The following is an 81,267-nucleotide window of genomic DNA, read 5'->3' as shown; positions in this document are numbered from 1 at the left end:
GGCCCCCACGGCCGGGGCCCACGCGTTCCCCTTTTCCCCTCACCGGTCGCCGGGGCCGCTGCGGGCGCCCGGCGACGTTCCTGCGAAACCTGCGAAACCGCTCCGGTCGTGCCGTTCCCAGACCAGGAAACACCCGTTCGGGTCAACCCTCCACCGGAGCCCGGCGCCCCAAGGATTTCCGGGCGGGCCGGGGCCGTCGTAGCGCCGTTCGGCTTGACCTGCGCTCCGAGATGCCCCCGAATGCAGTCACACCGCTCGCCTGACCGGCCCTCAGGGGCTTGCCTGGAAGCGTGCCCCCCGTGCCCCTCCGGCCCGCGCCGCCCTCACACCTTCGGGGCGCCCTGTCGGCCCTGCTGATCGCGCTGGCCTGCCTGCTGCTGCCGTTCGGCGCGCTCGCGGCCTGGGCGGCGTACGGGCTGGCGGACACCGGACAGTACGTCAGCACGATGGCACCGCTGGCCGACGACCCGGACGTCCGGGACGCGGTGGCGGACACCGTCGGCGACGGCATCATGCGCGAGGTGGACGTCGGCCTGCCGATGCGGGGCACGGTGGCGCCGTTCGTGCGCGAGGCGGTCCGCTCCTTCACCCAGACCCGGGCGTTCCGGCTGGCCTGGGACGCCGGCAACCGGGCCACCCACGACGCCGTGCTGCGCGCGCTCCAGGACGAGCGCGAGGAGCCCGTGACCGTCGACCTCGCCCCGGTCACCGCCCAGGTCAAGGACCAGCTCACCCAGGACCATGTGCCGCTCGCGGCCCGTATCCCGGTCCAGCACACGGCGGTCGCCGTTCTTCCGGCCGCCGAACTGGACCGGCTCCGGAAGGGGTTCCACGTGCTCGAAGTCGCCGGCTTCTGGCTTCCCGTCGCGGCCGTCGTCTTCGCGGCCGGCGGCATCGCCCTCGCCGTCCGCCGGCGCCGCGCCGTCACGGCGACCGCGCTGGGCACGGCCCTCGGCGGCGCCCTGCTCGGCCTCGCCCTCTCGGTCGGCCGCCGGCTCACCCTGGCCGACCTGCCGCCGGACGTCTCGCACCCGGCCGCGGCCGCCGTCTACGACGCCCTGACGTCCACCCTCCGCACGGTCTCCTGGCTGCTCGTGGCCCTCGGCCTGACGGTGGCCGCGGCGACCTGGGCCGGCGGACGCCTGCGCCGGTCCAAGCCGCAGGAGACACCGGACAAGGCACGGCAACCGGCCGCCGGCACAGCCGATTCCACGTCCCTCAGGGCCGATTCACAGTCTTCTGACCAGAACATGCCAGTCACGTAACCGGCTGCTCCTCCAGGGGACACCCGGCGGGCGCCCCGGCCGACCACCGTGGCGGAACGACGGCCACCGGTACGGAACACCGGCGGCCGACGTGAGCTGAGGAGCCCCCACCCGATGAACCGTCCCACCGCGCGCCGAGCCGCTGTCGTCCTCACGGCCGGCCTCGCCCTGTCGTTCGCCGCCACCCTGCCCGCGCAGGCCGCCGACGCGACCGTCACCGAGGCCCAGTGGCTGTCCGACGTAGCCGCCGTCACCGGCCCCGCGCAGACCTACATCGACAACCGCGCGACCGCCAACACCTCCGGCGCCAAGCAGGCGATCGTCCTCGACATCGACAACACCTCGCTGGAGACCTACTTCGAGGGCGGCATCACCATCCCCGCCACCCCGCCGGTGCTCGCCCTCGCCCAGGACGCGCACGCCAAGGGGATCAGCGTGTTCTTCGTCAGCGCCCGCAGCGACCTGTACAACGTGGTGACCAGGGCGAACCTGAAGTCGGTCGGCTACACCGTCGACGGCCTCTACGCGCGAACCGTCGCCCAGCTGCTCACCGAGTCCGTCGCGGACTTCAAGACCTCGCAGCGCAAGGCGATCGAGGCGAACGGCTACGACATCATCGCCAACATCGGCAACAACACGACGGACCTGACCGGCGGTTACGCCGACACCACCTACAAGCTGCCGGACTACGACGGCCTGCTGGACTGACCCTCCGTGAGGGGCTGCCGCGGACCGCGCGCCGCAAGGTCGGCCAGCGTCCGCAGCGCCCCCACCAGCTCCGGCTCCGCCGCCGACGCGAGCCCGAGCCGTACCGCGTCCGGCGTCCGCTTCGGGTCGACGCGGAAGGCGGTACCGGGCGTGACCGCGATCCCGCGGGCGGCCGCGGCCGCCGTGAAACCGTCCGCCCGCCACGGCTCGGGCAGCTCCCACCAGGCGAAATAACCTGACGGATCGCCCCGTACGGCGAACCCGTCGAGCACCTCACGCACGAGCCCCTGCCGCCGCACGGCCTGCTCCCGCTTGGCCGCCACCAACCGCGCCACGGTCCCGTCCCCGATCCACCGCACGGCCGCCTCCAGCGCGAACGCCCCCGCACTCCACCCCCCGGACCGCACGGCGGCCGCCACCGCCGCCACCCGGTCCTCCGGTACGACGGCGAACCCGGCGGTGAGACCGGGCGCGACCCGCTTGGAGAGCCCGTCCACGAGATGCACGAGCCGGGGCGCGAGGGCGGCGAGCGGCGGTTCGGGGCCGCGGTGCAGAAACGACCAGATCCGGTCCTCCACGACGGGCAGCCCCAAGTCGCTCACCGCGCGCGCCAGTTGGAGCCGACGCTCGGTCGTGACGGTCACCGACGTCGGGTTGTGCAGGGTCGGCTGGAGGTAGAGCGCGGAGAGCGGCGCGGCCCGGTGCACGGCGAGAACGGATGCGACGACCGGCCCCTCCGCATCCGTCCGCACCGGCACGAGCATGCCGCCGAGCCGCCCGGCGATCTCCTTGACCAGCGGATACGTCAACGGCTCGACCCCGATCCGGCCGCCCGGCCGTACCAGGGACCCCAGGGTGGCGGCGATGGCCTGCCGGGCGTTGCCGGTGAAGAGGATGCGGCCGGGGTCGGGCCGCCAGTCGCCGGTGGCGAGCAGGTCGGCGGCGGCCTCCCTGGCGTGCGGGGTGCCGTCGGCGGCGGCCGGCCGCAGGGCGTCGGTGAGTGCGTCGGGCCGCAGCAGGGGAGCGAGGGCCGGGGCCAGCAGCTCCGACTGCCCTGGCACGGACGGGTAGTTGAGCTCCAGATTGACCCGGGCGGCACCGTCCTCGACCAGCGCCCGCCCCTCCGGCGCCGCCTGCGCGGCCCGCACGAACGTACCCCGCCCGACCTCGCCCACCACCAGTCCCCGCCGCACGAGTTCGGCGTACACCCGCCCCGCGGTCGAGGCGGCGATCCCGTGCCGCCGCGCGAACGCCCGCTGCGGCGGCAGCCGCTGCCCGGCCCGCAGCCGCCCCCGCGCGATGTCCAACGCGATCCGGTCGGCGATCCCCCGGAAGTCGTCCATTGTTCCCCCCATGCCGTATTGCACCGAGAGCAAAGATTTTATTGCACCGAGAAACGGGAGATCCCTAGGCTCGACAACATGCCCCCCTTCCTCACATACGACGAAAATCACCCACGCACCACACGAACCCCTCTCCTCCTCATCCACGGCCACCCCTTCGACCGCACGATGTGGCACCCCCAGCGCACGGCCTTCGCCCCCACCCGCCGGGTCGTCGCCCCCGACCTGCGCGGCTACGGCGCCTCCCCGGTCACCCCCGGCATCACCCCGCTCTCCCGGTTCGCGGCGGACATCGAGGAACTCCTCGACGTGCTGGGCGTGGCGACCTGCGTCCTCGCCAGCCTCTCCATGGGCGGCCAGATCGCGATGGAGTGCTACGACCGCCTCGGCCCCGAACGCGTCCGGGGCCTGGTCCTGGCGGACACCTTCCCCGACCCGGAGACCCCGGAGGGCAGACGGACCCGGAACGCCATGGCCGACCGACTGCTCCGCGAGGGCATGCGCGGCTACGCCGACGAGGTCCTGGAGAAGATGGTCGCCCCGCACACCCACCCCGACGTGAAAGCCCACGTCCACCGCATGATGACGGCCACGAACCCCGAGGGCGCGGCAGCAGCGCTGCGCGGCCGCGCCGAACGCCCCGACTACCGCCCGCTGCTGACGAAGGTCACGGTCCCGACCCTGGTCGTGGTGGGCGCGGACGACGAATACACCCCGGTCTCCGACGCCCAGTCCATGCACGCCCTGCTCCCCGACGCCACCCTCCGCATCATCGACCGGACATCCCACATGCCGAACCTGGAACGACCGGATGAGTTCAACCGGGCGTTGGAGGAGTTCCTGACACGGGTGGACGAAGAATCCTAATCTCGGAGTCTCGGAGTCTCGGAGTCTCGGAGTCTCGGAGTCTCGGACAAGTAACACACCAGCCCACCCGGCACCCGAACCCGAAAGCCGGTCCGCACCCCCACTCTCCAGCCCGTCCGGCGTTTGAGGACGAGGCCGTTCAGGCCGAAGCGGGGGTCCGGGGGCGGCAGCCCCCGATGCGGTGCGCCCGGCAGCGGCGGACGTGTCTCCCGGGGCTTCCCGGAGAGCGGCGCCCGTTTCCGCCACCTGCCCCACACCGACCACCGCGCCCTCGTCGTGGACATCACCCTCCACCGGCACAGCCCCTGATAATGGGCGCATGTCCCGCGAGTTCCCCATCGGCCTCACCCCTCCCGACTGGCTGGTAAGGAACCTCCGGCCGCAGCAGGCAGCCCCCCTCAACTGGGCCGCCCTCGCCCGCGCCGCGCTCGGCATGGCCCTCCCGCTCGCCGTCGGGCTGGCGGTGGGACAGCCCGCCTACGGGGCGCTCGCCTCGATGGGCGCCCTGTCCGGGGTCATCGGCGACACCGCCGACGCCTACCGGATGCGGATCCTCAACATCGCGGTCCCACAGCTCTTCGGCGCCGTCGGCGTCACCGTCGGCTCCCTGGTCTACGGGCAGGGCTGGCTGACGGTCGCCGTCATCACCGGCATCGCCCTGCTCTCCGGAATGATCTCGACGATCGGCGCGGTGTCCTCCGTATCCGGCCTGCTCCTCCTGCTCAACTCCGTGATCGGCGCGGGCCTCCCGCTGCCCGGCGCCTGGTGGCTCACCCCGGTGCTGATGACCGGCGGCGGCCTGCTGGTCCTCCTCCTCGCCCTGCTGGCCTGGCCGCTGCGCTCGGGCGTACCGGAACGCTCCGCGGTCGCCGCCGCCTACCGCACGGTCGCCGACCTGCTGTCCGTCAGCGACTCCGACGACAGCGAGGCGTACGACCGCGCCCGGCACACCGTCACCCAGTCGCTGAACCAGTCGTACGACCTGATCCTGGCCCGGCGCGCCCGGTACCGCGGTCGCAGCAGCGAACTCACCCGCATGCTCGCCCAGTTGAACGCGATCACCCCGGTGGTGGAGGCCGCCCCCGCCGTCCGGCTGGCCCGGCTCGCCGGAAAGCCGCTGCCGCCCGAGGTCCCGGCGGCAGTCCTGCACATCGCCGACGCCATCGAGACCGGCTACACCGGCCCGATAGGGCTTGACCTGCCCACGCCGGTCAACGAGACCGGCCGCGCCGTCGACCACGCCCTGCGGCACGTGGCCGAGGTCGCCACCACCCCCGACGTGGACCCGCGCGGCATCGACGACCGCCTGGGCCGCCCCGCCGCCCTCGGCATCCGCACCGCCCGCGCCGCCCGCAACGTGGTCCTCTCCGCCAACTCCTGGCGCTACGGCATCCGGCTCGCCCTGTGCATCGGTATCGCGCAGGCCCTGGTCTCCCTCGTCCCGGTCCCGCGCTCCTACTGGGTCGCCCTCACCATCACCTTCGTCCTCAAGCCCGACTTCGGCTCGGTGTTCTCCCGGGCGCTGCTGCGCGCGGTCGGCACGGTGGCGGGCCTGGTGGTGGCGGCGACGGTCCTCACCGTGGTGCCGCGCGGCTGGTGGGACGTGCCGGTGATGATGATCCTGGCCCCGCTGGTCCCGGCCCTGACCCCCCGGGGCTACGGCTTCCAGACCGCCGCCGTCACCCCGGTGATCCTGCTCCTCTCCGACGTGCTGAACCACCAGGGCACGGCCCTGCTCCTGCCCCGCCTCCTCGACTCCCTGATGGGCTGCGCGATCGCGCTGATCGCCGGCTACCTGCTCTGGCCGGAGAGCTGGCGCACCCGGGTCGGCGACCGCCTGGCCGACGCGGTGGCGGACACGGCGGCCTATGTCGAGCTGGCCTTCGATCCGGGCGCGAACCCCGCCGCCCGCGCCCGGATGCGCCGCCGCCTCTACCGCGACCTGTCCGTCATCCGCACCGAGTTCCAGCGCGCCCTGACCGAGCCGCCGCCCACCGGCCGCCGGGCGGCCGCCTGGTGGCCCCTGGTCGTCGCCGTGGAACGCATCGTCGACGCGACGACGGCGGCCCGGGTCCGGGTACGCCACGGAGCGCCGCCCCCGGCCCGGGCCGAGGTCGCGCAGGTGGCCCTGCAACTGCGCGAGCTGGCGGAGGGCGTCCGCCGCTCGGAGACCCTCGTCGCGGTCCGCACGGACCTCACGGGCCCCCCGGACAGCGTCCTGGAGCCACTGCGCCAGGAGGTGGCGGCGGCGAGGGCGATCGCCTCCCCGCACTGACGCTCCCGGCCGGCCACACCCCGATGGCGCACCCGCGCGCACATCACTATCCCATTACGAACCCTTGGCGTGGGCTCGACGACGGGGGCGCGGTCGCGCGCCCGAACGGCCGCCGAACGAACGGCAACCGAACTGAACGCAGCCGAGGGGAACTTGAGGACAGGCTGGGACTCGACCGCGGTACGCCCGACAGGAGTCATCGACCCTCCCCAAGATCGCAACCTGGGGCCGCTAACCTTACGTGTCCGTCCTGGCCAGCGATTGACGGGTATCAACTCACGCGAAGGGTTGCGCACATGGGCATTCTCACTCTCCTGCGGAACGCATTCGGCAGGTCGCGAAAGTCGCGCCCTGCCGAGGCAGAGGGTGCAGACCAGCTCCCCTCGCAGTCCACGCCGACCCCGGCGCCTCCGCAGAAAGCCACGGAACCGGAAACCCCGGCCGCGGTCCCGGAGCCCCGCCCGGCAACGACCGACGAACACGAACTGGTCTCAGCGGCTTTCGACCAGGTAACGGTCCCGAAGCAGGCGACCCGCCTGATCGAGCCGGAGGTGGAGGTCGACACGACGGGGGCTGCGCCTGAGACAGAGCCGACGGCTGAGACTGAGGCCGACGTGGTGGCTGAGGCCGAGCCGACGGCCGAGGTCGAGGTCGAGGTGACGCCCGAGACGGAGCCGGTCGCGAAGTCGGACGCCGACGAAGCCGAGCCGGAGCCGGTCGCCGAGGTGACGCCCGAGACCGAGGCTGAAGCTGAGGTCGAGGCGAAGGTGACGGCCGAGCCGGTGGCGGAAGCCGAGCCGGAGCCGGCAGCAGAGGTGACCGAGGAGGCGGCCCCGGAGCCGGAGGCCGAGGTCGAGCCGGTGGCTGAAGTGACCGCGGAGCCGGTCGCCGAGCCGGTCGCCGATGTCGCGGCCGAGCCCGCGCCCGAACCGGTAGCTGAGGCTGAGCCTACGGCCGAGGCTGAGGTGACGCCCGAGCCGGAGCCGGTCGCCAAGCTGGACGCCGAAGCCGAGCCGGAGCCGGTCGCCGAGGTGACGCCCGAGACCGAGGCCGAGCCGACGGTGGAGCCGGTGGCCGATGTCGAGGCGGAGGTGACGGCCGAGCCGGTGGCGGAAGCCGAAGCCGAAGCGGCAGCAGAGGTGACCGAGGAGGCGCCCTCGGAGCCGGAGGCCGAAGTGGCCGAACCGGCCGCAGCGGCCGCCGAGCCCCAGTCCGCCCCCGAGCCGGTAGCAGAAACCGTCGCGGAACCCACCCCGGACATCACCCCCGACACCACCGCGGACATCACCCCCGACACCGCTCCCGCGACCGCTCCCGAACCGGTCGCGGCGGCAGCCGAGACCGCCGCGCCGGAACCCGCCGCGGCCGCCGACGGCGGATCCGCCCCGCAGGGGCCACCCGCGCCCGACGACGAACCCGTCACGCGTGGTGCGGGTGGGAACACCCCGGCCCCGGCCCCGGCCCCGGTCGAAGGCGACGGCGAAGCCGAGGCCGCGCTCGCCAAGGCCGGCCTCACCGGCACCCACGCCGCCACCTACCTCGTCCTCGACCGCTCCGCGAGCATGCGCCCGTACTACAAGGACGGCTCCGCCGCGGCCCTCGCCGACCAGACCCTCGCCCTCGCCACCCGCCTCACTCCGGACGGCGAGACCCCCTCCGTCCACGTCGTCTTCTTCTCCACCGAGGTCGACGGCACCACCGACCTCACCCCCGCCTCCCCCGAGAACGCGATCGACGAGGCGCACGCCGGCCTCGGCCGCATGGGCCGTACCAGCTACCACGCCGCCGTCGAAGCCGTACTCGCGCACTACGACAAGCACCACGACAAGGACGCCACCCCGGCCGCCCCCGCCCTCGTCGTCTTCCAGACCGACGGCGCCCCGGACGCGAAGACCCCCGCCACCCAGTCCCTCACGGACGCCGCGAGGTCCCACCCCACCGTCTTCTTCTCCTTCGTCGCGTTCGGCGAGCACGAGAACAAGGCCTTCGACTACCTCCGCAAGCTGAAGACCGACAACGCGGCCTTCTTCCACGCGGGCCCCTCCCCCCTGGAGCTCACGGACGCCGAGCTCTACGACGGCCTCCTGATCGACTGGCGCCCGTAGAACTCCCCCGTATGCCGCCCGCTTCTCACCCCGTAAAACGGGAAGCGGGCGGCATACACATGTCGGCTACGATTTCAAGGTTCGCAATAGCAGCAACAGACCGACCTGGGAGCAGCCCCCGATGGCTCGACACCTCATCACCAGCGCCCTTCCGTACATCAACGGGATCAAGCACCTGGGCAACATGGTGGGGTCCATGCTCCCGGCGGACGTGTACTCCCGCTACCTCCGCCAGCGCGGCCACGACGTCCTCTACATCTGCGCGACGGACGAGCACGGCACCCCCGCCGAGCTCGCGGCGAAGGAGCAGGGCCTCCCGGTCGACGTGTTCTGCGCCCAGGCGCACGACGCCCAGAAAGCGGTCTACGACGGCTTCGCGCTCGCGTTCGACTACTTCGGCCGCAGCTCCAGCACCGAGAACCGCGAGATCACCCAGCACTTCGCCCGCCGGCTGAACGAGAACGGCTTCATCGAGGAGCGGGCGATCCGCCAGGTGTACTCCCCGGTCGACGGCCGTTTCCTCCCGGACCGCTATGTCGAGGGCACCTGCCCGCACTGCGGCTACGACAAGGCCCGCGGCGACCAGTGCGAGAACTGCACCCGCGTCCTGGACCCGACCGACCTGATCAACCCGCGGTCGGCGATCTCCGGCTCCACGGACCTGGAGATCCGCGAGACCAAGCACCTCTTCCTCCTCCAGTCCAAGCTCCAGCACGAGGTCGAGGAGTGGGTCTCCCGCCACGAGGACGACTGGCCGCAGCTGGCCTCCTCGATCGCCCGCAAGTGGCTGACCGAGGGCCTGCACGACCGTGCGATCACCCGTGACCTGGACTGGGGCGTGCCCGTCCCGGCCGACACCTGGCCGGAGCTGGCCGCCGAGGGCAAGGTCTTCTACGTCTGGTTCGACGCCCCGATCGAGTACATCGGCGCGACGAAGGAGTGGTCGGACCAGGACCCGGAGAACCGGGACTGGAAGTCCTGGTGGTACGACGTGGACACCACCGTCCGCTACACGGAGTTCATGGCGAAGGACAACGTCCCCTTCCACACGGTGATGTTCCCCGCCACCGAGCTCGGTGTCCGCGAACCGTGGAAGAAGGTCGACTACGTCAAGGCCTTCAACTGGCTGACGTACTACGGCGGCAAGTTCTCCACCTCGCAGAAGCGCGGCGTCTTCACCGACCAGGCCCTCGACATCCTGCCCGCCGACTACTGGCGCTACTTCCTCATCGCCAACGCCCCCGAGTCGGACGACTCGTCCTTCACCTGGGAGCACTTCACGGCGACGGTGAACAAGGACCTGGCCGACACCCTCGGCAACTTCGTCAACCGCGTCCTGTCCTTCTCGAAGAAGCGCTTCGGCGAGGAGGTCCCGGCCGGCGGCGAGCCCGGCGAGGCGGAGGCGAGGCTCGGCGAGGAGATCGCCGCGCTCCTCGCCGAGTACGAGTCCCACATGGAGTCCCTCCAGTTCCGCAAGGCCGCCGCGGCCCTGCGCGCCCTGTGGTCGGCCGGCAACTCCTACCTGGAGGAGAAGGCCCCCTGGCTGGAGATCAAGACGGACAAGGACGGCGCCGCTCTCACCCTGCGCACGGCGATGAACCTGATCCACCTCTACGCGGTGGTCTCGGAGCCCTTCATCCCGGCGACGGCGAAGACGATGCGCGAGGCGTTCGCCCTCACCGGCGACACCGCGGCCTGGGTCGCCGCCGAAGAGGCGAAGGCGCTGGCCTCCGTCCCGGCCGGCACCCCCTTCACCGTGCCCCCGGTCCTGTTCGCGAAGCTCACGGACGAGGACCTGGAGACGTACAAGGAGCGCTTCGGCGGCACGGACGCCTGACGCCCGACGTCGTACGCCCGCACACACCACCGGAGGCCCGGTGGGAGGTCTCCCTCCCACCGGGCCTCCGGCGTGCGTGGGTGGGTGGGTGGGATAAATCTCAGGTAAGAGACCGATTAGTCTCTTACTTCTTCTTCACCTCGCATTTACCTGCGGGATAGTGTGCCGTTCGTGAAACGCATCCTGATCCGCTCCGGAAAGAGCCCCTTCCGTGTCGCCACTCCGGCGGAGTTCATCCACCAGGATCTGATCGGGACCAACACCGGGAACCTTCTCTTCAGCGACTCGGCGCACAAGATGCTGACCACCCCGGACACCGAGGTGACGTCCAACGGCATCCGCACCGACCCCTCGGCCGGCCGTGCCGCGGAGATCAACGAGCAGTACGACGTCTTCGTCGTCCCGCTCGCCAACGCCTTCCGCCCGGCCTTCCAGGCCTCCCTGGACCGGCTCTCGACGCTCATCGAGCAGCTCACCATCCCGGTCGTGGTGTTCGGCGTCGGCGCCCAGGCCCCCGCGGACTACGACACCGCGTGGCTGGACCCCATGGCGGACTCGGTCGGCCGCTTCGCCCGCGCGGTCCTGGACCGCTCCGCCTCCATCGGCGTACGCGGCGAGCTGACCTCGAACTACCTCAAGAGCCTCGGCTTCCACGACGTCGACATCATCGGCTGCCCGTCGATGTTCCTCTACGGCGACACCTTCCCGGAGATCCGGGCCACGGAGCTGAGCGCCGACTCGCGCATCGCCCTCAACCTGTCCCCGGACGCGATACCCGTCGGCGACATAGCGGGCATCGCCCGGCACGCCTGGGAGCGCTATGCCCACCTCACCTACTACGCGCAGAACACCGCCGACGCGGAACTGCTGATGTGGGGCGACACCTCGCCGGAGTCCGGGCACACGGACCCCTTCCCGCTCCAGCTGAGCCACGCCCTGCTCCAGGAGAACAAGGTCCGCATGCCGCTGGACCCGGCCACCTGGATCGACGAGCTGCGCGGCTTCGACTTCGCCTACGGCACCCGTATCCACGGCAATGTCGCCGCCCTGCTGGCCGGCACCCCGAGCGTCGTCCTCACCCACGACTCGCGCACCCTCGAACTCTGCCGCTACTTCGACATCCCGCACCGCTCGCTCACCGAGCTGGACGCCGCCACCGATCCGCGTGACCTCTACCAGGACGCCGACTTCTCCGCCATGGTCAAGGGACACGGCGAGCGCTTCGAGCGCATGATCGCCTTCCTCGACCGCAACGACCTCCCGAACACCTACACCCACGGCGACGGCGGTGCCGCCTTCGACGCCCGGCTGGCCGCCCTCGACCTGCCCGCGTCGATGCCGGTCTGGGACGGCGGCGACGACGGCCAGCTGCGGTACCGGATCAGCCGGCTCCGCGAGCGGATCACCGCGGCCGACGCCAGGACGGCCCGGCACGCCAGGGAGAACAGGGAGCTGCGCGACCGGCTGACCACCGCCGAGAAGCGCGCGACCGAGACGGACCGCCGGCTCGACGCCCTCCGCAAGGAACTGACCGCCGCCACCAAGCGGCTGTCCGCGGTGGAACGCCAGGTCACCGGCATCGACAAGCGCCTCATGGTCCGCCTGGGCCCGGCCCTGCGCCGCCGCGTCCGCCGCACGAAGCCCAGCACCCCCCAGAGCTGAGCCCCTCAGAGCTGAGCCCCTCAGAGCTGAGCTCCCCCGGCCGTCAGCTCACCAGGCCCAGCACCAGCGCCCCGGCCACCGGCGCGGCGTAGACCAGCGGGAACGGAATGTGCGAGTACCACTTCGCCCGGGCCACCGTGATCGCGGCCCCGGTGAAGTAGAGCAGCAGGCCCACCGCCGCCAGCACCCCGACCACCGGCACGAACAGCCCGGCCACCAGGCCGACCGCACCGGCGGCCTTGGCCAGCCCGAGCGGGGTCCACCAGGCCGGCGGCACCCGGTAGTCGGTCAGCGCCTTGACGATCCAGTCGGCCCGCATCAGCAGCACGGTTGCGGAGAACCCGGCCAGCAGGGCCGCGAGCACGGTGACGACGTCGTGGGCGATACGCATGAGAGGCTCCGATCAGGACCGTTCGAGTGCCGGACACCTCTCTGACGCGTGCGCCCCCGACTGTGTGACAGCCGACGCGGAAAACCCCTCAGCTCGCGGTCAGCACACCCGCCCCCGCCGTCTTCGCCAGCTCCGCCGGCAGGTTCTTCGCGCTGCTCTCCAGGCCCGCCGTCAGGGTCGGCGTCCAGTTGACCGTCGTCTTGATCTTCTTGGAGTTCGCGCTGTTGTAGGCGGCGACGAGGTCGGTCGTCGTGCCGTTGACGAGGTTGCCGCTGCCCGCGATCGAGCCGGTGCCGTCGCCGCTGAGGAGCTTGGAGACCTTGAGGGAGCTCGGCACGGTCCAGTAGTTGTTCTGGGCCACGACCTGGGCCTTGGCGCGGGAGTTGATGCTGTACTGCAGCGCGTAGCCGTTGAGGGGCGTGACGTCGTAGACGTTGTTGTAGAGGTGCACCTGTCCGACGCGGGTGAGCGGGGCGCGCTGGACGATGCCCTTCCAGATGTTGTGGTGGAGGGTGACGCGCAGCTTGCCGCCCGGCTCGCTGTCGCTGCTGCCGATCAGCATCGTCTTGTCGTGGCTGGTGAACTGGTTGTGCTCGACGGTCACCAGGTCCGAGCTCTTGGTGATGTCGAGTTCGCCGTCGTGGACCTGGTGCTCACGGCCGTAGTACTTCGGGTTGGTGCTGTCGAAGTGCCCGGCGTCGGTGAACGTGTTGTGGTCGGCCCAGACGTGCGTGGCGCCGCGCAGCGTCACCGCGTCGTACTCGGAGTTCCAGTTGCCGTCGTCGCCGTCGGTCGGGTCCCACTGCGGGAAGCAGTCCTCGGTGTCGGAGAACGTCAGGTTGCGGACGACGACGTTGTCGACCTTCTGGATCTGGAGCATCCCGCCGGTGATGCCGGCCTTGGTGCCGGGGACGCCGACGATCGTGGTGTTGGCCGGCACCTTGAAGACGATGTTCGCGGCCTGCTTCTTCTGCGCGGCGGCCCGCGCGGTCTCCTGGGTGCCGGAGGGCAGCTTGGAGCGGCCGTACGTCGACGGGTCGAACGCCTTCAGGTAGGCGCTCAGCGAGTACCCCGTGCCGGCCGCGTAGTCCGCGCAGGTCAGCTTCTTGCCACTGCCGTCGGTGTTGGCGTCGATGGTGCCCTTGACCTTGATGATGCGTGGGGTGGTGTCGCTCGCCGAGCCCAGCGCCTTCACCAGCTGGGCGCGGGTGGCGACGGTGAAGGTGTGCGCGGCGTCGGCCTTCGCACCACCGGTGGTACCGGAACCGGACGACGCCCAGCCGTCCTTGGCGGCGAGCGTCTGGTGGTACAGGTCGACGGCCGACGTGGCGTTCGCGCTCAGCACGAGCGCACCGGCACCGACCCCGGCGGCCACGACGGCGGCGGAGACGACGAGGGCACGGCGCTTACGGAGAGACCGACGGTGAGAGGAGGAGGCCACGGAGGAGTCCTTAGGTATTTCCGAAGTACGGGAAACCGCCCGCTGGAGCGGGCTTCACCTCTCTGTGGTTGTGGAGATCGAAAAGGTTGCCGTAAATGTTTCTGCGGGATGGTGCCCATCCCGGGGGCGGGCGGCGAAAGTTGACCCAGGCAGCCGTTCCCCGGCCGGACAGCCCGGTGGGGGGTGTACCGGCCCGCCCCCGAATACCTCATGTCCACAACACATCCGTATGGTTTCGCCATGGCACCTGAGCTCATCCCGATCGCCTACGAGCCCCACGGCCGTACCGAGGCCATCGGTCACTACACCGGCGGACAGTTCCTGGCGTCGGTCACCTACGCGTTCCCCGAGGGGTTCCGGCTCGACGAGGGCTGGGAGGAGCAGAAGCGGCTCTACTCGGTGCTGCATCTCTTCGACGCCGAGGGGCACTACCGCGACTCGCAGATCTGGTGCGCGGGCAGCTGGGCCGAGCAGCAGCTCGATCCGGACGGCGCCGGGTCGGTGCTGGCGCGGGCCCGCGCGCACCTGGCGGGCATGCTGCGCAGCCTGCCCCGGCGGACGTACACGGACATCGCGATACGCCCGTTCCAGCTCACCGTCGACGGCGTGTTCTTCGGGCTGGTGGCGAAGGAGGACGACGACGGGGGATGGGCCGAGCTCTACCCGGACCACCTGGGCTTCAGCGAGCCCTGGGACGGCCGGTACGACACCTGACAGTTGAAGAATCCAGGGGGGTAACTCATGCACAGATGGGGTGCGGCCGCGTTCGTGGCCGCGTCTCTGGTCGGCGGCGTCCTGCTGCCGGCCGTCCCGGCCACCGCCGTACACGGCGCCGTGCCCGGCGACTTCAACGGCGACGGCTACCGTGACGCGGTCCTGCCCGCGCCGGGCGCGAACGTGTCCGGCAAGGAGGGCGCGGGCGCGGTCGTCGTGCTGTACGGCTCCGCCTCGGGGCTGTCGACCAGCCGCCGTAAGACCATCACCCAGAACACCGCCGGTGTGCCGGGCGTCAGCGAGGCCGGTGACGCCTTCGGCGCCGCGACCGCCACGGCCGACCTGAACCGGGACGGCTACGCCGACCTGGTGGTCGGATCACCGTACGAGGACACCTCGAAGGGCACCGAATCCGGTGCGGTGACGGTGCTCTGGGGCAGCAGGAGCGGGCTGACGAGCGCAACGGATCTGCCGTCGCCGTCGTCCTCCCCGTGGCACTACGGCAGGGACATCGCCGCGCTCGGCCTCGGAGCCGGGGCGAAGACGCGGGTCGCGGTCGCCGGGTCGGACGCATCCGTGTACTTCAGCGGGCCGTTCACCCGGAGCGGCGCCTTCGGGTCCGTCGTGTACAACGCCGACACGGCGTCCCCCATGTCCGTCGCGCTCGGCGATTTCGACGGCGACGGCGTGCCCGACCCGGCCTCGGCCACGGACCGGCTGAGCGACCTGAGCGGCGGCGAGGTCTACACGAACCCCGCCTACGGCGATGCGCTCAAGGGCAACGGCCTGATCGTGGCCTCCGGCGACGTCAACGGCGACGGATACGCCGACCTCGTGGCCGGTGATCCGGACGAGCCGGAGAAGGCGGGCGTGGACGGCGCGACGGGCGGCCGCGTCCTCGTCTGGTACGGCTCCGCCACGGGCATCACGACGGCCACGACGCCCGTGCAGATCACGCAGAACACCGCCGGTGTTCCCGGCGCGAGCGAGAAGGGCGACAACTTCGGCGGGTCCCTGGCGGTGGCCGACCTCAACCGGGACGGCCTCGCGGACATCGTGATCGGATCACCGTTCGAGAACCTGGCCAAGAGCGGGGCGGGTCAGGTGACCGTGGTCCCCGGCCGCCGCAGCGGCGCCCTCGGCACCGGCTCGTACTCCTTCTCCCAGGACACGGCGGGCGTCCCCGGTGCCTCCGAGACCGACGACTTCTTCGGTACGACGGTCTCGGTCGGGGACGTCGACAACGACGGCAGGCCGGAGCTGTTCGTCAGTGCGGCCTACGAGAACGCCGCCACCGGCGCCGTCTGGGTCTTCCCCGGCGGCTCCGCACGGCCGACGGCCTCCGGCAGCCGCGTCATCACCGCGCACGGGGTCGGCCTCACACAGCCGGCCGACACCCTGCTGGGCGGCAACGGACTGCTCTCGGTGATCTGAGCACTCCGAACACGCCGAAGGCGCCCGGGGCCCTTCTCCCTGGATCCCGGGCGCCGGCCTCACGGCTGTCGGCGTCAGCCGTTGCTCGTCTCGTCCGGTTCGACGCCCAGGGTCAGATGGGCGCGGACGCCGCGGGCGATGTGGTGGCGGTCGTACTTCAGGTAGAGCAGGCCGCCCTCGTGCCCGTTGTCCGGGTAGATGCTGTCACCGTCGAGGGTGGTGCGGGTGGTGGTGTTGCTCGCGTACGGCTCCACCTCGGCCGACAGCAGGACCGACTTCTCGTCGAAGAACAGCTGGCCCGTGTGGCAGGTGTGGCCGCCCTCGTACCCGGCGTCCGTCCACTCGCCGTCCACGTGCACCTTGACGTGGATGTGGACGCACCGGCCCTGGTACCAGCCGGGGAAGACGGTCTTGAAGGTGACGTGGCCGTGCCGGTCCGTGTGCCAGGTGCCGCGCAGGTAGCGGGTGTCGTCGGTCGGCTCCTGGTGGCCGCCGCCACCGCCGGGCGGGGGTCCGCTGGGGGTGCCGGTCGGCGCGTCGGTGGGCGTGCCGGTCGGCGGGGTGCCGCCGCCACCGCCGCCGCTGCCCGACTCCTCGTATCCCGAGTAGACGCCCGACGCGTTGCAGTGCCAGATGTCCACGGCCGCGTTCCGGAGCGGCTTGCAGGTCTCCGCGTCGATCACCTTGAGGGTGAGGTGCAGGGGGATGCCCGCCTGGTCCTCGGTGACGTCCTGGCGGAGCTTGTCGGCGTCGATGTAGTAGGGGCCCTCGACCAGTTCGGAGGTGAGCGTGTAGCAGGCGCCCTCCGAGGCCGAGGGCGAGGCCTCGGTTCTGGCGCCGGTCGCCGTGGCGTTGGTGCCGTCGGTCGCCGCGAAGGCGCTGCCGACGCCTACCGCGGTCACGGCCACGCTGCCCGCCGCCAGGACCGTACGACGGGCCAACTTCCTTCTCTCTTCAGGGGATTGAGCATCTGTGGGGGTGTGGGTGTCTGTCATGGTCAGGGACCGTAGACAAGGCGGAGCCTGTGGGAACATCGGAGCGAGCTGTGAATGCGCGGTGCGCAAGCGAAAGGCTCGAAACCGACGCCGGTTTCGAGCCTTTCCTTCAGCTGTGCTGTTTCTGCGTGCCTGTGTGCCTTACTTCGGCTGCGGCTTCCGGATGGAGATGTTCAGCTCGCGCAGGCGGGTCTCCTCCAGCTCGGTCGGTGCGCCCATCATCAGGTCCTGGGCGTTGCCGTTGAGCGGGAAGGCGATGGTCTCGCGGATGTTCGGCTCGTCGGCGAGGAGCATCACGATGCGGTCGACGCCGGGGGCGATGCCGCCGTGCGGCGGGGCGCCGAAGCGGAACGCGCGGAGCATGCCGGCGAACTCGCGCTCGACGGTCTCCTCGTCGTAGCCCGCGATGCCGAAGGCCTTGAGCATGATGTCGGGCTCGTGGTTCCGGATGGCACCGGAGGACAGCTCGGTGCCGTTGCAGACGATGTCGTACTGCCAGGCGAGGATGTCCAGCGGGTCCTGGGTCTCCAGGGCCTCCATGCCGCCCTGGGGCATCGAGAACGGGTTGTGCGAGAAGTCGATCTTCCCGGTGTCCTCGTCCTTCTCGAACATCGGGAAGTCGACGATCCAGCAGAACCGGAAGACGTCCTCCTCGAAGTGCCCGGCACGCTTGGCGGCCTCGACCCGCACCGCGCCCATGATCTTGGAGACCTCGTCGAACTCACCCGCGCCGAAGAACACGGCGTGCCCGGCGGCCAGCTGGAGCCGCTTGGTGAGCTCGGCGACGTTCTCCTCGGTGAGGAACTTGGCGATCGGGCCGGACAGCGAGCCGTCCTCGGCTACGCGGACCCAGGCCAGGCCCTTGGCGCCCTGCGAGACCGCGTAGTCGCCGAGCTGGTCGAAGAACTTGCGGGGCTGCGCGGAAACGTCCGGCACCGGCAGGGCGCGCACGTGCTTGCCGGCGAAGGCCTTGAACTCCGAGCCCTCGAAGATGTCGGTGATGTCGACGAGCTCCAGCTGGGCCCGGAGGTCCGGCTTGTCGGAGCCGTACTTCAGCATCGCCTCGCGGAACGGGATCCGCGGGAAGGGGGACGTCACGTGACGGCCGTTGCCGAACTCCTCGAAGAGCTCGGTCATCAGCTGCTCGATGGGGCGGAAGACGTCCTCCTGCTCCACGAAGCTCATCTCGACGTCGAGCTGGTAGAACTCGCCGGGCGAGCGGTCGGCGCGGGCGTCCTCGTCGCGGAAGCAGGGCGCGATCTGGAAGTAGCGGTCGAAGCCGGAGATCATCAGCAGCTGCTTGAACTGCTGCGGGGCCTGCGGCAGGGCGTAGAACTTGCCCGGGTTCAGGCGGGAGGGGACGACGAAGTCACGCGCGCCCTCGGGGGAGGTGGCGGTGAGGATCGGCGTCGCCATCTCGTTGAAGCCGAGCGCGACCATCTTGTGACGGATGGCCGAGATGACCGCCGTACGCAGCATGATGTTGCGGTGCATGCGCTCGCGGCGCAGGTCCAGGAAGCGGTACTCCAGGCGCCGCTCCTCGTTGACCCCGTCCTCGGTGTTGATCGTGAACGGCAGCGGGGCGGCCGCGCCGAGCAGCTCGACCTCGACGACCTCGACCTCGACCTCGCCGGTGGGCAGGTCGGAGTTGATGTTCTCGGTTCCACGTGAAACAACGCGGCCGTCGACGCGGACCGTGGACTCCTTGGAGAGCTTGTCCAGGGCCTCGTACGCCGGGGTGCCGGGGCGGGCGACGAGCTGCGTGATGCCGTAGTGGTCGCGCAGATCGATGAAGAGGATGCCGCCCAGGTCGCGCCGATTGTGCAGCCAGCCGCTCAGCCGGACGTCGGTGCCGACGTCAGAGGCGCGGAGCTGGCCGCAGGTGTGGGACCTGTACCGATGCATCGTCGGGTGTTCCTCTTCTTCGGGTTCTGCCGAGGTGCTCTCCTCGACCGGGACGGGCCACGGGGCCCGGACCCATCAAGGGTACCGGGCACCCAAAGATCGGCTCCCCACCATTAATGCGGCCCTGAAACAGTGGCACTCTGCGATCTCATCTTCCTAAAGTAGGGCAATGCGAACTGGCGAGCCCCTGCCCGCCGTGGAGGACGTCCTCGCCGCCCTCGCGACCGGGCTGTGGCACTGGGACACCGCCACCGGGCTGGTCACCGCGGACGCGGAGGCGGCCCGGCTGATCGGGCTGCCTGCCGAACCGTCCATCCTCTCGGAGGCCCTGGTCCGGTCCCGTTTCCATCCCGTGGACTGGAACGAGAACACCAGCATCACCCGGCTGGCCGCGGTCGAGGGCACCCTCGCGGAGGTACGGCTGCGGGTCATGGACGAGCGCGGCCTGCTGATCCGTACCGTGCGCAGCCGTTTCCGGCCGGTGTACGACTCCGCGGAGCGCGTGTACCGGGTGACCGGCACCCTCCAGGAGGTCACGGAGCCGACCCCCGGCAGCGCGGTCCAGCATCCGGTCACCGGTGACTGGCGGCGCTCCCGGGAGGCGTTCCTGCTGGACGCGGGCCGGGCGCTGGCCGAGGCGCGGTCCACGGAGGAGGTGCTGCGGGTCGCCGCGGGCCTGTCGATGCCGGGGTTCTCCCCGGACGGGCTGGTCGTCTTCGGGGTCAAGGGCGACCGGCTGATGATGATCGGCCACCACGGCCAGCAGATCGACGAGGACAGCCCCTTCAGCAGCATGCCGCTGGATACCGACTACCCGGCGGCCGAGGTGGCGCGGACCGGCCGGGCCGTCTACCTCTCCTCCGCCGACCAGTACAAGTCCCGCTACCCGGTGACCTGGCCGCTGGCCGAGCGCTTCGGCCGGCAGTCCTGGGCCTTCCTGCCGCTGACGGTGGCCGGCCGGACCATGGGCGCCTGGATGGCGGGCTTCACCTACCCGGTGTCGTTCACCCCGGACGAGCGGTCCGTGCTCACCACGGTGGCCCGGATGCTGGCGCAGGCCCTGTCCCGGGCCGGGATCGCCGACTCGGAGCGGGAGCTGACGGACGGCCTCCAGCGCTCCATGCTGCCGACGCTGGGCCCCGAGATACCCGGCATGGACACGGCCGCCCGCTACATACCGACCGGCGGCGGGCTCCAGGTGGGCGGCGACTGGTACGACATGATCCCGCTGCCGTCCGGCCGGCACGCCCTGGTCATCGGCGACGTCCAGGGCCATGACGTACGGGCCGCGGGCCTGATGGGCCAGCTGCGGATCGCGCTGCGCGCCTACGCCTCCGAGGGCCACCGTCCCGACGCGGTGCTCTCCCGGGCCTCCCGTTTCCTGCACGGGATCACCTACGACGAGGACGACGCCGACCTGCGCTTCGCGACCTGCCTGTACGTCGAGGCGGATCCGGCGACCGGGGTGCTGGAGATCGCCCGGGCGGGACATCTGGACCCGACGATCCGCATGGCCGACGGCACGGTGCTGCGGCGGCCGACGGCGGGCGGGCTGCCGCTCGGCATCGACCCGGACGCCGACTATCCGACGACGCGGTTCGCCCTCGAACCCGGCGAGACCATGATGATCTGCACCGACGGTCTGATCGAGACCGGCGGCCACGACATCGAGAGCGGCTGGCAGCGGATCCGGGCGATCATGGAGGAGCACGGCGACGGCGACCTGGAGAAACTGGCCGACGGCCTCGTCCAGGCCGTACACGGCCCCTCCTCCCACCACACCACCGGGCCGCTGGCCGACCGCCGCGAGGACGACATAGCGGTGCTGCTGCTGTCCCGGCCGGCCGGCGGCCGCAGCGACGAGCCGCCGGCCGTACGGCCACGGATCCGCCGCACCCTGATGTCGGTGGCCCAGGACGAACCCGAGCGGATCTCCGAGGCCCGCCAGCACCTGCGCGAGCTGCTGCACGACTGGGGGCCGCCCGACCAGGTCGACTCGGCGGTCCTGCTGGTCTCCGAGATGCTCACGAACGTCCTCGTCCACACCGACGCGGACGCGCTGCTGGTCGCCGAGGTCTCCGGCCAGGTCCCCGAACGCCGCCTGCGGGTGGAGGTCACGGACGCCGGCGACGACCTCCCGCACAAGCGCCGCCCCGGCGAACTGGCGTCCTCCGGCCGCGGCCTGGTCCTGATCGAGGTCCTGGCGGACGCCTGGGGCGTCGATCCGCGCGGGCAGGGCAAGAGCATCTGGTTCGAGCTGTACGAGGCCGACAAGTCCTAGCCGGTGGCGTCGGCCGGTGGCGCCTCGCCGGTGTCGTAGCGGGCGCGCAGCTCGTGTACGACCCCGAAGGCGGCCGCGGTGAGCGGTACGGCCAGCAGCATGCCCAGGATCCCGGCGACGGAGGCGCCGCCCGTGATGGCCAGCATCACCACGGCCGGGTGCATCTGCATGGTGCGGCTCTGGATCATGGGCTGGAGTACGTGCCCCTCCAGCACCTGCACGGCGAGCACGACGCCCAGCGCCCACAGCGCGATGACGAAGCCGCGGTCGGCGAGTGCGACCAGGACGGCGACGGCACCGGAGATGAAGGCGCCGAGGTAGGGGATGTAGGCGCCGACCAGGACGAGCGCGCCGAGTCCGACGGCCCCCGGTACGCGGAGGACCAGCAGGCCTACGGTGATGCAGACGGCGTCGATGAACGCGATGACGGTGGTGCCGCGCATGAACCCCTCGATGCCCTCGAAGGCACGGCGGGCCATGGCCTCGACCATGTCGGCGCTGGAGCCGGGCGCGACGGCCCGGATGGTGCCGACGACCCGGTCCGAGTCGCGCAGGAAGAAGAAGACGAGCAGCAGCGCGAGGACGGCCATGGCGAGGCCCTCTCCCACCACGCTCACCCCGCTGATGACGTTGGAGGCGGCGGTCCCGCCGAACTTGGCGAGCAGTTCCTTCGCGTTGCCTGCCAGGTCGCCGAGGGAGGCCCCGGCGGCCCCGAAGTGCCGGGCCAGCGACTTCGCCGCGTCCTTGAGCGAGGAGATGATCTCGTCGCCGGTGTCGACGAGCGCGGCGACGACGATGTAGACGGCACCGCCGACGACGGCGGCGACGGCGACGCAGGTGAGTCCGGCGGCGAGGGAGCGGTGCACGCCGACCTGGACGAGCCGCCGGTACAGCGGGCCGAGCAGCGCGGTACCGAGCAGGGCGAGGAGGACCGGGGTCACCGCGGTGCGGAACTCCGAGCAGAGCCGGACACCGACGTACCCCACCCCGGCGGCCAGCAGCAGCACCGCACACCACGCGGCGAAACGGCGCACGGGCTCGGGCAACAGCTGCACGGGTCCAGCGGACCATGCGAGGCCGACAGATGCCCCGCCGTACACCCCCCACCGAGTGAACGCCCCCCACCGGCCGTACCAGGGGGCTCCGCCCCCTGGACCCCCAAATCCCATGCCCACCCACCACCCGACTCGGCCAACGAAGAAGCGAGGCCGAAGAGAGGAAGGCGACTCTTGCGACGAAGAAACGAGGTCGCAGGCCGGGAGGCCACTCGGGCGACGAAGAAACGAGGTCGCAGGCCGGGAGGCCACTCGGGCGGTGGAGAAACGAGGTCGCAGGGCGGAAGGCGACTCGGGTGGGGAGGCGGATTGGTGGGGGGTAGGGGTGGGGCGAAGGCCGGGAGGCCTGGCGCTTGGTTGCGTCAGGCCTCCCGGGTGGGTCCGTTGCTTATGCCTGCGGGCCGGTTTCCGTCATGCCGTGTACTGCCGGGATCGTGCCCAGGCGGCCCTTCTGGAAGTCCTCGAAGGCCTGCATGAGCTCGTCCTTGGTGTTCATGACGAACGGGCCGTAGTGGGCCATCGGCTCACGGATCGGCTCTCCGCCGAGCAGCACGACCTCGAGGTCCGGCGTGTGCGAGTCCTGCTTCTCGTCCGCGCGGACGGTGAGGGACGAACCCGCGCCGAAGACAGCGGTCTGGCCCATGTGGATCGGGCGGCGTTCGGCGCCCACCGAGCCCTTGCCGGCCAGCACGTAGGCGAGGCCGTTGAAGTCCTCGCGCCAGGGCAGCGTGACCTCGGCGCCCGGGGCGACCGTCGCGTGGATCATGGTGATCGGGGTGTGCGTGATGCCGGGGCCGGCTTGGCCGTCCAGCTCGCCCGCGATGACGCGCAGCAGCGCACCACCGTCGGGGGTCGTCAGCAGCTGCACCTGGCCGCCACGGATGTCCTGATACCTCGGCGCCATCATCTTGTCCTTGGCCGGGAGGTTCACCCACAGCTGGAGGCCGTGGAAGAGACCGCCGGACACGACGAGGGACTCCGGCGGGGCCTCGATGTGGAGGAGACCGGAGCCGGCCGTCATCCACTGGGTGTCGCCGTTGGTGATGGTGCCGCCGCCGCCCTGGCTGTCCTGGTGGTCGAAGATGCCGTCGATGATGTAGGTGACGGTCTCGAAGCCACGGTGCGGGTGCCAGGGGGTGCCCTTGGGCTCGCCCGGCGCGTACTCCACCTCACCCATCTGGTCCATCATGATGAACGGGTCGAGGTGGCGGTAGTTGATCCCCGCGAACGCCCGGCGCACCGGGAAACCCTCGCCCTCGAAACCGCTCGGCGCGGTCGTGACGGCGAGCACGGGACGGGCCACGGCGTCGGCCGGTGCGGCCACCCGGGGCAGGGTCAACGGATTCTCGACGGTCACTGCAGGCATGTTGGCTCCTCCTTGTGCGCCCACTTTAGTTGAGCGTTGAACTTTCTGCCACCCCTAACGGCGAAGGCCCGGAGGACATTCCCTCCGGGCCCGGCCATCCCCCGATCGGTGGATCAGTTGTGGATCAGTTGCTGAAGTAGAGGTACTTCCACCCGCCGTACGTCGTGGAGTTCACGCTGTCGCCGGACGAGCCGTTGACGTACACGGACCGCACCCGCGCCCGGATCCCGGACTCGCCCGGCGCTCCGAGGCGCACGCCCGACTTGCCGTTCGAGGCGACCGGGAAGTACTCGGAGTCCGTCGCGTACCAGGTCCCCTGGTAGTAGACCTGCACGTCCAGGCGCTGCTCACGGCCCGGGTAGTAGGTCATGGTGGTGGTCAGAACCGGGTCGGTGTTCTTGTGGAACCAGTAGTACGACGTCGAACCGATCTTCGCCGTCTTGTAGTGCTTGGAGACGGCCATGGAGATCTTGACCCGCGCGTACGCCGTGACCTTGACGGTCTTCGGCGCGTAGCGGGCGTCGCCGTCGAAGACCGCGGAGACGGCCGTGTCGCGGGTCATGTCGACCCAGGCGGCGATGTTCCCGTGGGAGTCCACCTTGCCGGTCTTGATCAGCTTCTTCGGCTTGTCGCCGCCGAAGGGGTCGGCGTAGATCTTGACCGAGCGGTTCTTGTACGTCGTGCCCAGGTGCGCGGTGAACTTGACGTCGGCGCTGTAGTTGTACAGCTTGCCGTTGTTGTTCAGGCTCAGGCTCGTGGCCGCACGGGAGACCGTGACCTTGTCGGAGGCGGTGGCCGCGGCGTGGTCGGCGTCGCCCGCGTAGGTCACCTTGTACGTGACCGTGCCGCCGGCCGGCGGGGTGTCGGTGAAGGAGTACGTGCCGTCCGCCGCGACGGTGACGGCGGCGAGCGTCTTGCCGTTGGGGCTCTCGACGTCGGTGCGGGTCACGGAGAGCTTGGCACCGGCGGGCAGCGGGACCGTCGCCGAGAGCTTGCCGGTGACGGTGAGCTTCTTGGCGCGGGGCGCCGAGCTCGGGGCGTTGACCGTGAGCGTCGGCACGTTGAGCGTCGGCTGGCCCAGGACCGTGAGCGTGTAGGAGCCGCCGTTCGGCGCCAGCGCGAAGATCCGCGAGGAGTCCGGCGCCCAACGCAGGTTGCCGGTGGCGTAGTCGGTCGAGGTGCCGAGGCTGTAGGTGCGCAGCGGCGTGATGGTGTTGGGCTTGTAGACCGCGACCTTGCCGGCGTTGAACTGGGCGACCAGCCCGTTCGGCGCGACGTCGGCACCCCACGCGCCGGGGTAGGAGCCGGCCCTGCTGAACTTGCCGTCCGCCCACGCGTCCCGGTCGGTGCCGTTGACCAGCACCTGGTCGGCGCCGGGCACCAGGTCGATGTCCGAGATGCCGTCGTTCAGGGTGTAGTCGCCCTGGTACCAGGCGGTGACCTCAGCGGTCCCGTCCGAGACGTCGAGGACGGCCATGGAGTCGGTGGAGATGCCGGTCTCCCCGACGGCCAGCAGGCCCGGCCGGGTCGGGTCGGTGTCCAGCAGCCCCTGGCCCCAGATGCCGATCGAGGTGCCCTCGGTGGGGAACTGCGTCATCGCGACCGGGTCGGTCCCGCCCGCCGGATCCACCGTCGGGTCGATGGAGCCGATGTCGCCGTCCCACTGGTCGCCGTACGAGAACCACGCCTTGCCGCCGGCGAAGGCCAGGTGGCGGGGGCCGGTGCCGGTCGGGATGTCGTACGAGGCCTTGACGTCCAGGGTGGCCGCGTCGAGGGCGAGGATCTGGTGGGTGTTGGGCAGGGCCGCGTACAGGGTGCTGCCGTCGTCCGACAGGGCCAGGTCGCTGACGCTGCCGAGACCGGAGTCGGAGTCGACGAGGGTGCCGCTGTAGTCGGAGGCGACGATCCGGCCGTTCGCCGCGTCGCCGACGAACACCCGCTGGATGGCGCCGTCCACGACGAAACCGCCGATGTCGGTGACGGTGGTGGCGGCCGCCGAGGCGGTCCCCGCCGCCACGACGCTCAGCGCCGCCGAGCTGAAGACGACCGCGAGCGCCGTCGCGACCGAAGTGCTGCGCATGCGCACAGTGATGAAACCCCCAGTGAGAACCCGGATGCGCCGGGTTGACGAGAGCGCCGCGCGGCACCCGGACACGACCGCGGAAGAGCGGTTGCGCGCGGGGCGCGGCTGCCTGAAGCAGCCTATGGCATGGCTGTGACAAAGAGGGGGTGAGTTTTCGGAGGGAGATGCCCGGAGGGCCGAGTCCCGGGGGTGGTGCCTAGCCGTACATCCGGCGCATCGCGAATTCCACCATCTGCTCGACCGCCTTGGCGTCGAACACCATGCGGTGCTCGCCCTCCATGTCCAGGACGAAGCCGTAGCCGGTCGGGAGGAGGTCGATGACCTCCGCGCCGGTGATCACGAAGTACTTGGACTCCTTGCCCGCGTACCGGCGCAACTCCTTCAGCGAGGTGAACATGGGGATCACCGGCTGCTGGGTGTTGTGCAGGGCCAGGAACCCGGGATTGTCGCCGCGCGGGCAGTACACCTTGGACGTGGCGAAGACCTGCTGGAAGTCCTCGGCGGTCACCTGGCCCGTGGTGAAGGCGCGTACCGCGTCCGCGAGCGAGGGCGGGGACGGCTCGGGGTAGAGCGGCGACTGCTGGCCGTACCCGCCGAGCCCGCCGGCCATCTGCTGCTGCGACGAGGCGTACTGCTGCTGAGCGGCCCCACCGTCCATGGGCTGGCCGTATCCATACATGCGCGCAAGCCTACCGAGACACGCGGTGTCTGCGGGAAGGTAGACCCTTCTCACACTTCACCCGGTGGGGGTTGCGTCTTATTACCGACGGGTAGCATCATCGTGTCTACTCGTTGGTATGTGAAAGCTTGCGCGAGGATCCAGTGCCTCGCCGATCCGGATACGGAGCCGTCACCATGGGGCACTACAAGTCCAACCTCCGCGACATCGAATTCAACCTGTTCGAAGTGCTCGGGCGCGACAAGCTGTACGGCACCGGCCCGTTCGCCGAGATGGACACCGACACCGCGAAGACCGTCCTGGAGGAGCTGACCCGGCTCGCCGAGAACGAGCTGGCGGAGTCCTTCGCCGACGCCGACCGCAACCCCCCGGTCTTCGACCCGGAGACCAACACCGCCCCGGTCCCGGCGTCCTTCAAGAAGAGCTACAAGGCCTTCATGGACTCCGAGTACTGGCGCCTGGGCCTGCCCGAGGAGATCGGCGGCACCACCGCCCCGCCGTCGCTGATCTGGTCGTACGCGGAGCTGGTCCTCGGCGCCAACCCGGCTGTGTGGATGTACTCCTCCGGCCCGGCGTTCGCCCGCATCCTCTTCGACGAGGGCACCGAGGAGCAGAAGAAGTGGGCGCAGCTCGCCGTGGACCGGACCTGGGGTTCGACCATGGTGCTCACCGAGCCCGACGCGGGTTCGGACGTCGGCGCCGGCCGTACCAAGGCGGTCCAGCAGGAGGACGGCTCCTGGCACATCGAGGGCGTGAAGCGCTTCATCACCTCCGGTGAGCACGACATGGAGGAGAACATCCTCCACTACGTGCTGGCCCGCCCCGAGGGTGCAGGACCGGGTACGAAGGGGCTCTCCCTCTTCCTCGTCCCGAAGTACCTGTTCGACTTCGAGACCGGCGAGCTGGGCGAGCGCAACGGCGTCTACGCGACGAACGTCGAGCACAAGATGGGCCTGAAGGCCTCCAACACCTGCGAGATGACCTTCGGCGACCGCCACCCGGCCAAGGGCTGGCTGATCGGTGACAAGCACGAGGGCATCCGCCAGATGTTCCGGATCATCGAGTTCGCCCGGATGATGGTCGGCACGAAGGCCATCTCGACGCTGTCCACGGGTTACCTGAACGCCCTGGAGTACGCCAAGGAGCGCGTCCAGGGTCCGGACCTCGCGAACTTCCTGGACAAGTCCGCGCCCAAGGTCACCATCACCCACCACCCCGACGTCCGCCGCTCGCTGATCACGCAGAAGGCGTACGCCGAGGGCATGCGCGCCCTCGTCCTCTACACCGCCTCGGTCCAGGACGCCATCGCCGTCAAGGAGGCGAACGGCGAGGACCCGAAGGCCGAGCACGCGCTGAACGACCTGCTCCTGCCGATCGTCAAGGGCTACGGCTCCGAGAAGGGCTACGAGCAGCTCGCCCAGTCGCTGCAGACCTTCGGCGGCTCCGGCTTCCTGCAGGAGTACCCGATCGAGCAGTACATCCGCGACGCCAAGATCGACACCCTCTACGAGGGCACCACCGCCATCCAGGGCCAGGACTTCTTCTTCCGGAAGATCGTCCGCAACCAGGGCGCGGCGCTGAACTCCCTCGCCGAGGACATCAAGAAGTTCCTGGCGCTCGGCACCGGCGGCGAGGAGCTGGCGGGCGCCCGCGAGCACCTCGCGAAGGCGGCCGTCGAGCTGGAGGCGATCGTCGGCCTGATGCTGACCGACCTCGCGGCCACCGAGCAGGACGTCAAGAACATCTACAAGGTGGGCCTGAACACCAGCCGCCTGCTGCTCGCCTCCGGTGACGTGATCGTCGGCTACCTGCTGCTCAAGGGCGCCGCGATCGCCGCCGAGAAGCTGGAGACGGCCTCTTCGAAGGACAAGCCGTTCTACACCGGCAAGATCGCGGCTGCGAAGTTCTTCGCGGCCAACGTGCTGCCGGGCGTCACCCTGGCCCGCAAGATCGCGGCCGACGTCGACCTCGACCTGATGGAGCTGGACGAGGCGGCTTTCTGACCGACCCGAGTTCCGCCACGGTGGCCCGCTCCCTCTCCGGGGAGCGGGCCACCGTACGTCGTTAAGGTGAAGTACATGAGCGAACCCTCCCGCTTCGATCGCGGCCACACCGACGACCTGATGTCCTTCCTCGCGGCCGGCCCGACGCCGTACCACGCCGTGGCGAACGCCGGCGAACGGCTGGAGAAGGCCGGTTTCCGGCAGGTCAACGAGACGGACGCCTGGGACACGGAGACATCAGCGGCTTCCGCCGCGGGGTCCGGCGGCAGGTACGTGCTGCGCGGCGGCGCGATCATCGCCTGGTACGTCCCGGAGGGCGCCGCGCCCCACACGCCGTTCCGGATCGTCGGCGCCCACACCGACTCCCCGAACCTGCGGGTGAAGCCCCGCCCGGACAGCGGGGCGCACGGCTTCCGCCAGGTCGCCGTGGAGATCTACGGCGGACCGCTCATGAACTCCTGGCTCGACCGGGACCTGGGCCTGGCCGGCCGGCTCAGCCTGCGCGACGGCTCCACCCGCCTCGTCGACGTGAACCGCCCGCTGCTTCGGGTGCCCCAGCTCGCCATCCACCTGGACCGTTCGGTCAGCAGCGAGGGCCTCAAGCTCGACAAGCAGCGCCACCTCCAGCCGATCTGGGGCCTCGGCGACGACGTCCGCGACGGCGACCTGATCGCCTTCCTGGAGCAGGAGTCGGGCCTGCCGGCCGGCTCGGTGACCGGCTGGGACCTGATGACCTACGCCGTCGAACCGCCCGCCTACCTGGGCCGCGACCAGGAGCTGATGGCCGGCCCCCGGATGGACAACCTGCTGTCCGTGCACGCCGGTACGGCGGCCCTGGCGGCCCTGGCGACGGGCGGCGCGGAGCTGCCGTACATCCCCGTCCTCGCCGCCTTCGACCACGAGGAGACCGGCTCCCAGTCGGACACCGGCGCGGACGGGCCGCTGCTCGGCAGTGTGCTGGAGCGCTCGGTGCTGGCGCGCGGCGGGTCGTACGAGGACCGGGCGAGAGCCTTCGCGGGGACCGTCTGTCTCTCCTCCGACACCGGTCACGCCGTCCACCCCAACTACGCGGAGCGGCACGACCCGACGCACCACCCCCGCCTCAACGGCGGCCCGATCCTCAAGGTCAACGTCAACAACCGCTACGCGACCGACGGTTCGGGCCGTGCGGTGTTCGCCGCCGCCTGCGAGAAGGCCGGGGTGCCCTTCCAGAACTTCGTCTCCAACAACTCCATGCCCTGCGGCACCACGATCGGCCCGATCACCGCGGCCCGCCACGGCATCCGGACGGTCGACATCGGCGTGGCCATCCTCTCCATGCACAGCGCCCGCGAACTGTGCGGCGCCGACGACCCGTTCCTGCTGGCGAACGCACTGGTGGCGTTCCTGGAAGGGTAGTTGCACATGGCGGTGGGTACGGCGCGTAACGGACACAGCGGCACTCACAGGGCCATCACAGGCAACCGTGAGCAATCCGTTACAGCATTCAACTACCGGAGTTGTACGGATTTCGTGAAGACTGTGGATCACTGACGGGTCCGGAATAACGAATTCCGGATCCACCACGGCCTTCACGACAGGGGGTACCGAGCCGTGCGCCGTCACGCCACGCGCCGTGCCCACGCCGCCCCCGAGGGACCCGGCGACAGACCCAGACTCGCCGTGCTGATCCCGGCCCACAACGAGCAGGAACGTATCTCCGACGCGATCGACGGACTCTGGGAACAGACCCGGCGTCCCGACCTGATCGTCGTCGTCGCCGACAACTGCACCGACGACACGGCGGGCGTCGCCGCCGCCCACGGCGCCCAGGTCTTCCCCACCCAGGGCAACACCCACAAGAAGGCCGGTGCCCTCAACCAGGCCATCGCCTGGGTGCTGCCGCACCTGGACGACCGCGACCTGCTCCTCGTTCAGGACGCCGACACCGTCCTCAACCCCTGGTTCGTCGAGACCGCGCTCGCCACCTTCAACCGCAAGGTCGGCGCGGTCGGCGGGGTCTTCTACGGCGAGGACGGCGGCGGCCTCCTCGGCCTGCTGCAGCGCATGGAGTTCCACCGCTACGCCTGGGAACTGGAACGCACCGGCGGCCGGGCCCAGGTTCTCACCGGCACCGGCACGATGTTCCGCGCCCGCGTGCTGCGCGAGGTCCGCGCCGCCCGCCGCGCCGGCGAACTCGGCGGCGGCACCGGCTACTACAGCCTCGCCTCGCTCACCGAGGACGACGAGATGACCAAGGCGGTCAAGACCCTCGGCTACCGGGCCATGTCCCCGGCGGGCTGCGCGGTCACCACCGAGGTCATGCCCACCCTGCCCAAGCTGTGGCACCAGCGGCTGCGGTGGCAGCGCGGCGCGCTGGAGAACCTCCGCGACTACGGCTGGACCCGGGTCACCGCCCGCTACTTCATGCAGCAGTTCCTGATGGGCTTCGGCGCGCTCTCCTTCCTGATCTACCTGACCTTCATGACCACGTACACCTCGCTGTACGGCTGGCCGGGCCTGTCGCCGTTCTGGACGGCGATCGGCCTCATCTTCATCGTCGAGAAGACCGTCTCCGTACGGCGCGCGGGACCGAAGGCCGTCCTGGTCGCCGCGGTGATGATCCCGGAGATGCTCTACGACCTCTTCCAGCACGCCGTCTACTTCACCTCGCTGTGGGGGCTGGTGCGCCGCAGCGAGGAGAAGTGGGTGGCGACGTGAGATTCCCTCAACCCTCCTAGGAGAAATGCGATGTACGGCAGAGTGATCGGCGCGGGCACGGCGGGCGCGGGTGGTGCGACCCTGGCCGCCACCGGGCTGTGGATCAACAGCATGGCGATGGTGGTGGCGGCCACGACGCTGGTGGCGGCCGGGGTTGCGGTGTTCAAGTTGGTTCCGCGGAGGCGGTAGCCGGTCGTCATTCGTCCGCGGGTGCGTGGGGGCTGGTCGCGCCCACGCGGCGGCAGCCGCAAATCGACACAGCCCCGCGCCCCTTATGGGGCGCTGTTCCTAGGCGTCTTGATCCATCCCGGCCAGGACCAGAGGAAGCCGGTTCGCCCCACCCTCCGTGATCCGCACCGGAACTCCCCAGTCCTGCTGGTGCACATGGCAGGCCGGGTACTCGTTCGCAGGGTCGTCGTCGCAGCTCGCTGCCATCGCCGAGACGTGCAGGACGCCCTCCTGGATCGCCGGGTTCAGTTCCAGCTCTCTCGACAGGTCGGTGTCGGCGCCCTCGCCCTTGAGCAGCAGCTCCGGCGGGGTCGACGACACCAGCAGGCGGGTGGACGGGCCGTAGCGGGTGTCCAGCTTCTGGCCCTGCGGGGCCTGGAAGATCACGTCCAGCCGGAGCCCGCCCGGAGCCACCTCGGTCGCCGCGCGCCGGGTGCGGTGGGCGACCGACTCCACCCGGACCGCCTCCTCGGGGAGCCGCAGCCGGGTCAGGCGGTGCCGGGCCGACTCGACCACCACGATGTCGTCGCCGGCCAGCACCGCGTCGCTCGGCTCTCTCAGGTCCGTCGCCAGCGTGGTGACCTCGCCGGTCGCCGGGTCGTAGCGGCGCAGCGCGTGGTTGTAGGTGTCGGACACCGCGACCGAGCCGTCGGGCAGGGCCGTCACGCCCAGCGGGTGCTGGAACAGGGCCTGGCCGGCCGCGCCGTCCCGGTGGCCGAAGTCGAAGAGGCCGGTGCCGACGGCCGTGTGGACGTCTCCGTCCAGGTCGACCCAGCGCAGGGCGCTCGTCTCGGAGTCGGCGAGCCAGAGGCGCTCCGCGGTGGCCGCGAGGCCGGACGGCTGCGCGAACCAGGCCTCGGCCGCCGGCCCGTCGACCAGTCCCTCGTTGGTGGTGCCGGCGGCTACCGCGACCGTCCCGGTCTCCGGGTCGTACGCCCACAGCTGGTGCACGCCGGCCATGGCGATCCACACCCTGCCGCCGAAGACCGCCACGTCCCAGGGGGAGGAGAGATCGATCTCGCGGGCGGGACCGGAGGTCGGGGATCCCTGCCACCACTGGCGGCCCGTGCCGGCGAGGGTGGTGACCTCGCCGGTGGCCGGATCCAGGCGGCGCAGGGCGTGGTTGACGGTGTCGGCGACGACCACCGAGCCGTCGCCGAGGAGCGCGAGGCCCTGCGGTTCGTTGAAGGACGCGGTGCCCGCCGTACCGTCGGTGAAACCGCGGGTGCCGGAGCCGAGCCGCCGCACGACCGTCTCCGCGTCCTCGGCCAGCTCCACCAGCTGGTGCCGGGTGGTGTCGCTGACCAGGAAGTTCCCCGAGGGCAGCAGCAGGGCCTTGCCGGGGAAGCGCAGCGCGGTCGGCTCGGGCTCCGGCGGCACGTACGGACCGTCGCCGCGCCGCAGGGTGCCCTTCGCCTCGTGCTCCGCCTCCAGTTCCTCGACCAGCCGCGCGATCGCGTGCGCGTGCCCCTCGCCGGCGTGCTGGGCGACGACGTACCCCTCGGGGTCGACGACGACCAGCGTCGGCCAGGCCCGCACCGCGTACTGCTTCCAGGTGGCGAGCTCCGGGTCGTCCAGCACCGGGTGCTCCACGCCGTACCGCTCCACGGCGTCGACGACCGCCTGGTGCTCCGCCTCGTGCACGAACTTCGGCGAGTGCACCCCGATGATCACCACCGTGTTCCGGTGCTGCTCCTCCAGCTCGCGCAGCTCGTCCAGGACGTGCAGGCAGTTGATGCAGCAGAACGTCCAGAAGTCCAGGATGACGATGCGCCCGCGCAGGTCCGCGAGGGTGTACTGCTTGTCGCCTGTGTTCAGCCAGCCGCCCTCGCCGATCAGCTCGGGGGCGCGGACACGGGCACGGCGCGGGGTGGGCGCCGGGGATGCGTCGTTCATGAATCAAGAGTGCCATCCCCGACCGACAGTCCCCGCGGCGCTCCCGCGCTCGTCGACCGTGGGCGGCCGACCGCCCGTGCCCGGCGGTTCCGGTGCGCGGGCGCCGGGCCGTCAGTCCTGGTGGGTCACATCGGTCCCGGGGCCGCCGGAGAGCGTGTCCCGGCCGGGACCGCCGTACAGCCTGTCGTTGCCGCTGTTGCCGTACAGCTTGTCGTTCCCGCTGTTGCCGTACAGGACGTCGTTGCCCTTCCCGCCGTACAGGGTGTCGGCGCCGGTTCCGCCGGAGATGGTGTCCTTGCCGTCGTCGCCGGACAGGTACTGGGCTCCGGCTCCGCCGCGCAGCACGTCGTCGCCCTTGCCGCCCTGCACGATGTTGTCGCCGCCGCTCGCGTTGATCGTGTCGTTGCCCTCGCCGCCCCAGGCGAGACCCTCCTTGCCCACGGTGATGGTGTCGTTGCCCGTGCCGCCGGAGACGTAGGCGCCGTCGAGGCGGCCGTAGTCGGCCGCCCGGTCGTTGCCGGTGCCCAGGGAGATCTCGGCGTAGTAGTAGATCTGATCGGTGGAGTTCTCGTACATGATCGCGTCGTTGCCGTCGCCGAGGTTCACGGCGAGGGCGGCGTACGGGTCCTGGCTGTCGACGTTGGTGACCGTGCAGGAGACCGTCGTGTGGTCCGAGCTGTCGGGGTAGACGCAGTCATGGCCCGCGGTGATGGGCACGGCGTCTTCGATCACATAGGTGATGCCCGTGCGGTCCGCGGTGAGCGACGCGGCGATGGTGGCCTTGTTGGTCTGCCCGGCGGCTGCCTGGTAGGTGAGCTGCCAGTCGTACCGGTTGACCGAGGCGGTGGCCGGCGCCGTGGCGGCACCGGCGGTACCGGCCAGGGTGAGCGGCAGTGCCAGGGCCGTGCCGAGGGCCAGCGTCGCCGCCGAGGCGGCGCGGATCACCCGGCGGCGGGTGGGGCGAGAGAGCATGGGCGAAACCTCCGAAAGGGACGTTCAGAGCTGTGTGCCTTGCCCAACGTCCGACTCGTGACCCACCCGAAGGGTTGGGCAACTTGTCCGCAGACGAGTGGAGTTCATCTGCAGGACGCCCTTCGGCCCGCCGAATTCCAGTGCCCGGCCAGCTGGGGATGCGGCTCGTGCACGGGGCTGTCTGCGCGGGGCCCTCGCCGTGCCGGTCACCCACCGGACCGGCTCGGCGGCAGCGGTGGCCCTCTTTCGCCGCGGTCCGGTGATGATCCCGCCGCACCGGGGAACGGTAACCGCATGAGATTCCTGGTACGCGACCGGCTCCTCGGCTTCGGCGAGGACTACTGGATCGAGGACGAGCACGGCGACAAGGTGTTCCTCGTCGACGGCAAGGCCATGCGGGTGCGGGACACGTTCGAGCTGAAGGACCGGCACGGGCGCGTGCTCGTCGACATCCACCAGAAGATGTTCGCCCTGCGCGACACCATGGTGATCGAACGCGAGGGCGAGCCCCTGGCGACCATCAGACGCAAGCGGCTCTCGCTCCTGCGCAACCACTACCGGGTCCACCTGGTCGACGGCACCGAACTCGACGTCAGCGGCAAGATCCTCGACCGGGAGTTCGCCGTCGAGTACGACGGTGAGCTGCTGGCCGTGGTCTCCCGGCGCTGGCTGCACGTACGGGAGACCTACGGCGTCGACGTCGTACGCGACGACGCGGACCCGGCGCTGCTGATCGCCGTGGCTGTGTGCGTGATCCACCTCGCCGGCAAGGAGCGGGAGAAGGACGAGGAGTAGGACGAGGAGTAGGGGACGACCAGCGGACTCAGCGGTGGCGCGGGGGGGCCAGGCCCAGGAGGCGGTCCTTGAGGGCCGGGAACTGTTCACGGGTCGCGGCGACCTTGGCCGGGTCGAGGTCGACGGTGAGGATCTCCTCGCCGGCGCCCGCCTCGGCCAGCACCTCGCCCCACGGATCGACCACGATCGAGTGACCCGCCTGGGGAACCCCGGCGTGCGTCCCGGCCGTTCCACACGCGAGCACGAACGCCTGGTTCTCGACCGCCCGCGCCTGGGCCAGCAGCGTCCAGTGCGCGCGTCGCCGCTCGGGCCAGCCCGCCGAGAGCACCAGCGTCTCGGCGCCGGCGTCGACGAGTCCGCGGAAGAGCTCGGGGAAACGGAGGTCGTAGCAGGTGGCCACGCCCAGCGTGGTCTCGGGCAGCCGGACCGTCACCAGCTCCCGTCCCGCGCTCATCAGCACCGCCTCGCCCTTGTCGAAGCCGAAGCGGTGGATCTTGCGGTAGGCCGCGGCCAGCTCACCGGAGGGGGAGAAGACGAGAGCCGTGTTGTAGAGGGGGCCCTCTGGGTCACGCTCGGGGATCGAGCCGGCGTGCAGCCACACGCCCGCGTCGCTCGCCGCCTTCGCCATCGCCTCGTACGTCGGCCCTTCGAGCGGCTCGGCCTCCGTCGCGAACTCCTCGTAGGCGAACGCGCCGGTCGTCCACAGCTCGGGCAGTACGAGGAGATCGGCATCCGCCTGCTCGCGCACCAGCTCGGTCACACGCCGCCGACGAGATTCGACCGATTCGCCCTCGTTTACGTCGATCTGGATGAGCGAGGCGCGCACACTACCACCGTCCTGGCATTCGAGTCGTCCACACGGGCCTACGATCGTCACACGAAAGCACTGCCGGGGTGCCTCACAGCAGCGTAACTTAGCGTCTCAAGACACCCGCCGACAGCAGCCACCTCCCACTGGCAGCGCCGCCACCACCTGCCCGAGTACCGACCGCCGAGGGGTCCCGTTCCGTGAGTCTGCATCCCACCCTCCAGCCCTACGCCGACGCTTGGACCCACTCCATCGAAGCGATATCCGAGCTGGTGACGCCGCTTGTCGAGGGCGAGTGGAACCGGCGGACACCGTGCCCGGGCTGGTCGGTGCGGGACGTGGTCTCCCATGTCATCGGCCTGGACTGCGAGATGCTCGGCGACCCGCGCCCCATCCACACCCTGCCGCGCGACCTTTACCACGTCACCAACGAGGCCCAGCGCTACATGGAGATGCAGGTCGACGTACGACGCCACCACACGGCGCCGGAGATGACCTCGGAGCTGGAGTACACGGTCATCCGCCGCAACCGCCAGCTGCGCAACGAGTCGCGGGAGCCGGGGCGCCTCGTGCGCGGGCCGATGAGCAAGGAGATCACCCTCGAAGAGGCCATGCGCAACCACGCCTTCAACGTGTGGGTGCACGAGCAGGACCTGCGGGCGGCGCTGGGCCGGCCGGGCAACCTCGACTCGCCCGGCGCGCAGATCGCCCGGGACGTACTGCTCGGTGAGCTGCCCCGGGTGGTCGCCAACGACGCCGACGCGCCGCGCAGCTCGGCCGTCATCTTCGACGTGCACGGGCCGATCGAGTTCCTGCGCACCATCCGCATCGACATCCAGGGCCGCGGCACCCTGGAGACCACTCCCGCCCTCGGCCCCGCCGCCATCTTCAACCTCGACTGGGAGACCTACGTCCGCCTGGCCTGCGGCCGCACCACCCCGGACGCGGTCGCGGACCGGGTGAAGGCGGAGGGCGACCAGGAACTGACGGCGGCGATCCTGCGCAACTTCGCGGTCACGCAGTAGGCGGCGGCAGCGGCTTGGGCACCGCTAATTCGGTGTCCTGCGCAGGCCGTCGAAGCCTACGGTGCCCGGCATGACGACCGACACCGCAGCCCATGACAGCCTCCCGCCCCGCCTCACCCGGCTCACCTTCCACGGTCCCCTCTCCGAGGCGCGCGCGGCCGGGATGGTAAGCCGCCTCGCCGCCACGAACCCCGGGAGCGTGTTCGACATCGGCTGCGGCTGGGGTGAGCTGATGCTCCGGCTGCTGGATGCGGTACCGCAGGCGCGTGGGGTCGGAGTGGACCTGAACGCGGAGGATCTGGAGCGGGGGCGGCGCGGTGCCGAGGCGCGGGGGCTGGCCGGCCGGGTGGAGTTCGTCGAGGATTCCGCGGCCGGGACCGGGTACGGCCCGGCCGACGTGGTGCTGTGCCTCGGCGCCAGTCACGCGCTGAGCGACGACTTCGTGACGGCCCTGCGGGAGCTGCGGCGGCTGGTGGCCGACGGCGGACGGGTCCTGCTGGGCGAGGGCTACTGGCAGCGCACCCCGACGGACGCCGAACTCGCCCGGATGTGGCCGGGCGCGGCGGCCGCCGACCACCACGACCTGGCGGGCCTGGTCGACCTCGCGGTGGAGGCGGGCTTCCGCCCCGAGTGGACCGAGACGACGAGCCTTGAAGAGTGGGAGGAGTTCGAGTCGGGCTACCAGGCGGACAAGGAGGTGTGGCTGGCCGCCAACCCGGAACACCCCCTGGCCGCGGAAACCCGCGAGAGCCTGGACACCCACAGAACAGCATGGCTCACGTACCGAGGCATCCTCGGCTACACCTACCTCACCCTCGTACCAACGACACACTGACCGCCCGACTCACACCGCCGGCAGACCGACCGACTCGCCCAGGCGGCCAGCCGACTGCTGACCGACTCACACAGGCCACGGGCTCACCGACCGACTCACACAGGCGGGCGCCCGACTGACCGACTCGCACAGGCCACGGGCTCACCGACCGACTCACACAGGCGGCCAGCCGGCTGACGACTCGCACGGCGGGCTGACCGACCGACTCGCGCCGCTGACTGGTCGACCGACTCGCACCGCCAGCTGATTCGCTCGCTTGCGCGGGCGGGCGGGCGAGTGGGCGGGCGGGTGGGCGGCTGATCTCGTCGTACGCGCGGAAAGCCGCCGACGGTGATCGCCCCCGCAGGTCGCCCGGCCTCTCTGCCGACGGTGAACGGGTGGTGCGCGGGTGGGAGAACAAACCGCTCACGCAGGCACGTGCACCGTCTCCACCCGGCTCGCCACCAACCGTTCCCGCTCCCGCCGAACCGCCCGCCCCCGCAACCGCAGAATCTGGCTCACCCCCAGCGCCTGCAGCACGAACACGCACGAGAAGGCCACCGTGTAGTTGTCGCCGGTGGCATCCAGCAGCACACCCACCACGAACAACGTCGTCATCGAGGCCGTGAAACCACCCATGTTGGTGATCCCGGACGCGGTCCCCTGCCGCTCCGGCGGATTGGCGGGACGCGCGAAGTCGAAGCCGATCATCGACGCCGGCCCACACGCCCCCAGCACCGCACACAGCACCACCAGCAGCCACATCGGCGCATGGTCGGCCGGATACACCAGCGTCGCCGCCCACACCACGGCCGTCGCCCCGACCGTGCCCAGCGCCAGCGGCAGCCGCGCCATGTGGTGCCGGGCGACGATCTGGCCGTAGACGAGGCCGACCACCATGTTGCAGAGGACGACCAGGGTCAGCAGCTCACCGGCCGTGGCACGGGACAGCCCCTGCGCCTGGACCAGGAACGGCAGCCCCCACAGCAACAGGAACACCATCGCCGGGAACTGGGTGGTGAAGTGCACCCACAGGCCCAGCCGGGTCCCCGGCTCCCGCCAGGACGCGGCGATCTGCTTCCGTACGTACGCCGCCCCCTGGTGCGGGAAGGGCTCCGGCTCGTACCCCTCGGGGTGGTCCTTCAGGAACAGGAACACGAGGACCAGGACGACCGCCCCGGCCAACGCGCTGCCCGCGAACGCCGGGGTCCAGCCGATGCCGTGCAGCAGCCGGGCCAGGACCAGCGTGGAGACCAGGTTGCCCGCCATGCCGGCCAGACCGGCGAGCTGGGCGACGAGCGGGCCGCGCCGGGCCGGGAACCAGCGGGTGCCGAGCCGCAGCACGCTGATGAACGTCATCGCGTCACCGCAGCCGAGCAACGCACGCGAGGCGAGCGCGGTGCCGTACGACGGGGAGAAGGCGAAGCCCACCTGTCCGACGGTGAACAGCACCGCGCCGATGGTCAGCATCTTCTTCGTGCCGAGGCGGTCGACCAGCAGGCCGACAGGTATCTGCATGCCGGCGTAGACCAGCAGCTGGAGGATCGAGAACGTGGACAGGGCCGAGGCGCCCACGTGGAAGCGGTCGGCCGCGTCGAGACCGGCGACCCCGAGGGACGTACGGAAGATGACGGCGACGAAGTAGACCGAGACGCCTATGCACCAGACGGCGACGGCCCGGCGACCGCCCGGCGGATCACCGGGCAGCAACGCGTTGCCGCGGCTCATCGGACCTCACCCCGCGCCAGGTGCGCGAACCAGTCGACGTGCCGGTGCACAAGGCCGACCGCGCGATCAGCATCCCCCGCGCGCAGCGCGTCCAGGATCTCCTCGTGCTCGGTCAGCGACTTGGCGATGCGGTCGGGGTGCGCGTGCATGATCGCAACGCCCATCCGCAGCTGGCGGTCGCGCAACTGGTCGTAGAGGCGGGAGAGGATCTCGTTGCCGCCGTCGCGGACGATCGCGGCGTGGAAGCAGCGGTCCGTGACGGCCGCGGCGGCCAGGTCACCGGCGGCGGCCTCGGCCTTCTGCCGGTCGAGCAGTTCCTGCAGCCGGGCCACCAGCCCCGCCGACGCCGGTACGGCCTTGCGCACCGCGTGTTCCTCCACCAGCATCCGGGTCTCGACCACGTCCGCGATCTCCTGCGCGGAGACGGGCAGCACCATGGCGCCCTTCTTCGGGTAGAGCTTGATCAGGCCCTCGGCCTCCAGGCGCAGCAGCGCCTCGCGGACGGGGGTGCGGGAGACCCCGACGGCCTCGGCCAGCTCGCCCTCGGTGAGGAGCGTGCCGCCTTCGTAGTGGCGGTCCAGGACGCCTTGCTTGACATGGGAGTAGACGCGGTCGGCGGCGGGGGGCTGCTTGACGGCCAGGCTCATGCCTACAGCTTAGATACAACACGTACGCAAGTAGCCCCTTCGTCCACCATCCGGACGTGATGTAAATCGCCCTCAGCAACCGCACAACCATCTGTGCTACTTACGTGTCACACACGTGCGGCCCCACCCGCTTTGGCACCCCCAACTCGGCCGCATGCCAGGGGCATTACGACTCGACTCGACTCGGGGTATTTCAGTTGATTACCGGTATTAAGGGCACCAGCTTCCGCAGGGCCGTCGCCGTCGCCGTCACGTCCGGCGCGATGCTCGCGACCGGCGCCCTCACCGCGGCTCCCGCGCAGGCCGTCACCAAGCCCTCGATCGTGGCCAAGGGCGGCTACGTGATGAACAACGCGAACGCGAAGACGCTGTACACGAAGGCGGCGGACACCCAGTTGTCCACCGGCTCCACCACGAAGATCATGACCGCCAAGGTCGTGCTCGCGCAGTCGAACCTGAACCTCGACAAGAAGGTGACGATCCAGAAGGCGTACAGCGACTACGTCGTCGCCAACAACGCCTCCCAGGCGCACCTGATCGTCGGCGACAAGGTCACCGTCCGCCAGCTGCTGTACGGGCTGATGCTGCCCTCCGGCTGCGACGCCGCCTACGCGCTCGCGGACACGTACGGCTCGGGCACCACCCGCGCCAAGCGCGTCGCCAACTTCATCTCCAAGATGAACACCGCCGCGAAGAACCTGGGCCTGACCCACACCCACTTCGACTCCTTCGACGGCATCGGCAACGGCAACAACTACTCGACGCCGCGCGACCTGACGAAGATCGCCAGCAGCGCGATGAAGAGCTCCACGTTCCGCACGGTCGTCAAGACGAAGAGCTACACGGCGAAGACGATCACCAAGACCGGTTCCACCCGCACCATGGGTGCCTGGACCAACACCAACACGCTGCTCAGCAGCTACAGCGGCGCCATCGGCATCAAGACCGGCTCCGGCCCCGAGGCCAAGTACTGCCTGGTCTTCGCCGCGACCCGCAACGGCAAGACGGTCATCGGTACCGTCCTCGCCTCCTCCTCCATCACCCAGCGCGCGACGGACGCCACGAAGCTCCTGAACTACGGCTTCGCAACGATCTGACACACCTCGCACTGAGCCGACAAAGGCCCGCCGCACCCCATGCGGCGGGCCTTCGCCGTGTTCTTCCCGGGGTCTCATCCCCAGGTGATCAACCGCTTCGGCTGTTCCAGAACCGCCGCGATGTCCGCCAGGACCTTGGAGCCCAGCTCGCCGTCCACCAACCGGTGGTCGAAGCTCAGCGCCAGCGTGGTGACCTGGCGGGGCTTCACCTTGCCCTTGTGGACCCACGGCTGGAGCTTGATCGCGCCGACCGCGAGGATCGCGGCCTCGCCGGGGTTGAGGATCGGCGTGCCCGTGTCGATGCCGAAGACGCCGACGTTGGTGATGGTCACCGTGCCGCCCTGCATCGCGGCGGGTGACGTCTTGCCGTCCCTGGCCGTGCCGACCAGCTCACCGAGCGCCTCCGCCAGCTGCGGGAGCGTCTTCGCGTGGGCGTCCTTGATGTTCGGCACGATCAGGCCGCGCGGGGTGGCCGCGGCGATGCCCAGGTTGACGTAGTGCTTGAGCACGATCTCCTGGTTCGCCTCGTCCCAGGACGCGTTGATGTCCGGGTTGCGTCTGATGGCGACCAGCAGAGCCTTGGCGATGAGGAGGAGCGGGTTCACCCGGAGGCCTTGCAGGTCCTTGTCCTGCTTCAGCTCCTCCACCAGCTTCATCGTGCGCGTCACGTCCACCGTCACGAACTCCGTGACATGCGGCGCCGTGAACGCCGAACCCACCATCGCCGCCGCCGTCGCCTTGCGGACGCCCTTGATGGGGACGCGCGTCTCGCGGGCGGTGTCGTGCGAGACGACGGCGGGGGTCACGGCGGTCTCGGGGACCGCCGGCTGCGGCGCCGTCGTCGGTACGGCGGTCGCCGCCGTGACCGCCGCGTGTACGTCCTCGCGCGTGATGACGCCGTCCGGGCCGGACGGGGTCACCGTGGCCAGGTCGACGCCCAGGTCCTTCGCCAGCTTGCGCACCGGCGGCTTCGCCAGCGGGCGGGGGCGGTCCTCCGCGGCCGGGGCCGGGGCGGGAACCGGGGTGGGGGTGGGAACCGGAGCTGGGCCGTGGCCGTTCAGCTCCTGCTGGACCGCGGACCGCACCGCCACCTCGGCGACCGTGGCCTCCGGGCCCTTGCGCGGGCGGCGCTTGGTGGAGGAGGCGGCCACGCCGTAGCCGACGAGAACCGGCTGGCGGCCCTCCGGCTTCTTCTCGGGTTCCGGAGCCGGTGCCGCCGCCGCGGGCTCTTCGGCCGCCGCCCCGCCCGCCACGTCCACCGCGATGATCGCCGTGCCCACATCCACCGTGGTGCCCTCGGCGAAGCGCAGCTCGCGGACCACGCCGTCGTAGGGGATGGGGAGTTCGACGGCCGCCTTCGCCGTCTCGACCTCGCACACCACCTGGCCGTCGGTGACCGTGTCGCCGGGCTGGACGTACCACTTGAGGATCTCGGCCTCGGTGAGCCCCTCGCCCACGTCCGGCATCTTGAACTCGCGTACGGACGCTTCCGTCATCGTCGTCACGACCCTCTCCTCAGTACGCCAGGGCACGGTCGACGGCGTCGAGCACGCGGTCAAGGCCCGGAAGGTACTCCTCCTCCAGGCGGGCCGGCGGGTAGGGGGCGTGGTAGCCGCCGACCCTGAGGACCGGGGCCTCCAGGTGGTAGAAGCAGCGCTCGGTGATGCGGGCGGCGATCTCCGCGCCCGAACCGAAGAACACCGGCGCCTCATGGACCACGACCAGCCGGCGGGTCTTCTCGACCGAGGCCTGGATCGAGTCGAAGTCCATCGGGGAGACGGACCGCAGGTCCAGGACCTCCAGCGACTTGCCCTCCTCGGCGGCCGCGTCGGCGGCCTCCTGGCAGAGCTTCACCATCGGACCGTAGGCGACGAGGGTCAGGTCGGTGCCCTCGCGGACCACACGGGCCTTGTGGAGCGGGCCGGGGATGGCCTCGGTGTTGACCTCGCCCTTGTCCCAGTAGCGGCGCTTGGGCTCGAAGAAGATCACCGGGTCGTCGCTCTGGATGGCCTGCTGCATCATCCAGTACGCGTCGGAGGAGTTGGAGGGGGAGACGATCTTCAGGCCCGCCACGTGCGCGAACAGCGCCTCCGGGGACTCGGAGTGGTGCTCGACCGCGCCGATGCCGCCGCCGTAGGGGATGCGGACGACGACCGGCATCTTGACCTTGCCCAGCGAGCGGGCGTGCATCTTCGCGAGCTGGGTGACGATCTGGTCGTACGCCGGGAAGACGAAGCCGTCGAACTGGATCTCCACCACCGGGCGGTAGCCGCGCAGCGCGAGGCCGATCGCGGTGCCGACGATGCCGGACTCGGCGAGGGGGGTGTCGATGACGCGGCTCTCACCGAAGTCCTTCTGCAGGCCGTCGGTGACCCGGAAGACGCCGCCGAGCTTGCCGACGTCCTCGCCCATGATGAGGACCTTGGGGTCCGACTCCAACGCGCGGCGCAGCGACTCGTTGATCGCCTTGGCCAGAGCCATCTTTTCCGCTGCCATGGTCAGACCCCCTCTACGTCTGCGAACGACGCCTGGTAGGCGGCGAACTGGGCTCGCTCCTCGTCGACGAGCGCATGCCCGTCCGCGTACACGTTCTCGAAGACGGCGAATTTGTCCGGGTCCGGCATGGCCCGTACCGCTTCGCGCACTCGCCTGCCCAACGCCTCGGACTCGGTTTCGAGTTCCGCGAAAAATCCCTCGTCCGCGTGGTTTGCGGCCTCCAGGTACCGGCGAAGGCGCAGGATCGGGTCCTTGGCCTCCCAGGCCTCGCGCTCCTCGTCGGCCCGGTACTTGGTCGGGTCGTCGGAGGTGGTGTGGGCGCCCATCCGGTAGGTGTACGCCTCGACCAGCGTCGGGCCCTCGCCGCTGCGGGCACGCTCCAGCGCCCACTTGGTGACCGCGAGGCAGGCGAGCACGTCGTTGCCGTCGACCCGGACGCCGGGGAAGCCGAAGCCCTGGGCGCGCTGGTAGAGCGGGACGCGGGTCTGCTTCTCGGTGGGCTCGGAGATCGCCCACTGGTTGTTCTGGCAGAAGAAGACGACCGGGGCGTTGTAGACCGCGGAGAAGGTGAACGATTCGGCGACGTCGCCCTGGCTGGAGGCACCGTCGCCGAAGTAGGCGATCACCGCCGAGTCCGCGCCGTCCTTGGCGATGCCCATCGCGTAGCCGGTGGCGTGCAGCGTCTGGGAGCCGATGACGATCGTGTAGAGGTGGAAGTTGTTGGTGTTGGGGTCCCAGCCGCCGTGGTTGACGCCGCGGAACATACCCAGCAGGTTGGTCGGGTCGACCCCGCGGCACCAGGCGACGCCGTGCTCGCGGTAGGTCGGGAAGACGTAGTCGTCCTCGCGGGTGGCGCGCCCGGAGCCGATCTGGGCGGCCTCCTGGCCGAGCAGGGACGCCCACAGGCCCAGTTCGCCCTGGCGCTGCAGGGCGGTGGCCTCGGCGTCGAAGCGGCGGGTGAGCACCATGTCGCGGTACAGGCCGCGCAGCTCCTCGGGGGTGATCCCGGCGACGTACGCGTCGTACTCGGCGTTCTTGACCCGCTTGCCCTCGGGGGTCAGCAGCTGGACGAGTTCGGGATCGGTGCTCTTCTTCGTGGTGCTGCGCGTGGTGGTGCGAGAGGCGGTGCTGGTGGTGGTGCGACTGGTGGTGCGAGTGGTGCGCTTGGTGCCGGTCTTGCTGCCGGTGGTACCGGCTTTGCCTGCGGCGCTGCGTCGCGGTTCGCTCGCGGCACTGCTGTCCACGGTCACGTGTGCTCCTCCGTCGGTCCGGCCCCCGGGGTTGCCGGGTGAACCAGTGCGGCTCACCTGCTTCCGACACCCGTGGCACGGGGTGTGTGCCACTCGGCCGGGAACAGGCGTGACAGGTGCCCCGGCGAGCGCCCTGCAACAAGCACGTTACCCAGTGCCCCACATTTCTGTGAAACCCCTTCTGACCTGCGTTTTTGCTTGGAAATCCAAGTACTTTTTGCTTGGGTTTCCTAGTAAATCGACGCGGGCCGGAAGGTCGCTGGTCAGAGCCTTGCAGGAGGCCGGAGCAACGGCACGTTATCCCGCCGCCCAGGGCCACGGGAAGACATCGAGGTGTCCGATCCGCTCGCCGGGCACCGAGCGCGGCGCCGTGACCCTACGCCCCGCGGCACGCCCCCGGGGCACATCTTTCGCACTTGTATTCGCCACGGTTCACCGTGTGACCGAAAGCGACCATCAGCGACTGCCTGTGATAACGCCCAGCTCACGGGGCTGGCGCTTGCCCTAGCATCTGGCGCGTGCCGCGCTCATGTGTACCACCCCTCGTGCCCCACGCGCCCCCGTTGGACCCCCTGCTCCGGCTGTACGCCGCCGGTTCCGCGCTCGCCTGCGAGCCGGTCGAACAGGGCCTGCTGAACCGCGGCTACCGCCTCTGCACCACCCGCGGCCGCTACTTCCTGAAGCACCACTTCGACCCCGACACCGCCGACCCGGCCGCCATCGAGCGACGTCATCTGGCCACCCTGCGGCTGGCCGCCCTCGGCGTCCCGGTCGCGCCGCCGCTGGCCCACCGCGACGGCCGTACGGTCGCCGTCGTGGGCGGCCACGCCTACGCGTTGCACCCGTGGATCGACGGCCGGCACCGGCACGGCGGTCAGCTCACGCGCGGGGAGTGCGCGCGGCTCGGCGCGCTCCTCGGCGCCGTGCACGCCTGCCTGGAGCGCGTGATGCCACCCAAGGGGCGCACCCGCCCGGCCACCAGCCCCCATCCCGTCGAGAGCGCCGACCCCGCCGACACCTTCGCGCTCATCGACGACCTGCTCGCCCACGTCAGCCGGCACCGCCCCGCCGACGCCTTCGACGAACTCGCCCGCCACCGGCTGCTCGAACGCCGTGCGCTCCTGGAGCAGCACGCCGGCCGGCGCCCCCCGCGCGGCGCCTCGGTGGGCTGGGTGCACGGCGACTTCCACCCGTTCAACCTGCTCTACAAGGACGACGCACCCGCGGCGATCGTCGACTGGGACCGGCTCGGCGTGCAGCCCCGCGCGGAGGAGGCCGTACGCGCCGCAGTGATCTTCTTCGTCCGCCCGGAGGGAGCGCTCGACCTGCGGAAGGTGCGGGCGTACGCGCGCGCGTACCGGCGCGCGGCCGGGGCCACGCCCTCGGAGCTGGCGGCGGCCGTGCACCGCGTGTGGTGGGAGCGGCTCAACGACTTCTGGATGCTGCGCTGGCACTACGAGCGCGGCGACACCCGCGCGGACCCCCAGTTCCCGGCCGCCTCGGCACTCGCCGTGTGGTGGACCAGGGAGTACGACGCGGTGTGCGACGCCTTCGTCCAGTAGCCGGCGGCCGGTGACGGCCGCCGGTCAGCCGAAGGCCGCCGGTCAGCCGAAGGGCGTCGCTGTCCTTCAACCGCCGCCCAGGCCGGTGCCCTCGATGGTGTTGCCGCCGTCGCCGCTGCCGCCGTCCGTGCCGGTCGTGTCCGAGGGATCCGTCTCCGGAGAGCTCGCGGTGTCGGTCGGCTGCGAGGCGCTCGCCGTGTCGCTCGGCTCGTCGCTCGGCTCGCTGCTCTGCGTCTCGGACTGGGTGTACGACGGGGTCGAAGACGGCGTGTAGTCGGAGTTGTCGTCGCTGCCCGTGCCGCTGGTGTCGGTCGCCGTGTCCGTGGCGGTGTCGCTGGCCTCGTCGGACGGGCTCGCGCTGGCGGTCGCGTCCTTGGTGGTCTGCGAGGTGGTCGGCGACTGTGTCGTACCGGTGCCGCCGTCGCCGCCGCCACCGCCCTTGTTCAGCGCCAGGGCGACACCCGCCGCGATGGCGATCACCGCGAGGACGGCCAGGATCCACAGCTTGCCGCGGCCGCTGCCCCGGTTGCCGTGCCCCTCGAAACCGCCGTCGTCGCCGCCTCCGTAGCCGCCCGGCAGGATCGGCTGCGGGATCTGGGTGGTCCCGGCGGCGGCCGCCGGGTGCGGCATCACGGTCGTACCGGCGAAACCGGCCGCCGGGGTGTGCCGGCCGTCGTGCACGGTGACCGGGCCGGTGTTCCAGGTACCGGTGTGGCTGCCCTGGTCGTACAGCATCTGCAGGCCGTACTGGACCAGGCCGCGCATCTCCTCGGCGGTCTGGAAGCGGTCGTCGGGCTCCTTGGCGAGCGAGCGCATGACCAGGCCGTCCAGCTCCGGCGGGGCCGCGCCCTCGGAGGTCTGGGACGGCGGCATCGGGATGTCCTGGACGTGCTGGTAGACCACCGCCAGCGGCGTCTCGCCGATGAACGGGGGCCGCAGGGCGAGGAGTTCGTAGAGCAGGCAGCCGGTGGCGTACAGGTCGGAGCGGTGGTCGACGGCCTTGCCGAGCGCCTGCTCCGGGGAGAGGTACTGGGGCGTGCCCATGACCATGCCGGTCTGCGTCATCGTCGTGGACGCGCCGTGCAGGGCGCGGGCGATGCCGAAGTCCATCACCTTGACGGCGCCGTTGTGGGTGATGATCACGTTGGCCGGCTTGATGTCACGGTGCACGATGCCGTGCTGGTGCGAGTAGGCAAGCGCCTCGAGGACACCGGAGACGATGATCAGAGCCTGCTCGGGGCCCGGCGCCTGGGCGTCGATCAGCAGTTCACGGATGGTGCGGCCCTCGACCAGCTCCATCACGATGTACGGCACGGACTGGCCGTTGACGACGTCCTCGCCGGAGTCGTACACCGCCACGATCGCGTGGTGGTTGAGCCCCGCGACCGACTGTGCCTCGCGGGTGAAGCGGGCCTTGGAGACCGGGTCCTCGGCGAGGTCTGCGCGGAGCAGCTTCACGGCCACCGTGCGGCCGAGCCGTACGTCCTCGGCGGCGAACACCTCGGCCATGCCGCCCCGGCCGAGGCGGTGGGTGAGCCGGTAGCGGCCGTCGCCGACCAGACCTCCGTTGCCCCACAGCTCAGGCGCGTCCGACATACCGCCGCCAGTCGCCTCGGGGTCGGACGGGCCCTGGGCGCTGTGCGTCTGTGCCATCGGTCCTCGCCGTCGTTTCTGCCCGCGGTGCGCGCGGTGTTGTCACGGTCTCCGTCGGCCACGCTACAGCCTCCGCGCAACCCGTCGGTCCGGGATCCGTCCCGTGGACGGACCGGCCATCAAACCCGTACCACGCACTCTCGTGCAAATTCTGTGTACCGGACGTACGGCCGCTGTAACGCTTCCGCGGCTCTTCCTTCGCGTACGGTCACGGAACGGGCACCGCGCTTGACGTGTCAGTGCCCTCCGGCAGACTTGGCCGGGAATGGGACATTCGATCAACAAGGGTGCCCGAGTGCCGGGCGGGGGACGGGGAAAATGAGCCAGGACGGCGCACGCGGCCGTTATACGGGGTGGGCTCTGGCCGCCGGCCGCTACCAGCTGCGCGACCTGCTCGGCGAGGGCGGCATGGCCTCCGTGCACCTGGCGTACGACGCGGTCCTGGACCGCCAGGTCGCGATCAAGACGCTGCACACCGAACTCGGCCGGGAACAGGCCTTCCGCGAGCGCTTCCGCCGCGAGGCCCAGGCAGTGGCCAAGCTCACGCACACCAACATCGTCTCCGTCTTCGACACGGGTGAGGACGAGCTGGACGGTTCGACGATGCCGTACATCGTCATGGAGTACGTCGAAGGCCGCCCGCTCGGCTCGGTGCTGGAGGAGGACGTACGGCAGTACGGCGCGATGCCCGCCGACAAGGCGCTGAAGATCACCGCCGACGTGCTGGCCGCGCTGGAGATCAGCCACGAGATGGGGCTGGTCCACCGCGACATCAAGCCCGGCAACGTGATGACGACCAAGCGCGGGGTCGTCAAGGTGATGGACTTCGGCATCGCCCGCGCCATGCAGTCCGGGGTCACCTCGATGACCCAGACCGGCATGGTCGTCGGTACCCCGCAGTATCTCTCCCCGGAGCAGGCCCTCGGCCGGGGCGTGGACGCCCGATCCGACCTCTACTCGGTCGGCATCATGCTGTTCCAGCTGGTCACCGGGCGGCTGCCGTTCGACGCGGACTCACCGCTGGCCATCGCCTACGCGCACGTCCAGGAGGAGCCGGTCGCTCCCTCCTCCTTCAACCGTGCGCTTCCCCCGGCCGTGGACGCGCTGGTCGCCCGCGCACTGAAGAAGAACCCGAACGAGCGCTTCCCGACCGCCGAGTCCATGCGTGACGAGTGCCTGCGGGTCGCCGCCTCGCTCCAGCCGGCCGCGCCGAGCATCGTCCCGGGCATCCCGCCGACGCAGAGCGGCGCCGGGGTCGGCTCCGCCGTGTTCCCGCCGGTCGGCCAGGCGACGCCGGCGCCTCCCGGGCCGGTACAGGCGCCGTACCGGCCGACGCCGGTCCCGGCCCCGCATCCGTACGGCACTCCGGCTCCGGCCCCTGGCCCTGCCGCCGCTCCGGCGTACGGCTATCCGCAGCAGGCGGGGTACCAGACGCCGGCCGGGTACGGCCAGCCGGCACCGTCGACGCCGCCCCCGTACAACATCACGCCCCAGGGGCCTTCCGGCGGTGGCGGCAGCGGTGCAGGTGGCGGCGGGAAGAGCAACCGGCCGGTGGTCATCGGGTCGATCGCGGTGTCGCTGATCGCGGTGATCGGCCTGATCGCCGCACTGGCGATGAACACCGGCGACGACAACACCGGCTCCAGCGGCGGCAGCGGCGGCAGCACCGCGAGCGCCTCGGCATCGCACGCGTCTGGCTACCGCGGGCCCGACACCTCGAAGACCGTCGAGAAGACCGAGTGCACCGAACCGCAGGAGTCCTACGACGACCCGGACAAGATCCAGGTCCCGGACTTCAAGTTCAAGTACGTCAAGTCGGTCAAGGAGTGCTTCCAGGCCGCCGGATGGCAGATGAAGATCGTCTCCGTGGACGAGAACACGTACGGCGACGGCGCGATCATGGAGCAGTTCCCGACCTCCGGCACCGACGTCGACCCGCAGGACATGCCGACCATCGAGCTCAAGGTGTCGACGGGCAACCCTGCGACCGGCTGACGCGAGGCCCAGCAGAACGCGAGGCGCAGTAGAAAGGGCCCGGCGCGTACGCCGGGCCCTTCGCCGTCTCGGAAGACTCGGGGGTGTCTGTCGGGGGTGTCTAGAGGTACGGCCCACCGGAGCGGCCGGCCGGGCCGTGCTCCTCACCCTCGTGGCCGACGCCCGGTGGCAGCGCGCGCCGCATCTGCTCCAGCTGGGCGCGGGCGGCCATCTGCTGGGCGAACAGGGTGGTCTGGATCCCGTGGAACAGCCCCTCCAGCCAGCCCACCAACTGGGCCTGTGCGATGCGCAGTTCCGCGTCAGAGGGGGTCGTGTTCTCGGTGAACGGCAGCGAGAGCCGCTCCAGCTCCTCCACCAGCTCCGGCGCCAGACCGTCCTCCAGCTCCTTCACGGAACTGGCGTGGATCTCCTTGAGCCGGACCCGGCTGGCCTCGTCGAGGGGAGCCGCGCGCACCTCCTCCAGGAGCTGCTTGATCATGCTGCCGATCCGCATGACCTTGGCGGGCTGCTCCACCATCTCCGTCACCGGGATCTCGCGGGAGTCCTCGTCCCCGTTGCCGCCGCCGAGTGCCATCCCGTCCTGGCCCACGACCAGGATCTGGGGGTTCTCGGGCGACCGTTCGTTCCTCGGCATCTCCATGCCGCCATTCTCTCGCACCCGTACACCTCACCACCGTGGTGCCCCCCATGGGGGCTGATCCACCTTTCGGAACCACCCAGGACCGGTCGTAGACCCATCGGCCGAATCAGAAATGCCGTGTTTATAGGTGAATGTGATGGTGGTATTCGTCGGCCTGACGACGACTGTGCTCCAGGAGGTCACCGACGTGACTCCAAGGCTGCGACTCCCCCGCGCCGGTACCCGGCCGCCCGCGGCACGCGAACGCCCCCTGGGCGGTGAACGGCTCCGGGCAGCATGCGAACCGTCGCCTGGCCGGGTAAGGCCCGTGCCGGTCCGTCTGCTGCTCGCACGTCTGCTGCTCGTCCTCGCGGCGGTCCTGCTGCCGTGCGGCACCGCTGTCGCGTACGACCCCGAGCCGCTGCCCTCGGACTCCGCCAGCGCCTCGGCCACCCCCGAGCCGTCACTGGCCGGCACGCTGGCCGGTGAGGGCCGGATGCGACCGGGGCGGCCCCAGGGACCTGCGACGAAGGTCGAGAGCCAGGACGCCGACGACCCCGACGATCCCGACGACGAGGGAACGGCGACGGAGCCTGCGTCGAGCGGAGCCGAAAGCCCGGCGGGCACCTCCGCGCAGCCGCCCCGGGAGGCCGTCCTGGCCCCCACCGCGCCCCAGCCCCAACCCGCCGGCCAGGCCATCGGCACCGGTCAGGACGACGGCACCGAGCCCACGCTGCAGATCCTTCCGCTCGGCAGCGGCCTGGTCCTGATCGGCCTCGGGCTCGGCCTCGCCTTTCTCGGCCTGCGGGTACGGCGGGGGTAGCGCGGGGACGGGGCGCTATCCGGTGACCAGCAGAACCTTGCCGATGTGCTCGCTGGCCTCGACCACCCGCTGGGCCTGTGCCGCGTCCGCCATCGGCAGTTCCCGGTCGACGACCGGGCGGACATGGCGCTGGGCGATCAACGGCCACACATGCTCCCGCACCGCCGCGACGATGGTCGTCTTCTCTGCGAGCGGCCGGGCGCGCAGCGACGCCGCGGTGATCGCGGCCCGCTTGTTGAGCAGCGCACCGATGTTCAGCTCGCCCTTGACGCCGCCCTGCATACCGATGATCGCGAGCCGCCCGTTGACCGCGAGCGCCCGCACGTTCCGGTCCAGGTACTTGGCGCCCATGTTGTCGAGGATGACATCTGCCCCCGCGCCGTCGGTGGCCTGCTTCACCTCGGCGACGAAGTCCTGCTCGCGGTAGTTGACGAGGATGTCCGCGCCCAGCTCGGCGCAGAAGTCCAGCTTCTCCTTCGTGCCCGCGGTGACCGCGACCTTGGCGCCGATCGCCTTGCCCAGCTGGATCGCCATGGTGCCGATGCCGCTGGCGCCGCCGTGTACGAGCAGGTTCTCGCCGGGGCGCAGGTGGGCGATCATGAACACGTTCGACCAGACCGTGCAGGCCACCTCGGGCAGCGCGGCGGCCTGCTTCAGGTCCACGCCCTCGGGCACCGGCAGCAGCTGCCCGGCCGGCACTGCGACCTTCTCGGCGTAGCCACCGCCCGCGAGCAGTGCGCACACCTCGTCGCCGACCGACCAGCCGGAGACGCCGGGGCCGAGCGCGGCGATCCGCCCGGAGCACTCCAGACCGGGGTACGGGGACGCGCCCGGCGGCGGGCTGTAGTTGCCCTGCCGCTGCAGGATGTCGGCACGGTTGACGGCGCTGGCCACCACCTCGACCAGTACTTCGCCCTCACCGGGCACCGGATCGGGAACCTCGTCCCACACCAGCGCCTCGGGCCCACCGGGTTCGGGAATCGTGATCGCATACATGCGGCCGACGCTACTCCCCGCACGTCCTGGCCCCGCCGGTGACGCCACCGGCTGCTCGCCCGGTCAGGCGCGGGGCAGCGGTCGTACGTCCGGCGCGACCCGGGTGCCCGGCGAGGCCCGCACGATCGTGATCAGCCGGTCCGTCGGCTCGATGGTGCCGACGGCCGGATCGTCGTATCCGAGCACCCGGTGTCCGCGTACGACGCTCACCACCAGGTCGGCCGTCTCGCGGGGGGTCTTGCCGACCTCGGCCCTGACCGCCGGACGTTCCACGAGGTCCAGGCCGCTGCCCTGCTGGATGAGGTCCTCCATGACCATGCCGGCGGCCGGGCTGAGCACGGACAGCCCGAGCAGCCGCCCGGCGGCGCTGGCGCTGGTGATGACGGCGTCGGCGCCGGACTGCTTGAGCAGCGGCGCGTTCTCCTCCTCGCGGACCGCGGCCACGATCTTCGCGGCCTTGTTGAGCTGCCGGGCGGTCAGGGTCACCAGCACAGCCGTGTCATCACGCTGGGTCGCGATGATGATCTGCCGGGCCCGCTGCACCTCGGCCCGCTTCAGCACATCGCTGCGGGTCGCGTCGCCCATGACCCCCGCGTATCCGTCGGCGGTGGCCGCCTCGATCACCTTGGAGCTCGGGTCGACCACGACCACCTGCTCCGCCTTCAGCCCGGTCGCACAGACGGTCTGGATCGCCGACCGCCCCTTCGTCCCGAACCCGACGACGACGGTGTGATCCCGCAAGGTGGACCTCCAGCGGTTCAGGCGCCATTCCTCCCGGGTGCGTTCGGTGAGGACTTCGAGCGTGGTGCCGACCAGGATGATCAGGAACAGCACGCGCAGGGGCGTGATGACGAAGATGTTGGTGAGCCGCGCACCGTCGCTGACGGGGGTGATGTCTCCGTAGCCGGTGGTGGAGAGGGTGACGGTCGCGTAGTAGAAGGCGTCGAGGAGGTCGACGGAGCCGTCGGAGTTGTCGGTGTAGCCGTCGCGGTCGGCGTAGACGATCAAGGCCGTGGCGACCAGCACCAGCAGGGCCATGGACAGCCGTTTGGCGACCTGGCGGGTCGGGCGCTCCACCACTTTCGTCGGGAGTTTCACCCGATGGGTCACGAGGTGTTCGTCCGCCTGGCGGGCGATGGCGTCATGGCCCGGAAGTTTCACGTGAAACACACTCCGATGCCCGCGGCCGCCCACGGCAGGTCAAGGAGTTCCGTCTCCTCACCCTGCTGTGCTCCGCCCGGCGGCACGACCGCGAGCGCATCGGCGGCGGCGATGCCACGGAGCATGGCCGGGCCGTTGTAGTGCAGCGGGATCGCGGTGTCGCCCCGCAGGACGACCGGGACGAGCCGGGTGTCGTACGGGTGTCCGTGCGTCGCTTCTGCCAGCGGAACCACATACGGCTCGGGGGCCGGGTGGGCGGCGAGGGTGCGCAGGAGGGGTTCGGCGAGGGTGAGCAGGCCGGAGACGGCGGCAAGGGGGTTGCCGGGGAGGCCGACGAGGTGCTGGTTCTCCTTGGTGCGGGCCAGCAGCATGGGGTGGCCGGGGCGCACCTTCACGCCGTCGACGAGGAGTTCGGCGCCGATGCGCTCCAGGGTGGGGTGGATGTGGTCGACCGGACCGGAGGCGGTGCCGCCCGTGGTGATGACGAGATCGGCTGCCGAGGAGGTGATCGCCTTGTACAGGGCCTTGGCGTCGTCACCGAGCCGGCGTACGGCGGTGACCTCGGCGCCGAGCGCGCGCAACCAGGGCGGCAGCATCGGGCCGAGCGCGTCCCGGATGAACCCGTCGTGCGGGAGCCCCTCGGTCAGCAACTCGTCGCCCAGGATCAGGACTTCGGCGCGGGGGCGGGGGACCGCGGTGAGGGTGTCATATCCGGCGGCCGCGGCGAGGCCGAGGACGGCCGGGGTGGCCAGGGTGCCGACGGGCAGCAACTGGTCACCGCTACGGCACTCCTGACCGCGCGGGCGGATGTCCTGGCCGTGGACCGTCTCACGGGTGGGATGCAGTCGGCCCTGGGCGTCGAGACGGCCGTGCTCGCTGCGCAGCACCGCGGTGGTGTCCGCCGGGATCCGGGCGCCGGTGGCGATACGGACCGCCTCGCCGTCGGTGAGCGGCTCGGGCTGCGCGTGCCCGGCCAGCACGCCCCCCTCGCGTACGTCCCAGGGGCCGGGGCCGGCGACCGCCCAGCCGTCCATCGCGGAGGTGTCGAAGGAGGGCAGGTCGGTGAGCGCGTCCAGCGGGGCGGCGAGGGCCAGTCCGAGGGCGTCGGCGAGCGGTACGGAGACGGGGGCGCGGCGGGCACCGGACCGGGCGGCGCGGGCGGCGGTCTCGCGAGCCTGGGGCCAGGGGGTGGCACGGTGGCGGTGCGCCGACGACCCGCCGTGGGCGTGCTCGCCCTTGGCGTGTGCGCCGCGGTGGGTGGGCGCGGCGGTGGCGTCCTGCCGGGGCTCCCTGGGCTCTCTCACGAGGGCGAGCGCCTCCTCGACGTCGAGATCGTCGTCGGTGTCCGCGGCGGCGGATGTGCCGGCCCGGGTGCCGCGGGCGGTCACCGGCCGGGCCCGGGGGCGGGGTTGTCGGGACCCGGCCTGTCGGAGCCCGGCCCGTCGTCGGTGGCGGGCTTCTCAGCGGTGGGCTTCTCGGCGGTGGGCTTCTCGGCGTTGGTCGCCTCTTCCGCCCAGCGCAGGGCGAGCGCGACGGCCTTGCGGGCCGCCTCGGCGACCGCCTCGGGGCCGCCCTTGCCCTGTGCGGCCGCGTAGCCGACGAGGAAGGTGGTCAGCGGGGCGGCGGGACGGGCCACACCGTGCGCGGCGTCCCGGGCCAGGTCGAGCAGGACGTGCGTGTCGACGTCCAGGTCGATGCCCAGCTCGTCCTTGACTGCGGAGATCCATTCATCCAACACGTGCCCATGCTCCCTGATGCGTGCCCTGGCGTCGGCGATGTCGTCCCAGGTGTCGCAGTCGAAGGACGCGAGGTGGTCCGGGACGCGGGTGAGGTTCAGTGCGGCGGTCAGGCGCCGCAGGGGGAGGCCGGTGAGGCCGTTGTCGCCGCCGCTGCCGTTGCCTTCGGCGAGGGCCGCGAGGGCGTGGCGGAGTGCGGTGGTGCGGTAGGCCGCGACGAGGGGCTGGTCCCGGCCGTCGGCGTCGGTGAGCAGTGCGGCATCCGCACCGGAGACGCGGAGGGCCGACAACAGGCGCTCCACGGTCGCCGCTTCGAGGAACGGGAGGTCTGCGGAGAGGACGACCGCGCAGTCGGCGGTGGTGTGTCGCAGGCCGGCGTCGAGGGCGGCGACCGGGCCGCCGCCCGGTGGGTTCTCGCGGGTCCAGTGGACCGGGCGGAAGGTGGGGCGGGGGGCCGCCACGACGACGGTGCGCCGTGCGCCGACGCAGGCCGCGAGGACGCGGTCGAGGAGGGGGCGGCCGCCTACCCGGACGGACGGCTTGTCGGTCCCGCCGAGGCGCCTTGCGGCGCCGCCGGCCAGCACGATCGCGTCGTAGGGCGGGGGGTCGGTGGCGGTCACCTTTCGAGTATGGGGGGCGTTCTGATCACGGGGAACCGATGGGGGCGTGGGATCCGCAGGGTGTGGTTGCGGATGTGCGCCCAAGGGGCGGGGGTGTGGCGGCCGTGCGCGAGTGCAGCTGGTTCGTGGTTGATCGCGCAGTTCCCCGCGCCCCTTCAGGTAGGGGTGCTCAGAGCGTCCTGAGAAGTACCGCCGGTTGCTCCACACAGTCGGCCACGTACCTCAGGAAGCCTCCCGCCGTGCCGCCGTCACAGACCCGGTGGTCGAAGGTCAGGGACAGTTGGACGACCTGGCGGACCGCCAGTTCGCCCTCGTGGACCCAGGGCTTCGGGGTGATGCGGCCCACTCCGAGCATCGCCGCCTCGGGGTGGTTGATGATCGGGGTGGAGCCGTCGACGCCGAAGACGCCGTAGTTGTTCAGGGTGAAGGTGCCGCCGGTGAGGTCGGTGGGGGTGAGCATGCCGGCGTGGGCCGACTCGGTCAGGCGGGCGAACTCCGCCGTCAGGGACTCGGCGTCGCGGGCCTGGGCGTCGCGGACGACGGGGACGACCAGGCCGCGGTCGGTCTGGGCGGCGAAGCCCAGGTGGACGTGGTCGAGCTGGACGATCTCGCGGGCCTCGACGTCGACGTAGGAGTTCAGCTCGGGGTGGCGGGCCAGGGCGGCCGTGCAGATCCGGGCGAGGAGTGCGAGGAGGGAGATCTTCGGGCCCGCCGCCGCGTTCATCGCGGTACGCGCACGCATCAGCTCGGTCGCGTCGGCGTCCACCCAGCAGGTCGCGTCGGGGATCTCCCGGCGGCTGCGGGAGAGCTTGTCGGCGACCGCGCCCCGGATGCCCTTGAGGGGGATGCGGGTGCCGGAGGGGGCGTTCAGAGGGGTGGGCAGGGTCTTGGGGGCGGCGGCGCGGGCCGCGCTGACCCGCAGGGCGTCCTCGACGTCGGCGCGCAGGATCAGGCCGTCGGGGCCCGAGCCGGACAGCCGGCGCAGGTCCAGGTCGTTGTCCCGGGCGAGGCGGCGGACCAGCGGGGAGATCACCGGGACGGGGCCCTCGGTGAGCAGAGAGGGCAGTGCGGGCACCTGCGCGTGGGGCGCCGTCGCCATGACGGCGGTGTGCGGCGCCGGCTCCGGGGCGGTGTCCCGGTCCGCTGTACCGTCGGCCCGCTCCGGGGCGGTGTTGCGGACCCGTCGGCGGCGCGCCGGGGCCGTCCCCGTGCCGTATCCCACCAGGACGTTTCCGGAGCCCTCCGCCTCGGGGACCGTGGTGGCCTCGCCGACGGCGACCGTCAGGAGCGGGGCGCCGACGGGCAGTTCGGTGCCCTCCTCGCCGAAGCGGGCGGTGACCACACCGCCGTAGGGGCAGGGAACCTCGACCATCGCCTTGGCGGTCTCGACCTCGACGACCGGCTGGTCGATCGCGACCACCTCGCCGACCTGGACCAGCCAGGTGACGATCACCGCCTCGGTGAGCCCCTCCCCGAGGTCGGGCAGTTTGAACTCCAGCACCTGTGCCATCAGCCCTCGGCCTCCCACTGCAGACGCGCCACCGCGTCCAGGATGCGGTCGACGCCGGGCAGGTGGTGGCGCTCCAGCATCGGCGGCGGGTAGGGAATGTCGAACCCGGCCACGCGCAGCACCGGCGCCTCCAGGTGGTGGAAGCAGCGCTCGGTCACGCGTGCCGCGATCTCCCCTCCCGGTCCGCCGAACCCGCCCGACTCGTGTACGACGACCGCGCGCCCGGTGCGCCGAACCGAGGCGCAGACCGTCTCGTCGTCGAACGGCACCAGGGAGCGCAGGTCGACGACTTCGAGGTCCCAGCCCTCCGCCTGGGCGGCCTCGGCGGCTTCGAGGCAGACCGGTACGGACGGGCCGTAGGTGATGAGCGAGGCGCTGCGTCCTGTGCGACGCACCACCGCGCGGCCGATGGGTTCAACGTCCGTCGGGTGCTCGGGGTTCCAGGTGTCCTTGGACCAGTACAGGCGCTTGGGTTCGAGGAAGACGACCGGGTCGTCGGAGGCGATGGCCCGGCGCAGGAGGCCGTAGGCGTCGGCGACGGTGGCGGGGGTGACGACGTGCAGGCCGGGGGTGGCCATGTAGTAGGCCTCGGAGGAGTCGCTGTGGTGCTCGACGCCGCCGATGCCGCCGCCGTAGGGAACGCGGACGGTGATCGGAAGGGGCATCCGGCCGCGGGTGCGGTTGCGCATCCGCGAGACATGGCTGATGAGTTGTTCGAAGGCGGGGTAGGCGAAGGCGTCGAACTGCATCTCCACGACCGGGCGCAGTCCGTACATGGCCATGCCGACGGCGGTGCCGAGGATGCCGGCCTCGGCGAGGGGGGTGTCGGTGCAGCGGGCCTCCCCGAACTCCTTGGCGAGGCCGTCGGTGACCCGGAAGACCCCGCCGAGGGTGCCGACGTCCTCGCCCATGACGTGCACGGCGGGGTCTGCGGCCATGGCGTCCCGCAGCCCACGCGTGAGCGCCTGCGCCATGGTGGCGGGTTTGACGGCGACGGTCGTCATCGGTGGCCGCCTTCCTGGTCCTGCTGCTCGGCCTCCAGCTCGGCGCGGAGCAGGGCGCGCTGTTCGCGCAGTTGCGTGGTGGTCTCGGCGTACACCTGGTCGAAGAGGTGCATGGGGTCGAGTTCGGGCTCGCGGTTCATGCGTTCGCGCAGATCGGCGGCCATGGTCTCGGCGTCCTCGCGGGCCCGCCCGACGAAGTCCTCGTCGAGGAGTCCGCGGTCGGTCAACTCGCGCTCGAGGAGCAGGATCGGGTCGTGGTCGCGCCAGGCGTCGACCTCGGTGTCGCCGCGGTAGCGGGTGGCGTCGTCGGCGTTGGTGTGGGCGTCGATCCGGTAGGTGACCGCCTCGACCAGGGTCGGGCCGCCGCCTTCGCGCGCGTGCCGTACGGCGGCGGCGAGGACCTCGTGCACGGCGGCCGCGTCGTTGCCGTCGACCAGGCGGCCCGGCATGCCGTATCCGACGGCCTTGTGGGCCAGGGAGGGCGCGGCGGTCTGCTTGGCGAGCGGGACGGAGATGGCGAAGCCGTTGTTCTGGACCAGGAAGACGACCGGGGCCTGCCAGACGGCGGCGAAGTTCAGGGCCTCGTGGAAGTCGCCCTCGCTGGTGCCGCCGTCGCCGACCATGGCGAGCGCGACCACGTCGTCGCCCTTGAGGCGGGCCGCGTGGGCGAGGCCGACGGCGTGCGGGAGCTGGGTGGCGAGGGGGGTGGAGAGGGGGGCCACGCGGTGGGCGCAGGGGTCGTAGCCGGTGTGCCAGTCGCCGCGCAGCAGGGTGAGCGCCTCGACGGGGTCCACGCCCCGGGCGATCACCGCGAGGGTGTCCCGGTAGCTGGGGAAGAGCCAGTCGCGCTCTTCGAGGGCGAGCGCGGCGGCGACCTCGCAGGCCTCCTGGCCGGTACTGGAGGGGTAGACGGCGAGACGGCCCTGTTTGGTGAGGGCGGTCGCCTGGGTGTTGTACCTGCGGCCGCGCACGAGCTGGGTGTACAGCCGGCGCAGCAGCTCGGGGTCGGCCTTGGCGGCCGACTCCGTCCCGAGGACTCGGTACGGGCGCTCGTCGGGCAGCAGCGGCGCGGGGTCCGTCCGGGGCTGCCAGGCGGGCGGCGGCGACGGGCGGTATGCGCCGCGCTGCTCCATGACCGTCATGACGGCACCTCCTCATGGGGGTGGCTACGGGAGACGGATCGCCTGTGACCCGTCCCACCTACCGATTGTTCGGTCGTCGGCACATTTTGGCTACAGGCGGCTCCAGGCTGTGGACAAACGGTTCTCCACAGCCTGGAATGAACGCAGTACGTCCATGGTAGGGAGGCGGGGGGACATGGCACCTGAACAAATGGCCGAGGGGCCGCAGGACCGCGCCGCGCTGCCGCCCGCGCGCCCGCTGGACGCCATCGATCAGGACATCCTGCAGATCCTCCAGGCGGACGGCCGGGCGTCGATACGGTCGGTCGCCGAACGCGTCCATGTCTCGCGCGCCAACGCCTACGCGCGTATCAACCGGCTCATCGAGGACGGGGTGATCCGCGGTTTCGGCGCCCGCGTGGACCATGAACGGGCCGGCCAGGGCACCTCTGCCTACATCACGCTGAAGATCGTCCAGAACAGCTGGCGCACGGTCCGCGAGCAGCTCAGGCAGCTGCCCGGCGCCTCCCACATCGCCCTGGTGGGCGGGGACTTCGACGTGCTGCTCCTGGTGCACACGCCCGACAACCGGGCGCTGCGCGAGCTGGTGCTGACGCGGCTCCAGGCCATCCCCGAGGTGCTCAGCAGCCGCACGCTGCTGGTGTTCGAGGAGGAGGACCTGGAGCCGCAGGGCTGAGGCCGGTGCGCGCGGGCCGGAGGCGGCCGCCGAGGTCAGTGGGCGCGCAGGCCGGAGAAGGCCAGCCGGACGACCGCGTCGGAGACCTCGCGCTCGCTCATGCCGTGCCCGTTCGGGCGGTACCACTCCACGATCGAGTTGACCATGCCGAAGACCAGCCGGGTGGCGAGGCGCACCTCGACGTCACCACGTATGTCCCCCTCGGCGGCAGCCGCCTTGAGCAGGTCGGCCACCCGGTGGTCGAAGTCCCGGCGCCGCTCCAGCGCCCAGCGCTCGGTGTCGGTGTTGCCGCGCACCCGCAGCAGCAGCGTCACGTACGGCAGTTCGGTGATCAGCACCTCGACCATGCGCCGTACGACGTGCTCCAGGCGGTCGGCGGCGGGCCCCACGCGCGCGTGCTCCTCGTCGAGGATCCCGAACAGGCCGTCCAGGGCCCGGCTGACCGCGCGGCGCAGCAGCTCCTCCTTGCCGGACACGTGGTGGTAGATCGACGACTTGGAGATGCCTGCCGCCTTGGAGAGGTGCTCCATGGAGGTGCCGTCGTAGCCGCGCTCGTTGAAGACCTGGACGGCCACCGAGAGCAGGGTCTCGGGGGTGTATGTGTCGCGTTTGGCGGTGGTCATGAGGCGCCCTCCCGCTTCTCGGTGGCATAGGCGTGGCGGTAGAGCGCGAGGGAGGGCGCGTAACGGCCGCTCGGATCGCGCAGGTGCAGGTCGTCGAGGAGGTCGTAGGCGAAGTCGCGGCCGAGGCGGCGGCTCCACTCGAAGGGGCCGAGCGGGTAGTTGACGCCCAGGCGCATCGCGGTGTCGATGTCCTCCTCGGTGGCGACGCCCTTGGCGACGGCGTCGTGCGCGAGGTCGATGACCCGGGCGACCGTGCGGGCGACGATCATGCCGGGGACGTCGCCGATGACGCTGACCTCCTTGCCGAGCGCCTGGAAGAGGCCGATGGCCTCGCTGAGGGTCTGGGGCAGGGTTTCGTGGCCCGAGGAGAGGGCGATCCGGGTGGCGCGGCGGTAGTCGAGGGCGAGGTCGAAGTAGACGACGTCCCGGAACTCCACCGAGGTCTGGCCGTCGGCGAGGACCAGCTGGCCGCCGCTGGGCAGGACCAGGCGGGTGCCGTGGTCCTCGTCCTCCTCGCGGACCTGGATGCCCGCCTCGCGGATCATCGCGAGCACTTCGGCCGCGGGTCCCAGGCCGCCCTCGGCGACGACGTAGGCGGGCCGGTCGGCAGGCTCGGCGGTGTCCGGCTCGACGGGCTCGGCGTCGTCCGCGTAGTCGTACCAGCCGTGCCCGGTCTTGCGGCCCAGCCGGCCGGACTCGACCAGCCGGCGCTGGGCCAGGGAGGGCGTGAAGCGGACGTCCTGGAAGAAGGCCTGCCACACGGAGTGCGTGACGGACTCGTTGACGTCCTGGCCGATCAGGTCGGTCAGCTCGAAGGCGCCCATCCGGAAGCCGCCGCACTCGCGCAGCACCGCGTCGATGGTGGCCGGGTCGGCGGCCTGTGCCTCGTGGACCGCGAAGGCCTCGGCGTAGAAGGGCCGCGCGATGCGGTTGACGATGAAGCCGGGGGTGTCCGCGCAGGCGACCGGCGTCTTGCCCCAGGAGCGTGCGGTCTCGTACGCGCGCGTGGCCGAGGTGACGTCGGTGGCGAACCCGGAGACGACCTCCACCAGCGGCAGCAGCGGGGCCGGGTTGAAGAAGTGCAGGCCGACCAGGCGGGAGGCGCTGCGCAGGGCTCCGCCGATGGCCGTCACCGACAGGGACGAGGTGTTGGTGGCGAGCAGACAGTCCTCGCCGACGATGTCCTCCAGGGCCCGGAAGATCTCCTGCTTGGCCTCCAGCCGCTCCAGGACAGCCTCCAGGACCAGCGTGCAGTCGGCGAACTCGGTGAGCTCGCCGGCGGGCAGCAGCCGGGCGCGGGCGGCGTCCCGGGCGGCGGCCGTCATCCGGTCCTTCTCGACGAGCCGGTCGAGGCGGGCGCCGATCGCCGCGGCCGCCTCCCCGGCCCGCCCGGGGACGGTGTCGTACAGCCGGACGGGATGGCCCGCGACGAGTGCGACCTGGGCGATGCCCTGGCCCATGGTGCCGGTGCCGACGACTCCCACGGTGCTGCTGAGGTCGAGTGCTGTCATGTGCGCGATCCTCCCGCACGGGGTTTTCCACAGATGCGGCAGGCCCCCTTGTCCCGACCGATCGTTCGGTTACTCTAACTCTGTCCGGCCGTTTCCGCCCAGGTCATGAGCTTCGAGGGGAGCTCATCAGACGAGGAGTTGGTCCCGCATGACCGCCGAACTCACCGCGCACGAGCTGATCGCCAAGCACCGGCCCACGCTTGACCAGGCGCTGGAGGCGATCCGCACACGCGCGTACTGGTCCCCCCATCCCGAGCACCCCAAGGCCTACGGCGAGCACGGCAGCCTGGACGCGGCCGCGGGCAAGGCCGCCTTCGACGCCCTCCTCGGCAACCGCATCGACCTCGGCCAGCCCGGCACCGACGACTGGACCGGCGGCGAGGTCTCCCCGTACGGCATCGAGCTGGGCGTGACCTACCCGCATGCCGACGTCGACACACTGCTGCCGGCGATGCAGTCCGGGCAGCGCGCGTGGCGCGACGCCGGCGCGGAGGCGCGTGCGGTGGTGTGTCTGGAGATCCTCAAGCGGATCAGCGACCGGACGCACGAGTTCGCGCACGCGGTCATGCACACCAGCGGCCAGGCCTTCATGATGGCGTTCCAGGCGGGCGGCCCGCACGCCCAGGACCGCGGCCTGGAGGCGGTGGCCTACGCCTACGCGGAGCAGGTCCGCACCCCGGACACGGCCGAGTGGAGCAAGCCGCAGGGCAAGCGCGACCCGCTCGCGCTGACGAAGACGTTCAAGCCGGTCCCGCGCGGCATCGCGCTGGTCATCGGCTGCAACACGTTCCCGACGTGGAACGGCTACCCGGGCCTGTTCGCCTCCCTCGCCACCGGCAACGCGGTCCTCGTGAAGCCGCACCCCCGCGCGGTGCTGCCGCTGGCCCTCACCGTGCAGGTCGCGCGCCAGGTGCTCGCCGAGGCCGGCTTCGATCCGAACCTGGTGGCGCTGACGACGGAACACCCCGGCGAGGGCATCGCCAAGACGCTCGCGACCCGCCCCGAGATCAGGATCATCGACTACACCGGCTCGACCGCCTTCGGCGACTGGCTGGAGTCCAACGCCCGGCAGGCGCAGGTGTACACGGAGAAGGCCGGCGTCAACACGGTGCTGGTGGAGTCGACCGACAACTACAAGGGGATGCTCTCCAACCTGGCCTTCTCGCTCTCCCTGTACAGCGGCCAGATGTGCACGACCCCGCAGAACCTGCTGATCCCCCGCGACGGCATCCGCACCGACGAGGGCCCGAAGACGTACGACGAGGTGGCCGCCGACATCGCCCGCGCGGTCGACGGCCTGCTCGGCGACGACGCCCGGGCGAACGCGCTGCTCGGCGCCATCGTCAACCCCGACGTCAAGGCCCGCCTGGAGGCCGCCGCCGGGCTCGGCGAGGTCGCCCTCGCCTCCCGTGAGATCGCCAACCCGGAGTTCCCGGACGCGGTCGTCCGGACGCCGGTGATCGTGAAGCTGGACGGGGCCAAGCCGGACGACGAGGCCGCCTACATGAGCGAGTGCTTCGGCCCGGTGTCCTTCGCCGTCGCCGTCGACTCGGCCACCGACGCGGTCGAGCTGCTGCGGCGGACGGTCCGGGACAAGGGCGCGATGACGGTCGGGGCGTACACGGTCGACGCCGACGTGGAGCGCGCGGTGGAGGAGGTCTGCCTGGAGGAGGCGGCCCAGCTGTCGCTGAACCTGGTGGGCGGGGTGTACGTGAACCAGACGGCCGCCTTCTCCGACTTCCACGGCTCGGGGGGCAACCCGGCGGCGAACGCGGCGCTGTGCGACGGGGCCTTCGTGGCGAACCGGTTCCGGGTGATCGAGGTACGCAGGGAGGCGTAGGCGCGCGGGGCGCGCGACCGGCCGACGTTTCCGACAGGCGCGGCGCGCGACCCGCCGACGTCAGCGGCAGGCGCGACGCATGGGGCGCGCGACCGGCCGACGCCAGCGGCAAGCGCGACGCATGGGGCGCGCGACCGGCCAACGCTTCCGGCAGGCGCGGGGCGCGGGGCACGACCCGCCGACGCCAGCAGCAAGCGTGACGCATGGGATGCGCGACCGGCCGACGCTCCGGCAGGCATCGGGTCCTGTCCCGGCCGTCACCGATTCGTCGGTCACCGCCACTCTTTGGCCGCCGCAACGGCGCTCGGCCACGACGGTGGTGATCGGCGGTGCCCAGCCGGGCGATGCCGCCGTTGTGGCTGACGGTTGTGTGGCCGGTGCAGCGCCGTTGGGGCTGGTCGCGCCCACGCGGCGGCAGCCGCATGTCCAGAACAGCCCCGCGCCTCTATCGGGGCGCTCAAGTCGCCGCCTCTTACAGGGCGCTCCAGTGGTACAAGGTCATCGCCACGCTCGTCGCCAAGTTGTAGCTGCTCACCTGAGGGCGCATCGGCAGGCGCAGCAAGTTGTCGGCTCGCGTGCGTAGGTCGGCCGAGAGTCCCGTACGTTCCGAGCCGAAGGCGAGGATCGCGTCGTCGGGGAGCTTTACCGCCCTGATGTCCTCGCCCTCCGGGTCGAGCGCGTACAGCGGGCCCTCCGGCAGCTCGGCCACCGTCAGCCGCTCCACCGCCGTGGCGAAGTGGAGGCCCGCGCCGCCGCGGACGACCGTCGGATGCCAGGGGTCGAGGGTTCCGGTCGTGATGACTCCGGTCGTTCCGAAGCCCGCGGCCAGGCGGATCACCGCGCCCGCGTTGCCCAGGTTGCGCGGCTCGTCGAGGACCACGATCGGGGCGGTGCGCGGGACGCGGGCCAGCTCACGCAGGTTGGCCTCGCGGGACGGCCGTACGGCCAGGGCGGCCACCGCCGTGGGGTGCGGGCGCGGGACCAGAGACGCGTACGTCTGCGACGCCACCTCCGTCAGCAGCGCGGCCAGCGCCTCCCGTACGTCCGGCGCCAGCTCGTCCGCCAGGGCCAGCGCCGCCGCCCGGTCCGTCGTGACCGCCACCGGCACCTCCGCGCCGAAGCGCAGCGCGTGCTTGAGGGCGTGGAAGCCGTCGAGGAGAACGGCGGAGCCGGCCAGCCGCGCCCAGTGGTCGAGGGGGTCGGTCATGCCCCGAAGCCTACGCGGGGCTGTTCGTCGGCCTCCGGGAAGCGCTGCACGGGCAGCTCGGGGTCGGTCCGGCGGAAAACACGGTCACGCGCGCGTGCCGCCCAGCCGCCGAGCCTGTGCAGGAAGGACGCCGGCAGGAAGACGGAGTCCGCCGCGATCATGGCCAGCGAGAAGAAGGGCAGGCCGAGAACGATGGCGATCACCGCGTGCTCGGTCATCATCGCGGCCAGCAGCACGTTCTTGACCCGCCGGTTGAACAGCGTGAACGGGAAGGCGACCTGCACGATGACCGTCCCGTAGGTCACCAGCATCACCAGCGTGCCGTTGGCGGACAGCAGGTCCGCGAGGGCCGGCCAGGGCGAGAAGTAGTCCAGGTGGAGCGGGTAGTAGACGGCGGTGCCGTCCTGCCAGCGGGAGCCCTGGATCTTGTACCAGCCGGCGGTGGCGTAGATCAGGCAGGCCTCGGCCATGATCACGAACAGGGCGCCGTTGTGCAGGATGTTGGCGATGACGTCGAGCAGTATCCGGGGCTCGGGCGTGCGCGCCCAGCGGCCGGCCGCCCACCACAGGGCGGCGCCCGCCCAGGTCGCCCACATCACGGCCGGGACCAGCCAGCCGCCGCCGGTGCGGCCGGTGAGGGCCGCCACCAGCAGCACGAGACCCGACACCGCCCACAGGGCGGGGCCCGCCCGGTCGGGGGCCACCCGCTCGCCACGCGCGCGTGCGGCGCTCGCGCGGGCCGCCCTGCGCGCGTCCAGCGACCACACCTGGCCGCAGCGCGTGAACACCAGGTAGAAGGACATCAGGTGGAGCACGTTGTCGCCGCCGTCGCCCACGAAGACGCTGCGGTTCTGCAGGGACAGCACGCCGATCATGAACAGCAGGGACGTGGCGCGGGTGCGCCAGCCCACCAGCAGCAGGGCGCTGGACACCACGGCGAGGAAGTAGAAGACCTCGAAGAAGGCCCGGCCGTCGGAGGCCAGCAGCGCCGTGAAGGCGTGGTTGTCGGCGGTCAGCTGCTGGGCGAGGTCGAAGCTCCAGGGGCCGTCGGGGCCGTACAGCTCCTGGCGGTGCGGGTACTCGCGCAGCAGGAACAGCAGCCAGGTGGCGGCGAAGCCGATGCGGACGACGGCCGTCTGGTACGGGCCGAGCGCCGCCTCGGTGACCCGGGCGATGGCACGGGAGAGGCACAGGACGAGACGGTTCACCGCACACCGCCGTTCGCTTCGTCCGCCGTGACCGTCCACCACGGGAGCACCCGGTAGACGGGTGTGTCGGAGACCTTCTCGCCGCTCCAGTCCGGCGGCGGCACGTTGGTGGTGCTGGAGCGCACCTGGACGCGCTCGATGGTGCCCTTCTGACTCGTGGCGTCCCCCGCGTACATGCGCATCACGACGATCCGGCGCAGGTACTGCTCGGACAGGGAGCCGCGCAGGCCGACCGGGCGGTTGTCGGTGCCGTGCGTGGTCGTGAAGAAGTCCCAGGCCCGGCGCAGCTCGTTCTGCACGGTGTGGCTGGGCAGCAGGCTGCCGTCGATGGCCCTGCCGTCCTGTGCGGACAGGTCGTTCCAGCCGGTGGTGGTCGTGGTGCCGTCCGGCATCAGGACGTCGGCACGCACCTGTACGGCGATGTTCTGCTGCAGCGGGTTCGGCGCGAAGAGCTTCCAGTTCTGTTCGAACTCCGGGTAGACCCACTCCTCGATCGCTTTGCCGTGCTGCTTGGTCACCGTGTTGGCCGGCGCCACGCTCAGGAACACCATCCCGAGGTGCACGCAGGCGGCGACCGCGACCAGGGCGAGGGCGAAGGCCGCGCCGACCTGGTAGCGGGGCGAGAGGGCGGCGACGCCGGTGCGGGGGAGGGCGAGGGATTCCGCGGGCGGGGCCGGCGGGCCGGGGGACTCCGCCGCCGCGGCCGGGGGGTCGAGGGGCGGCCGGCCCGGTGGGCCCGGTGGGGCGGACTCCGGCTCCGGACGCCTCCCGCTCGGGCCGTCCGGCCCGTGCGGGGCGTCCGCGCCCTCGTCGTACGCGTCGTCCATGCCGCCCCGTTCCCCGATCCCGCCACGTCGTCCGGACGGCCGATCCGGGACCGCCGGGTGTGCCGCTGCCCGGCACTCGCACGGAACGGTACTCAGCACCTGCCGCCGGGCGCAGCCCCGAAGACGAGGCCGCCGGCGTGGCCATCGCCACTCCGGGCGGTGCCGCCGGCTCTCCCGGCGCGGGGCACCGGGGCCCCGCACCGGAGGTCACCGCAGGTCATACGGCGTCCGAGCGCGCCGACCGGCCACGCTCCCGCGAGTTTTCCACAGACCGGGGCCGACGTTTTCCACAGGGGTTGATCGCTCGCACGGGCCCGGCGACCATGGGAATGGCCGAAACCGAACGATCGGACGGGACGGCTTCCACGACGGAATCCGAAGGGGGTGGGACATCGGTCGGGCTTGTCCGCCCGCGGGTCAGGCGTTCGCGGCCCGGGCGTGGAGCATGCGGCGGACGGCGTCCGAGCGCTCCAGGAGGGTGTTGCGGACCACGGGGGCCGCTTCCCGGGCCGCCTGCCGGGCCTTCTCGATGTACGCGGGATCGACGGCGTACGGCGGGAAGAGGTGAGCGGTGTAGGTCATCGCCGGGATCATGCCGCCCTGGTGCAGCTCGGGGATCGCGGCCAGGTAGTACTCGGCGTAGGGGGCGAGCTGGGCGTCCTGGCCGGGGCGCCAGAAGGCGGCCGCCACCGGGGAGACCGCCTGGACGGGCACCTCGCGGTCCACGGCCAGCCGCTGCCAGACCTCGGCCTTCGCGGCCGGGTCGGGGAGGGCGGCCCGGACGGTGAGGGCGCGGACCCAGGCGTCGGGGTCGGGGTCGCGTTCCAGCAGGGCGGCGGACTCGGCGGTGACGTCGCCGCCGAGTTCGGCCTCGCGGACGAGGGCGCGCCAGCGCAGGTCGACGTCGGCGCCGGCCTGCTCCCGGAGCCAGGCCAGATCCTCGGCGCCGGTCGCGGTGCGGGCGAGGCCGCGCAGGGCGACCTGGCGGCGGCCCGGGTCGGCGGCGAGCCGGCGGCAGACCGCGGCGACGGCCTCCGTGAGCGCGGGGCGTTCGGCGGGCGGGGCCCAGAGTTCGGCGATGTTGGTGACGAGCGTGAGGTAGGGCTCGATCACGGCGTCGGACGTCTCGGCCGCGAGCAGCGCGGTGAGGCAGCGTCCGGCCTCGGCCGCCGTGGCCTCCCCGGCCGTGAGCATGTCCCAGACGGTGGCGGCGGCCGCGCCCCGGGAGATGGCCGTGGGCAGCTGGGCCGCGGCGCCGAAGAGGGCGTCCCGGGTGGTGGGGTCCGGGCGGGTGGTGGCGAAGGTGAGGTCGTCGTCGTTGATCAGGAGGAGGTCGGACGTGGCGGGAAGGCCGGTGACGGGGGTACGGACCTCGGTCACCTCGACGCGGACCAGTGCGGTGCGTTCCAGGGCGTCGCCGGCGCGGTCGTACGCGCCGACCGCCAGGACCTGGGGGCGCGGGTTCCCGTCGGCGACCAGGGTGACGGTGCCGCCGTCGTGCTCCAGGGTGAAGCGGTCGGTGCCGGCGGTCTCCAGCCAGGCCTTGCGCCAGGCGGTCAGGTCGCGGCCACTGGCCTCGGCGAGGGCGTCGATCAGGTCCTGGAGGGTGGTGGTGCCCCAGGCGTGACGGGCGAAGTAGGCGGCCATGCCGGTGCGGAAGCGGTCCTCGCCGACGTAGGTCATCAGCTGGTGGAGGACGGAGGCGCCCTTGGGGTAGGTGATGTTGTCGAAGATCGACGCGGCCTGGGCGACGTCCTGGATGGGCTGGTGGATCGGGTGCGAGACCGGGCCCTGGTCGGAGAGGTACGCCTTGAGCTTGTCGCCGACGAGGTGGCCCGCCCAGGCGTCGGTGTAGCGGGTGGCGCCCTCGGCGGCCCAGTGGCAGGCGAACTCGGCGAAGGCCTCGTTCAGCCAGAGGTCGTCCCACCAGCGCATGGTGACGATGTTGCCGAACCACATGTGCGCCATCTCGTGCAGCAGCACCACCGCGAGCAGCTCGCTCTCGGCGGGCGTCGGCGTGGCCCGCCGCAGAAAGGCGTCCGACCAGGTCACACAGCCGTAGTTCTCCATCGCGCCGCCGAACTCGGGCATGAAGACCTGGTCGTACTTGCGCTGCGGGAACGGCATCGCGAAGGCCTCGGCGAAGAAGGCGAGGCCCTGGGCGGTGAGGGTGAAGACGTCGTCGGCGTCGCGTTCCAGGACCTCGGCGAGCGAGCGGCGCGCGTAGATGCCGAGGTCGTGGCCGTCGGCCTCGCGGCGGATCTCGTGGAAGGGGCCGGCGTTGACGACGGTGTTGTACACGGACAGCGGCGGGGTGTCCGGGAAGCTCCAGCGGCGGGCCGCGCCCTGCTCCTCGATCCGCGGGTCACCGGAGTTGCTGAGGACGGTCCAGGCGGCCGGGGCCGTAACGGTGAAGGCGTGCGGGGCCTTGAGGTCGGGCTGGTCGAAGCAGGCCCAGACGAAGCGGGCCTCGTCGGGTTCGAAGCTCGTCCAGACGTACACCTCGCCGTCGGCGGGGTCGACGGCCTTGTGCACGCCCTCGCCTGCGGTGGTGTCGGCCTGGACGCTCTCGACGCGCAGCACGTTGTGCGCGGCCAGGGCGGGCAGCGGGATCCGGCCGTCGTCGGAGGGGGTGAGGGGGGTGCCGTTCAGGGTGGCGGCGCGGACCTCGGCCGCGCAGTCGACGAAGGTCTCCGCGCCCGGCTGGGAACAGGTGAAGGTCACCGTGGAGACGCAGCGGATCTCAGGTCCGTCGGGCAGGGCGGTGAGGTCGATGTCGACGTCGTACCGCTCGACCGCGATCAGCTCGGCCCGGCGTTCGGCCTCGGTACGCGTCAGGCTCCGGATCCCCATGTGTCCTCCCTCGTGTGCCCGTCCCCCATCGGCGGGCAGCGGCCGTCAGCCTACGACGGGAAGAGCCGGTGATCGCAGCTGTTTTAGGTTCCCTTCTTCTAGAACCTGTTCTATCTTGACGGACCGTCAGATCAGCAGAGACCCGCCGGGAGGACAGGACCGTGGACTTCACCTTCACCGAGGAGCAGTTGGCGGCGGCCGAGGCGGCGCGCGGGGTGTTCGCCGGGGTGGCGCCGGACGCGGTGCCGAGCCCGGCAATGACCACCGGTGCCGTGGCCGAGAGCTTCGACCGGGAACTGTGGGACAGGCTGGCGGGCGCGGATCTGCTGAGTCTGCTGCTGGGCGAGGAGTACGGCGGGGCGGGTCTGGACGCCATCGCGCTCTGCCTGGTGCTGCGGGAGTCGGCGAAGGTGCTGGCCAGGGTGCCGTTGCTGGAGCACAGCGCGGCTCTGGCAGCCGTACAGACGTATGGGGCGGCGGAGTTGAGGGATCGGCTGGCGGCGCGGGCGGGGCGGGGCGAGCTGGTGCTGACCGTCGCCGCGAGCGGGCGCACCGGGCACGACCCGGCGGAGCTGGCGGTGACCGCGCGACGGGACGACGACGGATGGGTGCTGGACGGAGTACAGACGGCGGTGCCGTGGGTGTACGACGCCGGTCTCGTCGTCGTACCGGCGCGGACGGAGACGGACCGGAGCGTGCTGGCGCTGGTGGCACCGGGAGGCGAGGGGGTCGAGGCCGGGGTCGCGGTCGCCGGGCAGGTGTCGACCAGCGGGGAACGGCTCGGGGAGCTGCGGCTGGAGTCGGCGCGGGTCGCGGGGCGGGATGTGGTGGCGGCGGAGGGGGCCTGGGAGTGGCTGCGGGAGCTGCTCGCGACCGGGACGTGTGCACTGGCGCTCGGGGTGGGTGAGCGGGTGCTGCGGATGACCGCGGAGTACACCGGGAAGCGGGAGCAGTTCGGGTATCCGATCGCCACGTTCCAGGCGGTGGCCGTGCAGGCCGCCGACCGGTACATCGATCTGCGGGCCATGGAGGCGACCCTGTGGCAGGCGGCGTGGCGGATCGCGTCGGGGGCGGCCGGGGCGCTGCCGGCGGCCGGGGATGTGGCGGTGGCGAAGATCTGGGCGGCGGAGGGTGTGCGGCGGGTGGTGCAGACCGCACAGCATCTGCACGGGGGGTTCGGGGCCGACACCGAGTATGCGCTGCACCGGTATCACGCGTGGGCGAAGCAGATCGAGCTGGCGCTCGGGGGGGCCGGGGTTTATGAGGAGGCGTTGGGGGATCTGCTGGCTGCGCATCCATTGGGGTAGGAGATGAGGAGTGGGGGGCGCTCGGTCGTGTGTGATCTGCGGGGCGGTGGGGGCCGGTCGCGCCCACGCGGCGGTAGCCGCAAATCAAATACAGCCCCGCGTCCCTCTCGGGGCGCTGCGGTGCCCGGCGCCGATATGTCCCCTCAGATGACGAAGCCCGGTTCTCCCCCGTCCGTGACGACCTCGCGGCCCGCTGCCTGCCATACCTGCATGCCGCCGTCCACGTTCACCGCGTCGATGCCCTGCTGGACCAGGTACATCGTGACCTGGGCCGAGCGGCCGCCGGAGCGGCAGATGACGTGGACGCGGCCGTCCTGGGGGGCCGCCTCGGTGAGCTCGCCGTAGCGGGCCACGAACTCGCTGATCGGGATGTGCAGGGCGCCGGTGGCGTGGCCCGCCTGCCACTCGTCGTCCTCGCGGACGTCCAGCAGGAAGTCGCCGTCCTTGAGGTCCCCGACCTCGACCGTGGGCACACGCGCTGCGAAGTTCATGTCCCCGACGCTACCCGACCGGAGCGGGGCGCTACTCCTGGGTCAGCAGGGCCGCCAGTTCCGCCTCGCGTTCGGCCACGTCCTTCTGGAGTCGGTCGGCGATCTCGTCGAGGAGGGCGTCGGGGTCGTCCGGGGCCAGCCGGAGCAGGCCGGCGATGGGGCCGTTCTCCAGCTCCTTGGCGACCAGGGCAAGCAGTTCCTTGCGCTCGGAGAGCCACTCCAGGCGGGCGTACAGCTCCTCGGCCCGGCTCGGCTTGCGCTCCGGCGGGACCGGGCCGGCCGCCCACTCCTCGACCAGCTCCCGCAGCAGGGCCTCGTCGCCGCGGGCATAGGCCGCGTTGACCCGACTGAGGAACTCCTCGCGCCGCTGCTGCTCGGCCTCGTCCTGCACCAGGTCGGGGTGGGCCTTGCGGGCCAGCTCGCGGTAGAGCCGACGGGCCTCCTCGCTGGGGCGGACCCGCTGCGGAGGCCGGACCTCCTGCTCGGTGAGCATCGCCACGGCCTCCGGGAACAGGCCGTCGCCGTCCATCCAGCCGTGCAGCAGTTCCTCGACGCCGGGGATGGGCAGGACCCGGGCCCTGGCCTCCTCGGCGGCGCGGATGTCCTCGGGGTCGCCGGTGCGGGCGGCCTTGGCCTCGGCGATCCGCGCGTCCAGCTCCTCGATACGGAGATAGAGCGGGCCGAGTTTCTGTTCGTGCAGGCGGGAGAAGTTCTCGACCTCGACGCGGAAGGTCTCCACCGCGATCTCGTACTCGATCAACGCCTGCTCGGCGGCCCGCACGGCCCGCTCCAGCCGTTCTTCGGGCCGCGGTACCTGGGACTGCTCAGCTTCCGGGGTCGTCACCCGACCAGCCTAGGGCCTGTCGCCCTCGGCGGTGGCCGGGACCCACTCGGCGACCAGATCGGTGCAGGCCACGACGAGGGCGCCGGGGCGGCACACCAGCTCGTGGGTGCAGCCGTGCGGGTGCGGGAGTATCTCGTCGAGGATCACCTCGCCGAGCGAGGCGATGTCGCAGGCGCCCAGGATGTCCGTCTGGAAGCGGGAGACACCCGTGTAGCGGACGATCAGGTCCTCGTCACCTCGTCCGGAGGCCGGAGGTCAAAGACCGAAGGACGGAGGCCACAGACCGGAGACCGGAGGCGGAAGACCGGAAGCTGGGGAGCGGAGGTCGACGGCCGGAGGTCACGTGGATCATCCGGACCACCCGGATCACACCCCGAGCTCCGCCGCTATCCGCCCCGCCCGCACCGCGGCCACCAGTTCCGCGTGGTCCGCCTCCGTGCGGTCGGCGTAGGTCACCGCGAACGCGGCGATCGCCTCGTCCAGTTCCTCGTTCTTGCCGCAGTAGCCGGCGATCAGGCGCGGGTCGGCGCTGTGCGAGTGAGCGCGGGCCAGCAGGGCGCCGGTCATCCGGCCGTAGTCGTCGATCTGGTCGGGGGACAGGGCGGCCGGGTCGACGCTGCCCTTGCGGTTGCGGAACTGGCGGACCTGGAAGGGGCGGCCGTCCACCGTGGTCCAGCCGAGCAGGATGTCGCTGACCACCTGCATCCGCTTCTGGCCGAGGACCACCCGGCGGCCCTCGTGGTCGACGGCCGGCGTCTCGAAGCCGGCCGTGGCGAGATGGGGGACGAGCGCGGACGGACGGGCCTCCTTGACCTGGAGTATCAGCGGCTCGCCGCGGTGGTCGAGGAGGAGGACGACGTAGGACCGGGTGCCGACGCTGCCGGTGCCGACGATCCGGAAGGCGACGTCGTGCGGGGTGTGCCGGGCGAGCAGCGGGTGGCGGTCCTCGGAGAGCGTGGTCACGTAGTGCTCCAGGGCCGCGGTGACCGCCTCCGCCTCCGCGTCCGGGACCCGGCGCAGCACCGGCGCGGCGTCGACGAAGCGACGGCCGCCGTCCTCGGTGGGCTCGGTGGAGCGGGCCGCGAACCGGCCGCTGGTGTTGGCGCGGGCCTTCTCCGAGACCCGGCGCAGGGTGCCGAGCATGTCGTGGGCGTCGGAGTGGGAGACCAGCTCCTCGTCCGCGATGGCGTTCCACGCGTCCAGCACCGGGAGCTTGGCCAGCAGGCGCATGGTGCGGCGGTAGGCGCCGGCCGCGTCGCCCGCGGCCTTTCGGCAGGTGTCCTCGTCGGCGCCCGCCTCCCGGCCGGCCAGCACCAGGGAGGCGGCGAGCCGCTTGAGATCCCACTCCCAGGGGCCGAGCACCGTCTCGTCGAAGTCGTTCAGGTCGATGACGAGGTCGCCGCGCGGGTCGCCGTACAGGCCGAAGTTGGCAGCGTGGGCGTCACCGCAGATCTGCGTGGCGATCCTGGTCATCGGGGTGCGGGCCAGGTCGTGCGCCATCAGGCCGGCCGAGCCGCGCAGGAACGCGAACGGGCTCGCGGCCATCCTGCCGACCCTTATCGGGACCAGCTCGGGGATGCGGTCCCGGTTGGACTCCTCGACCGCGCTCACCGCGTCGGGACGTGAGCCGTCCAGGTCCAGGGCGTCGTGGCTGCGGCGCGGGACCGCCGAACGCAGCGCCTTGCCCTCCTCCTTGGCGGAGCCCTTCGGGGGCCACTGCGCAAAGCCCTTCGGCGCGGGCAGCTTGCGCCCGCCGGCCGTCGTCAGCTCTTCCGGTCCGGTCACGTCGACCGCCTCCCCCGTACTCCGTGCACGCACACGCATGAACATCAACACGAACATCAACTCGTGGAGACGGTACAGGTGGGGGCCGAAACCCGTCAGACCCTGTGGATAACTTCGGGGCCGTTTGGGGAGGGTGGGTGGCCGTCGTCGTATATCTGCCGACCGGTGGGGGTTGTTCGCGCCCACGCGGCGGCAGCCGCAAATCAACACAGCCCCGCGCCCCTATTGAGGTGGGCCCACCTGTTCGGGGGCGCGGGGAACTGCGCGAGCGACCACGACGCACCCGCAGCCGAAAACACCACAGGACGCCCCCAGAACAAAGCCACAGCACCCCGAAAGAGAGTCACGCCCTCAGATACGCCAGCACAGCCAGCACCCGCCGATGCGAGTCCTCCGCCGGCGGCAGGTCCAGCTTCGTCAGGATCCCCCCGATGTGCTTCCCCACCGCCGCCTCCGAGACCACCAGCTCTCTGGCGATCGCCCCGTTCGACTTCCCCTCGGCGACCAGCGCCAGCACCTCCCGCTCGCGCGGTGACAGCCGCTCCAGCGGATCCCGGCGCCGACGCAGCAGTTGCCGTACGACCTCGGGGTCGACCACCGTCCCCCCGTCGGCCACCTCCCCCAACGCCGCGACGAACTCCGCCACCTGCCCCACCCGGTCCTTGAGCAGGTACCCGACGCCCGACCCGTCGCCGGAGTCGAGGAGTTCGGCGACATAACTGCGCTGCACGTACTGGCTGAGCACCAGGATCGGCAACTCCGGCCGCGCCGCCCGCAACCGCACGGCCGCGCGCAGCCCCTCGTCCTGGAAGCCCGGCGGCATCCGGACATCCGTCACGACGACGTCGGGCGCGTGCTCCTCGACCGCAGCGACCAGTGCCTCCGCGTCCCCCACCGCCGCGACCACCACATGACCGAACCGGCCCAGCAGCCCCGCGATCCCCTCCCGCAGCAGCACGCTGTCCTCGGCCAGGACTACGCGCAGAGGTCGATCGGCTCGCACGGCAACTCCACACGCAGCAGGGTCGGTCCGCCCGGCGGGCTGGACAGGGAGAGTCTGCCATCGAGGACGGACACCCGGTCCGCAAGTCCGGTCAGGCCGGTGCCCGCCGCGGCCTCCGCGCCGCCCCGGCCGTCGTCGCGGACCTCCAGGTGCAGCCGGCCGTCCCGGTGCCCACCGGTCACCTCGGCGCGGCCCGCGCCACTGTGCCGGTCGACGTTGGCGAGCGCCTCGCGCACCACGAAGTACGCGGCCGCCTCGACCGGCTCCGGCAGCCGCACCGGCAACCGGAAACCGACGACGTCCACCGGAACGGCCGTTCGATCCGCCGCGTCCGCCACAGCCGCCTCCAGGCCATGGTCGGCCAGCACCTTCGGATGGATCCCGTGCACGATCTCCCGCAGCCCGGCGAGCGCCTCGCCCGCCTCCCGCTGCGCCTTGGCGAGCTGGTCGGCGAGCGGGCCCGGCGGGGCGTCCAGGCGGGCCAGGCCCAGGGTCATCGACAGTGCGACCAGGCGCTGTTGGGCACCGTCGTGCAGATCACGTTCGATGCGCCGCCGTTCCGCCTCGAAGGCGTCCACCAACCGCGCCCGGGACCGCGCCAGTTCGACCACCCGGTCCCCCGACCCGTCCTCGCGCGGCGCGATCAGCAGCCGGGTCAGCCCGGCCCGCGCACCGGCCACCACGCCCAGCGCATAGCCGCCGACAGCCAGCAGGAACACCCCGGCCAACGCGACGCCGAAGGCGGTCGGCCAGCCGGTGACCGTCCACACCTTCAGCACCTTCGTCTCCCGGCCGCCGCCCGCCGTGGCCAGCAGCAGCGGGGCGGCGGCCACCGACAGCGGGCAGAGCAGGCCGAGCGCCACGGCGAGCGCGTCCACCGGCCACAACAGGCCCGCGAACAGCAGCGCGTGCCCGAGCTCGCGCCAGGTCGCCCGCTCCCGCAACCGGGTCGTGAGCCAGGCCCGCAGTCCCGTGGCGGACGGCCGCGCGTGGGGGTCGTACAGCGGCTCCCGGTCGACCATGCGGAGCCGGTGCCGTTCGAGCCGGGCGACCGGAAGACCCGTGAGCGCCACGAGGAACAGCAACGGCAGTCCGACGAGTACGACGGCGAGCGCACCGCCGGCCACCACCGCGACGACCAGCGCCACCAGGAGTACGGCACCGGTCACCGCGCCGGTCGCCAGGTAGCCGACGGCGCGCCAGGGCCAGGCGGAGAGCAGGTAGCGGGGCGCGGCCATGGCCTGCCAGACGCTGCGCGGAGGGGGCTGCATGCCGGTCACCGTAGGCGGCGGGCCGGGGCCCCGGCCATCCGTCCAGCCTCCGTCGCCGGGGTATGCCTGGCCCTACCCCGGATCTCCGTCCTGCCGCACTGCGCCGCCCCGCCCCCGCACGGTTTCGTGGAGCCACCGACAGCGAAACCGACAGCGAAACCGACAGCGAGACGGGCAGCGAGACGGGCAGCGAGAGCAGCGCCGACGACGACGGCATTGATGACGGCATTGATGACGGCATTGATGACGGCATCCACGACGTCATCGACGACGGCGTCGACGACGGCGTCGATGACGAGACCGGCGGCAGACCGCCGACGAGCAGGAGAACGGGGTTTCATGACCGCCATCGCCTTGCGTTCCGTCAGCAGACGGCACGGCTCCGGAGACAGCGCCGGCACCGCGCTCGACGATGTCTCCCTCGCCTTTCCGAAAGGCACCTTCACCGCCGTCATGGGCCCCTCCGGCTCGGGGAAGTCGACGCTCCTGCAGTGCGCGGCGGGACTCGACCGGCCCACCTCCGGTTCGGTCCTGCTGGGCGGGACCGAGCTGACCGGACTGAGCGAGCGGAAACTGACCCTGCTCCGCCGGCAGCGCATCGGCTTCGTCTTCCAGGCGTTCAACCTCCTTCCCTCCCTCACCGCGGAGCAGAACGTGGCGCTGCCGCTACGACTGGCGGGCCGCCGTCCCCCGAGCGCCCGGGTCCGCGAGGTGCTCGACCGGGTCGGACTCGCCGACCGCGCCCGGCACCGGCCGAGCCGGCTGTCCGGCGGTCAGCAGCAGCGCGTGGCGCTGGCCCGCGCCCTGGTCACCCGCCCCGAGGTGCTGTTCGCCGACGAGCCGACCGGCGCCCTGGACACCCGGACGAGCCGTACGGTGCTGACGCTGCTGCGCGCCATGGCGGACGACGAGGGCCAGACGATCGTCATGGTCACCCATGACCCGGTCGCCGCCTCCTGCGCCGACCGCGTCGTCTTCCTCGTCGACGGCCGGGTCGACGGCGAGCTGACGGGCGCGAAAGCCGACGACATCGCCACGCGCATGACCGGACCGGAGGTCCTGCCGTGCTGAGCGTCGCCCTGTACAGCGTGCAGACCCTGCGCTCCCGCTGGATCACCTTCGCCGGCAGTTTCGTCGCCCTCTGTCTCGGCGTCGGCCTGCTCACCGTGACGGGCCTGGCGCTCGCCGCCTCCCTGGACGCTCCGCAACGCGCCCCGGAACGGTTCGCCGCGGCCCCGGTCGTCGTCAAGGGCGCCGACACCCTGCACGTCTCCACCCCGATCGGCACCCGCACCCGGCGGCTCGCCCAGCCGCATGCCGTACCCGCCGCCGCCGTCGCCGAGTTGCGGAAGCTCGGCAGGGTCACCCCCGACCGCACCTTCACCGTGCGCCTCGCCTCCACGGAGAACGGGCCCGGCGATCTCGTCGGTCACCCCTGGTCGGTCGCCGCGTTCGCGTCGTACGAGATCACCTCGGGCCGCGCGCCGCGCACCGCCCGCGAGGTCGTCGTCACGGGGACCTGGGCGAAGCCCGGCCGCACCCTCCGCACGGATCACGGCGGCGTCACCGTCGTCGGCACGGTCGCCGACCGCGGCTTCGAGCACGCCGTCTTCTACACCGACGCCCGGGCGGCGCAGCTGGACCCCCACAGCACCCAGTTGGTCGTGGACACGGACCCGGCGGCGGTACGGAACGCGGTCAGCGGCAGTCCCGGCGTACAGGTCCTCACCGGTGCCGACCGGCGCCTCGCCGACCCGGACCCGGACCGCGACCGCGAGGCGCTGACCACGCTGAACGCCCTGTTCGGCACGGCCGGCGGGGTCACCGCCTTCGTGTCGGTGTTCGTGGTGGCGTCGACGTTCGCCTTCGCGGTCGCCCAGCGCCGCCGCGAGTTCGGCCTGCTGCGCATCGCCGGGGCGACGCCCGGGCAGCTCCGCCGGACGGTGGTCGCCGAGGCCCTGCTGGTCGGGGCGCTCGCCTCGGCGGTGGGCTGCGTGCTCGGCCGGTACGGCGCACCCCGCCTCGCCCGCCTGACCGTCGACGGCGGACTCGCCCCGGACTGGTTCCGGATCGGCGCCCCCACGTGGCCGTACTGGGCGGCCTTCTCGACCGGGCTGCTGGTCGCCCTGTGCGGAGTGGTCGCCGCGTCCTGGCGGGCGGGCCGGACCGGGCCGGCTCAGGCGCTGCGAGAGGCGGCCGTGGACAACAGGCCCATGACCCGGGCGCGTTGGCTGTCCGGCATCGGCCTGCTGCTGACCTCGGCCGTCCTCCCGTTCCTCGACGACCCCGGCGACCTGCTGCACCGCAAGTCCTACGTGAGCCGCCCCATGCTGCTGATCACCGCGGTCGCGTTGCTCGCCCCCGTCCTGGTCCGCCCGCTGACCCGGCTGCTCACCTGGGTCCCGGCCCGGCTCCCCGGCGCCGGCGGCATGCTGGTGCGCGAGAACGCGGCCGCCGGGGTCCGCCGTACGGCCGCCGTCGCCGCGCCCGTGCTGGTCACCGTCGCCCTCACCGGCTCGCTGCTCGGCACCACCGCGACCCTGAACGCGGCCCGGGCCGCTGAGACCGGCGACCGGACCACGGCGGCCTTCGTCGTCACGCCAGCAGCAGGCGGGTTCGGGGAATCGACGCTCAGGGCACTGCGCTCCGTACCCGGTGCCGAGCTCTCCGCGACCTCGGCGAGCGCGGTGTACGTCCTGGAGGACGGGGTCGCCCTGATCAGATCCGGGGCCCGGGCCGCCGATCCCGCCGCGCTGGCCGCCACCACGCGCCTCCCGCTCGTCTCCGGCAGGACCACCGGCCTCGACGACGGCTCGATCATCGTCAACGAGGAGTGGGAGAGGCACACCGTCGGCCAGAGCGTCCGGGTGTGGCTCGGCGACGGCACCCCGAGGACACTGCGCATCGCCGCCGTGATGAGGACGGGCACCGGGGACAACGGCGCGTACGTTACCCCGGCCAACGCGCCCGGTGCGGCCGTCGACCGCGTCGACGTGGCCCTTCGGCCCGGCGCGGACGCGTCCACGGTGGCCGCCGGGCTGCGCGCGGCTGCCCGGGCGTCCGGCGCGCACGTCCTCACCAGGGACCGGTGGATCGCGGCGACCTACCCGGGGACCGACCGGACCACCTGCCTCGGCCTCCTCCTCGTCCTCGGCATCGCGCTCCTCTACACCGGGATCTCCCTGGTCAACACCATGGTGATGGCGACCTCCGACCGGGTGCGCGAGTTCGCCGTGCTGCGGCTGGCCGGGGCGGGCCACCGACAGGTACTGCGGCTGGTCGGGGCCGAGGCGCTCACGGTGGTCGCGGTCGGGGCGGTGCTGGGGCTGCTGGTGACCGCCCTCGACCTGGCGGGAATCGCGGCGGCCCTGCACGCCCTGTCGGCCCCGGCCGCCCTCATCCTGGCGTGGGCCGCCCTGCCCTGGACCGCCCTGGCCGTCATCACGGCCGGCTGCGCGGCCCTCGCCGTCCTGGCCTCGGTCGCCCCGGCAGCCCTGGCCCTGCGCCGACATGCGGCGACCTAGGCGACCTGGCGGCACGCCGACGGCGACGTCACATCGGCGGTCAGCTGCCCTCGCCATGCTCCCGGCAAGGACCGCACCGCGTTCACGGCAAGGACTGCACCGCACTCACGGCGAGGACCGCTCCGCGTTCACGGCGAGGGCCGCTCCGACGAGAGGACCTCCGCCCCATAGCGTGTCCGGCGCCCCATAGCGTGTCCGGCGCCCCACACCCGGGCCCTGGCGTGGTCGAAGGCCCGCCAGACCCGGCCGGCCGGTCCGGCGGGGGCTAGGCCCGCTTGGCGACTGCGGTACGGGCGGAGTGCCACAGAGTGCGGGGGTTGTCCCGGCCGCCGTGCAGTTCGAGCATCGCGTTGACGATGTCCTCGACGGTGCCGCCCTCGTTGACGATGCGGCTGAAGTCGCGCAGGTACTGCCGGCTCGCGCCGATGCTCTCGGGCAGGTCGGGCGCGCCGACGCTCTTGTGTCCTGCGACGACGATCTGCGGGTTCAGGGCGGCGACGGCGTCCAGGCTGGCGATCCATGCCTCGCGGCTCTGCTCGTCGGTCTCGGCGGTCATCATGTGCACACCGTTGTAGACGACGTCGCCTCCGACCACCGCGGCGGCCGAGGGC

65 protein-coding genes (1 of these 65 cut by a window edge) are annotated in these 81,267 nt (G+C 71.6%); 26 read left to right on the top strand and 39 right to left on the bottom strand.

Features of this window, described 5'->3' with window-relative positions; genetic code table 11:
- Positions 1-299: 299 nt before the first annotated feature.
- Positions 300-1,265 carry a hypothetical protein gene (locus tag ACFWPS_RS11755; protein WP_383703649.1) on the top strand — a complete coding sequence of 322 codons (966 nt, stop codon included), beginning with the start codon at positions 300-302 and terminating at the stop codon, positions 1,263-1,265.
- 114 nt (positions 1,266-1,379) lie between these two features.
- On the top strand, positions 1,380-1,973 hold the full coding sequence (locus ACFWPS_RS11750; RefSeq protein WP_383703647.1) for an HAD family acid phosphatase: 594 nt from the start codon (positions 1,380-1,382) through the stop codon (positions 1,971-1,973).
- On the opposite strand, the gene ACFWPS_RS11745 is transcribed toward ACFWPS_RS11750, so the two are convergent.
- Entirely contained in the window at positions 1,952-3,316 is a 1,365-nt protein-coding gene (locus ACFWPS_RS11745) for a PLP-dependent aminotransferase family protein (protein WP_383703645.1), read from the bottom strand. The genes ACFWPS_RS11750 and ACFWPS_RS11745 overlap by 22 nt on opposite strands.
- A 78-nt stretch (positions 3,317-3,394) precedes the next feature.
- Here ACFWPS_RS11745 and ACFWPS_RS11740 point away from each other — a divergent pair, with 78 nt between their 5' ends.
- The 5 genes from ACFWPS_RS11740 to ACFWPS_RS11720 all read left to right on the top strand — a co-directional run bounded on the left by ACFWPS_RS11740 (position 3,395) and on the right by ACFWPS_RS11720 (position 12,062).
- A complete protein-coding gene (locus ACFWPS_RS11740) occupies positions 3,395-4,183 on the top strand; it encodes an alpha/beta fold hydrolase (RefSeq protein ID WP_383703643.1) in 789 nt (262 codons plus the stop codon).
- A gap of 319 nt (positions 4,184-4,502) precedes the next feature.
- A complete protein-coding gene (locus ACFWPS_RS11735; protein WP_383703641.1) occupies positions 4,503-6,458 on the top strand; it encodes an FUSC family protein in 1,956 nt (651 codons plus the stop codon).
- A 296-nt stretch (positions 6,459-6,754) separates the two neighbouring features.
- On the top strand, positions 6,755-8,563 hold the full coding sequence (locus tag ACFWPS_RS11730) for a VWA domain-containing protein (protein WP_383703639.1): 1,809 nt from the start codon (positions 6,755-6,757) through the stop codon (positions 8,561-8,563).
- A gap of 121 nt (positions 8,564-8,684) precedes the next feature.
- Positions 8,685-10,400 carry a methionine--tRNA ligase gene (metG, locus tag ACFWPS_RS11725; protein WP_383703637.1) on the top strand — a complete coding sequence of 572 codons (1,716 nt, stop codon included), beginning with the start codon at positions 8,685-8,687 and terminating at the stop codon, positions 10,398-10,400.
- Positions 10,401-10,571: 171 nt separating this feature from the next.
- Entirely contained in the window at positions 10,572-12,062 is a 1,491-nt protein-coding gene (locus ACFWPS_RS11720; RefSeq protein WP_383703635.1) for a polysaccharide pyruvyl transferase family protein, read from the top strand.
- A gap of 43 nt (positions 12,063-12,105) precedes the next feature.
- Here the strand turns inward: ACFWPS_RS11720 and ACFWPS_RS11715 are convergent, their stop codons facing one another.
- A complete protein-coding gene (locus ACFWPS_RS11715) occupies positions 12,106-12,453 on the bottom strand; it encodes a DoxX family protein (protein WP_383703633.1) in 348 nt (115 codons plus the stop codon).
- 88 nt (positions 12,454-12,541) lie between these two features.
- On the bottom strand, positions 12,542-13,894 hold the full coding sequence (locus tag ACFWPS_RS11710; RefSeq protein WP_383703631.1) for a polysaccharide lyase family 1 protein: 1,353 nt from the start codon (positions 13,892-13,894) through the stop codon (positions 12,542-12,544).
- Positions 13,895-14,134: 240 nt separating this feature from the next.
- On the opposite strand from ACFWPS_RS11710, the gene ACFWPS_RS11705 reads away from it, so the two are divergent.
- Both ACFWPS_RS11705 and ACFWPS_RS11700 read left to right on the top strand, forming a co-directional pair.
- Positions 14,135-14,608 carry a hypothetical protein gene (locus ACFWPS_RS11705; protein WP_383703629.1) on the top strand — a complete coding sequence of 158 codons (474 nt, stop codon included), beginning with the start codon at positions 14,135-14,137 and terminating at the stop codon, positions 14,606-14,608.
- Positions 14,609-14,635: 27 nt separating this feature from the next.
- Entirely contained in the window at positions 14,636-16,042 is a 1,407-nt protein-coding gene (locus ACFWPS_RS11700; protein WP_383703627.1) for a VCBS repeat-containing protein, read from the top strand.
- Between the two features lie 74 nt (positions 16,043-16,116).
- On the opposite strand, the gene ACFWPS_RS11695 is transcribed toward ACFWPS_RS11700, so the two are convergent.
- Both ACFWPS_RS11695 and aspS read right to left on the bottom strand, forming a co-directional pair.
- Positions 16,117-17,037, bottom strand: coding sequence for an intradiol ring-cleavage dioxygenase (locus tag ACFWPS_RS11695; RefSeq protein ID WP_383703625.1), 921 nt, complete (start codon positions 17,035-17,037; stop codon positions 16,117-16,119).
- Positions 17,038-17,178: 141 nt separating this feature from the next.
- The gene (gene aspS / locus ACFWPS_RS11690) at positions 17,179-18,942 is read right to left on the bottom strand and encodes an aspartate--tRNA ligase (protein ID WP_383703623.1); all 1,764 of its coding nucleotides are present in this window, start codon (positions 18,940-18,942) and stop codon (positions 17,179-17,181) included.
- Between the two features lie 169 nt (positions 18,943-19,111).
- Between aspS and ACFWPS_RS11685 the strand changes: the two genes are divergently transcribed.
- A complete protein-coding gene (locus tag ACFWPS_RS11685; protein WP_383703620.1) occupies positions 19,112-21,223 on the top strand; it encodes a SpoIIE family protein phosphatase in 2,112 nt (703 codons plus the stop codon).
- Here the strand turns inward: ACFWPS_RS11685 and ACFWPS_RS11680 are convergent.
- The 4 genes from ACFWPS_RS11680 to ACFWPS_RS11665 form a co-directional block, all read right to left on the bottom strand.
- Positions 21,220-22,278: an AI-2E family transporter gene (locus tag ACFWPS_RS11680; protein WP_383703618.1), complete on the bottom strand. Its 1,059-nt coding sequence runs from the start codon at positions 22,276-22,278 to the stop codon at positions 21,220-21,222. The two genes, ACFWPS_RS11685 and ACFWPS_RS11680, sit on opposite strands and share 4 nt — an antisense overlap.
- Positions 22,279-22,666: 388 nt before the next feature.
- Positions 22,667-23,644, bottom strand: a complete 978-nt coding sequence (locus tag ACFWPS_RS11675) for a pirin family protein (protein ID WP_383703616.1) — start codon at positions 23,642-23,644, stop codon at positions 22,667-22,669.
- A 124-nt stretch (positions 23,645-23,768) separates the two neighbouring features.
- Positions 23,769-25,724: an Ig-like domain repeat protein gene (locus ACFWPS_RS11670; RefSeq protein WP_383703614.1), complete on the bottom strand. Its 1,956-nt coding sequence runs from the start codon at positions 25,722-25,724 to the stop codon at positions 23,769-23,771.
- Positions 25,725-25,923: 199 nt separating this feature from the next.
- A complete protein-coding gene (locus ACFWPS_RS11665; RefSeq protein ID WP_383703612.1) occupies positions 25,924-26,406 on the bottom strand; it encodes an SseB family protein in 483 nt (160 codons plus the stop codon).
- Between the two features lie 176 nt (positions 26,407-26,582).
- Here ACFWPS_RS11665 and ACFWPS_RS11660 point away from each other — a divergent pair, with 176 nt between their 5' ends.
- From ACFWPS_RS11660 to ACFWPS_RS11645, 4 genes are all read left to right on the top strand, one after another.
- The gene (locus ACFWPS_RS11660) at positions 26,583-28,409 is read left to right on the top strand and encodes an acyl-CoA dehydrogenase (protein WP_383703610.1); all 1,827 of its coding nucleotides are present in this window, start codon (positions 26,583-26,585) and stop codon (positions 28,407-28,409) included.
- A gap of 75 nt (positions 28,410-28,484) precedes the next feature.
- Positions 28,485-29,807 (top strand): M18 family aminopeptidase, encoded by a 1,323-nt coding sequence (locus tag ACFWPS_RS11655; RefSeq protein WP_383703607.1) that lies wholly within the window; start codon positions 28,485-28,487, stop codon positions 29,805-29,807.
- A 195-nt stretch (positions 29,808-30,002) separates the two neighbouring features.
- Complete coding sequence (locus ACFWPS_RS11650; RefSeq protein ID WP_383703605.1) at positions 30,003-31,109, top strand: glycosyltransferase; 1,107 nt, start codon at positions 30,003-30,005, stop codon at positions 31,107-31,109.
- 30 nt (positions 31,110-31,139) lie between these two features.
- Positions 31,140-31,298, top strand: coding sequence for a hypothetical protein (locus tag ACFWPS_RS11645; RefSeq protein WP_294008171.1), 159 nt, complete (start codon positions 31,140-31,142; stop codon positions 31,296-31,298).
- 99 nt (positions 31,299-31,397) lie between these two features.
- Here ACFWPS_RS11645 and ACFWPS_RS11640 read toward each other — a convergent pair whose 3' ends face one another.
- Entirely contained in the window at positions 31,398-33,233 is a 1,836-nt protein-coding gene (locus tag ACFWPS_RS11640) for an NHL domain-containing thioredoxin family protein (protein WP_383703603.1), read from the bottom strand.
- Between the two features lie 111 nt (positions 33,234-33,344).
- Positions 33,345-34,205, bottom strand: coding sequence for a calcium-binding protein (locus tag ACFWPS_RS11635; protein WP_383703601.1), 861 nt, complete (start codon positions 34,203-34,205; stop codon positions 33,345-33,347).
- Positions 34,206-34,499: 294 nt separating this feature from the next.
- Between ACFWPS_RS11635 and ACFWPS_RS11630 the strand changes: the two genes are divergently transcribed.
- A complete protein-coding gene (locus ACFWPS_RS11630; protein ID WP_383703599.1) occupies positions 34,500-35,000 on the top strand; it encodes an LURP-one-related/scramblase family protein in 501 nt (166 codons plus the stop codon).
- Positions 35,001-35,028: 28 nt separating this feature from the next.
- Here ACFWPS_RS11630 and ACFWPS_RS11625 read toward each other — a convergent pair whose 3' ends face one another.
- The gene (locus tag ACFWPS_RS11625; RefSeq protein WP_383703596.1) at positions 35,029-35,826 is read right to left on the bottom strand and encodes a carbon-nitrogen family hydrolase; all 798 of its coding nucleotides are present in this window, start codon (positions 35,824-35,826) and stop codon (positions 35,029-35,031) included.
- A 182-nt stretch (positions 35,827-36,008) separates the two neighbouring features.
- Here ACFWPS_RS11625 and ACFWPS_RS11620 point away from each other — a divergent pair, with 182 nt between their 5' ends.
- Positions 36,009-36,833 (top strand): maleylpyruvate isomerase family mycothiol-dependent enzyme, encoded by an 825-nt coding sequence (locus tag ACFWPS_RS11620; protein WP_383703594.1) that lies wholly within the window; start codon positions 36,009-36,011, stop codon positions 36,831-36,833.
- 70 nt (positions 36,834-36,903) lie between these two features.
- Entirely contained in the window at positions 36,904-37,668 is a 765-nt protein-coding gene (locus ACFWPS_RS11615) for an SAM-dependent methyltransferase (RefSeq protein ID WP_383703592.1), read from the top strand.
- A gap of 405 nt (positions 37,669-38,073) precedes the next feature.
- Here the strand turns inward: ACFWPS_RS11615 and ACFWPS_RS11610 are convergent, their stop codons facing one another.
- The gene (locus tag ACFWPS_RS11610) at positions 38,074-39,375 is read right to left on the bottom strand and encodes a nitrate/nitrite transporter (protein WP_383703589.1); all 1,302 of its coding nucleotides are present in this window, start codon (positions 39,373-39,375) and stop codon (positions 38,074-38,076) included.
- Positions 39,372-40,022, bottom strand: a complete 651-nt coding sequence (locus ACFWPS_RS11605; RefSeq protein ID WP_351486415.1) for a GntR family transcriptional regulator — start codon at positions 40,020-40,022, stop codon at positions 39,372-39,374. The genes ACFWPS_RS11610 and ACFWPS_RS11605 overlap by 4 nt, the downstream gene beginning before the upstream one ends.
- Positions 40,023-40,219: 197 nt before the next feature.
- Between ACFWPS_RS11605 and ACFWPS_RS11600 the strand changes: the two genes are divergently transcribed.
- Positions 40,220-41,119: a D-alanyl-D-alanine carboxypeptidase family protein gene (locus tag ACFWPS_RS11600; RefSeq protein WP_383703587.1), complete on the top strand. Its 900-nt coding sequence runs from the start codon at positions 40,220-40,222 to the stop codon at positions 41,117-41,119.
- Between the two features lie 74 nt (positions 41,120-41,193).
- Here the strand turns inward: ACFWPS_RS11600 and ACFWPS_RS11595 are convergent, their stop codons facing one another.
- The 3 genes from ACFWPS_RS11595 to pdhA (ACFWPS_RS11585) are packed head-to-tail and all read right to left on the bottom strand — an operon-like array spanning position 41,194 to position 44,865.
- On the bottom strand, positions 41,194-42,624 hold the full coding sequence (locus ACFWPS_RS11595; protein ID WP_383703585.1) for a dihydrolipoamide acetyltransferase family protein: 1,431 nt from the start codon (positions 42,622-42,624) through the stop codon (positions 41,194-41,196).
- 10 nt (positions 42,625-42,634) lie between these two features.
- On the bottom strand, positions 42,635-43,615 hold the full coding sequence (locus ACFWPS_RS11590; RefSeq protein WP_383703583.1) for an alpha-ketoacid dehydrogenase subunit beta: 981 nt from the start codon (positions 43,613-43,615) through the stop codon (positions 42,635-42,637).
- 2 nt (positions 43,616-43,617) lie between these two features.
- Positions 43,618-44,865, bottom strand: coding sequence for a pyruvate dehydrogenase (acetyl-transferring) E1 component subunit alpha (gene pdhA, locus ACFWPS_RS11585; RefSeq protein ID WP_383703581.1), 1,248 nt, complete (start codon positions 44,863-44,865; stop codon positions 43,618-43,620).
- A gap of 545 nt (positions 44,866-45,410) precedes the next feature.
- On the opposite strand from pdhA (ACFWPS_RS11585), the gene ACFWPS_RS11580 reads away from it, so the two are divergent.
- On the top strand, positions 45,411-46,427 hold the full coding sequence (locus ACFWPS_RS11580; RefSeq protein ID WP_383703579.1) for a phosphotransferase: 1,017 nt from the start codon (positions 45,411-45,413) through the stop codon (positions 46,425-46,427).
- A 66-nt stretch (positions 46,428-46,493) separates the two neighbouring features.
- Here ACFWPS_RS11580 and ACFWPS_RS11575 read toward each other — a convergent pair whose 3' ends face one another.
- Entirely contained in the window at positions 46,494-48,080 is a 1,587-nt protein-coding gene (locus tag ACFWPS_RS11575; protein WP_383703577.1) for a protein kinase, read from the bottom strand.
- A 318-nt stretch (positions 48,081-48,398) separates the two neighbouring features.
- On the opposite strand from ACFWPS_RS11575, the gene ACFWPS_RS11570 reads away from it, so the two are divergent.
- A complete protein-coding gene (locus tag ACFWPS_RS11570; RefSeq protein WP_383703575.1) occupies positions 48,399-50,075 on the top strand; it encodes a protein kinase in 1,677 nt (558 codons plus the stop codon).
- Between the two features lie 100 nt (positions 50,076-50,175).
- Here the strand turns inward: ACFWPS_RS11570 and ACFWPS_RS11565 are convergent, their stop codons facing one another.
- The gene (locus ACFWPS_RS11565) at positions 50,176-50,715 is read right to left on the bottom strand and encodes a bacterial proteasome activator family protein (RefSeq protein ID WP_365797836.1); all 540 of its coding nucleotides are present in this window, start codon (positions 50,713-50,715) and stop codon (positions 50,176-50,178) included.
- A 307-nt stretch (positions 50,716-51,022) separates the two neighbouring features.
- Here ACFWPS_RS11565 and ACFWPS_RS11560 point away from each other — a divergent pair, with 307 nt between their 5' ends.
- Positions 51,023-51,517, top strand: coding sequence for a hypothetical protein (locus tag ACFWPS_RS11560; protein WP_383703573.1), 495 nt, complete (start codon positions 51,023-51,025; stop codon positions 51,515-51,517).
- 15 nt (positions 51,518-51,532) lie between these two features.
- Here ACFWPS_RS11560 and ACFWPS_RS11555 read toward each other — a convergent pair whose 3' ends face one another.
- From ACFWPS_RS11555 to pdhA (ACFWPS_RS11525), 7 genes are all read right to left on the bottom strand, one after another.
- Positions 51,533-52,513 (bottom strand): NAD(P)H-quinone oxidoreductase, encoded by a 981-nt coding sequence (locus ACFWPS_RS11555; protein ID WP_383703571.1) that lies wholly within the window; start codon positions 52,511-52,513, stop codon positions 51,533-51,535.
- Between the two features lie 63 nt (positions 52,514-52,576).
- A complete protein-coding gene (locus ACFWPS_RS11550) occupies positions 52,577-53,674 on the bottom strand; it encodes a potassium channel family protein (RefSeq protein WP_383703569.1) in 1,098 nt (365 codons plus the stop codon).
- A complete protein-coding gene (locus tag ACFWPS_RS11545; RefSeq protein ID WP_383703567.1) occupies positions 53,671-55,062 on the bottom strand; it encodes a molybdopterin molybdotransferase MoeA in 1,392 nt (463 codons plus the stop codon). The genes ACFWPS_RS11550 and ACFWPS_RS11545 overlap by 4 nt, the downstream gene beginning before the upstream one ends.
- Entirely contained in the window at positions 55,059-56,030 is a 972-nt protein-coding gene (locus tag ACFWPS_RS11540) for an NTP transferase domain-containing protein (protein ID WP_383703565.1), read from the bottom strand. Before ACFWPS_RS11540 ends, ACFWPS_RS11545 begins: the two co-directional genes overlap by 4 nt.
- 169 nt (positions 56,031-56,199) lie before the next feature.
- Positions 56,200-57,540, bottom strand: coding sequence for a dihydrolipoamide acetyltransferase family protein (locus ACFWPS_RS11535; protein WP_383703563.1), 1,341 nt, complete (start codon positions 57,538-57,540; stop codon positions 56,200-56,202).
- On the bottom strand, positions 57,540-58,544 hold the full coding sequence (locus ACFWPS_RS11530; RefSeq protein ID WP_217545894.1) for an alpha-ketoacid dehydrogenase subunit beta: 1,005 nt from the start codon (positions 58,542-58,544) through the stop codon (positions 57,540-57,542). The genes ACFWPS_RS11535 and ACFWPS_RS11530 overlap by 1 nt, the downstream gene beginning before the upstream one ends.
- The gene (pdhA, locus tag ACFWPS_RS11525) at positions 58,541-59,686 is read right to left on the bottom strand and encodes a pyruvate dehydrogenase (acetyl-transferring) E1 component subunit alpha (RefSeq protein WP_383703561.1); all 1,146 of its coding nucleotides are present in this window, start codon (positions 59,684-59,686) and stop codon (positions 58,541-58,543) included. The genes ACFWPS_RS11530 and pdhA (ACFWPS_RS11525) overlap by 4 nt, the downstream gene beginning before the upstream one ends.
- 175 nt (positions 59,687-59,861) lie before the next feature.
- Between pdhA (ACFWPS_RS11525) and ACFWPS_RS11520 the strand changes: the two genes are divergently transcribed.
- Positions 59,862-60,362 carry an Lrp/AsnC family transcriptional regulator gene (locus ACFWPS_RS11520; protein WP_383703559.1) on the top strand — a complete coding sequence of 167 codons (501 nt, stop codon included), beginning with the start codon at positions 59,862-59,864 and terminating at the stop codon, positions 60,360-60,362.
- 35 nt (positions 60,363-60,397) lie between these two features.
- Here the strand turns inward: ACFWPS_RS11520 and ACFWPS_RS11515 are convergent, their stop codons facing one another.
- On the bottom strand, positions 60,398-60,985 hold the full coding sequence (locus tag ACFWPS_RS11515) for a TetR/AcrR family transcriptional regulator (RefSeq protein WP_383703557.1): 588 nt from the start codon (positions 60,983-60,985) through the stop codon (positions 60,398-60,400).
- Entirely contained in the window at positions 60,982-62,496 is a 1,515-nt protein-coding gene (locus tag ACFWPS_RS11510) for a 3-hydroxyacyl-CoA dehydrogenase (RefSeq protein ID WP_383703555.1), read from the bottom strand. The genes ACFWPS_RS11515 and ACFWPS_RS11510 overlap by 4 nt, the downstream gene beginning before the upstream one ends.
- Positions 62,497-62,644: 148 nt before the next feature.
- Here ACFWPS_RS11510 and paaN point away from each other — a divergent pair, with 148 nt between their 5' ends.
- Positions 62,645-64,336: a phenylacetic acid degradation protein PaaN gene (paaN, locus tag ACFWPS_RS11505; protein ID WP_383703553.1), complete on the top strand. Its 1,692-nt coding sequence runs from the start codon at positions 62,645-62,647 to the stop codon at positions 64,334-64,336.
- Between the two features lie 472 nt (positions 64,337-64,808).
- Here paaN and ACFWPS_RS11500 read toward each other — a convergent pair whose 3' ends face one another.
- The 4 genes from ACFWPS_RS11500 to pepN all read right to left on the bottom strand — a co-directional run bounded on the left by ACFWPS_RS11500 (position 64,809) and on the right by pepN (position 70,431).
- Positions 64,809-65,543 (bottom strand): TrmH family RNA methyltransferase, encoded by a 735-nt coding sequence (locus ACFWPS_RS11500; protein WP_383703550.1) that lies wholly within the window; start codon positions 65,541-65,543, stop codon positions 64,809-64,811.
- Positions 65,540-66,751: an HTTM domain-containing protein gene (locus ACFWPS_RS11495; protein WP_383703548.1), complete on the bottom strand. Its 1,212-nt coding sequence runs from the start codon at positions 66,749-66,751 to the stop codon at positions 65,540-65,542. Before ACFWPS_RS11495 ends, ACFWPS_RS11500 begins: the two co-directional genes overlap by 4 nt.
- Entirely contained in the window at positions 66,748-67,578 is an 831-nt protein-coding gene (locus ACFWPS_RS11490; protein ID WP_383703546.1) for a DUF5819 family protein, read from the bottom strand. Before ACFWPS_RS11490 ends, ACFWPS_RS11495 begins: the two co-directional genes overlap by 4 nt.
- 417 nt (positions 67,579-67,995) lie before the next feature.
- Positions 67,996-70,431 carry an aminopeptidase N gene (gene pepN / locus ACFWPS_RS11485; RefSeq protein WP_383703544.1) on the bottom strand — a complete coding sequence of 812 codons (2,436 nt, stop codon included), beginning with the start codon at positions 70,429-70,431 and terminating at the stop codon, positions 67,996-67,998.
- 161 nt (positions 70,432-70,592) lie between these two features.
- Between pepN and ACFWPS_RS11480 the strand changes: the two genes are divergently transcribed.
- On the top strand, positions 70,593-71,738 hold the full coding sequence (locus ACFWPS_RS11480) for an acyl-CoA dehydrogenase family protein (protein WP_383703542.1): 1,146 nt from the start codon (positions 70,593-70,595) through the stop codon (positions 71,736-71,738).
- 143 nt (positions 71,739-71,881) lie between these two features.
- Here the strand turns inward: ACFWPS_RS11480 and ACFWPS_RS11475 are convergent, their stop codons facing one another.
- The 6 genes from ACFWPS_RS11475 to ACFWPS_RS11450 form a co-directional block, all read right to left on the bottom strand.
- Positions 71,882-72,211, bottom strand: coding sequence for a rhodanese-like domain-containing protein (locus tag ACFWPS_RS11475; protein ID WP_383703661.1), 330 nt, complete (start codon positions 72,209-72,211; stop codon positions 71,882-71,884).
- Positions 72,212-72,260: 49 nt separating this feature from the next.
- Positions 72,261-73,073, bottom strand: coding sequence for a hypothetical protein (locus ACFWPS_RS11470; RefSeq protein WP_383703540.1), 813 nt, complete (start codon positions 73,071-73,073; stop codon positions 72,261-72,263).
- 9 nt (positions 73,074-73,082) lie between these two features.
- Positions 73,083-73,220: a hypothetical protein gene (locus ACFWPS_RS11465; RefSeq protein ID WP_383703538.1), complete on the bottom strand. Its 138-nt coding sequence runs from the start codon at positions 73,218-73,220 to the stop codon at positions 73,083-73,085.
- 219 nt (positions 73,221-73,439) lie between these two features.
- Positions 73,440-74,897 (bottom strand): DUF2252 domain-containing protein, encoded by a 1,458-nt coding sequence (locus ACFWPS_RS11460; protein ID WP_383703536.1) that lies wholly within the window; start codon positions 74,895-74,897, stop codon positions 73,440-73,442.
- 304 nt (positions 74,898-75,201) lie between these two features.
- Positions 75,202-75,861 (bottom strand): response regulator transcription factor, encoded by a 660-nt coding sequence (locus ACFWPS_RS11455; RefSeq protein WP_383703534.1) that lies wholly within the window; start codon positions 75,859-75,861, stop codon positions 75,202-75,204.
- Positions 75,834-77,099, bottom strand: coding sequence for a sensor histidine kinase (locus ACFWPS_RS11450; RefSeq protein WP_383703659.1), 1,266 nt, complete (start codon positions 77,097-77,099; stop codon positions 75,834-75,836). Before ACFWPS_RS11450 ends, ACFWPS_RS11455 begins: the two co-directional genes overlap by 28 nt.
- Before the next feature lie 372 nt (positions 77,100-77,471).
- On the opposite strand from ACFWPS_RS11450, the gene ACFWPS_RS11445 reads away from it, so the two are divergent.
- Positions 77,472-78,203: an ABC transporter ATP-binding protein gene (locus tag ACFWPS_RS11445; protein WP_383703532.1), complete on the top strand. Its 732-nt coding sequence runs from the start codon at positions 77,472-77,474 to the stop codon at positions 78,201-78,203.
- Entirely contained in the window at positions 78,197-80,656 is a 2,460-nt protein-coding gene (locus ACFWPS_RS11440) for an FtsX-like permease family protein (protein ID WP_383703530.1), read from the top strand. Before ACFWPS_RS11445 ends, ACFWPS_RS11440 begins: the two co-directional genes overlap by 7 nt.
- 265 nt (positions 80,657-80,921) lie before the next feature.
- Here the strand turns inward: ACFWPS_RS11440 and ACFWPS_RS11435 are convergent, their stop codons facing one another.
- Positions 80,922-81,267: the final stretch of an MBL fold metallo-hydrolase gene (locus tag ACFWPS_RS11435; RefSeq protein ID WP_383703528.1), read on the bottom strand. It continues 410 nt past the right edge of the window; only the last 346 of its 756 coding nucleotides appear in the window; its start codon lies off the right edge, out of view; the stop codon is at positions 80,922-80,924.

It is taken from the genome of Streptomyces sp. NPDC058457, assembly GCF_042720695.1.
GTDB lineage: Bacteria > Actinomycetota > Actinomycetes > Streptomycetales > Streptomycetaceae > Streptomyces.
The sequence above is the reverse complement of the archived record's forward strand: the minus strand, read 5'-3'. Positions and strand labels throughout refer to the sequence as shown.

Coding starts and splice junctions, on each gene's coding strand:
- ACFWPS_RS11750 (WP_383703647.1), top strand. CDS start 1,380: ATGAACCGTCCCACCGCGCGCCGAGCCGCTGTCGTCCTCACGGCCGGC.
- ACFWPS_RS11745 (WP_383703645.1), bottom strand. CDS start 3,316: ATGGACGACTTCCGGGGGATCGCCGACCGGATCGCGTTGGACATCGCG.
- ACFWPS_RS11740 (WP_383703643.1), top strand. CDS start 3,395: ATGCCCCCCTTCCTCACATACGACGAAAATCACCCACGCACCACACGA.
- ACFWPS_RS11735 (WP_383703641.1), top strand. CDS start 4,503: ATGTCCCGCGAGTTCCCCATCGGCCTCACCCCTCCCGACTGGCTGGTA.
- ACFWPS_RS11730 (WP_383703639.1), top strand. CDS start 6,755: ATGGGCATTCTCACTCTCCTGCGGAACGCATTCGGCAGGTCGCGAAAG.
- metG (WP_383703637.1), top strand. CDS start 8,685: ATGGCTCGACACCTCATCACCAGCGCCCTTCCGTACATCAACGGGATC.
- ACFWPS_RS11715 (WP_383703633.1), bottom strand. CDS start 12,453: ATGCGTATCGCCCACGACGTCGTCACCGTGCTCGCGGCCCTGCTGGCC.
- ACFWPS_RS11705 (WP_383703629.1), top strand. CDS start 14,135: ATGGCACCTGAGCTCATCCCGATCGCCTACGAGCCCCACGGCCGTACC.
- ACFWPS_RS11700 (WP_383703627.1), top strand. CDS start 14,636: ATGCACAGATGGGGTGCGGCCGCGTTCGTGGCCGCGTCTCTGGTCGGC.
- ACFWPS_RS11695 (WP_383703625.1), bottom strand. CDS start 17,037: ATGACAGACACCCACACCCCCACAGATGCTCAATCCCCTGAAGAGAGA.
- aspS (WP_383703623.1), bottom strand. CDS start 18,942: ATGCATCGGTACAGGTCCCACACCTGCGGCCAGCTCCGCGCCTCTGAC.
- ACFWPS_RS11685 (WP_383703620.1), top strand. CDS start 19,112: ATGCGAACTGGCGAGCCCCTGCCCGCCGTGGAGGACGTCCTCGCCGCC.
- ACFWPS_RS11675 (WP_383703616.1), bottom strand. CDS start 23,644: ATGCCTGCAGTGACCGTCGAGAATCCGTTGACCCTGCCCCGGGTGGCC.
- ACFWPS_RS11670 (WP_383703614.1), bottom strand. CDS start 25,724: ATGCGCAGCACTTCGGTCGCGACGGCGCTCGCGGTCGTCTTCAGCTCG.
- ACFWPS_RS11665 (WP_383703612.1), bottom strand. CDS start 26,406: ATGTATGGATACGGCCAGCCCATGGACGGTGGGGCCGCTCAGCAGCAG.
- ACFWPS_RS11660 (WP_383703610.1), top strand. CDS start 26,583: ATGGGGCACTACAAGTCCAACCTCCGCGACATCGAATTCAACCTGTTC.
- ACFWPS_RS11655 (WP_383703607.1), top strand. CDS start 28,485: ATGAGCGAACCCTCCCGCTTCGATCGCGGCCACACCGACGACCTGATG.
- ACFWPS_RS11645 (WP_294008171.1), top strand. CDS start 31,140: ATGTACGGCAGAGTGATCGGCGCGGGCACGGCGGGCGCGGGTGGTGCG.
- ACFWPS_RS11640 (WP_383703603.1), bottom strand. CDS start 33,233: ATGAACGACGCATCCCCGGCGCCCACCCCGCGCCGTGCCCGTGTCCGC.
- ACFWPS_RS11635 (WP_383703601.1), bottom strand. CDS start 34,205: ATGCTCTCTCGCCCCACCCGCCGCCGGGTGATCCGCGCCGCCTCGGCG.
- ACFWPS_RS11630 (WP_383703599.1), top strand. CDS start 34,500: ATGAGATTCCTGGTACGCGACCGGCTCCTCGGCTTCGGCGAGGACTAC.
- ACFWPS_RS11615 (WP_383703592.1), top strand. CDS start 36,904: ATGACGACCGACACCGCAGCCCATGACAGCCTCCCGCCCCGCCTCACC.
- ACFWPS_RS11610 (WP_383703589.1), bottom strand. CDS start 39,375: ATGAGCCGCGGCAACGCGTTGCTGCCCGGTGATCCGCCGGGCGGTCGC.
- ACFWPS_RS11605 (WP_351486415.1), bottom strand. CDS start 40,022: ATGAGCCTGGCCGTCAAGCAGCCCCCCGCCGCCGACCGCGTCTACTCC.
- ACFWPS_RS11590 (WP_383703583.1), bottom strand. CDS start 43,615: ATGGCAGCGGAAAAGATGGCTCTGGCCAAGGCGATCAACGAGTCGCTG.
- ACFWPS_RS11575 (WP_383703577.1), bottom strand. CDS start 48,080: ATGGCACAGACGCACAGCGCCCAGGGCCCGTCCGACCCCGAGGCGACT.
- ACFWPS_RS11570 (WP_383703575.1), top strand. CDS start 48,399: ATGAGCCAGGACGGCGCACGCGGCCGTTATACGGGGTGGGCTCTGGCC.
- ACFWPS_RS11565 (WP_365797836.1), bottom strand. CDS start 50,715: ATGGAGATGCCGAGGAACGAACGGTCGCCCGAGAACCCCCAGATCCTG.
- ACFWPS_RS11555 (WP_383703571.1), bottom strand. CDS start 52,513: ATGTATGCGATCACGATTCCCGAACCCGGTGGGCCCGAGGCGCTGGTG.
- ACFWPS_RS11535 (WP_383703563.1), bottom strand. CDS start 57,540: ATGGCACAGGTGCTGGAGTTCAAACTGCCCGACCTCGGGGAGGGGCTC.
- ACFWPS_RS11530 (WP_217545894.1), bottom strand. CDS start 58,544: ATGACGACCGTCGCCGTCAAACCCGCCACCATGGCGCAGGCGCTCACG.
- pdhA (WP_383703561.1), bottom strand. CDS start 59,686: ATGACGGTCATGGAGCAGCGCGGCGCATACCGCCCGTCGCCGCCGCCC.
- ACFWPS_RS11520 (WP_383703559.1), top strand. CDS start 59,862: ATGGCACCTGAACAAATGGCCGAGGGGCCGCAGGACCGCGCCGCGCTG.
- ACFWPS_RS11515 (WP_383703557.1), bottom strand. CDS start 60,985: ATGACCACCGCCAAACGCGACACATACACCCCCGAGACCCTGCTCTCG.
- ACFWPS_RS11510 (WP_383703555.1), bottom strand. CDS start 62,496: ATGACAGCACTCGACCTCAGCAGCACCGTGGGAGTCGTCGGCACCGGC.
- paaN (WP_383703553.1), top strand. CDS start 62,645: ATGACCGCCGAACTCACCGCGCACGAGCTGATCGCCAAGCACCGGCCC.
- ACFWPS_RS11500 (WP_383703550.1), bottom strand. CDS start 65,543: ATGACCGACCCCCTCGACCACTGGGCGCGGCTGGCCGGCTCCGCCGTT.
- ACFWPS_RS11490 (WP_383703546.1), bottom strand. CDS start 67,578: ATGGACGACGCGTACGACGAGGGCGCGGACGCCCCGCACGGGCCGGAC.
- pepN (WP_383703544.1), bottom strand. CDS start 70,431: ATGGGGATCCGGAGCCTGACGCGTACCGAGGCCGAACGCCGGGCCGAG.
- ACFWPS_RS11460 (WP_383703536.1), bottom strand. CDS start 74,897: ATGCGTGTGCGTGCACGGAGTACGGGGGAGGCGGTCGACGTGACCGGA.
- ACFWPS_RS11450 (WP_383703659.1), bottom strand. CDS start 77,099: ATGGCCGCGCCCCGCTACCTGCTCTCCGCCTGGCCCTGGCGCGCCGTC.
- ACFWPS_RS11445 (WP_383703532.1), top strand. CDS start 77,472: ATGACCGCCATCGCCTTGCGTTCCGTCAGCAGACGGCACGGCTCCGGA.